General features: G+C 40.4%; 129 protein-coding genes, 2 pseudogenes and 1 other annotated feature (1 of these 132 only partly in view). Of the genes and pseudogenes, 64 read left to right on the forward strand and 67 right to left on the reverse strand.

Annotated features, from left to right (window positions below; translation table 11 throughout):
- The 4 genes from cdd to metG all read right to left on the reverse strand — a co-directional run.
- Positions 1-390, reverse strand: the start of a protein-coding gene (cdd, locus tag MNY66_RS04230) for a cytidine deaminase (protein WP_047256821.1). The gene continues 498 nt to the left of window position 1, outside the view; the window shows 390 of its 888 coding nt (coding positions 1-390); the start codon lies at positions 388-390; the stop codon falls past the left edge of the window.
- Between the two features lie 209 nt (positions 391-599).
- Positions 600-1295 carry a CidB/LrgB family autolysis modulator gene (locus MNY66_RS04235; protein WP_241501483.1) on the reverse strand — a complete coding sequence of 232 codons (696 nt, stop codon included), beginning with the start codon at positions 1293-1295 and terminating at the stop codon, positions 600-602.
- On the reverse strand, positions 1289-1789 hold the full coding sequence (locus tag MNY66_RS04240; protein WP_241501484.1) for a CidA/LrgA family protein: 501 nt from the start codon (positions 1787-1789) through the stop codon (positions 1289-1291). The genes MNY66_RS04235 and MNY66_RS04240 overlap by 7 nt, the downstream gene beginning before the upstream one ends.
- Positions 1790-2011: 222 nt before the next feature.
- A complete protein-coding gene (metG, locus tag MNY66_RS04245) occupies positions 2012-4039 on the reverse strand; it encodes a methionine--tRNA ligase (RefSeq protein ID WP_047256824.1) in 2028 nt (675 codons plus the stop codon).
- Between the two features lie 222 nt (positions 4040-4261).
- Here metG and apbC point away from each other — a divergent pair, with 222 nt between their 5' ends.
- The 6 genes from apbC to asmA all read left to right on the forward strand — a co-directional run bounded on the left by apbC (position 4262) and on the right by asmA (position 11126).
- Positions 4262-5374 carry an iron-sulfur cluster carrier protein ApbC gene (gene apbC / locus MNY66_RS04250; RefSeq protein WP_241501485.1) on the forward strand — a complete coding sequence of 371 codons (1113 nt, stop codon included), beginning with the start codon at positions 4262-4264 and terminating at the stop codon, positions 5372-5374.
- 289 nt (positions 5375-5663) lie between these two features.
- On the forward strand, positions 5664-6227 hold the full coding sequence (locus MNY66_RS04255) for a LemA family protein (protein ID WP_047256826.1): 564 nt from the start codon (positions 5664-5666) through the stop codon (positions 6225-6227).
- A 25-nt stretch (positions 6228-6252) separates the two neighbouring features.
- Complete coding sequence (htpX, locus tag MNY66_RS04260; protein WP_047256827.1) at positions 6253-7209, forward strand: zinc metalloprotease HtpX; 957 nt, start codon at positions 6253-6255, stop codon at positions 7207-7209.
- A 262-nt stretch (positions 7210-7471) separates the two neighbouring features.
- On the forward strand, positions 7472-8113 hold the full coding sequence (udk, locus tag MNY66_RS04265; RefSeq protein WP_047256828.1) for a uridine kinase: 642 nt from the start codon (positions 7472-7474) through the stop codon (positions 8111-8113).
- A 47-nt stretch (positions 8114-8160) separates the two neighbouring features.
- Positions 8161-8742, forward strand: a complete 582-nt coding sequence (dcd, locus tag MNY66_RS04270; RefSeq protein ID WP_047256829.1) for a dCTP deaminase — start codon at positions 8161-8163, stop codon at positions 8740-8742.
- A 494-nt stretch (positions 8743-9236) separates the two neighbouring features.
- Positions 9237-11126: an outer membrane assembly protein AsmA gene (gene asmA, locus MNY66_RS04275; protein ID WP_241501486.1), complete on the forward strand. Its 1890-nt coding sequence runs from the start codon at positions 9237-9239 to the stop codon at positions 11124-11126.
- A 228-nt stretch (positions 11127-11354) separates the two neighbouring features.
- On the opposite strand, the gene MNY66_RS04280 is transcribed toward asmA, so the two are convergent.
- Positions 11355-12932, reverse strand: a complete 1578-nt coding sequence (locus MNY66_RS04280) for a TerC family protein (RefSeq protein ID WP_241501487.1) — start codon at positions 12930-12932, stop codon at positions 11355-11357.
- A gap of 240 nt (positions 12933-13172) precedes the next feature.
- On the opposite strand from MNY66_RS04280, the gene gndA reads away from it, so the two are divergent.
- Positions 13173-14579 carry an NADP-dependent phosphogluconate dehydrogenase gene (gndA, locus tag MNY66_RS04285; RefSeq protein WP_047256832.1) on the forward strand — a complete coding sequence of 469 codons (1407 nt, stop codon included), beginning with the start codon at positions 13173-13175 and terminating at the stop codon, positions 14577-14579.
- A 230-nt stretch (positions 14580-14809) separates the two neighbouring features.
- Here the strand turns inward: gndA and MNY66_RS04290 are convergent, their stop codons facing one another.
- The 10 genes from MNY66_RS04290 to hisG all read right to left on the reverse strand — a co-directional run bounded on the left by MNY66_RS04290 (position 14810) and on the right by hisG (position 23007).
- On the reverse strand, positions 14810-15052 hold the full coding sequence (locus MNY66_RS04290) for an ElaB/YgaM/YqjD family protein (RefSeq protein WP_047256833.1): 243 nt from the start codon (positions 15050-15052) through the stop codon (positions 14810-14812).
- 202 nt (positions 15053-15254) lie between these two features.
- Entirely contained in the window at positions 15255-15752 is a 498-nt protein-coding gene (locus MNY66_RS04295; protein ID WP_241501488.1) for a YbaK/prolyl-tRNA synthetase associated domain-containing protein, read from the reverse strand.
- A 161-nt stretch (positions 15753-15913) separates the two neighbouring features.
- A complete protein-coding gene (gene hisIE, locus MNY66_RS04300) occupies positions 15914-16522 on the reverse strand; it encodes a bifunctional phosphoribosyl-AMP cyclohydrolase/phosphoribosyl-ATP diphosphatase HisIE (RefSeq protein ID WP_047256835.1) in 609 nt (202 codons plus the stop codon).
- Entirely contained in the window at positions 16516-17292 is a 777-nt protein-coding gene (gene hisF, locus MNY66_RS04305; RefSeq protein WP_241501489.1) for an imidazole glycerol phosphate synthase subunit HisF, read from the reverse strand. Before hisF ends, hisIE begins: the two co-directional genes overlap by 7 nt.
- The gene (hisA, locus tag MNY66_RS04310; RefSeq protein ID WP_241501490.1) at positions 17274-18011 is read right to left on the reverse strand and encodes a 1-(5-phosphoribosyl)-5-[(5-phosphoribosylamino)methylideneamino]imidazole-4-carboxamide isomerase; all 738 of its coding nucleotides are present in this window, start codon (positions 18009-18011) and stop codon (positions 17274-17276) included. Before hisA ends, hisF begins: the two co-directional genes overlap by 19 nt.
- Positions 18012-18016: 5 nt before the next feature.
- On the reverse strand, positions 18017-18625 hold the full coding sequence (gene hisH, locus MNY66_RS04315) for an imidazole glycerol phosphate synthase subunit HisH (protein ID WP_053908974.1): 609 nt from the start codon (positions 18623-18625) through the stop codon (positions 18017-18019).
- Complete coding sequence (gene hisB, locus MNY66_RS04320; protein ID WP_241501491.1) at positions 18625-19692, reverse strand: bifunctional histidinol-phosphatase/imidazoleglycerol-phosphate dehydratase HisB; 1068 nt, start codon at positions 19690-19692, stop codon at positions 18625-18627. The genes hisH and hisB overlap by 1 nt, the downstream gene beginning before the upstream one ends.
- Positions 19689-20786 (reverse strand): histidinol-phosphate transaminase, encoded by a 1098-nt coding sequence (gene hisC / locus MNY66_RS04325; protein WP_241501492.1) that lies wholly within the window; start codon positions 20784-20786, stop codon positions 19689-19691. Before hisC ends, hisB begins: the two co-directional genes overlap by 4 nt.
- A 3-nt stretch (positions 20787-20789) precedes the next feature.
- Positions 20790-22103 carry a histidinol dehydrogenase gene (gene hisD / locus MNY66_RS04330; protein WP_053908971.1) on the reverse strand — a complete coding sequence of 438 codons (1314 nt, stop codon included), beginning with the start codon at positions 22101-22103 and terminating at the stop codon, positions 20790-20792.
- Between the two features lie 4 nt (positions 22104-22107).
- Positions 22108-23007 carry an ATP phosphoribosyltransferase gene (gene hisG / locus MNY66_RS04335; RefSeq protein ID WP_047256842.1) on the reverse strand — a complete coding sequence of 300 codons (900 nt, stop codon included), beginning with the start codon at positions 23005-23007 and terminating at the stop codon, positions 22108-22110.
- Positions 23008-23047: 40 nt separating this feature from the next.
- Positions 23048-23171, reverse strand: a sequence feature (His leader region).
- Between the two features lie 304 nt (positions 23172-23475).
- Between hisG and MNY66_RS04340 the strand changes: the two genes are divergently transcribed.
- Positions 23476-24300 (forward strand): SDR family oxidoreductase, encoded by an 825-nt coding sequence (locus MNY66_RS04340; RefSeq protein WP_047256843.1) that lies wholly within the window; start codon positions 23476-23478, stop codon positions 24298-24300.
- Between the two features lies 1 nt (position 24301).
- On the opposite strand, the gene MNY66_RS04345 is transcribed toward MNY66_RS04340, so the two are convergent.
- Positions 24302-24925, reverse strand: a complete 624-nt coding sequence (locus tag MNY66_RS04345) for a glutathione S-transferase family protein (protein WP_047256844.1) — start codon at positions 24923-24925, stop codon at positions 24302-24304.
- Between the two features lie 300 nt (positions 24926-25225).
- Between MNY66_RS04345 and MNY66_RS04350 the strand changes: the two genes are divergently transcribed.
- Both MNY66_RS04350 and MNY66_RS04355 read left to right on the forward strand, forming a co-directional pair.
- Entirely contained in the window at positions 25226-26431 is a 1206-nt protein-coding gene (locus MNY66_RS04350) for a serine hydrolase (protein ID WP_047256845.1), read from the forward strand.
- Between the two features lie 305 nt (positions 26432-26736).
- Positions 26737-28320 (forward strand): hypothetical protein, encoded by a 1584-nt coding sequence (locus MNY66_RS04355; RefSeq protein WP_241501493.1) that lies wholly within the window; start codon positions 26737-26739, stop codon positions 28318-28320.
- Between the two features lie 95 nt (positions 28321-28415).
- On the opposite strand, the gene MNY66_RS04360 is transcribed toward MNY66_RS04355, so the two are convergent.
- From MNY66_RS04360 to ybjG, 3 genes are all read right to left on the reverse strand, one after another.
- Positions 28416-29783 (reverse strand): L-serine ammonia-lyase, encoded by a 1368-nt coding sequence (locus MNY66_RS04360; protein WP_047256848.1) that lies wholly within the window; start codon positions 29781-29783, stop codon positions 28416-28418.
- A gap of 293 nt (positions 29784-30076) precedes the next feature.
- Entirely contained in the window at positions 30077-31378 is a 1302-nt protein-coding gene (locus tag MNY66_RS04365; protein WP_047256849.1) for an HAAAP family serine/threonine permease, read from the reverse strand.
- Positions 31379-32271: 893 nt separating this feature from the next.
- The gene (ybjG, locus tag MNY66_RS04370) at positions 32272-32880 is read right to left on the reverse strand and encodes an undecaprenyl-diphosphate phosphatase (protein ID WP_047256677.1); all 609 of its coding nucleotides are present in this window, start codon (positions 32878-32880) and stop codon (positions 32272-32274) included.
- Between the two features lie 198 nt (positions 32881-33078).
- On the opposite strand from ybjG, the gene MNY66_RS04375 reads away from it, so the two are divergent.
- Positions 33079-33498: a secondary thiamine-phosphate synthase enzyme YjbQ gene (locus MNY66_RS04375; protein ID WP_047256786.1), complete on the forward strand. Its 420-nt coding sequence runs from the start codon at positions 33079-33081 to the stop codon at positions 33496-33498.
- Positions 33499-33923: 425 nt separating this feature from the next.
- Here the strand turns inward: MNY66_RS04375 and MNY66_RS04380 are convergent, their stop codons facing one another.
- Positions 33924-34187, reverse strand: coding sequence for a GrxA family glutaredoxin (locus MNY66_RS04380; protein ID WP_047256678.1), 264 nt, complete (start codon positions 34185-34187; stop codon positions 33924-33926).
- A 337-nt stretch (positions 34188-34524) separates the two neighbouring features.
- Here MNY66_RS04380 and MNY66_RS04385 point away from each other — a divergent pair, with 337 nt between their 5' ends.
- Positions 34525-34830 carry a YbjC family protein gene (locus tag MNY66_RS04385; RefSeq protein WP_047256679.1) on the forward strand — a complete coding sequence of 102 codons (306 nt, stop codon included), beginning with the start codon at positions 34525-34527 and terminating at the stop codon, positions 34828-34830.
- A gap of 140 nt (positions 34831-34970) precedes the next feature.
- Positions 34971-35474, forward strand: coding sequence for a YbjN domain-containing protein (locus tag MNY66_RS04390; protein WP_047256680.1), 504 nt, complete (start codon positions 34971-34973; stop codon positions 35472-35474).
- 1045 nt (positions 35475-36519) lie between these two features.
- Here the strand turns inward: MNY66_RS04390 and artM are convergent.
- The 6 genes from artM to MNY66_RS04420 form a co-directional block, all read right to left on the reverse strand.
- The gene (gene artM / locus MNY66_RS04395) at positions 36520-37188 is read right to left on the reverse strand and encodes an arginine ABC transporter permease ArtM (protein WP_053908961.1); all 669 of its coding nucleotides are present in this window, start codon (positions 37186-37188) and stop codon (positions 36520-36522) included.
- Positions 37185-37925, reverse strand: a complete 741-nt coding sequence (artQ, locus tag MNY66_RS04400) for an arginine ABC transporter permease ArtQ (RefSeq protein WP_047256682.1) — start codon at positions 37923-37925, stop codon at positions 37185-37187. Before artQ ends, artM begins: the two co-directional genes overlap by 4 nt.
- 15 nt (positions 37926-37940) lie before the next feature.
- On the reverse strand, positions 37941-38681 hold the full coding sequence (gene artJ, locus MNY66_RS04405; protein WP_047256683.1) for an arginine ABC transporter substrate-binding protein: 741 nt from the start codon (positions 38679-38681) through the stop codon (positions 37941-37943).
- Positions 38682-38699: 18 nt separating this feature from the next.
- Entirely contained in the window at positions 38700-39428 is a 729-nt protein-coding gene (artP, locus tag MNY66_RS04410) for an arginine ABC transporter ATP-binding protein ArtP (RefSeq protein ID WP_047256684.1), read from the reverse strand.
- Between the two features lie 98 nt (positions 39429-39526).
- Positions 39527-41005: a DUF2867 domain-containing protein gene (locus MNY66_RS04415; protein ID WP_241501494.1), complete on the reverse strand. Its 1479-nt coding sequence runs from the start codon at positions 41003-41005 to the stop codon at positions 39527-39529.
- A 60-nt stretch (positions 41006-41065) separates the two neighbouring features.
- A complete protein-coding gene (locus MNY66_RS04420) occupies positions 41066-41965 on the reverse strand; it encodes a LysO family transporter (protein ID WP_241501495.1) in 900 nt (299 codons plus the stop codon).
- A 453-nt stretch (positions 41966-42418) separates the two neighbouring features.
- On the opposite strand from MNY66_RS04420, the gene MNY66_RS04425 reads away from it, so the two are divergent.
- The 3 genes from MNY66_RS04425 to macB all read left to right on the forward strand — a co-directional run bounded on the left by MNY66_RS04425 (position 42419) and on the right by macB (position 47245).
- Complete coding sequence (locus MNY66_RS04425; RefSeq protein WP_241501496.1) at positions 42419-44083, forward strand: ATP-dependent nuclease; 1665 nt, start codon at positions 42419-42421, stop codon at positions 44081-44083.
- Positions 44084-44195: 112 nt separating this feature from the next.
- Complete coding sequence (gene macA / locus MNY66_RS04430; protein ID WP_241501497.1) at positions 44196-45299, forward strand: macrolide transporter subunit MacA; 1104 nt, start codon at positions 44196-44198, stop codon at positions 45297-45299.
- Between the two features lie 2 nt (positions 45300-45301).
- On the forward strand, positions 45302-47245 hold the full coding sequence (macB, locus tag MNY66_RS04435; RefSeq protein ID WP_241501498.1) for a macrolide ABC transporter ATP-binding protein/permease MacB: 1944 nt from the start codon (positions 45302-45304) through the stop codon (positions 47243-47245).
- A gap of 294 nt (positions 47246-47539) precedes the next feature.
- Here the strand turns inward: macB and cspD are convergent, their stop codons facing one another.
- Entirely contained in the window at positions 47540-47785 is a 246-nt protein-coding gene (gene cspD, locus MNY66_RS04440) for a cold shock-like protein CspD (protein WP_047256690.1), read from the reverse strand.
- A 383-nt stretch (positions 47786-48168) separates the two neighbouring features.
- Here cspD and clpS point away from each other — a divergent pair, with 383 nt between their 5' ends.
- On the forward strand, positions 48169-48489 hold the full coding sequence (clpS, locus tag MNY66_RS04445; protein ID WP_047256691.1) for an ATP-dependent Clp protease adapter ClpS: 321 nt from the start codon (positions 48169-48171) through the stop codon (positions 48487-48489).
- Between the two features lie 29 nt (positions 48490-48518).
- Positions 48519-50804 (forward strand): ATP-dependent Clp protease ATP-binding subunit ClpA, encoded by a 2286-nt coding sequence (clpA, locus tag MNY66_RS04450; RefSeq protein ID WP_047256692.1) that lies wholly within the window; start codon positions 48519-48521, stop codon positions 50802-50804.
- 115 nt (positions 50805-50919) lie between these two features.
- Here the strand turns inward: clpA and infA are convergent, their stop codons facing one another.
- The 5 genes from infA to trxB form a co-directional block, all read right to left on the reverse strand.
- Entirely contained in the window at positions 50920-51138 is a 219-nt protein-coding gene (gene infA / locus MNY66_RS04455; protein ID WP_006813614.1) for a translation initiation factor IF-1, read from the reverse strand.
- A 154-nt stretch (positions 51139-51292) separates the two neighbouring features.
- Positions 51293-51979 (reverse strand): leucyl/phenylalanyl-tRNA--protein transferase, encoded by a 687-nt coding sequence (gene aat / locus MNY66_RS04460; RefSeq protein WP_047256693.1) that lies wholly within the window; start codon positions 51977-51979, stop codon positions 51293-51295.
- Between the two features lie 14 nt (positions 51980-51993).
- A complete protein-coding gene (cydC, locus tag MNY66_RS04465) occupies positions 51994-53730 on the reverse strand; it encodes a heme ABC transporter ATP-binding protein/permease CydC (RefSeq protein ID WP_241501499.1) in 1737 nt (578 codons plus the stop codon).
- Between the two features lie 2 nt (positions 53731-53732).
- Positions 53733-55520 carry a heme ABC transporter permease/ATP-binding protein CydD gene (gene cydD / locus MNY66_RS04470; protein WP_047256695.1) on the reverse strand — a complete coding sequence of 596 codons (1788 nt, stop codon included), beginning with the start codon at positions 55518-55520 and terminating at the stop codon, positions 53733-53735.
- Positions 55521-55935: 415 nt separating this feature from the next.
- Positions 55936-56895: a thioredoxin-disulfide reductase gene (trxB, locus tag MNY66_RS04475; protein WP_047256696.1), complete on the reverse strand. Its 960-nt coding sequence runs from the start codon at positions 56893-56895 to the stop codon at positions 55936-55938.
- A gap of 733 nt (positions 56896-57628) precedes the next feature.
- Here trxB and lrp point away from each other — a divergent pair.
- The 5 genes from lrp to serS all read left to right on the forward strand — a co-directional run bounded on the left by lrp (position 57629) and on the right by serS (position 67030).
- Positions 57629-58123: a leucine-responsive transcriptional regulator Lrp gene (lrp, locus tag MNY66_RS04480; RefSeq protein WP_004918089.1), complete on the forward strand. Its 495-nt coding sequence runs from the start codon at positions 57629-57631 to the stop codon at positions 58121-58123.
- A gap of 926 nt (positions 58124-59049) precedes the next feature.
- Positions 59050-63171: a DNA translocase FtsK 4TM domain-containing protein gene (locus tag MNY66_RS04485; RefSeq protein ID WP_241501500.1), complete on the forward strand. Its 4122-nt coding sequence runs from the start codon at positions 59050-59052 to the stop codon at positions 63169-63171.
- 149 nt (positions 63172-63320) lie between these two features.
- Positions 63321-63941 (forward strand): outer membrane lipoprotein periplasmic chaperone LolA, encoded by a 621-nt coding sequence (lolA, locus tag MNY66_RS04490; RefSeq protein ID WP_047256698.1) that lies wholly within the window; start codon positions 63321-63323, stop codon positions 63939-63941.
- Positions 63942-63954: 13 nt separating this feature from the next.
- Positions 63955-65298, forward strand: coding sequence for a replication-associated recombination protein A (locus MNY66_RS04495; RefSeq protein WP_241501501.1), 1344 nt, complete (start codon positions 63955-63957; stop codon positions 65296-65298).
- A 442-nt stretch (positions 65299-65740) separates the two neighbouring features.
- The gene (serS, locus tag MNY66_RS04500) at positions 65741-67030 is read left to right on the forward strand and encodes a serine--tRNA ligase (RefSeq protein WP_047256700.1); all 1290 of its coding nucleotides are present in this window, start codon (positions 65741-65743) and stop codon (positions 67028-67030) included.
- A gap of 306 nt (positions 67031-67336) precedes the next feature.
- Here serS and pflA read toward each other — a convergent pair whose 3' ends face one another.
- The 28 genes and pseudogenes from pflA to MNY66_RS17930 form a co-directional block, all read right to left on the reverse strand.
- On the reverse strand, positions 67337-68077 hold the full coding sequence (pflA, locus tag MNY66_RS04505) for a pyruvate formate lyase 1-activating protein (protein WP_047256701.1): 741 nt from the start codon (positions 68075-68077) through the stop codon (positions 67337-67339).
- Between the two features lie 209 nt (positions 68078-68286).
- Positions 68287-70569: a formate C-acetyltransferase gene (gene pflB / locus MNY66_RS04510; RefSeq protein ID WP_047256702.1), complete on the reverse strand. Its 2283-nt coding sequence runs from the start codon at positions 70567-70569 to the stop codon at positions 68287-68289.
- Between the two features lie 71 nt (positions 70570-70640).
- Positions 70641-71498: a formate transporter FocA gene (focA, locus tag MNY66_RS04515; protein ID WP_047256703.1), complete on the reverse strand. Its 858-nt coding sequence runs from the start codon at positions 71496-71498 to the stop codon at positions 70641-70643.
- Between the two features lie 327 nt (positions 71499-71825).
- Entirely contained in the window at positions 71826-73583 is a 1758-nt protein-coding gene (ycaO, locus tag MNY66_RS04520) for a 30S ribosomal protein S12 methylthiotransferase accessory factor YcaO (RefSeq protein ID WP_241501502.1), read from the reverse strand.
- Between the two features lie 207 nt (positions 73584-73790).
- The gene (locus MNY66_RS04525) at positions 73791-75212 is read right to left on the reverse strand and encodes an MFS transporter (protein WP_241501503.1); all 1422 of its coding nucleotides are present in this window, start codon (positions 75210-75212) and stop codon (positions 73791-73793) included.
- A gap of 498 nt (positions 75213-75710) precedes the next feature.
- A complete protein-coding gene (gene fur / locus MNY66_RS04530; RefSeq protein WP_047256706.1) occupies positions 75711-76163 on the reverse strand; it encodes a ferric iron uptake transcriptional regulator in 453 nt (150 codons plus the stop codon).
- 415 nt (positions 76164-76578) lie between these two features.
- On the reverse strand, positions 76579-77106 hold the full coding sequence (gene fldA, locus MNY66_RS04535; protein ID WP_047256707.1) for a flavodoxin FldA: 528 nt from the start codon (positions 77104-77106) through the stop codon (positions 76579-76581).
- Positions 77107-77272: 166 nt separating this feature from the next.
- A complete protein-coding gene (ybfE, locus tag MNY66_RS04540; protein WP_047256708.1) occupies positions 77273-77566 on the reverse strand; it encodes a LexA regulated protein in 294 nt (97 codons plus the stop codon).
- Positions 77567-77745: 179 nt separating this feature from the next.
- Positions 77746-77988: pseudogene (locus MNY66_RS04545) on the reverse strand (type I secretion system permease/ATPase); the annotation flags it as partial.
- 21 nt (positions 77989-78009) lie between these two features.
- Positions 78010-79056, reverse strand: a complete 1047-nt coding sequence (locus tag MNY66_RS04550; protein ID WP_241501504.1) for a tyrosine-type recombinase/integrase — start codon at positions 79054-79056, stop codon at positions 78010-78012.
- 201 nt (positions 79057-79257) lie between these two features.
- Complete coding sequence (locus MNY66_RS04555) at positions 79258-79503, reverse strand: hypothetical protein (RefSeq protein WP_047256711.1); 246 nt, start codon at positions 79501-79503, stop codon at positions 79258-79260.
- Entirely contained in the window at positions 79475-79669 is a 195-nt protein-coding gene (locus tag MNY66_RS04560; protein ID WP_047256712.1) for a hypothetical protein, read from the reverse strand. The genes MNY66_RS04555 and MNY66_RS04560 overlap by 29 nt, the downstream gene beginning before the upstream one ends.
- Positions 79670-79676: 7 nt before the next feature.
- Positions 79677-80222 carry a phage N-6-adenine-methyltransferase gene (locus tag MNY66_RS04565; RefSeq protein ID WP_241501505.1) on the reverse strand — a complete coding sequence of 182 codons (546 nt, stop codon included), beginning with the start codon at positions 80220-80222 and terminating at the stop codon, positions 79677-79679.
- Positions 80212-80412 carry a hypothetical protein gene (locus MNY66_RS04570; RefSeq protein ID WP_241501506.1) on the reverse strand — a complete coding sequence of 67 codons (201 nt, stop codon included), beginning with the start codon at positions 80410-80412 and terminating at the stop codon, positions 80212-80214. The genes MNY66_RS04565 and MNY66_RS04570 overlap by 11 nt, the downstream gene beginning before the upstream one ends.
- On the reverse strand, positions 80390-80983 hold the full coding sequence (locus tag MNY66_RS04575) for a hypothetical protein (RefSeq protein ID WP_241501507.1): 594 nt from the start codon (positions 80981-80983) through the stop codon (positions 80390-80392). Before MNY66_RS04575 ends, MNY66_RS04570 begins: the two co-directional genes overlap by 23 nt.
- A 202-nt stretch (positions 80984-81185) precedes the next feature.
- Positions 81186-81749: a hypothetical protein gene (locus MNY66_RS04580; protein ID WP_241501508.1), complete on the reverse strand. Its 564-nt coding sequence runs from the start codon at positions 81747-81749 to the stop codon at positions 81186-81188.
- 69 nt (positions 81750-81818) lie between these two features.
- On the reverse strand, positions 81819-81992 hold the full coding sequence (locus MNY66_RS04585; protein ID WP_241501509.1) for a DUF7167 family protein: 174 nt from the start codon (positions 81990-81992) through the stop codon (positions 81819-81821).
- A gap of 35 nt (positions 81993-82027) precedes the next feature.
- Entirely contained in the window at positions 82028-82225 is a 198-nt protein-coding gene (locus MNY66_RS04590; RefSeq protein ID WP_241501510.1) for a hypothetical protein, read from the reverse strand.
- 40 nt (positions 82226-82265) lie between these two features.
- On the reverse strand, positions 82266-82505 hold the full coding sequence (locus MNY66_RS04595; RefSeq protein ID WP_241501511.1) for a hypothetical protein: 240 nt from the start codon (positions 82503-82505) through the stop codon (positions 82266-82268).
- A 15-nt stretch (positions 82506-82520) separates the two neighbouring features.
- Entirely contained in the window at positions 82521-83021 is a 501-nt protein-coding gene (ssb, locus tag MNY66_RS04600) for a single-stranded DNA-binding protein (RefSeq protein WP_241501512.1), read from the reverse strand.
- Entirely contained in the window at positions 83015-83710 is a 696-nt protein-coding gene (locus tag MNY66_RS04605; RefSeq protein WP_420915505.1) for a lambda exonuclease family protein, read from the reverse strand. The genes ssb and MNY66_RS04605 overlap by 7 nt, the downstream gene beginning before the upstream one ends.
- Positions 83707-84633 (reverse strand): recombinase RecT, encoded by a 927-nt coding sequence (locus MNY66_RS04610; RefSeq protein WP_241501513.1) that lies wholly within the window; start codon positions 84631-84633, stop codon positions 83707-83709. Before MNY66_RS04610 ends, MNY66_RS04605 begins: the two co-directional genes overlap by 4 nt.
- Complete coding sequence (locus tag MNY66_RS04615) at positions 84630-84836, reverse strand: hypothetical protein (protein WP_241501514.1); 207 nt, start codon at positions 84834-84836, stop codon at positions 84630-84632. The genes MNY66_RS04610 and MNY66_RS04615 overlap by 4 nt, the downstream gene beginning before the upstream one ends.
- Complete coding sequence (locus MNY66_RS04620; protein WP_241501515.1) at positions 84833-85057, reverse strand: hypothetical protein; 225 nt, start codon at positions 85055-85057, stop codon at positions 84833-84835. Before MNY66_RS04620 ends, MNY66_RS04615 begins: the two co-directional genes overlap by 4 nt.
- A 261-nt stretch (positions 85058-85318) precedes the next feature.
- The gene (locus MNY66_RS04625) at positions 85319-85579 is read right to left on the reverse strand and encodes a hypothetical protein (protein WP_241501516.1); all 261 of its coding nucleotides are present in this window, start codon (positions 85577-85579) and stop codon (positions 85319-85321) included.
- 62 nt (positions 85580-85641) lie between these two features.
- On the reverse strand, positions 85642-85926 hold the full coding sequence (locus MNY66_RS04630) for a hypothetical protein (RefSeq protein ID WP_241501517.1): 285 nt from the start codon (positions 85924-85926) through the stop codon (positions 85642-85644).
- Between the two features lie 8 nt (positions 85927-85934).
- Positions 85935-86168 carry a hypothetical protein gene (locus MNY66_RS04635; RefSeq protein ID WP_117162717.1) on the reverse strand — a complete coding sequence of 78 codons (234 nt, stop codon included), beginning with the start codon at positions 86166-86168 and terminating at the stop codon, positions 85935-85937.
- Positions 86169-86190: 22 nt separating this feature from the next.
- Entirely contained in the window at positions 86191-86325 is a 135-nt protein-coding gene (locus MNY66_RS17930) for a hypothetical protein (RefSeq protein ID WP_277627819.1), read from the reverse strand.
- A gap of 167 nt (positions 86326-86492) precedes the next feature.
- Between MNY66_RS17930 and MNY66_RS04640 the strand changes: the two genes are divergently transcribed.
- Positions 86493-87002 carry a hypothetical protein gene (locus MNY66_RS04640; protein ID WP_241501518.1) on the forward strand — a complete coding sequence of 170 codons (510 nt, stop codon included), beginning with the start codon at positions 86493-86495 and terminating at the stop codon, positions 87000-87002.
- A gap of 26 nt (positions 87003-87028) precedes the next feature.
- Here MNY66_RS04640 and MNY66_RS04645 read toward each other — a convergent pair whose 3' ends face one another.
- The 6 genes from MNY66_RS04645 to MNY66_RS04670 all read right to left on the reverse strand — a co-directional run bounded on the left by MNY66_RS04645 (position 87029) and on the right by MNY66_RS04670 (position 90132).
- Positions 87029-87190, reverse strand: a complete 162-nt coding sequence (locus tag MNY66_RS04645; protein ID WP_156171050.1) for a hypothetical protein — start codon at positions 87188-87190, stop codon at positions 87029-87031.
- Between the two features lie 206 nt (positions 87191-87396).
- The gene (locus tag MNY66_RS04650) at positions 87397-87711 is read right to left on the reverse strand and encodes a transcriptional antitermination N peptide (RefSeq protein ID WP_241501519.1); all 315 of its coding nucleotides are present in this window, start codon (positions 87709-87711) and stop codon (positions 87397-87399) included.
- A gap of 359 nt (positions 87712-88070) precedes the next feature.
- Positions 88071-88466 carry a hypothetical protein gene (locus MNY66_RS04655; protein ID WP_241501520.1) on the reverse strand — a complete coding sequence of 132 codons (396 nt, stop codon included), beginning with the start codon at positions 88464-88466 and terminating at the stop codon, positions 88071-88073.
- 14 nt (positions 88467-88480) lie between these two features.
- Entirely contained in the window at positions 88481-89014 is a 534-nt protein-coding gene (locus MNY66_RS04660) for a type II toxin-antitoxin system MqsA family antitoxin (protein WP_241501521.1), read from the reverse strand.
- Positions 89015-89027: 13 nt separating this feature from the next.
- Complete coding sequence (locus MNY66_RS04665; RefSeq protein ID WP_241501522.1) at positions 89028-89429, reverse strand: hypothetical protein; 402 nt, start codon at positions 89427-89429, stop codon at positions 89028-89030.
- 58 nt (positions 89430-89487) lie between these two features.
- Complete coding sequence (locus MNY66_RS04670; RefSeq protein WP_006657611.1) at positions 89488-90132, reverse strand: LexA family protein; 645 nt, start codon at positions 90130-90132, stop codon at positions 89488-89490.
- A gap of 107 nt (positions 90133-90239) precedes the next feature.
- Here MNY66_RS04670 and MNY66_RS04675 point away from each other — a divergent pair, with 107 nt between their 5' ends.
- From MNY66_RS04675 to MNY66_RS04845, 37 genes are all read left to right on the forward strand, one after another.
- Positions 90240-90449 carry a helix-turn-helix transcriptional regulator gene (locus MNY66_RS04675; protein WP_006657610.1) on the forward strand — a complete coding sequence of 70 codons (210 nt, stop codon included), beginning with the start codon at positions 90240-90242 and terminating at the stop codon, positions 90447-90449.
- 107 nt (positions 90450-90556) lie between these two features.
- Positions 90557-90874: a CII family transcriptional regulator gene (locus MNY66_RS04680; RefSeq protein ID WP_241501523.1), complete on the forward strand. Its 318-nt coding sequence runs from the start codon at positions 90557-90559 to the stop codon at positions 90872-90874.
- A gap of 25 nt (positions 90875-90899) precedes the next feature.
- Positions 90900-91067 (forward strand): hypothetical protein, encoded by a 168-nt coding sequence (locus tag MNY66_RS04685; RefSeq protein WP_241501524.1) that lies wholly within the window; start codon positions 90900-90902, stop codon positions 91065-91067.
- The gene (locus MNY66_RS04690) at positions 91060-91893 is read left to right on the forward strand and encodes a replication protein (protein ID WP_047256741.1); all 834 of its coding nucleotides are present in this window, start codon (positions 91060-91062) and stop codon (positions 91891-91893) included. Before MNY66_RS04685 ends, MNY66_RS04690 begins: the two co-directional genes overlap by 8 nt.
- Positions 91893-93263 (forward strand): replicative DNA helicase, encoded by a 1371-nt coding sequence (locus tag MNY66_RS04695; RefSeq protein WP_047256742.1) that lies wholly within the window; start codon positions 91893-91895, stop codon positions 93261-93263. The genes MNY66_RS04690 and MNY66_RS04695 overlap by 1 nt, the downstream gene beginning before the upstream one ends.
- A 25-nt stretch (positions 93264-93288) precedes the next feature.
- Positions 93289-93423, forward strand: coding sequence for a hypothetical protein (locus MNY66_RS17935; RefSeq protein ID WP_277629374.1), 135 nt, complete (start codon positions 93289-93291; stop codon positions 93421-93423).
- Between the two features lie 260 nt (positions 93424-93683).
- On the forward strand, positions 93684-93899 hold the full coding sequence (locus tag MNY66_RS04700) for a hypothetical protein (protein WP_241501525.1): 216 nt from the start codon (positions 93684-93686) through the stop codon (positions 93897-93899).
- Positions 93900-94122: 223 nt separating this feature from the next.
- Positions 94123-94350, forward strand: a complete 228-nt coding sequence (locus tag MNY66_RS04705) for a hypothetical protein (protein WP_241501526.1) — start codon at positions 94123-94125, stop codon at positions 94348-94350.
- 9 nt (positions 94351-94359) lie between these two features.
- On the forward strand, positions 94360-94803 hold the full coding sequence (locus MNY66_RS04710; RefSeq protein ID WP_241501527.1) for a YbcN family protein: 444 nt from the start codon (positions 94360-94362) through the stop codon (positions 94801-94803).
- 215 nt (positions 94804-95018) lie between these two features.
- Positions 95019-95213, forward strand: coding sequence for a hypothetical protein (locus MNY66_RS04715; RefSeq protein ID WP_241501528.1), 195 nt, complete (start codon positions 95019-95021; stop codon positions 95211-95213).
- Positions 95210-95872, forward strand: coding sequence for a metallophosphoesterase (locus MNY66_RS04720; RefSeq protein WP_241501529.1), 663 nt, complete (start codon positions 95210-95212; stop codon positions 95870-95872). The genes MNY66_RS04715 and MNY66_RS04720 overlap by 4 nt, the downstream gene beginning before the upstream one ends.
- A gap of 60 nt (positions 95873-95932) precedes the next feature.
- Complete coding sequence (locus tag MNY66_RS04725) at positions 95933-96223, forward strand: DUF1364 domain-containing protein (protein WP_241501530.1); 291 nt, start codon at positions 95933-95935, stop codon at positions 96221-96223.
- Positions 96220-96588 carry a RusA family crossover junction endodeoxyribonuclease gene (locus MNY66_RS04730; RefSeq protein WP_241501531.1) on the forward strand — a complete coding sequence of 123 codons (369 nt, stop codon included), beginning with the start codon at positions 96220-96222 and terminating at the stop codon, positions 96586-96588. The genes MNY66_RS04725 and MNY66_RS04730 overlap by 4 nt, the downstream gene beginning before the upstream one ends.
- Positions 96589-96771: 183 nt before the next feature.
- Positions 96772-97533, forward strand: a complete 762-nt coding sequence (locus MNY66_RS04735) for an antitermination protein Q (protein ID WP_241501532.1) — start codon at positions 96772-96774, stop codon at positions 97531-97533.
- Between the two features lie 418 nt (positions 97534-97951).
- On the forward strand, positions 97952-98275 hold the full coding sequence (locus MNY66_RS04740) for a GrlR family regulatory protein (RefSeq protein ID WP_117162741.1): 324 nt from the start codon (positions 97952-97954) through the stop codon (positions 98273-98275).
- 352 nt (positions 98276-98627) lie between these two features.
- Positions 98628-98936: a phage holin family protein gene (locus MNY66_RS04745; RefSeq protein WP_047256750.1), complete on the forward strand. Its 309-nt coding sequence runs from the start codon at positions 98628-98630 to the stop codon at positions 98934-98936.
- On the forward strand, positions 98933-99265 hold the full coding sequence (locus tag MNY66_RS04750) for a M15 family metallopeptidase (RefSeq protein WP_117162742.1): 333 nt from the start codon (positions 98933-98935) through the stop codon (positions 99263-99265). Before MNY66_RS04745 ends, MNY66_RS04750 begins: the two co-directional genes overlap by 4 nt.
- Before the next feature lies 1 nt (position 99266).
- Complete coding sequence (locus MNY66_RS04755; RefSeq protein WP_241501533.1) at positions 99267-99644, forward strand: hypothetical protein; 378 nt, start codon at positions 99267-99269, stop codon at positions 99642-99644.
- Positions 99562-99786 (forward strand): Rz1-like lysis system protein LysC, encoded by a 225-nt coding sequence (lysC, locus tag MNY66_RS18020; protein WP_420915521.1) that lies wholly within the window; start codon positions 99562-99564, stop codon positions 99784-99786. The genes MNY66_RS04755 and lysC overlap by 83 nt, the downstream gene beginning before the upstream one ends.
- A gap of 486 nt (positions 99787-100272) precedes the next feature.
- A complete protein-coding gene (locus MNY66_RS04760; protein WP_241501534.1) occupies positions 100273-100785 on the forward strand; it encodes a KilA-N domain-containing protein in 513 nt (170 codons plus the stop codon).
- A 74-nt stretch (positions 100786-100859) separates the two neighbouring features.
- Positions 100860-101048: a hypothetical protein gene (locus MNY66_RS04765; protein ID WP_241501535.1), complete on the forward strand. Its 189-nt coding sequence runs from the start codon at positions 100860-100862 to the stop codon at positions 101046-101048.
- 135 nt (positions 101049-101183) lie between these two features.
- Positions 101184-101774, forward strand: a complete 591-nt coding sequence (locus tag MNY66_RS04770) for a terminase small subunit (RefSeq protein ID WP_241501536.1) — start codon at positions 101184-101186, stop codon at positions 101772-101774.
- A 1-nt stretch (position 101775) separates the two neighbouring features.
- Entirely contained in the window at positions 101776-103284 is a 1509-nt protein-coding gene (locus MNY66_RS04775) for a terminase large subunit (RefSeq protein ID WP_241501537.1), read from the forward strand.
- A gap of 8 nt (positions 103285-103292) precedes the next feature.
- Positions 103293-104660: a DUF4055 domain-containing protein gene (locus MNY66_RS04780; protein ID WP_241501538.1), complete on the forward strand. Its 1368-nt coding sequence runs from the start codon at positions 103293-103295 to the stop codon at positions 104658-104660.
- Positions 104641-105750, forward strand: a complete 1110-nt coding sequence (locus tag MNY66_RS04785) for a minor capsid protein (protein ID WP_241501539.1) — start codon at positions 104641-104643, stop codon at positions 105748-105750. Before MNY66_RS04780 ends, MNY66_RS04785 begins: the two co-directional genes overlap by 20 nt.
- Positions 105751-105858: 108 nt before the next feature.
- Positions 105859-106668 (forward strand): hypothetical protein, encoded by an 810-nt coding sequence (locus MNY66_RS04790; protein ID WP_241501540.1) that lies wholly within the window; start codon positions 105859-105861, stop codon positions 106666-106668.
- 10 nt (positions 106669-106678) lie between these two features.
- Complete coding sequence (locus MNY66_RS04795; RefSeq protein WP_241501541.1) at positions 106679-107629, forward strand: major capsid protein; 951 nt, start codon at positions 106679-106681, stop codon at positions 107627-107629.
- 41 nt (positions 107630-107670) lie between these two features.
- The gene (locus MNY66_RS04800) at positions 107671-107877 is read left to right on the forward strand and encodes a HeH/LEM domain-containing protein (RefSeq protein ID WP_241501542.1); all 207 of its coding nucleotides are present in this window, start codon (positions 107671-107673) and stop codon (positions 107875-107877) included.
- Positions 107878-107882: 5 nt separating this feature from the next.
- On the forward strand, positions 107883-108266 hold the full coding sequence (locus tag MNY66_RS04805; protein ID WP_241501543.1) for a hypothetical protein: 384 nt from the start codon (positions 107883-107885) through the stop codon (positions 108264-108266).
- A gap of 1 nt (position 108267) precedes the next feature.
- Entirely contained in the window at positions 108268-108630 is a 363-nt protein-coding gene (locus MNY66_RS04810) for a glutamate 5-kinase (RefSeq protein ID WP_241501544.1), read from the forward strand.
- The gene (locus MNY66_RS04815) at positions 108630-109019 is read left to right on the forward strand and encodes a hypothetical protein (protein ID WP_241501545.1); all 390 of its coding nucleotides are present in this window, start codon (positions 108630-108632) and stop codon (positions 109017-109019) included. The genes MNY66_RS04810 and MNY66_RS04815 overlap by 1 nt, the downstream gene beginning before the upstream one ends.
- Positions 109016-109408: a phage tail terminator-like protein gene (locus MNY66_RS04820; RefSeq protein ID WP_241501546.1), complete on the forward strand. Its 393-nt coding sequence runs from the start codon at positions 109016-109018 to the stop codon at positions 109406-109408. Before MNY66_RS04815 ends, MNY66_RS04820 begins: the two co-directional genes overlap by 4 nt.
- A gap of 10 nt (positions 109409-109418) precedes the next feature.
- Positions 109419-110348: a phage tail tube protein gene (locus MNY66_RS04825; RefSeq protein ID WP_241501547.1), complete on the forward strand. Its 930-nt coding sequence runs from the start codon at positions 109419-109421 to the stop codon at positions 110346-110348.
- A gap of 50 nt (positions 110349-110398) precedes the next feature.
- Positions 110399-110833, forward strand: coding sequence for a hypothetical protein (locus MNY66_RS04830; protein WP_241501548.1), 435 nt, complete (start codon positions 110399-110401; stop codon positions 110831-110833).
- 125 nt (positions 110834-110958) lie between these two features.
- The gene (locus MNY66_RS04835) at positions 110959-111165 is read left to right on the forward strand and encodes a hypothetical protein (protein ID WP_241501549.1); all 207 of its coding nucleotides are present in this window, start codon (positions 110959-110961) and stop codon (positions 111163-111165) included.
- 185 nt (positions 111166-111350) lie between these two features.
- Positions 111351-112373 (forward strand): hypothetical protein, encoded by a 1023-nt coding sequence (locus MNY66_RS04840; protein ID WP_241501550.1) that lies wholly within the window; start codon positions 111351-111353, stop codon positions 112371-112373.
- Between the two features lie 197 nt (positions 112374-112570).
- A complete protein-coding gene (locus MNY66_RS04845; RefSeq protein ID WP_241501551.1) occupies positions 112571-113098 on the forward strand; it encodes a hypothetical protein in 528 nt (175 codons plus the stop codon).
- A gap of 61 nt (positions 113099-113159) precedes the next feature.
- Here the strand turns inward: MNY66_RS04845 and MNY66_RS04850 are convergent, their stop codons facing one another.
- The gene (locus MNY66_RS04850) at positions 113160-114017 is read right to left on the reverse strand and encodes a S24 family peptidase (protein WP_241501552.1); all 858 of its coding nucleotides are present in this window, start codon (positions 114015-114017) and stop codon (positions 113160-113162) included.
- A 100-nt stretch (positions 114018-114117) separates the two neighbouring features.
- Between MNY66_RS04850 and MNY66_RS04855 the strand changes: the two genes are divergently transcribed.
- The 3 genes and pseudogenes from MNY66_RS04855 to MNY66_RS18025 all read left to right on the forward strand — a co-directional run.
- On the forward strand, positions 114118-114291 hold the full coding sequence (locus MNY66_RS04855) for a hypothetical protein (RefSeq protein ID WP_206226884.1): 174 nt from the start codon (positions 114118-114120) through the stop codon (positions 114289-114291).
- A 39-nt stretch (positions 114292-114330) separates the two neighbouring features.
- On the forward strand, positions 114331-114789 hold the full coding sequence (locus tag MNY66_RS04860; protein ID WP_241501553.1) for a GIY-YIG nuclease family protein: 459 nt from the start codon (positions 114331-114333) through the stop codon (positions 114787-114789).
- Positions 114790-114844: 55 nt separating this feature from the next.
- A pseudogene (locus MNY66_RS18025) lies at positions 114845-115210 on the forward strand (ORF6N domain-containing protein); the annotation flags it as partial.
- Positions 115211-115343: the final 133 nt, after the last annotated feature.

Raw genomic sequence — 115343 nt, forward strand, 5'->3', positions numbered from 1 at the left:
GCCGCAAGGAGTATAGTTGACAGTCATGGCGACTATTTGCTTTTCGCCTCGTAGCCACGCATGAGTAATTGCACTTTGTTCAGCATGAACTGATTGCTGTAATGCACAGTGGCTAAATTCCATGTTGGCGCCAAAATAGAGATTACCGCTAACACCGCGAGATATCGCACCGACATTAAAATGAGAAATAGGAGTTACTGCACAAGCAGCGGCTAGAGGTAATAAAGCAAAGGCTAATTCGTCATCATGATACTGGCATGCAGATTTGATCTGTAGAACTTGCTCAGCTGTCAGCATGGCAGAAAAATCAGGATCATCGATAATAGGTTTTAGAGCTGATTGTAATTTCTCTGGTAATTGTGGCCAGACTGACTGAAAACGTGCGTGCATAATATTCCCTCCCAAAAAAGTTGCAACCATTCTAGGCAATATTACATATAAACAAATGTGATCTACTTCACTTTTATTATGAAATTAGATTTTGTTGTTTCATAATTGAGAGATGTATCTCAAATTTATAGCTGTTATAGGTAGATTTAGCATTAAAATTAATATCCAGAAGCCGAGATCCCTTGATAAGTATCTTGGATTAAATGCGATTAACTAAATAAATGTAAAATCACCGGGAAAATGAACGGGGCTAATAATGAAGTAATTATCCCGCAGGTCATTAATGCCAGTGAGCTATACGCACCTTCAACATAGTCTACTTCAGCGCAGCGGGCAGTCCCTAAGGCATGGGAGGCCGTTCCCATTGCTAATCCTCGCGATGCATGCGTTTTAATACGTAAAGTATCAAATAATGAATGGCCAAACATTGCACCTAAAATACCGACAAAAATAACACAAGCTGCACTGACTGCAGGGATCCCCCCAATCGAATCTGCTACTGCCATCGCTATCGGGGTAGTAACTGATTTAGGTAAAATTGAGGCGGCGATATCTGGTGTTGCTCCCAGCCATAAAGCAATAGAGGTCCCGGTAAACATAGCTATAATGCTACCGGCAAAGCAGATACTGAATAATGATTTCCACTGCGCGCGAATTTGGTGCAGCTGTTCATATAATGGAAATGCGAGTGCGACGACTGCGGGCTGCAGTAGGTCATTAAGAATTTTACTTCCGGCAAAATAGTGCTCATAAGGAGTATTGGTTAGTATGAGGACCGGAATAATGACCGCGATCGCAATTAATAGCGGATTTAAAACGGGTAATTTAACTTTTATTGCCAATGCTCTCGCGAGATAAAACACAATAATTGTGAGTGGTAGTGACCACCAGATATGACTTAACATTTTTTGTTCTCTTGTGGATTTTTGCTGTCAGTCAACAGGCTTTCAGTAATTTCATTAAGGTCAGGAGTTTCAGGAGTTTCAGGAGGTAATGGAACTTCATCAGGTTTAGCTCCGGTGATTGGCCGCTCACGATGAATATAATGTGAGCTGTATGCAACGACCACCATAACGACAAAAGTACTTATAAAACAAGCAACTAAAATAGGAACAATTTGTTGGCTCACTTGGCCATAATAATTCATGATGCCGACGCCAATAGGGACAAACAATAACGTCATATTTTTTAATAGCAGAGTGCATCCCGGTTGTACCCAATGGGAGGGGACAAGCTGGAGTGCTAATAATGCGAATAAAATCAGCATACCAACAATGCTGCCAGGTATCGCAAACGGGAGCAATGTGGAGATCATATTTCCGATAATGAGGCAAAGATAAAGTAGTGCAAATGCCCGCAAATATTGCCAGCCGATTATCAGCACTTGTTTGAGTGACATAATGGTGGTCCTGTTATCTTAGATGCATTTATCATACAATTAACTTTGCAAATGCGCTATAGATCACATAAAAAAGCCCATAAAAAAAGCGGAGAATTAAAATTAACTCCGCTTTAATTTAATTTTTAACTTATTTCTTTCAGAAATTTAGTATTTTATACCTTAATTTATTCGGCGGTTGGTGGCTGATAATAAATACACCCGCCGCTTCAAATCATAGGTTTATTTAACTTGCATTCCTGGTTGAGCACCGCTGTCTGGGCTTAATAAGAAGATATCTTTATCGCCAGGGCCCGCGGCCATCACCATACCTTCAGACATACCAAAGCGCATTTTTCGTGGTGCTAAGTTGGCTACCATGACAGTCAAACGGCCTTCTAATGCTTTAGGATCTGGATAAGCTGAGCGGATCCCTGAGAATACTTGACGAGTTTCCCCACCAATATCTAGTTGTAATTTAAGCAATTTATCTGAGCCTTCAACTAAATCAGCCTGTTTGATAAGCGCTATGCGTAAGTCAATTTTGGCGAAATCATCAAATTTTATGGTTTCTTGAATCGGGTCATCCGCTAATGGACCGGTTAGGGTGCTAATGGGTTTAATACTCTCTTTTGAGGCTTGAACCATAGCTTCCACTTTGGACATTTCAATACGATTAAATAACGCTTTGAAGGGAGCAACTTGATGACCGAGTAAGGGTTTATCAATGCTATCCCACGTTAATTCGATATTTAAGAAAGCTTCAGTACGGTTCGCAAGCCCCGGTAAAACAGGTTTCAAGTAAGTCATTAATACACGGAACATATTAATACCCATCGAACAAATATCTTGTAGATCTTGATCGCGACCTTCTTGTTTTGCTACCACCCAGGGTGCTTGTTCGTCAACATAGCGGTTGGCTATATCGGCTAACGCCATGATTTCACGGATAGCTTTACCGTATTCACGTTTATTAAATTCTTCGCCAATAGTCTCAGCTGCTGCAACAAATTGTTGATATAGTGCAGGGTCAGCTAATTTATCCGACAATTTATTATCAAAGCGTTTGCTAATAAAGCCGGCATTACGTGAGGCTAAATTAACCACTTTATTAACAATGTCGCTATTAACACGCTGAACAAAATCTTCTAAATTTAAGTCGATATCGTCGATTCTGGATGACAGTTTAGCAGCGTAGTAATAACGCAAATTATCAGCATCTAATTGATCTAAATAAGAACGAGCAGTAATAAATGTCCCGCGGGATTTAGACATTTTTGCGCCATTGACGGTCACGTAACCGTGCACGAATAAATTCGTAGGTTTACGGTAGCCGCTGCCTTCTAGCATAGCTGGCCAGAATAAACTGTGGAAATAGACGATATCTTTGCCGATAAAATGGTACAGATCGGTTTTAGATTCTTTATTCCAGAATTCATCAAAATCTAATCCTGGGCGTTTTTCGCACAGATTTTTAAATGAACTCATATAACCAATAGGGGCATCAAGCCAAACGTAGAAATACTTGCCTGGTGCATCAGGAATTTCAAACCCGAAATATGGGGCATCGCGGGTGATATCCCATTGTTGCAAGCCGGAATCAAACCATTCTTGCATTTTATTGGCGACTTGTTCTTGCAATGCGCCTGAACGTGTCCACGCTTGTAGCATTTCGCTAAATGCAGGTAAATCAAAGAAGAAATGTTCAGTACTGCGCATTTCAGGCGTCGCCCCAGAAACCACAGAACGTGGATTAATCAGTTCTGTCGGGCTATAAGTGGCGCCACAGACTTCACAGTTATCACCGTATTGATCTTCAGCTTTACATTTTGGGCAGGTACCTTTAACAAAACGATCGGGTAAGAACATGCCTTTTTCTGGATCGTATAGCTGTGAAATTGTGCGGTCTTTAATATAGTCGTTTTTCTTTAATAGACCATAAATGTGCTCTGATAATTGTTTACTTTCAACACTATGAGTTGAATGGTAATTATCATAACTGATGGCAAAACCTGCAAAATCCTGCTGATGTTCTTGGTTCATTGCTGCAATCATGTCTTCAGGAGCAATGCCTAATTGCTGAGCTTTCAGCATGATAGGGGTGCCGTGAGCATCATCTGCGCAGATAAAGTGAACCTCTTTGCCGCGCATTCGGTGATAACGGACCCAGATATCAGCCTGAATGTGTTCCAGAATGTGACCGAGGTGGATTGAACCGTTAGCATATGGTAACGCACAGGTTACCAGTAATTTATTCGCGACTTGAGACATAGTAAGGATCTTACTTCCATTAGTTAAAAAGGGTCTTTGATGTTAACCTAACAAATCAATTGCTGCTAGGGCTGAGAAACATTAATCGGCATTTATTCTGAAAAATCTATTTTTGCCGTTCGTGGCTTTTGCTGCATCCGTTTATCTCTATTTTTATTGTTCTCTGCTATGATATGCAAATGTCTAATCGTTGGTTAATAAAGAAAAAATAAAGGAGCCGGGATGAGCGATAAATCCCCCGAGCAGACCAATCCAGAACTGCTAACCGAACAGGTTTCCAGTGTTTTGGCCTCATTTACACACCCCACACTGAAACGCAATCTGATTTCCATCAAAGCTTTACATCATTGTGCCATGCTTAATAATGTACTGCATGTTGAATTGGTGATGCCATTTGTTTGGCGTGGTCCGTTACAAGCACTCATTGAAGCTAAAACAGCAGAGTTACGTAAAATCACCGGTGCTGAAGCGGTTGAGTGGAAACTTCGTCACGAAATAACGACGCTAAAACGTGCGAATGATTTACCGGGAATTAATGGCGTACGTAATATTTTAGCCGTCAGTTCGGGTAAAGGTGGCGTTGGTAAATCAAGTACTGCGGTAAACCTTGCTTTAGCGTTAGCACAAGAAGGCGCGAAAGTCGGTATTCTTGATGCAGATATTTATGGTCCATCAATTCCCAATATGTTGGGGACGACGCTAGAACGTCCAACATCGCCAGATGGTCAGCATATGGCTCCTATTATGGCTTATGGAATTGCAACTAATTCAATCGGTTATTTAGTAACTGATGATAATGCGATGGTTTGGCGTGGTCCTATGGCCAGCAAAGCATTAATGCAAATGCTGCAAGATACATTATGGCCAGATTTAGATTATTTAGTTATCGATATGCCACCAGGCACCGGTGATATTCAATTAACGCTATCACAAAATATTCCTGTTACAGGGGCGCTGGTGGTGACAACTCCACAAGATATTGCCTTAGTCGATGCGATGAAAGGTATTGTGATGTTCAAAAAAGTCAATGTGCCTGTTCTGGGGATCGTTGAAAATATGAGCGCGCATATTTGTGGTAATTGCGGTCATGTCGAACCTATTTTCGGTACTGGCGGTGCGGAAAAGCTGGCAGAGAAATACCATACTCGTTTGCTAGGTCAAATTCCTTTGCATATCTCATTACGTGAAGATTTAGACCGTGGTCAACCAACGGTAATGCGTGACCCAGAAGGTGAATTTGCTGATATTTATCGCGAAATTGCTTCTAACATCTCTGCTGAGATGTTCTGGGAAGGGGATAAAATTCCAACGGAAATTTCCTTCCGCGCAGTATAAATTGTTTTTTCTTGATAAAACAATAAGATAGTTTTTTACTTATTTATTGTTCATTATACGGCTAAACTTTAATGGCTTACTTATTATAGTAAGCCATTTTTTTAGGCTGATATTTTAATAAGTTACCTAGCTTTTATCTTAACGCGTATTTTAACCAGCTTTTAACCTATATCTTAAGTTAAATTCCTATATCTTCATTGTAGATATACAGTAGAATGGTACTAAATAGTCTGGTACTGAAATAATCTGCTTATTTCATTTTCTGAGTTAAGAGTCATTAAGGATAATTATGAAGTTTTTGATTTTAATCATCGTGATAGCGATTGCAGTTTTCTATTTTTATAACCGCATTGTGGCTATGCGCGAAGCCGTAATCTCCAGTGAAACAGAAATTTCAGTACAATTAGATCGCCGGGGTAAGGTCTTCGATAGTTTATTAGCGACCGTTAAAAAATACCTGAGCCATGAATCCGAAGTATTTACTAAAATTACTGAATTACGGACTCAAGCTAAGAGTGCAGTAGCACCATCAGAGGCTAAAGCTGCAGAAGATGAATTGTCTAAAATGGTATCAAGCGGTGCCATTAATGTTGCAGTTGAGGCTTATCCAGAGCTGAAGTCTGATGCTATTATGGCCAATTTACAGGAAGAAATTGTATCAACAGAGAATAAATTATCCTTTGCTAAACGCGGCTATAACAGCTCATTAGAAAAATATCGCGCCTATATTGCTTCAATGCCGGCATTATTTATCGTTAAAATGTTCCCAGCATTAAAGATTGATAAAGATTATTGGCGTTTAGACGAATCGACGATTAAAGCTGAAGAATCTCGTCGCATTAATTTCGATTAATTAAAAGTAAGCAACAGGTAGAAAAATGGATTTCAGAGAAGTTATTCGGAAAAATAATTTTCGTACTAAGCTGGTTATCATAAGCTATATCGTCATCATGTTATTGGTGGGATTATTGGCAGATACCGCAACCCACCCTGATCCCTATTTAGACTTTGCAATGAATATGTGGGCATTTGTTACGTTGGCACAAACACCTGTTGCGACTTTTATTATTTTGGGATTAACGCTTATAGGATTGATTTATATTCATTATCGGGGACATAAGCTGATGTTGGCAGGCATGAATGCTAAACAGTTATCCCCTGACGGTGAATTAAATCCTCAGGAACGCCAACTGTGTAATATTATCGAAGAGCTGAGTTTAAGTGCATCATTAGGCTATATTCCGCGTCTTTATATTTTGGATACTGATGAACCCAATGCATTTGCAGCCGGTTGGTCCGCACAGAATGCGTTAGTTGGTGTAACGCGAGGATTACTGGAAAACCTAAATAGACAAGAGGTGCAAGCAGTATTAGCCCATGAAGTTGGACATATTATTCACGGCGATTCCAAATTAACGCTATATGTTGGAATATTAGCCAATGTTATTTTGACGGTAACCAATATATTCAGTCAGTTATTTATTGGCTTTTCTGGGCGAGGGCGCAATGATGCCGCGAATAAAGCACGTGCTTTATTAATGCTCTTAAACTTCCTGTTACCTTGGATAACTCAAATACTTTATTTTTATCTCTCACGAACCCGTGAATATATGGCAGATGCCGCTGCGGTTGAATTAACGCAGGATAATCAGGCAATGATTAGTGCATTACGTAAAATTTCGGGACAGCATGAAACAAACCAGTATGAACATCAAAGTACTGGGCAAGCTTACCGTAAAGCGGCCTATATTTTTAATAAAGGGGATTCAGTGTTTTCTACACACCCTAGTATAGAAAATCGGATTGCAGCATTAGAAGGGCGCAAAACATTATAATCAAAATATGATCTTTCGTCCGTGTAATCTCGCAAGGTCATTCTTTTCGGTTTTAATACAGCGCTAGTATTTCTAGGACTATGACCAGCGTGTATTTTATTGTTTATCTGATGCTCTTTGATAGAGTTAATTACATTTTTTATAAGACAATTCCTGATGGTGCTGGAATAGCGCGCCAGAACCTCCTATAATTCCGCCAATTATAACATTTTTTATGTTATGCATTTCTTTGTCATTATATTAAACCAGGTTACCAATTATCATGACTGACACAGCACATCACTGTACCATTGTAGGTATATCGGGCGCTTCTGCATCGGGCAAAAGCCTTATCTCGAATACCTTATATAGAGAATTAAGAGAAAAGGTCGGTGATCATAATATCGGCGTGATTGCAGAAGATTGCTATTATAAAGATCAATCCGATGTGTCGATGGAAGAACGTTTAAAAGTAAATTATGATCATCCTAATTCAATGGATCATAGTTTGCTCTATCAGCATATTAAAACGCTCAAGTCTGGGCAACCCATTGAACTCCCTCAATATGATTATGTCGAACACACCCGCAAACCTCAAACTATAAATTTCAGACCAAAAAAAGTTATTATTATTGAAGGTATTCTGTTATTAACAGATAAGCGTTTACGAGAAGAATTAGATTTTTCCATTTTTGTCGATACGCCGTTAGATATCTGTTTAATGCGTCGAATTAAGCGCGATGTTAATGAGCGTGGTCGGACACTGAATTCTGTTATTGAGCAATATAATAAAACGGTCCGTCCAATGTTCTTGCAATTTATTGAGCCATCGAAGCAATATGCCGATATTATTGTGCCTCGCGGAGGGAAAAACCGTGTGGCTATTGATATTTTGAAAGCGAAAATTGGCGAATTTTGTCAGTAGTTATACCAGATTAGTGGTATTTCTTATCCACGTAAGGGAGAAAAATTATGCGTCTTTGTGACCGAGACATTATACAGTGGCTTGATGATGGAAAATTAGTCATTGACCCAAGACCGCCTATCGAACGGATAAGCGGAGCAACGGCAGATGTTCGTTTGGGCAATCAGTTTCGTGTTTTCCGTGGCCATACAGCCGCATTTATTGACCTTAGTGGACCTAAAGATCAAGTGAATTCAGCGCTTGATCGGGTAATGAGTGATGAGATTGTATTACCTGACGGTGAGGCATTTTTCTTACACCCGGGTGAGTTAGCTTTGGCGGTTACATTAGAATCAGTCACTTTACCGGATAATCTAGTGGGCTGGCTTGATGGTCGTTCATCATTAGCCCGCTTAGGTTTGATGGTACATGTTACCGCACACCGTATCGATCCCGGCTGGTGCGGGCAAATTGTATTAGAGTTTTATAACTCGGGTAAATTGCCGTTGGCCTTAAGACCAGGTATGGTGATTGGGGCGTTAAGTTTTGAGCCGCTCTCAGGATCGGCAGATCGCCCTTATAATAGTCGTCAAGATGCCAAATATAAAAATCAGCAAGGCGCAGTAGGCAGTCGGATTAGCCAAGACTAAACGCATAATAATATGATCGGCATTTTGCCGATTATCATCGATATTGATGATTAATCGTTTAGTCGAACGCTTATGATAATCCATCAAGTTTTCAGGGATATGGGCAGCATCGCGCGATTTATTTGATTGTAAGTCACGTCGCTATACAACAGGCTTTAGTTTATCCGTAATCGATATTTATCTATTATCAATTAAAGGGATTAAATTAAGCAGCATGACTCGCTAGATTTAAAGGTATTTATAACTATAATTTACCGTAGGTCGTTATAGACGCTATAAATATGATGCTATAAATATAGTAATAAGTCGCTACAATGATAAATTGCTATAAATATAGTCAATTATAATCGATGATTTTCCGCGCGCGGTTAATCGCTTGTAATTTGAATAGTCGATTAAAATAGTTGAGGGTGGCTGTTTTGTCTTAACTTTACTGAATGCTGTTCAGTAAAGTTAAAAAGTATGGCGTGAATACTGTAAAAGAGAGGGAATTGATGAAACGGTTATTAACGACACTGGTTATTTTATTGGTGGTGATTGTTGTCGGTTTAACTGCATTAGTGATGTTAGTTAATCCGAATGATTTTCGCCATTATTTAGTTGAAAAAGTAGCTCAAAAAAGTGGTTATCAATTGGCTTTTCAAGGAGATATGCGTTGGCATGTCTGGCCAACTTTGAGCATTATTACTGGTCCGGTTTCATTAACTGCCGAAGGTGCAACCCAACCTGCGATTAGTGCTGAAAATATGCGCTTGGATGTCGAGTTATGGCCATTGATTTCACACCACTTAGCGGTTGAGCAGATCGTTCTTGATGGTGCTGTTGTTCGTCATACACCAGAAAGCCAACCCCATAATATCGTCAGTAAAGAGCCTATTGCTCCCAGTGGAATAAAAACTACACCTAATCAAGCATCGTCAAATCAGTGGTTATTAGATATTGAAAAAGTTGAGATATCTAACAGCTTGATTATATGGCAGACAGAAAAAGACGAATTTAATCTACGCAATATCAATCTATTATTGAAGAAAAGTGCCAATAAACAATTGAGCATTGCTTTCAGTGGTAATTTGAATAAAAACCAGCAAGAACTTAGCTTTGATGCTAAAGCTGGAATCGATTTATCACAATTATCACAGCAGATTACTGGGCAAATTTCACAGATTGATTATCAACTTACTGGCGTTGATTTACCTGAAGCAGGAATTAGCGGGAAAATCAGTGCTAACGTTGAATATTTGAATACTTCGCCAGCCAGATTAAATTTAGATACGCTGATGATAACCGCCAATGACAGTGATCTTAATGGACACTTGGCTGCAACCTTGGACGATATCCCAGATTTTAAACTGAAATTATCCTCATCTACACTCAATTTAGATTCACTATTTGGTACAGGGATTGCCATGAATAATGATGGCGCTCAAACGACTAAAAAAAATGAAGCGAGTGTATCGGAAAACTCATTAAATAGTAGCAGTGCTACTCGCGTCGGAGTAAAACCGGTTATTTCAGGTACCCGGAAAGAAAAATATAATTTATCTGCTTTAGCCAACTTTACTGCGCAGACACACGCGACTATCAAAACGCTGACCTATCGCGGGATGGTGGTTAATAACGTTATATTTAACGCGGTTAATCAGGCGCCAACGTTAACAGTATCACAATTGAGTGGTGAAGCATTTGGTGGAACCTTTATGCTACCGGTTGAATTAAATTATGCCCAAACTCCTGCCATAGTTAAGGCGCAGCCGGATTTTGAGAATGTAAATTTAACTCCACTGTTGGCGGCGTTTGAGTTACCAAAAAAATTAAGCGGTGTTTTAACCGTTAAAGGTGATTTCTCGGGACCAGGTTATGATGCTAACGCGATAAAAAACCTCTGGCAGGGTAATGCAGCTCTGTTGCTACGTAATGCCCAGTTGAGTGGCTTGAATATTCCTGTGTTGATCCAGCAGTCATTATCTCGCGTCACTAATAAGATTAATGCACCGGCAGATAGTGGCAATGTGACTCAAGTTCAGCAATTAACGGCGAATGGACAATTAAATAAAGGTCGTTTTAATCTTTCGGCACTGAAGGCAACTTCTGAATTAGTGGTCATTACCGGTAATGGTTGGTTGAATCTTCCGTCTGAAACGCTGGATGTTAACCTTGGTGTACAGATTACGAAAGGCTGGGGAGGCGATTTACGTTTTATTCAACAATTACAATCAATCAGTATCCCGCTGCGAATTTATGGCTCATGGGTTAATTTGCAGTATCAATTGAATGTAGAAAGATTAGTACGTGATGAGTTGAAAATACAAGCTAAACAAGCTATTGGTAACTGGTTGAAGAAAGAAGAACAACAGCAATTGAATAATTTATTAAATGCGTTTTAAATTAGCCGATATCACTTTAGATATCAGCTATAGCTAAACCAAGCAAAAACCAGGCTTTATAGCCATAGCGCAGTGAACTAAAGACTCAGGTAAATTATTTATTGCTGTACAGAGATAAAAAATAGCCGCTTGATTTTAAGCGGCTATTTTTGTTGAGGAACGAACAGACTAATTAACTTTTGAGGTGGCCGATATTATCTATCGTACAGGCCTAATTTAGTCGTTTAATTATTCATACTCTTCTTCATCATCAGAGGTATTTTGCGGTGTGATCAGCACTTTATTAATTCGGTGATTAATAACTTCTAAAGGTTCAAATAGGCAGTTATTAATCATGATCTGTTCACCAACTTGTGGAACGCGTTGTAAATGTTCCATTAATAAACCGGCAATAGTTTCATATTCCCGTTTATCATCCAGCGTCATTGGAATATAAGCAATTAAGTCTTCAAGTGGCATAAAACCATTGGCAACCCAACGACCATGTTCTAACTGTTGAATATCATGGCGAGAATCATTTTCTTCCATGCCTACCGGCAAATTGCCCGCGATAGTTTCCATTACGTCGGTCAGTGTGACCACCCCTTCAACAGAGCCAAATTCATCAACTACAAAAGCAAAATGAGTATGAGCTTTGCGGAACTGTTCTAAGGCTTTCAATAAGGATAAACCTTCGGGGAAGATTAATGGTTGTGAAATCAAAGCCTTCAGATTTAGTTGCTCACCATTCAGTTGTTGTTTCACCAAATCAATAACTTGAATTACCCCCACTGGTTCATCACTTACCTCTCCATCAATAACAACTAGACGAGAATGTGAGTTTTTTTCTAACAGTAAAAGTAATTCACTTGATGGTTTGTTTATGTCAACATAATCAACATCATGGCGAGAAGTCATGATACTTTCAACGTTACGTTGCGCCATACCAAGCACTCGAGCAATCATCTGACGTTCCTGCGGATCGAAGACATCGGTATTGTCTGCGATAAGGTCAGAGGTGCGAGGGTCTAGTTCTGCCGATTCGTGTTTCCCACTTAAAATACGTAAAACAGCTTCAGCGGTACGTTCACGCAATGGGCGTGCACCGACCAAAAATTTACGGCGGTTAAATTGTGCGAGCTGATTTAATATTTCGATTAAGATAGAGAAACCAATCGCGGCATACAGATAGCCTTTAGGTATTCCGTAGCCAAAACCTTCTGCAACTAAGCTGAAACCTATCATTAATAGGAAGCTTAAGCACAGAATAACAATCGTCGGGTGAGCATTAACAAATGCGGTTAATGGCTTGCTAGCGAGGATCATCAATGCCATTGCAATAATGACCGCCGCTACCATAACCCCGACATGGTCAACCATCCCAACGGCCGTAATTACAGAGTCGAGAGAAAATACCGCATCGAGGACTACAATCTGCGCGACTACCGCCCAAAAATTAGAGGTTTTCCGTTGCCCATTACCATGTTCATCAGCCCCTTCCAGCCGTTCATTTAGCTCCATTGTGGCTTTAAACAGTAAAAATAAACCACCGATAAGCATGATGAGGTCACGGGCACTGAAAGGATGCTCAAATAAGATAATGAGCGGTTGGGTCAGTGTAATGAGCCAAGATAAGCTAAACAGCAATATCACTCGCATGACTAGCGCGCACAGCAGGCCAGTAATACGTGCTCTATCGCGCATTTTTTGCGGAAGTTTATCGGCCAGAATGGCAATAAAAACGAGGTTATCGATCCCTAGAACGATTTCTAGAACGATAAGGGTTGCCAGTCCAGCCCAAATCGTCGGATCAGCGATCCATTCCATACAGTTTATTTTACCTTTAGATATAACGGCATATGCCGCCAGAGGAATAATGAGGATTGTTGATTAAAATTTCAATAGAAAATTACCCATTCAGCCTATTTATAATAAAAAATGTTATGTTTAGGATAACGATTGCATCAATAACTACCACCGAGCGGAAGACTGAGTTAACATGTGATCATGTTAACAGAATGCCAGCTTTTCTAGCTGGATTGATTAGAATCAGACAGGAGTTTTTTCATGTCAAAGCAACAGATTGGCGTTGTCGGTATGGCAGTAATGGGGCGCAACCTTGCCTTAAATATTGAAAGCCGTGGCTATTCCGTCTCTATTTTCAACCGTTCCAAAGAAAAAACAGATGAAGTTATTGCGGAAAATCCAGGTAAAAAGCTGGTTCCTAATTATACCATTGAAGAATTTGTTGATTCGCTGGAAAAACCGCGCCGTATTCTGTTGATGGTAAAAGCGGGTGAAGCTACCGATAAAACAATTGCCTCTCTGACACCTCATTTAGATAAAGGCGATATTCTTATCGATGGTGGTAATACTTTCTTTAAAGATACCATCCGTCGTAACCGAGAATTGTCAGCACAAGGTTTTAACTTTATTGGTACGGGTGTTTCTGGCGGTGAAGAAGGGGCATTAAAAGGCCCTTCAATTATGCCGGGCGGACAAAAAGAGGCATATGAGTTAGTTGCTCCAATTCTAAAAGAAATTGCAGCTAAAGCAGATGGTGAACCTTGTGTCGCTTACATTGGTGCTGATGGTGCGGGCCATTATGTTAAAATGGTGCATAACGGAATTGAATACGGTGATATGCAACTTATCGCTGAAGCCTATTCATTGCTGAAAAACTCATTAAACCTGACTAATGAACAATTGGCAGATACCTTTACAGAGTGGAATAAAGGCGAACTGAGCAGCTACCTCATCGAAATCACTGCGGATATCTTCCGTAAAAAAGATCCAGAAGGTAACTATTTAGTTGATGTAATTCTTGATGAAGCTGCCAACAAAGGCACCGGCAAATGGACCAGCCAAAGTGCGCTTGATTTAGGCATTCCACTGACACTGATTACTGAATCTGTTTTTGCTCGTTATTTGTCTTTCTTAAAAGATCAGCGTGTAGCGGCATCTAAAGTATTGACTGGCCCAGAAGTAACAACGATTTCTGCTAATCAGCAAGAATTTATCGAAAAAATTCGTCGTGCACTGTATTTAGGCAAAATCGTTTCTTATGCTCAGGGCTTCCAGCAATTAAAAGCGGCTTCAGATGAGTATAACTGGACATTAAATTACGGTGAAATTGCGAAAATTTTCCGTGCAGGTTGTATTATTCGCGCTCAGTTCCTGCAAAAAATCACTGACGCTTATGATGATAACGCGGCTTTAGCTAACTTAATGTTAGCGCCATACTTTAAGCAAATTGCTGATGAATATCAGCAGGCACTGCGTGATGTGGTTTGTTACGGTATCCAAAATGGTATTCCTACGCCAACATTCTCTGCAGCTATTTCTTATTATGATAGCTATCGCGCTGCGGTATTGCCGGCGAACCTTATCCAGGCTCAGCGTGACTATTTTGGTGCACACACTTATAAACGTACTGATAAAGACGGCGTATTCCACACTGAGTGGATGGAGTGATTTGCGTTATCATTAATTGTGTAATTTAGATTGATTAACTCGAGTTTTTATCCTTTGAATTGGTAATAATGACAGTTAATAGAAAAAGGGGGCTGATTTTTTCAGCTCCCTTTTTGATATCTATCAGGCTCATAATCTTTAGTCTAGAAATAATAGCCTATTAATTAACAATCTTGCTGCTATAAATGATTTTACCGCAAGACTCAATCAATCGACTCAAGCGAATACGGTTATTTTTTGCCTAACAGATAACCAAACACAAACCCGATGCCCGCAGCAACAGCCACAGTGGCAACTGGATTAGCTTTTATTGTATCCACGCTATCGTGCAAAATATCACAACCTTGTGCGGTATATTTTTTAACTGCACCTTTGGCTTCATGTTCTGGCGAATCAACAGCTTGACCAAATTTTTGTTGCGAAGTACCTACGGCTTCTTTTGATTTATCTTCTGCTTTCTCAAATAATCCCATTTTCTTTCCTTAGTTATTAATTAATAAAATATTAAGCAATAAACCTTTTTTCAATAGATTAATGGTGTTTAAACTATTACATGAATCAATACTGACATCGGTAACCCTAAAAACAGCAATAGGGTATATTAAGCTTAGCACAAGATTATTTAATTGCTGAGATAAGGTGATATTTAATTATTCACTTTGGTATTGTTTTTATTTATTCAGATTCTGTTCGAATGAAATTAACCATACGCGGATTAGCAACTCGTTGATAATCCATAGTATTAAGAATAATTGAGCGCTCTAAACTGGCGGCATTGAAGGCTAATTCATCAAAGCGTTCAAATAATAAAGGATCGGCAATGAGCATCAAATCAGAGTGAAAACTGAAGGGAGGAATAGCACCAAAAACACAGTGTGTCAGTTCTGACACTTCTTTGGGGCTGGCCAGTGAGGCGCGAGTCCCCCCGATAGCGGCGGCTATTCTCTGTAAGTCGGCTTGTTTATCGGCGGGTAATACCGCCAAGACATGCTGGCGTACGCCATTGCCTTTAACATGACAGACCAATCCTTTCGCCCCTTGTCCCAGCTGAGTGCCTCTGATTTTCGCTACATCGACAGATTTGCCGGCGGAGGGATGCTCGACAACTCGGAATTTGGCCTGATGCTGGGTTAATAGTTCAGTTAATTGGATAAAAATATCGGTTTCTAACAAAATAAATTCCTTCTGGCTGATTAATCATCAATCGCATGATGGTACCAAGTTTACTCTATTTAATACAATAAATGAGCAAAATCAGCCACAAGGAAGAGACTACATTAACCTGAGCAGCCTATTCAACGATGATGAATAAGCCGCATTAGAGCTCAGAGTAATTAATGGCGTTGTTTCAAACAGTTGATAACTGCGGATAGGTCTAAGTCTTGATCTTGCAGTAAAACTAGCAAGTGATAGATTAAATCGGCAGCTTCATTAGTCAGTTCCTCTCGGTCATTAACCGTCGCGGCCAATGCGGTTTCTACGCCTTCTTCTCCGACTTTTTGCGCAATACGCTTAGTACCACTGGCATATAATTGGGCTGTATATGAGCTTTCAGGGGACGCCGTTTTACGTGATTTCAACAGGTTTTCTAATTCATACAGGAAACCCCATTGGCTTTGAGCTGGATTAAAACAGCTTTCAGTCCCATTATGACAGGTTGGTCCGATAGGCTGCGCTAAAACTAATAAACTGTCGTTATCGCAATCAGTAAATATATCCACTAGATTGAGGAAATTTCCCGAAGTTTCGCCTTTAGTCCATAAACGCTGTTTAGTCCGAGAATAAAAAGTGACTTTTTGGCTTTCTAGAGTGGTTTTTAGCGCGTCATTATTCATATAGCCGAGCATTAAAACATCACCAGAGATAGCGTGCTGCACTATTACGGGCATCAGATTGTCTACTTTTTCCCAGTCTAGTTGGTCAATTTGTTGATTTGTTAACATAATCTGATTTCCACTCCTTGATCAGCAAGATATCTTTTGAGCTCGCCAATATTAATAATCTGTTTATGAAATACTGAAGCCGCTAATGCGCCATCAACGCCAGCGATAGTGAAGGCGTCTAAAAAGTGCGACATTTCACCGGCACCGCCGGAAGCAATCAGTGGCACTTTACATACGGCTCGAACTTTTTTGAGCTGAGCTAAATCGTATCCTTGGCGTACTCCATCTTGATTCATCATATTTAATACGATTTCGCCTGCGCCGCGTTGTTGGACTTCTTTGACCCAATCAATCGTTTTCCATTGGGTTTGTTGGGTGCGTTTTTCATCGCCGGTAAATTGATAAACTTGATAGTTAGCGGTTGATTCATCGAACCAAGTATCAACACCGACCACAATGCATTGAACACCATAGCGATCGGCTAAGCGGCTGATTAGTGACGGGGCGCTCAGTGCTGGCGAGTTAATCGATATTTTATCAGCGCCAAATGAAAGGATCTGCCCGGCTTCCTCGACGGTTTTAATTCCTCCCGCGACACAGAACGGAATATCGATGACTTCGGCGACTTTAGCGACCCAACTTTTATCGACCACTCTGCCATCGGATGAGGCGGTAATATCATAAAAAACCAGTTCATCGGCGCCTTCTTGGGCATAGCGTTGTGCTAATGGCACGATATCGCCAATAATTTCGTGATTCCGAAATTGTACTCCTTTGACCACTTGGCCGTCACGGACATCTAAACAAGGAATTATGCGTTTTGCCAACATGCGATAGCCTCCGAAACGGTGAATTTACCTTCTAATAATGCGCGTCCAACAATGACACCCGCAGCACCCGAAGCCGGGAGTTGCGCGATATCATTTAAATCGCCGATACCGCCCGATGCCTGAAAGGTGATATCCGGGTATTTTTGACTAATTTCACGATATAACTCGACGTTAGAACCGCTTAATGTGCCATCTTTTGAGATATCGGTACACAGAACATGACGCAAGCCCGCCGGGCGAAAAATATCGATAATTTGCTCTAATGTTGCATTAGAGTTTTCTTGCCAGCCGCTGATAGCTACTTGTTTAACCCCTTGTGGATTAATTCGTACATCAAGAGCTAAAACAATCGCATTTCCGCCGTAACGTTGTAGCCATGATTTGACCATTTCAGGCTCTTTCACTGCGGTAGAGCCGATAACTACGCGGCTAGCTCCGGCATCAAGTAAGGCTTTTACATCGTCTTCAGTACGGATACCACCACCGATTTGTACCGGAACGGAGACGCCCGCTAACAGTGTTTTTAACAAGCTTATTTGTCGTTTTTGTGGATCTTTAGCGCCGGTTAAATCGACTAAATGCAATAATTTAGCCCCTTGCTTTTCATAATCTTGTAGGCGTGTGAGTGGCTCATTACCGTAGTCACGCTGCTGTTGATAGTCACCTTGATGTAGCCTAACGACGTTACCGTCGATTAAATCGAGTGCAGGAATAATCATGGCAATTACATCTCCAGAAAGTTTTTAATCAAGCGAGCTCCGGCAGCGCCTGAACGCTCAGGGTGAAATTGGACGCCAAAAAAGTTGTCCATACCAATTGCACTGCTGAAGCGGTGGCCATATTCAGTTTCTGCCAGCGTATATTTTGAAATTGGCATGGCGTAGCTGTGGACAAAATAGAAATAAGCATCGTCATCAATACCTTTGAACAGTGACTGGCCTGCTAAAGGTTTGACTTGATCCCATCCTGAATGCGGAACGGGTAAGCCATGAGTTTCAAGCTTAGAAACTTTGCTATCGATTAACCCGAGCAAGGGGATTTCGCTGATATCTTGGGCATTATTGCCTTCTTCGCTGAGCATGCCTAATAATTGCATACCGAGGCAGATCCCCAGCACCGGCTGCGTTAAGCTTTTGATCAGCGGGATCAAATTACGCTGTTGCAGATTTTGCATCGCTGCACTTGCTGTTCCCACACCGGGAAGAAAGATTTTATCCGCGGTTAGAATGGTATTGGTATCGCGGCTGACTTCTGCTTGATAGCCTAATCGTTTCACCGCATAATTTACCGAGGCCAAATTAGCGCAGCCTGTATCTAAGATGACTACTTTCATCATAGGACTCCTTTAGAGCTAGGGAGCGTATCGCCTTCTACGCGGATAGCTTGGCGCAATGTTCGACCAAAAACTTTGAACAAACTTTCTGCTTTATGGTGATCATTTTTGCCTTTAGTTTTGAGATGTAAAGTACATCCCATCGCATAAGAGAGTGAGCTAAAAAAGTGCTCGATCATTTCGGTACTAAGATCGCCAACACGCTGATATTTAAATTCTGCTTTATATTCAAGGTGAGGACGGCCAGAAATATCTAATGCGCAGCGTGCTAAACATTCATCCATCGGCAGCATAAAGCCAAAGCGGGCAATGCCTCGTTTATCGCCTAATGCTACACGTAGCGCTTCACCTAATGCCAGCCCCGTATCCTCGACCGAATGGTGATCATCAATAATTAAGTCACCTTGCACATCGATATCCAACCGGAAGCCACCATGAGTAGCGATTTGGTCGAGCATATGGTCAAAGAAGCCAATCCCAGTATTAATGGTGCTCCCACCTTCTCGATCTAGCCAAACATTGACACGGATAGCGGTTTCTTTAGTGACGCGCTTGACGCTGGCATAACGGTCGCGTTTGGTTAGCATCTCGGTAATTGTGGCCCAATCCATTGATTCAGCTGAATATAAAATACCATCGATACCCATATTTTCCGCTAATTGAATATCAGTTTTTCTATCCCCGATAACATAGCTGTTGGCTGTATCTAGCTTGCCTTGCTCCAGATAACCGTTGACCATGGCTAATTTAGGCTTGCGGCAGGGGCAATTATCCTCGGGCTTGTGTGGACAAATGAGTACATCGTCAAAGATTATTCCTTGCGAATTAAACACCTGCATCATGAGATTATGGGGTGGTTCAAAATCTTGCAGCGGAAAGCTCTCTGTGCCTAAACCATCTTGATTGGTGACCATGACCAGCTGATAACCGGCTTTTTGTAACGCCAGTAATGCTGGAATAACGCCAGTTTCAAAAGCGAGTTTATCGAGTCTATCGACTTGAAAATCAACCGGTGGTTCACTAATTAAAGTACCATCGCGATCAATAAAAAGGATTTTCTGGCTCATGGTGTCTCCATAATCTGGCAATTTTCAGCAAAGGCCGAGATAGCTTCGATAACGCGTAAATTTTCAGTTTGACTGCCGATAGTGATGCGTAGACAACCGGCCAATCCTGCTTGACTGCTTTGGTCTCTTAAAATAATCCCTTGTTCCCACAAGTTACGAAATACACTTTTACTATCAGTAAAACGCACCAAAATATAATTGGTTTCGCTGGGATAAACTTCCTCGACTACGCTTAATTGGCGTAAAGCCTCGGATAATCCTTCACGGCTGGCTCGAATTTCTGCAACTCGGCGTTGCATTAATGCGATACCTTCGGCGCTTAATGCTTGGGCAGCAATGTCAGCAACTGGTGTGGATAATGGATAGGGCGCAATTACTTTTAATAGAATTTCAATGATTTCGGGGGCGGCTAAGGTAAATCCACAGCGTAATCCAGCAAGGGCAAAGGCTTTTGATAAAGTACGTAAAATAACTAGATGCGGATATTGATCCATCCATTGGCTGACACTGTAGTCAGGGCAAAACTCAATATAGGCTTCATCAACCACCACTAACGCCCGTCCTGCTGCCAGCTCTAAAACCTGCTTTAATGCGGCATTATCAATAATATTGCCAGTAGGATTATTGGGGCTACACACATAAATTAGTTTTACATCGGCTAAATTAGCACGGATAGATTCGAGGTCTAGCTGCCAATTGGACAAGCTGGGGATTTTTTTTTGTGCCACACCATAGGTTTCGGCGCTGACGCTATACATTCCATAAGTAGGTGGGCAAAACATTACCGCATCTTTTCCTGGTTCACAAAAAGCGCGGATTAATAATTCAATTGATTCATCAGCACCGCGACAGACCAGTATCTGTTCTGGTGCAAGCCGGCTGTATTTTGCATAATTTTCGATAACTTCGGCTGGCTGGCATTCAGGATAGCGATTGAGGACTTTTTTATTAAATGAAAAATCAGGGGCTAGCGGATATTCATTAGCGTTCAGCCAAACGTCGCCTTTACCGCCCAAACGCCGAGCAGATTGGTATGGAGTCATTTGTTTGACATTATTGCGGGCCAGTTGGGCGGCATTAAATTTCTGACTCATGGCTTATTCCTCGCTATCATTAAGTACGGCGACACGTAAAGAAACCGCATTTTTGTGAGCGGTCAATTGCTCCGCTTGTGCCAGTATCTCAATGGTGCCTGCTAATCCTAATAACCCTTGTGGGGTTAGCTTTTGTACCGTCATGCGCTTCATGAAATCAGCTAAACCTAAACTTGAATAAGTCGAGGTATAGCCATAAGTCGGTAGCACATGGTTGGTGCCAGAGGCATAATCACCGGCAGATTCAGGTGACCAATCTCCGAGAAAAATCGACCCAGCGCTAGTAATAGCAGGTACAAGTTCATCAGGATCGCGAGTTTGGATAATCAAGTGCTCTGGACCATAGCGATTACTGATTTCAACACATTGAGCTAAGGAATCAGCAATAATTACTCGGCTCGAATCTAACGCTTGTCTGGCGATATCAGCACGAGAAAGCTGAGCCAGCTGTTGTTCAGTCTGAGCAATAACTTGTCGCGCCATTTGTTCATCGGTGGTCAATAGTATTACTTGTGAATCCGGCCCATGTTCCGCTTGAGATAGTAAATCAGCAGCAGTAAAGGCTGGATTTGCCCGTTCATCGGCAATAATTAATACTTCTGATGGCCCTGCCGGCATATCTATCGCGGCACCGTCAATTGTTTGGCTGACTTGACGCTTGGCTTCGGTAACATAAGCATTACCTGGTCCAAAGATTTTATCGACAGATGGAACGGATTGAGTTCCAAAAGCCATTGCTGCTATAGCTTGTGCGCCACCAATTTGAAAAATATCACGAATACCACATTGCGAGGCTGCATACAAAATTTCGTCTGCGATTGGGGGAGGAGAGCAGAGTACAATCTTACGACAGCCGGCAATATTTGCAGGGATCCCCAGCATCATCACCGTTGATAATAATGGTGCTGAGCCGCCCGGAATATATAAACCTACAGAATCAATTGGGCGAGTAATTTGTTGGCAAACTACACCTGGCTGAGTTTCTACGGTGATCACCGAAGGTTGCTGAGCTAAATGGAATTGGCGAATATTATCGGTCGCTTGGGTGATAGCATTTTTAATTTTATCCCCTAAACGGTTCGCTGCTTGCTTGATACTATCTTCGCTCACTTTGATATTGTTAATTGTTGTTTTATCAAAGCGTTGACTAAACTCATACAGAGCATCATCACCGCGAGATTTTACTGACTCTAAAATTTGAGTTACCGCGGTAGCAATGGTTTCTGACGCAGCCATTGCGGGGCGCGTTAATAGGTCGCGCTGTTCTTGGGGGCTGCATTCAGCCCAGCGAATCAATTGATTAAAACCCTTTTGCATGCCATTACTCCATCATTTTCTCAATCGGTAACACCAGAATAGAGCTTGCTCCTAGAGACTTAAGTTTCTCCATAGTTTCCCAGAACAGAGTTTCACTACTGACCATGTGCATCGCTACCCGATTTCTGTCACCGGCTAATGGCAAAATAGTCGGACGTTCGGCACCTGGTAATAGTGCAATGATTTCTTCGAGGCATTCGCTCGGTGCGTGCAGCATAATATATTTTGATTCTCGCGCCTGAATAACTCCTTGAATACGGGTCATTAAACGGTCAATAAGTTGTTGTTTTTCGGCTGGCATTTCACCATCACGCTGGATCAAGCAGGCTTTAGAACGATAAATGACTTCGACTTCTTTTAAGCCATTGGCTTCTAATGTTGCGCCAGTTGAGACTAAATCACAGATAGCATCGGCTAAGCCGGCACGTGGCGCGACCTCGACGGAACCATTAAGCAAGCACGATTTAACACTTAGACCTTGTTGATCAAAATAACGTTTTAATAAGTGAGGGTAAGAGGTCGCGATACGTGCCCCGTTAAAACATTCAGGACCACTATAAGTAAAATCTAAAGGTGCAGCCAAAGATAAACGACAAGCGCCAAAATCTAAGCGACGTAAAGTAGAGTAACGAGGGTTTTCACCCTGCGAGCGGCGATTAAGTAGTTCTTCTTCCAGTACATTTTCACCAATAATACCGAGGTCAACTACGCCATCCATCACTAGACCCGGAATATCATCATCACGTACACGCAGTAAATCAATCGGCATATTTTCTGCGTAGGCAATTAGGCGTTGTTGCTGCAAATTAATTTTGATCCCACAACGTGATAATAATTCTCGTGATTCATCACTTAAACGGCCTGATTTTTGAATTGCAATTCTTAAACGTGATTTATCTAACATAATATTTACCCTGCCTGTCTGTATTTAATTTGTTGGTATAATAAAAAAACCCTCGGAAGATAATCTTCCGAGGGTTTTCTTTGCACTCAATCCACCGGAAGGCCGTTAAACCGTCTTCCAGCACTCATCGCCTGAAAGACTAGTCAGGGTGATGGTGATGATGGTTGATTTGAATGCAGTTCATAATATTCTCTTTAATTTTCTAGCGATTAAGATCGCATTAAATATATTTTGATTAAATAATGCCGTTGCATTAAAGCTAGCCGATTTAACGACTAGAAAGCAACTCCTTTTTTTCAAAATAACCAATAATATTTTTATTCTATTGTTTTATAGGGAATTATAATTTCTTTTACTTAATGAAAGTTTAAAATGGTGCAAAGTATAAAAATTTGCGATAGTCATGTAGCTCATAAAAAGCCATGCGGTTCATAATATGCGGTTCATAAATAGTAGGGGGAGGATAAGATGAAAAAAATTTCAATTATCGGTTTAGGTTGGTTAGGACTTCCTTTAGCCAATGCGCTGGTCAGCGATGGCTTGCAAGTGGTTGGTAGTAAGGTCACACCAGACGGTATCGACGCGGCTAGAAATAGCGGAATTGAGTGTTATTATCTTAATTTAACACCGGCAGTCGAGTGCGCGTCAGATGATTTAGCACAGTTAATGCAAGATACCGATATTTTATTAATCATGTTGCCCCCCTCTAAAATAGGTGCGTCTAATTATATTGAAGCAATTCAGCAATTGGTAGATAGTGCGCTTTCTTATCATGTACCTAGAATCATGTTTATTAGCTCCACCTCGGTTTATGGCAGCATTAACGGGCTAATTAACGAGGATGCACCATTGTCGCCAGAGACGGAATCTGCCCGTGCATTAGTTGAGGTTGAACGTTGGTTACATCAGTTACCTAATGTATCGATTGATATTCTACGTTTAGCTGGATTGGTCGGCAATAAACGCCATGCAGGACGTTTTTTAGCCGGAAAAAAAGCGCTCACTGGAGGGGCTCAACCGATTAATTTAGTTCATCAGGATGATGTTATTGATGCAATTCGATTATTAATTAAACGACCTAATGGTGGGCATATTTATAATTTGTGTGCGCCAGAGCATCCGGATAAAGCGACATTTTATCAGCAAGCAGCCCGTAATTTACAGTTAGTACCTCCAGAATTTATAGCTACGGATAATTCTCACGGAAAAGTGATTGATGGCAGCCGGATCTGTAAACAATTGGGATTTGAATATCAATACCCAGACCCGGCTAAAATGCCTATGTCGATTTAAATCAATTAATTGGCAACATGACTATTTTTTGGAATGCTGGTCGAGCTTGTAACTGCTGATACCAGCGTTCCAGATGTGGGAATTCAGGCCTGTCAGTCGCAAGTTCTCGCCAAGGATAAAATAGCGGAGCAATTGCGATATCGGCTATACCGAATTTATGGCCAGAGAAGTATTCTTGTTGGGCTAAGGCTTCATCGGCTATTTGCAATAGTTGTTCAATATTTTGATAAATTTTAATGACTTGCGTGGGGTCTCGTTGTTCGACAGGGACACGAACAATTTTATTCATCATCTCTTTAATTACTGCAAATAAATTGGCGCCAGACCAATCCATCCACTTATCTGCAGCTGCCATATCTTGCGCATCGTTGAAGATTAATAAGTGAGATTGGTCATATTTTGCAGTAAGGTAACGTAAAATTGAGTTTGATTCCCACAAGGTAAAACGCTCATCTTGTAACGTTGGAATGGTCGCATTAGGGTTCATTTTACGGTATTCGGGTGTATCTAGGCCACCAAAAGGACCACCCACATCTTTTCTCTCATAACTAAGATTTAGCTCTTCTAGACACCAGAGCACTTTTTTGACATTTGATGAATTTTTACGGCCCCAGACAATCAGCATTTTTGCCTCCCGTTAAGAAATAATAAACAATCAATTGCAGTAATTAATTGTTGCAGAAAAGTGTTAAATAAATCGTGTTCACACGGTTTAGATATCAGAGATGGTAATTAACGCTCTTTGGGCTAACTGAGTCTCTTTTACTTAACTGTAACTCACTGTATTTGTGATAAACACTCTCTTAAGATAGTGTAAACCTATAATAGGAACAATCTTTATTCATTCTTGATGGTGTCTACGGAAAAAAAGTCCTATATTAATAAGGAATTAAACTAAATTTAGTATTTTGTTAAGGAGTAACTGATGTTCAAAACAACACTGTCGATGAAAGTCCGATGTTTGACTACAGGGATGAGTCTCTTTTTTGCTGCCAATATTTGTGTTTATGCTGCAGAGGTTCCTGTTGCACCGCAAATTGATGCTAAAGCATATGTATTGATGGATTATGACAGTGGTAAAATTTTAGCGGCTAGTCATCAAGATGAGCGACTTGATCCAGCTAGTTTAACCAAAATTATGACTAGCTATGTGATTGGTCAGGCGATAAAAGCGGGGAAAATCACACCTGAGGATATGGTAACAGTTGGAGAAGATGCATGGGCAACAGGAAATCCAGTACTGAAAGGCTCATCATTAATGTTTTTAAAACCTAAAGATCGGGTTTCAGTGTTAGATCTTAATCGAGGAATTGTTATTCAGTCGGGCAATGATGCCAGTATTGCTTTAGCGGATTATGTGGCTGGTAGCCAAGATTCATTTGTTGGATTGATGAATAATTATGTTAAAACATTAGGCTTAAAAAATACCCATTTTAAAACAGTGCATGGGCTAGATGCCGATGGACAATACAGTACTGCGCACGATATGGCGATATTAACCCAAGCGATGATCCGTGATGTACCTGACGAATATGCCTTACACAAAGAGAAAGAATTTACCTTTAATAAAATCCGTCAGCATAATCGTAATCGTTTATTGTGGTCGCAAAATTTAAATGTTGATGGGGTGAAAACTGGCCATACGAGTGGCGCGGGGCATAATCTTGTCGCATCGGCGACAGAAGGTCCGATGCGTCTTATTTCGGTGGTATTAGGTGCTCCTAGTGATAAAGTCCGTTTTTCTGAAAGTGAAAAATTACTGACGTGGGGTTTTCGTTTTTTTGAAACAGTCACCCCAATTAAAGCAAATGATACGTTAGTGACAGAAAAAGTTTGGTTTGGTGATCAATCTACGGTGCCATTGGGCGTCGAAAAGGATGCGGCAGTAACGATACCTAAAGGCCAATTAAATAATTTAAAAGCCAGTTTTGAATTGACAGATCCTGTACTCGAAGCCCCATTAACTAAAAATCAAGTGGTGGGAACGGTCAATTTTATGTTGAATGATCAAATCGTTGAACAAAGACCATTAGTGGTTAAAGAAGCTGTCGAAGAAGGTGGTTTCTTGAGTAAAATTTGGGATTATGTAGTTAAGACCGTGAGTGGCTGGTGGAACTCTATCTTTAGTTAATGAATAGTTATTAATTTATTTCAGTATTATTTATATTAAAGTCCTTTATATCAATATCTAATATAAAGGGCTTTTTTATTTGTATATAATAATAATTAGCGAGCTATTTATTATTTTTAGCTGTTGATGTTGTTAATCAAATAATTGCAGACAAACTTCAATTGTATTATTTGCTAATTGATATAATATCATTTCCTAATCGTTAATTTGGAATAAATATTTCATGTAATAATTAAATATGTTATATAAATTAACGTTTATTAAACCATAAAACCTCTTAAAAAAAACAATACAAGGATTGTATTATGTCAGTGAACAGTAAATTACAAGACAGAATTAATGAATTAAAAAAAAGACAACCACAGGATACTATTGGCGGTAATAAAGTCCAAGGCGGTTCTGTAACGAATTCTGGCAGTAATACTGGCGTTATGTCTGGTGGTGATGCTACTGATGTTGGGAGTGGAGCTGGTGAAATTAAAGGAGGAAACTCAGTCAATGAAAATGTGAATAAATCAATTATGCTTGGTGGAAATGTTCATAATCTTGGAGTAAACCAAGGAGATGTAGAAGGTGGTTTAAGTCGTAATCGCGGTCTCAATAATGAAATTTTAGAAGCTGGTTCGGCAATTAATGAAAAAGATGCAGTCAATGATAAAGACTCTTTTTTACAAGGTGGTATGGCTTACAGAGACTTACAAACGGGCATGAAAGAGTATAAAGAAATTCAGTTGATCCTCGATGCTGAACTGACAGAAATAGAAAATAAAAACAAACAAATCAAAAAGTTGGAAAGTATTATTCAAGAAAAAGAGCATCAATTTTCACTGCAAAAAGAAGATTCAGCCTCGACTCAATCTAAATTAGATTTTATTACTAAAGATTTAGATAAAACCAGAAAACAATTAAGCCAAGTTAAATTAGAATGTAGGAATAAAGAAATAGAATTAATTGCATTAAAAAAAGAATTGGAAAACAAAGCTGGTGATATTTTAAAATTAGAAACCGGTCTGCAAATCAAAGGTAATGAAATTGATCTTATTAATAAAAAATTTTTAAGTGAACGAAATGAAGCTAAGAAATTAAGAGAAGAATTAAGTGATAAAAAAAATGAAATTAAGAAATTAAAAGATGAGTTAGAAAACATTAGCTTTAAATTAGATACTAATGAGCAACAAATTGATCAAGATAATAAGTTAGTTAATGATAAATTAACTAAAAAAGTAGAACTTTTAAAAAATGAATTATGTTATAAATCTGAAGAGTTGAAAGAAAAAGAAAAGCAAGCTGCCGAGATTAAAAACGAATTACAAGATATAAGAAATAAGCGTAATGACCTTAAAGCATCTTTGGAAAAAGAAAAATTAGAGCATGGAAAGACCACGCTTGAGCTACAATCGATTAAGACTTCTAATGCGCATTATATTGAGAAATTAGGTCAATTAGAAAAAAATCTTAAAGTAATTAAAGATCAGTCTGAGAATGGACAAACGACAGTCACCGAGTTAAAAGATCTTAAACCTCAGCAACTTATTGAATCGAGCCTAAAAACTGAAACCATGAGCCGTGAAGAATCAGCGAGCACGATAACAGCAGGTGGAGCAAGAAATATAGGGATTAACACCGGATCTATTCAAGGTGGAAATAGCTATAGTGTGACAAACCAACAAATCGATATTTCAAGCGCAGAGATAAACGTTGATGTGGATGGAAAAGCGATAGAGGGACTGGCGAATGATGTCGCTGGCGGATTAATTAGTAGCATTAGTTGCTTCAAAGAAGAGTCTCAATCGGCTGTAGCCCAGTTACATGCAGGTGTTCAAGATATTAAAACTGAAGCAGTATCAATTATTACGGACATCCAATCATCATTTAGCCGTATTTTTTAAGCCTTAATCAGTTCTCGGTAGATTAAAATCACCGCTAAAAATAACCAGCCGATCGTTCTCAAAGAGATAGGATCGGCTGATTTTAGGTCAATTAATTAATCACAGCTGACAATTTTAATGGCTAATCCACCTTGAGAAGTTTCACGATATTTTGAGTTCATATCTTTACCTGTCTCATACATGGTTTCTATAACTTTATCTAAGCAGACTCGGGGATCGCTTACTCGGCGTAGAGCCATGCGTGCTGAGTTGACCGCTTGAACTGCAGCAATGGCGTTACGCTCAATACATGGTACTTGGACTTGTCCGCCGACTGGGTCACAGGTTAAGCCTAAGTTATGTTCCATTGCGATTTCTGCGGCGACACATACTTGTGCCGGGCTACCGCCCATTAATTCGGTTAATCCTGCCGCCGCCATTGAACAGGCGACACCAACTTCGCCTTGGCAGCCAACTTCTGCGCCGGAAATAGAGGCATTCATAATATAAAGAGAGCCAATAGCTCCAGCAACCATTAGAAAACGGGTATAAGAGTTTTCATTAATAGGGCGAATAAATTTATCATAATAAGATAATACGGCTGGAATTATGCCACATGCGCCATTAGTTGGTGCGGTAACGACACGGCCACCGGCTGCATTTTCTTCATTAACTGCGAGTGCAAACATATTGATCCAATCGACAACAGCCATAGGATCGGTATTGGTACTATCGCTGGTGACTAACATTCTACGCAGTGCAGAGGCACGACGAGGTACACGTAATGGACCTGGCAAATGACCTTCGGTATTGACACCACGTTCCACTCCGCTTTTCATCACATCCCAAACAGCGGCTAAATGCGCTTGGATTTCTTCTCTGCTATGCAGCGCTAATTCGTTTTTCATCATTAACGCAGACAGTGAAAGTCCAGTTTCGCGGCATTGGCGTTGAAGATCAGCGGCTGAAGAATAAGGATAGGGGATTTGAACCGCTTGGGCTTCTTTTTGGCCAAAATGTGCTTCATCAACAATAAAGCCACCGCCAATGGAATAATATGTTTTTTTATAGACACAATTATCAGCCTGAAATGCACTGATAGTCATACCATTTTCGTGCAATGGTAAATTAGTAAAATGGAAGTTCATCCCGCCATTACGAGGGAAATCAACTTGGTGTTTGATAGCACCTAAGGGTAATTTTTCAGTTTGTTCGACATTTAAAATAAACTGAGGGATCGCATCAATATCTACAGTATCAGGTAAATTGCCAGCTAATCCCATAATAATTGCTGTATCTGTGGCATGGCCTTTACCGGTTAATGAAAGTGAGCCATAAACATCGACGGCAATTCGGTCAATTGAAGTTAATAAGTTTTCGTTTATTAAATCATCAATAAATTGCTTACCTGCTTTCATTGGACCAACAGTATGTGAGCTAGATGGACCAATACCAATTTTGAAAATATCGAATACACTAACCATATTTATCGCTTCCTATCTAAAGGCGTCAATGTTTCTATGTTGAAAGAACTTGAAATTACAGATAGGGGATAAATGACGGGCTCAAGGTGAGGATGAAAAATAGCAACCCTGAGAGTAGACCTATCTATCTTCAAGTTATAGAGACTGCGGCTATTTAATTATTTTATTTTTAATTACTGGCACCTAACTTACTTTTTTACTAGTTCGCAGATTGAAAGTTTATCAGGTGCCATGGTGTATTACTTTGCTACGGGATAGATATTTATCATCGTAAGATTAAAAATTGACAGAAATTACATAAATAATTTATAAATGGCGGCTGAAATAGCAACTAGCCCCATAATAGCAATAAAGATATTACTTAATTTTCCCGAATATTTTTTCATGGCTGGGACTTTGCTAATAGCATACATCGGCATCAGGAACAGTAAGATAGCGATAATTGGGCCACCGAGACTTTCGATAATATCCAGTACACTTGGGTTTAATGTTGCAACAATCCAAGTGGTTATTAGCATGAAAATAGCTGTTCCGCGGTTTAGTTTGCTGACATTAACCGTTTTACCTTTTGCTCGGTATGCGCGTTCAACTAACCCATTAAAACCTTCACGTGCGCCTAAATAGTGACCAAGGAATGATTTGATTATAGCAACGAAAGCGATAATTGAAGCGGCAAATTTAATAAATGGTTTATCAAAATAACCAGATAAATAATCGAGAATACTAATATTTTGCGCTTTAGCTAATCTCAGGTCATCAGGTGATAGTGTAAATACACAGCTGAAGACGAAAAACATCACAGTGAAGACCATCAGAATATGTGCAGAAGCCAAAATACGTGAACATTTTTGCTCTGCTTCATCACCATATTCTTCACGTTTGGCGACGGCAAAAGCGGAAATAATTGGCGAGTGGTTAAAAGCGAAAACCATTACTGGAATAGTTAGCCAAATAGTGACTAGCATGCTTTGACTATTTACAGCATCACTTACGCCAGAGAACGATAAGGTATCCAGTACTGCGCCATTCCAATGTGGGATCATATACAGTGAAAATATAAGCAGTACAGCAATAAAAGGAAACACCAGCATACTCATGGTTTTTACAATATATTTTTCGCCAAGAGAGACGATAGCCATAATGCTGCCAACCAGAATTAATGCTAATAGCCAGCGTGGCGGTGCATTGAATCCGAGAAGTTCTGTAATGAATTTTTCTACGTTATTGGTGATAGAAACACCATACACTAATAAAATAGGATAAATTGCAAAGAAATAGAGCAGAGTAATCCAGTTTCCCGCAGTACGACCAAAATGTTCTTCAACAACTTCTGTAATATCGCCATCTGGTTTTGAACCGGATAAAACAAAACGGCACATACCACGATGGGCAAAGAAAGTCATAGGAAAAGCTAAAACAGCCATTAATAAGACTGGAATTAATCCACTCATCCCCGCATTAATAGGTAAAAATAATACACCCGCGCCAATAGCTGTACCATACAGACCTAACATCCAAACGGTATCTGTTTTACGCCAAGCTTTACTGTTGTCAGCGACTGGGCTGCTGATGGAACCAACTTGAGTTGTATCCATAATGTTCTCCGAAATTAAAGCCAAAAAATAAAATAAAATAAAAAATAAAACGATCTGGTGTAGCGTTCAATTTTCACATAACACAGATTAATATTTGTGTTTGAGCATTAAATAACCAAGTGGTTAAAGTGTCAGTTATTAACCTCATTTAACAATCTGATTGAAAATAATTAAAATATTGATTCATTTTCAATCAGTTTTGTTATTTTTGTACATTAATTTGAATAATGGATTTTGAAGTCGATAATCTATAGTTTTTCAGAATAAAATGCCGTGATCTTGCTCTCAAAAGCCGAATGTAACCATATAAGTCCTGAGAAAGCAATATTTTATGAAAATGTTAATAAAAATGAAGTGAAAATATAAATTTAATATTTTAATTCGTTATAAAGAATAATAAATTTATCATTTATAGATGGTGTGTTTTTAACAATGAAAGTAAATGTTATTATATTAATAAAATTTCCAATTAAGTTTGACTTATACTTTAGTTAATTTTGATTAAAATCAAAAAATGAAATTTCTGCATAATATTTAATCCAATCAATGCTGTTAACTATATGATTATGAAGTGTTTTATAATCTACAATTATTGTTTTATCTTTAAGGTAAATGAGTTTTTTTATTCATTCAATAATTATATTGTATTAATAATAACCGGCTGGTTAGTAAATTTAGGATAATAATTTATTGAGATTAAAAATTGTAAGAAAATATAATATTCATTTTTGTTGTTTTTATGTTATGACTTTTTGAAAAGTAAAATTTATCTATTTTAGATAAAGGTCATTATAGTGATATAAATTAGCCGGATTACTTTTTCGTTATATTAAAAATTAAATACGGATAATTAATTATCCGTATTTAATTGAGGAACAATTATTGTATAAGATTTATTCTTGAACCCATCCTTTTCGGATGAGCGGAGCGAAAATCAGACGATAAATTTTGATTAACTTAGGCAATACACACGTACCGATAAACATCCATAGAATTTGGGCGATGCCACAAGCAATAATGGCCAAAATAAAGCCACCTACCATATCTAGAGGCCAGTGAACTCCTAAGAAAATACGAGACCAAGCTATAGTGATGGCAGGAATAAATAAAATTAAGCCAAACCACTTTCTAAGCCAAAATAATGCGGCAAAAGCAAAAGTAAAGACCAAGGTACCGTGATTACTAGGAAATGAAGGTGTTGGTGAATGATCTAGAAAATTAGAGCCAATCCCCATCATAAAAGGACGGTCATGTGGAGCGATAGCACCAATTAAACCCGAGATGATTAAACCTATAATCAAGGCAATGGCAGTTTTACACACATAAGTGCGTTGTTGCAGCATATTGTTGGTTGAGCCCCATAGCCAGCAAGCCGCCACAATTATTGGAAAAATTAAAATTAGACGTTTAGCAATAAAAATTGCCAGTGCTAATGTTCCCTCCGCAGTATCGGGGGTTGCATTAATCATATGGAATAAATTCAGGTTGAATTCTTCTAACACGGTATGAGCCTCACAGAAAAACACCAGTTTGTTTCACAAACGCAGAGGCCAGAGAGTAATAGCTCTTTTGGTATAGGTAAAGTCTCTTTATCTAATAATTGTGTTATAAAATAAGCTGACTTTTTAATTTGTATGAAAATGATACAATAATTATTGATTAATAACCAAATTGTTGGTGAATATGATGGGGAAATTATTATGTGGATACAAAGAGAATTACAATTAAAGCCTCGGTCTCGTGGCGCACATTTGATCACTGAGGCTATTATTTGCCAACTTCCCGAATTAGCTAATATTAATATCGGAATGATGAATATTTTTATCCAGCATACTTCTGCATCATTAACCATTAATGAAAATGCAGACCCAACAGTAAGACAAGATTTTGAAAGTTACTTCAATCGAGCAGTTCCTGAAGATCAAGCGTATTATTGTCATAATTATGAGGGCAGTGATGATATGCCGGCTCATCTTAAAACCAGCATTTTAGGTTGTAGTCTTAATATTCCAATTAGTCGAGGGCAACTTAATCTGGGGATTTGGCAGGGAATATATTTATGTGAACACCGAGATAATGGTGGTGCTCGGAAAATTGTAGTTACGTTACATGGCGAGTAATGAGGATTAGATACCTTAATTGGTTGAGGTGATTGAGATTAGCTATGTAGTCAAGAATGATATTGCGAGTGTATTTTGAGCAAATAAAAACCCGATAGTGTGAAAACCATGAGGGTAAACTATCGGGTTCGTCAATATTCGGACATTAAAGAAAAGCAGTGGCACTTATTCAGACTGCAACTTTTTAAGAAAGTTCATTCAATAAGCTAAATTTTATGTATTACATATTATATAACCAAAAAGAGTATTATCTTTTACAGATTGATATCTGTGTTAGTGCGGGAATAAAGCCAATAATTTAATGGACCAACTAACAGAAGATGGGTATAACGCGGCTAGATAGTGGGATTTACGGTAAAAATAAAGGAAATTATTAGGTTGCAGTCAAAATTATACCGCAACCTGAATGACATATTAATCAGTTATTAATTGAACAGGTTTAAGTGTTCTTTAGCATAGGCTTCGAAATCAGTACAACCGCCAATGTGTTTTTCATCAATAAAAATCTGAGGAACAGTTTCTACTGGTTTACCAACGGTTTTTGATAAATCAGCTTTAGAAATACCTTCAGCTTGAATATCAACATAACGAAAATCAAAATCGTCACGATCATTTTTCAGTTTTTCAGCTAATTCTTTTGCGCGGACACAATATGGGCAACCAGGACGACCAAAAATTACTGTAAACATAGCTTCTCCTAAATGAAATTCTAATAATCTTGCGATTAAGGTACTTGGTACTATTTTATGCGATAGCAAATTTTATGCTATCGCTATTTTAAACTGAACTATAGTTGCGATCTATTTATCTACTATGCCTGTGAATGCATGGAAAAAAAAGCAGGTTTTACCTTTTACTCTTATTGTTTAAAATTATAGCTAAATTAAACGGCATCTATTGGTACAATATTTTTTGAGAGTTTTATTAATAAGATGCTTATATTGTTTGCAATGCTTGGTCGAAATCGTAGGCAACAGTGATTTTTGGGTTAATTTTAAGGTATAGTGTGCAAAATATGAGGATGATATGAATAAAAAACAGCCACAAATGATGCGTTCGCTTTCTGATATGCCTAAAATAGTACTTATATTAGAGGCTATTGGGATGCTGATTTTAATTTTAGTTTTTCTTGCGATGAATGATTACGTTAGTTTACCCGCATTTTTAATGTCACAAAGTGCGTTTGTTTCGCTAGTTATGGTAGGGGTTGGTTGTTTAATGCCGGCTGCTGTGAATATTGTTTGGCGAGCTATTCATAGTTTAAGTTTTATTGGGATTGATAATAAAAAATCGACAGAAGAAAGAAATAAAAGTCCTAAAAAACGGCCATAGTAATAATTTAAATAAGATTGAGTAGATAAGCTAACATATCTAGCGATTTTTTGTGTTTTTTGCGCTTTTAGCATAGCGAATTAGTCCAGAATTCCGTAAGCTATGCACTGGCTATTTTGAGTTGAATAAGGTTAATTTTCATGGAATCTATTTGTTACCCGGACATCCCCAAGCTACGTGAATGGCTAGACCAACTCAAAACTTCTTATTTTGAATGTGATGCTTGCTCTGCGCTTCATTTACCGCATATGCAAAATATTGATGGTATCTTTGATGCTAAATTAGATATCTTGAATAATGTTTTAGTGTTATCAGCGTTAGCCGAAGTAAAACCAACCGCTATTATTACGTTATTAGCTAATATTAGTCAGATCAATGCGAGTTCTTTAACCGCAAAAGTTTTTCTTGAAATTAATGATGAAAATTTGCCTAAGCTAGTGGTTAGTCAATCTTTTTCTTTAGATGCGGGGATGACTTACAATCAGTTCAATCATTTTGTTCAACAAGCAGAAGATCAGATTTCATCAATTATTTTTGAAATCCATAGTAATAATTTACTTTATTCTAATCGTGAAGATATGGAAGAAGAGATTGATGAAGAAGAACCGGATAATTCAGATAATCAGCCAGTTATTATTCATTAATTAATCGTTTAATTTTCTTATTTTGTATTCTACGCTGTAATCAATATGTATTGTGAAAAATATATAGCGGGTATATGTCATTTTTATCTCCGGTTACCGGCCCTGAGTAGGCTTTTCGCAATAAAGCCAAATGGTGATTTCTGGCAGTGTTGAAAAACCAGTATTCGGCATTATTCAGCGTGATGGGTAGGTGATTGTCTATTATATTCTTCTTCTTTTGTGCCGATATTCGCAGCATTAAAAGCTTTTATCGCTCATGCAGGACTAACGCCATATAATATTAAGCGTAGAAAGAGCGAGTTTAAAATAATTATAGTCACTGAAAGCCGAATCGATGGCAGGATCATGCTACGCTTTGTTTTTGGTTCAGAGAAAAAAATTAGGTTCGTTTTATCTTGGTGACAGTAACAATTACCATAATTAGCGATTATTTCTGCCAATATTCAACCTGTACATATGGTTATTATGGAAGGTGAGCAATAAAGACTACTAACTGAGCTGCAGAATAATAAACCAAGCGCTAAATATTACCGAAATGCGAGATCTTTTTTGTGGTACTGCTCGATGCTATCTGCATGGCGAACAACCTAAAATGAGTTTAACCGGGATTGAAATTAATCGACCCGTGATTAAAGATACATGTTAATCTGCGACATAAATCGGTTTACAGGATGTTGATTTTTAAGGTTTTGATTCAATCAGATTCGCTACTGTAAAACATAAAGTATCTGAATTAATATTGATGAATCTGCCGCGCCGAGATGTTGGACAAATGTTATGCAATTATCTGGATACTTTGTGTCCTGCTTATCTTTTAGATCCCAGTTATAATGCACAAATAATAGCCTGCGATATTAATCGGCTATATAGCTATTAGATCAAGCAAGGGCCATTATTTAATATGATATATAGCGCTATGAGTTGTTAAAAAGTATTAAGTTATATTTGGCGACACTTTCGGCAATAAAAAAGATGCATTTACGCATCTTTTTTATTGCCGGGAAAACAAGATATTTAATCCGCGATATTACTTGCTGTATACACATTAATCTCGGTATTCAAATGCCAGTGCTCGGCGTTCAATTATCCGCATAATTAAGGTCAGTAATGCGTTGACACATAAATAAATAATCCCTGCTGCCACAAATACCATCACATCATAGGTCTGCCCAAAGACTAGGCGGCTATAGCCCATAACATCTAACAAAGTAATTGTACTGGCGAGCGAGGTACTTTTAAATATCAGTACCACTTCGTTAGAATAGGACGATAGAGCACGTTTAAAAGCATAAGGTAAGATGATCCGCATGGTTTGTAATTTAGACATTCCCAGAGCCTGACAGGATTGCCATTGACCGGCTGGAATCGCTTTTACTGCCCCATGAAACAGCAGTGTGGAATAAGCGGCACTATTTAGCGCTAATGCGACCATCGCACAGATCCAAGGAGTTGAAATTATTTCCCATAATTGGGGATAATTTTTTAGTGATTCAAATTGGCCTGGTCCGTTATAGATTAGGAAAAACTGCACTAATAAAGGAGTACCGGTAAACAGCGTGATATAAACCCGAACAATGTGTGAAATTACCGGTGTTTTTAATGAAAGTACCAGCGTAAATACGATAGCTAATATAAAGGCAACAAACAGTGCACTGAAGGTTAACGACAGACTGGTCGGTAAGCCCGGTAACAGAGAGATAATTAAATCAATCATTTAGCGCTCTCCCGCTCAAAACGTGTGGTATGTAACTCAATACGTTTAAGAATGAATTGACTGAAAAGCGTGATGGCTAAATAAATTAGTGCCACGATTGAATACCAAGTAAAAGGCTCGTGTGTCCGATTCACTATACTGGTAGTTTGTAGCATGAGGTCATTAACGCTGATTAATGAAACTAATGCGGTATCTTTTAATAATACCAACCATTGATTACCTAACCCCGGTAAAGCATGCCGCCACATTTGCGGCATAATATAACGAAAGAAAATCGTTCTTTTATCTAACCCAAGAGCAAAACCGGCTTCCCATTGACCATAAGGAACTGATTTTAAAGCACCGCGTAAGGTTTGAGAGGCGTAAGCTGCATATAATAAAGATAAGGCAATCACCCCGCATACAAATGGAGTAACATCAAACTCGCCACTTTCTGCGAAAAATAGGCTAGGATCGATTTGCAGCGTTGTCTGCCAGAAGCCGAGATTTAACTCAATACCGTCACCCAACAGCATTACCATTTGTAATGTGCCGTAGTAAACGAACAGCACCACCAATAGCTCCGGCAAACCACGGATCAGGGTGACCCAGCAAGTGCCTAAAAATGCAATTGATTTAAACCTAACCGATTCCCATGCCATAAAGAGCATGGCAAGGATCAGACCAAGTATCAGTGCAGAAACAGCAAGGCCGACGGTTAAACCGGCGGCGCTGATTAAAAATAGAAAATTACTCATTAAACTCGTCGACTATTATTCAAACCATTTTTTATAGATGACGTCATAGGTACCGTCCGCTTTGACTTCTGACATTGCTTTATTCAGCTTGTCTTGCAAGTCTTTGTTGCCTTTACGTACCGCAATACCGAGACCGATACCGAAGTATTCAGGATCCGTGACTTTATCACCCACCACGGCGAGATTTTCATTACCTTTTGCTTTTAACCATTCATCAGCCACGGCTGTATCACCGAAAACTGCGTCAATACGTCCACTTTGCAGGTCTAAAATAGCTGATTGATAGTTATCATAAGGCACGGTGCTCATGTCTTTTAGCTGCTCCATGATATATTTTTGGTGCGTTGTACCGTTTTGAACCCCAATTTTTTTGCCTTTTAACTGAGCTGGTGACGTTATTTTATCTTTAACCGCGATGAACTCAGCGGAGTTTGCATAATAAGTGTCGGTAAAATCGACTTGTTTTTGACGATCTGGCGTAATATCAATACCGGCCATTAATGCGTCAAAGCGACGGAATTTTAAGCTAGGAATTAGGCTGTCAAAGGATTGATGAGTAAAGGTGCAAGTGGCATTAATTTTGTCACACATTGCATTAGCTAAATCAACATCAAAGCCGACGATTTGATTGTTGGCATCAAACATTTCAAACGGCGCATACGTCGCCTCTGTTGCAAAGCGGATAGTTTCTTTTTCTGCCGCAGTTGCAGATAATGTCATGGCGCCCAGTAGCGCTGCTAATAATATTTTTTTCATCGCTAATTCCTATATCGATTAATGTGATAAATAGTTTGCAAACGCTTCAGTATGAGGTGCTGTGAAGTGGCTAGCATCTCCTTGCTCTATAATGTGACCATTTTCCATATAAACCACTTTACTGGCGGCTTTACGGGCAATTTCCACTTCATGAGTGACGATCACTTGTGTAATGCCTGTCTCTGATAATTCTCTTATTATATCAACAACTTGAGCTGTGATTTCTGGATCTAGTGCCGCCGTGGGTTCATCAAATAACAGGACTTTAGGCTCCATCATTAACGCTCGAGCAATTGCGACTCGTTGTTGTTGTCCACCGGAGAGATGCAGTGGGAAACGTTCAGAAAACGGTGATAAACGTAAGCGGCTGAGCAATTTTTCTGCTTTGGCCCGGGCTTCCTGGCGAGATATTTTTAATACTCTGCAAGGTGCTTCAATTAAATTATCCATTACCGTCAAATGCGGCCACAAATTATATTGCTGAAAAACCATGCCGACATTTTGACGTAACATGCGAATAGCTTTGGCATCAGGTTTAGCTGTAAAATCAAAATGTTGATCCGCAATATTAAGCTCACCGGAGCGGGGCATTTCAAGTAAATTGAGGACCCGTAGCAAAGAACTTTTTCCTGCGCCACTAGGACCGAGTAAAATCATGGTCTCACCTGCGGCACATTCTAGGTTGATATCAAACAGTGCCTGATGAGCACCATAGAAACAGTTTATGTTTTTTAATTGAATACTCATGCTAATATTCTGAATGGCTATAATCTAGTAGAGATAGTAATCTCATGGGAATAATTATGCAATGTTTCATGCATAAAAAGTTAATTATTCTGCTCAAATTAAGCATTATCAACATGTTCAGTTGATAAACTATTCTGTTTTTTCTGCTTGTCACGGGCAAAAGCGAGTTCACTGATACGCTTTGCCATGCCTTTAAATATGAATAGATGGGCAGGCATCATCGCAAACCAATAAAGTAATCCACAAAAACCAGCAGGATGCCACCATGCACGCACATCAAGAGAGCGACGTTCACCGCTATCATGGATAGTAAAAGTGAGCCTACCAAGCCCCGGTGCTTTCATACCAAAAAGTAAGGTTAACTGTTTTTCTGGGTCGATATTAATAACTCGCCAGCCGTCAATCATATCGCCAACTTGTAATTCTGGGCGATCAGGGCGGCCATATTTTACTTTATTTAGCATCATATCATCCATAACCGCACGAATTTTCCATAATGAATTAGCGTAAAAATAACCTTCTTTTCCACCGATTTGCTGGATAACCTCCCACAAGGATTGGCTTGTAGCTATCGTGCCTATGGTAAATCCTGCTTGCTTGGGATAAAAACCATAACCCGGACGCCAGCGTTTTTTAACTTCAGGATGGTATCCCCAATCTGCGGTATCAATCGCTTCAGCTTCTATCGCCAAGGTCATCCGCGTTGCTTCATCAAAAGAGAGGAGTTGTTGCGGGATCAATTTTCTTAATTCAGCATCGTTGGCAGGCAAATCATGCTGTAGTCCTTGAATCAACTCTTTAGCTATCGATGGAGGAACAGAGGTGACCAGACTTATAAAATGAGTTGAAATCATACTCACCGGAATTGGGATTGGGATCAGTAGACGACGCTTACCACTAATTTTGATAAAGCGTTTAAATAATTCTTGATAACTGAGATATTCTGGGCCACCAGCATCAAAAATACGGTCTTCTGCTGTAGGGTGAGAAATCAGTTCGGTAAGATAATAAAGGATATTTTGCAATGCTATAGGCGCTGATTTAGAGCGAACCCAGCGTGGTGGCGTAAGTATGGCTAAGTTATAAACCATATCACGCATAATTTCGAAAGCCGCAGAGCCGGAGCCGACAATAATTGCAGCGCGAACTTCAGTTACTGGGACATTGCTTTCGCGCAATATTTCGCCTGTCAGGCGTCGAGCGACTAAATGTGGAGAATAAGCATGCCCATGTTGCAAGGCACTTAAATAGATAACTTGTTTTACATTGGAATTATTCAGTGCCTGTTGCACATTTAATGCTGCGGCACGTTCGTGCTCAATTAGATTGACCTGATCTGCCATGCTGTGCACCAGAAAATAGACAATATCAATCTCTTTCATGATGTCGATAAGGGTCTCTGGCGCATGGAGGTCGACATACAGGCAACGAGTGTCAGTCCATCCTTGAGACAGCATCCAGTCGACTCGTCGCGCACCAGCTGTTACTTGGTGGCCTTGCTTAATCAGCTCAGGGACTAGATTTTGTCCAATATAGCCACTGGCGCCCAAGACTAAAATACGTTGTCTGTTATCCATCAATCCTCACTATTTATTAAGACTAAACCCGCAGGATGAGCATTGTGACCGAAATTTTGGTTATGTAAAGAATGCCATTAGAATGGGAGTCACTAAACTGAGCACAAAGCCGTGTACAATAGCGGCTGGAACAATAGCGACACCGCCACTGCGTTGTAATACGGGTAAGGTGAAATCCATCGATGTTGAGCCACAAATACCTAATGCGGTTGAACGGAAGCGATTGACCATAATTGGGATCAACATAATGGCCGCTAGTTCACGGAATAAGTCATTGAAAAATGCAGCACTGCCAATGACAGGGCCATAAGCATCAGTCATCACAATTCCGGTTAATGAATACCAACCGAATCCTGATGCCATAGCTAAGCCCAATTTGGTGGGTAAATCGAGTAACCATGCGGCAATAATCCCGCCAGCGAGTGCGCTTATGGCCATTATCAAAGCAATAATGGTACCGCGCCGATTAATTAAAATTTGGCGAATACTCATGCCGCTATTACGCAGTTGAACTCCGACCAAAAATAACAATAGCATCAGCGCAACTTGGCTGCCTTTATCGGCGTAAGATAAAAATTCCCAGCCACTTAGCCCGAGTAAAAAGCCCAGCAGTAATACGCCACATAATTGCAATGATTCAAAAATCATTTTAATTCTAGAAGGTGGTTTAGCCTGTTTATGCTGAGGTACTTTCCAAGGATCAATTTTATCAAGCAATAATAATGCGGCGAGATTAAGAGTAAAAATACAGATAAAAAAGGTAACGGCATAAATTAAAATAGAAACTAAATGCTCACTTAAATTTTCTAATAGGGAAAGCGTGATCCCCATTAAAAATAAAATAACATAAACCATCGAATTAAGAAGTCGATGAATAAACTCAAGCCGTTTTTGATTTTTAATTGATAAACAATAGCCTACCGTCAACGGTAATAGAATGATGAGTAATCCTGAGTACATGGTGCATCCTTATTAGCCGTTATATTTCACGTTGTTTGGGTGTCATTTACGACAGCCGAACGATAATGTTCAATTGTTGGGTGGTTGATTTAATTATTAGGCACTGATGATTAAAAATAGCTCAAATAACTAAAAAAAACAGATTAACTATTTTATAACACTCTCTCACGATGCTCAACCTAGCTATCTCTGCTTCTGATTAAATCGATTTATTTATTCTGCAACAAGTAAATTGTTCGACAAGTAACGTTTTAATATATTTTGGATAGGTTAAGAGACAAATATTATGGTATTACTGGAGTAATATATTGATTTAATTTACGGAATGTCACTTTGCGCCGACTTCGCTAAGTACCGATGAATTACCAAGTCTAGGTTTGACGTCTTTTTAGTATTGTGATCATGTAGGCCAGATAGACGCCAATTCTAAACAAAAATAAGAAGAGGGAATATATGTATCTGGAACGAGTGGAAATCTATGGTTTTCGAGGAATTAACCGGCTCTCCTTGTCGTTAAATAATAATACCGTGCTGATTGGTGAAAATGCGTGGGGTAAATCGAGTTTATTGGATGCATTAACTATTTTATTGTCACCAGAAAAACAATCGTATCAATTTAGTCTCTCAGATTTTCATCATCCTGCGGGAGATGATGCTTCTCGTTTTCGTAATTTACACATTATTCTTAAATTCTGCGAAACTCGCCCTGGTCGCCATCAATCATACCGTTTTCATAATCTAGCTTCAGTTTGGGTCGATAATGGCGATAATTTAAAACATATTTTTTATCAGGTAAATGCAGAGTTAGATGATAATGACAATATTCGTGTTACACGTAATTTTTTAAATGGTGGCGGTAATAAATTATCTCTCGATAATCCTAATAAATATATTAATGAAATTATTCGACTTTATCCGGTCTTGCGTTTACGAGATGCGCGTTTTTTACCAGATTTAAAATCCGAAGTCATTACTAAAGGCTCAGCAGTACGCCGAGAAAATTATAATGACAAAATTCAGCAATTGACCCAAGAGTTGATTAATAACCCCCAAAATTTATCTGATGACGAGCTTAATGAGGGGATAGATGCCATGCAGCAGTTATTGGGCCATTATTTTGCAGAGCAGGGCAGCTATATTTTTAATCGGGAATTGCATCAAGTTGAACATATTGAACCTAAGCGTCGAGGCTGGAATGCACTGAGCAGCATTAATCGGATTATTGCTAAACCGAATCAACGTAATATTCGGCTGATCATCTTAGGGATGTTCTCTTCTATGTTGCAGTCTAAAGGCAATATAACGTTAGATAAACATGCGCGACCACTAATTATTGTTGAAGATCCTGAAACTCGCTTACATCCTATTATGCTGTCGATAGCTTGGGGATTGCTGAATTTATTCTCATTACAACGGATAACTACAACCAATTCTGGAGAGTTATTATCGCAAGTACCGATTGAAAACTTGTGCCGATTAGTGAGAGATTCAAATAAAGTTTCGGCCTATCGTTTGCGTGACAATGAGTTTACGGCGACTGAATCAAGGCGCATCTCATTTCATATTCGCTTTAATCGTCCTTCAGCATTGTTTGCTCGGACATGGTTATTAGTTGAAGGTGAAACCGAAATTTGGTTAATGAATGAATTGGCTAAACAGTGTAATTATTATTTTGATACAGAAGGTATCAAAGTTATTGAATTTGCTCAAAGTGGTTTGAATCCATTACTAAAATTTGCGACTAAAATGGGGATCGAATGGCATACGCTAGTCGACGGTGATGAGGCGGGTAAAAAATATGCTGCTACAGTGAAAAGTTTTGCTGAAAAAATGGGTGACCAAGAACGGGATAGGCTAACTAAATTATCGGCGCCAGATATGGAGCATTTTTTATATCGAGAAGGTTTCAGCCAAGTTTATCACGATGTTGCTGGTATTCCGGATAATGCCAAATTATCTACTCGTCGGGTAATTAGTAAAGCTATCCAGCGGGCGTCAAAACCTGATCTAGCGATTGCAGTGGCTAATCGAGCCGCTGAAAAAGGCCCAGATTCAATTCCTGTTGTATTAAAAAATATGTTTTCTCGTGTAGCATGGTTGGCTCGAGGGAAAGCATAGGGATTATTTCCTACTTCAATAGGTTATATCTATTATCCTCGCCCGTTAAAATATCTAAAGGGTCACCTCATCGTGGGTGATCCTATTTTTCCCATTAATGGAATGAGTATTAATGAAAATCTTTTACTATAAAAAAACAATAATTGTTTTAATTGTTTTGGTATTAGCCATTACTGGCCATTATTTTTGGTCAAAAACATCAGCGGATATCCATTATCAGACGGTAGAAGTAACGCGAGGTTCTCTTGATAAACAAGTGATGGCGACTGGAAAGTTAGATGCCGTTAGTAAAGTGGATGTCGGTGCTCAGGTTAGTGGGCAATTGCAAAAGTTGTATGTTAAAGAAGGTGATAAAGTTAAACAAGGGCAATTGCTTGCGGTTATTGACCCACAAAAAGCTAAAAATGATGTGACGGAAGCGCAAGAAAATATTCATGAATTAGAAGCAAATTTGGCATTAGCTAAAGCTGAACTCAAATTGGCGAAAACCACTTATCAGCGCCGACTTAATTTAGCACAAGCACAGGCTGTCTCTCGCCAAGAACTTGATGAAGCTCAAACCGACGTTGAGGTTAAAAAGGCGCGAGTTGATACTTATTTAGCCCAAATTAAACGCTACCAAGCGACATTAAATACCGCTAAAACTAATCTGGAATATACCAATATCACTGCACCAATCGAAGGTATTGTTACGCATATCAAAACATTACAAGGGCAAACGGTAATTGCGGCTCAAGAAGCACCAACGATTTTAACCTTAGCCGATTTAAATACCATGCTGGTCAAAGCCGAAGTTTCTGAAGCTGATGTAATTTATTTGCAACCGGGCCAAAAGGTGTCATTTACTGTTCTCGGTGCGCCAGAAAAAATATTTACTGGCCAATTAAAAGATATTTTGCCAACTCCCGAAAAAATTAATGATGCTATTTTTTACTATGCTCAGTTTGAAGTTCCCAATCCCCAACAATTATTAAAATTACAAATGACAGCGCAAGTAAAAATAGCCTTAGACAGCCGTGATAATGTGTTGTTATTGCCATTATCTGCCTTAGGTGAACAAATTGATGGGCAGACTTTTAAGGTAAATATTCTTAAAGAAGGGCACGCGGTTGAGCAACAAGTTACTGTCGGTGCGCGTAATGATGTAGTGATTGAAATTACCTCTGGCTTAAATGAAGGGGATAACGTTATTACTAGCAGTGGCGTAGAGGAATAATTATGGCTGGGTTATTAGAGCTAAAAGGCATAACCCGTTGTTATCCTGCGGGTGACTCAACGATTACGGTGCTGAAAGATATTTCATTGAGTATTAATGCCGGAGAAATGATTGCAATCATTGGTCAATCAGGCTCGGGTAAATCAACATTAATGAATATTCTTGGTTGTCTCGATAAGCCAACGACGGGGGAGTATTGGGTTAATGGGCAGAATACCGCGGCATTAGATAGTGATCAATTAGCGGCATTACGGCGTGAACACTTTGGCTTTATTTTTCAGCGTTATCATTTGCTCAGTCATTTATCGGCTGAGCAGAATGTTGAGATCCCCGCGATTTATGCCGGTACAGCCAAAGAACAACGTCGCCAGAGAGCGATTAGCCTGCTTAATAAATTAGGTTTAGAAAGCCGAATTGCGTATCGGCCGGGGCAATTATCCGGCGGACAGCAGCAGCGTGTGAGTATTGCTAGAGCGCTAATGAACGGTGGACAAGTTATTTTAGCAGATGAACCGACAGGGGCATTGGATAGCCAGTCGGGTGAAGAAGTAATGAAAATACTGAAAGATCTTTGCACGCAGGGATATACGGTGATTATTGTAACCCATGATCCTAAAATCGCAGCGCAGACTCAGCGGATTATTGAAATCAAAGACGGTGAAATCATTAATGATCCCGGACGTGCACCAATAGATCATCATGTTATTTTGCCTACCCCGATTCAAAATAAAACAACCATAAGCCAAATATTCGGCCGGTTTAATGAAGCGCTATTGATGGCTTGGCGTGCCATGGTGGTTAATAAAATGCGTTCCTTATTGACCATGCTAGGAATTATTATTGGTATCGCCTCCGTGGTTTCGATTATGGTGATTGGCGATGCGGCCAAGGGAATGGTTCTGAACGATATAAAAGCCATAGGAACTAACACTATTTCTGTCTTCCCCGGCGAAGATTTTGGCAGTGATGATCCTGAAAATATACAGGCGCTAAAGCCTGCAGATGTACTAGCTTTGGAACAACAGCCTTATGTACAAGCGGTCTCTGGTGTTACTGAGGGGGCAGCGAGATTACGCCACGGTAATTTAGATGCGTCTGGGCGAATTCAAGGTATTAGCCGTAATTTCTTTGCGGTATACGCAGAAAAGTTTTCTGAAGGAATGAATTTTACACCAGATATGATGGAGAGGCAGGCACAGGTAGTTATTATTGATGCTAATGTTAAGCGCCGATTTTTTGCACATCAAAAGAATGTGGTGGGTGAAACCTTATTAATTGGCAATATGCCGGCGACAATAATTGGCGTATTGGCAGAAAAGAAAAGCATGTTTGGGCCTACTAATTCATTAGAAGTTTGGCTGCCGGACACTACATTCAGAAGCCGAATTACTAATCGCCCTTATATCGATAATATCGTGGTCAGAGTAAAAGATGGTTATGATGTTAAAAGTGCTGAGCAACAATTGATACGCATATTAACCTTACGTCACGGTAAAAAAGATATTTTCACTTATAACATCGATACCTTTATTAAGACCGCAGAAAAAACCACTCGTACGATGCAATTATTTTTAACGCTGGTGGCGGTTATTTCATTAGTGGTTGGTGGTATTGGTGTTATGAATATTATGCTGGTGTCAGTTACTGAACGTACGCGTGAAATTGGTATTAGAATGGCGGTCGGTGCACGGGCCAGTGATGTTATGCAGCAATTCTTAATTGAAGCGGTATTAGTTTGCTTAATTGGCGGAGTATTGGGTATTGGGCTCTCTTATGGCATTGCATTATTAGCGCAATTAGCATTACCAAGCTGGCAATTAACATTTGATCCTATGGCGTTGATTACTGCTTTTATTTGCTCTACGGCAATTGGGATTATTTTTGGTTTTCTGCCCGCACGTAATGCGGCGAAACTTAACCCTATTGATGCGCTGGCGCGGGAATAAGTTGAGGTATCTGCATGTTGTGAATTGCACTATTAAGCCGCACTATTAAGCCGCGCTATTTAAGTTAAGCTGCTGTAATCTCATAAGCTGTAATCTCAGCGTAGACTATGTACAGCAATGCATAAATAGTAAAGTACGGTGATATACAGCACATACGCAGGAATATTTTAAAACTTAGCAAAGGTTATAGATTAATCTTTTTTATACCCAAAACTAAAATTCCTAAAGCTAAAAATACCCCAGATAGCTTTTTCTGGGGTATTAATTTAAGTTTTATACTATCACTGAACCGAGCTATTTCTGGTTATTATCCATTTTAGTCTTTAATGGCTCATTATCGAGTGGAATAATAAGGCTGGCATGATTGCCTTTAGGTCCTTGGTTTACGCTGAAGTTAACTTGCTGACCTGCTTTCAGGGTACGATAGCCATCCATTTGAATACTGGAATAGTGAGCAAAAATATCATCGCCGCCGTCCGTTGGGCAGATAAAACCAAAACCTTTTGCGTTATTAAACCACTTTACTGTACCTGTCTCCATACATCGTCCTTCGTCATCAGATTTGTTGATTAACGTTTAGCGTAAACATCATATAAAGAATAAGTGAAACCACCTACATTTCTGTTCACAAAATATACTGTAGAGCAATTGACGCTGACGTCAAGTGATGAAATAACGCTTTTATCTTTTAATGACTGAATTTTGATATAGCTAACGATATTCAGCATTTTATGAGTTAAATGCATATGGTAACTAATTGATTTAAATAAAATTAAATACTAAATAATATGGTGTGGTTATAGCTGAAGGCTAAATAACCATGATATACAGTTATGTTGGCCGTTATGATTGTCTTTTGATAGGAATCATCAACAAGAAAGGCTATGCTTAAGCAGATAAACTGAATACTGAGCAAGATAGCAATGAATGATTTTTTGAATTCGTTTAAAACGGATATTACTTATAAAGATGAGACTGAACAGGTTTTACAACCACCTTCAATGTATAAAGTTATCTTGAATAATGATGACTATACACCGATGGATTTTGTGGTTGAGGTATTACAAAAATACTTCTCTTTTGATGAAGAACACGCTACACAGATAATGTTAGATATTCATTTTAAGGGAAAAGGCATTTGCGGGATTTTTACTGCTGAAGTTGCAGAAACCAAAGTAGCACAAGTCAATACCTATGCCCGTGAACACGAGTATCCGCTGCTTTGCACAATAGAGAAGGTCTAATCTGAATACTACTACCTTTGGAGGTGCTTATGCTCAATCAAGAATTAGAGCTTAGTCTTAACGTCGCTTTTGCTAAAGCAAGAGATAACAGACATGAATTTATGACTGTGGAGCACCTTTTGCTGGCGTTACTGAGCAATACATCTGCGCGTGAAGCGCTAGAGGCGTGTAAGATTGATTTATCCGTGCTCCGCCAAGAGCTGGAACATTTTATTTCACAAACAACGCCTTTATTGCCTGAAAATGATAACCGTGAAATTCAGCCAACACTCAGTTTTCAACGCGTACTTCAGCGGGCTGTGTTTCATGTTCAATCTTCTGGTAAAGAGGAAGTTACAGGGGCGAATGTCTTAGTCGCTATTTTTAGCGAACAGGAATCGCAGGCAGCTTATTTATTACGTAAATATGATGTGAGCCGTTTAGATATTGTTAATTTCATTTCTCACGGCACGGTGAAAGATGAAGAAGATGGTTCTGATGAGATGGGTATCTTTGGAGCTCCCGCACCTAACGAAGAGCAAACTAGTGCCGATGATCGGATGGAGAATTTTACTACCAATCTAAATCAGTTGGCGCAAGAAGGGAAGATAGACCCTTTAATTGGTCGTCAAGCTGAGTTAGAAAGAACGATTCAAGTATTGTGCCGGCGGCGTAAAAATAATCCGTTATTAGTCGGCGAGTCTGGCGTGGGTAAAACAGCGATTGCTGAAGGACTGGCTTGGCGTATTGAACAAGATGATGTTCCTGAGGTTATGAAAGGCTGTACGATTTATTCGCTAGATATCGGTTCACTATTGGCCGGAACTAAATATCGTGGTGATTTTGAAAAGCGCTTTAAAGCATTATTAAAAATGCTAGAGAAAGACAGCAAAAGTGTGCTATTTATCGATGAAATTCACACGATTATTGGTGCCGGTGCAGCATCAGGTGGGCAAGTTGATGCGGCAAATCTGATTAAGCCGTTGTTATCTAGTGGGCGTATTCGAGTGATTGGTTCTACAACTTATCAGGAATTTAGTAGTATTTTTGAGAAAGATAGAGCACTTGCACGTCGTTTTCAGAAGATTGATGTTGTCGAGCCAACGGTAGCAGAAACCGTACAGATTATTAATGGATTACGGACTAAGTACGAACAGCATCATGATGTACGTTATACCGCTAAAGCGATTAAAGCTGCGGTTGATTTATCAGTTAAATATCTCACTGATCGTCATTTACCTGATAAAGCCATTGATGTGATTGATGAAGCGGGAGCGCGTACTCGTTTAATTCCAGTAAGTCGGCGTAAAAAAACTATTGGCGTACCTGAAATTGAATCTGTGGTGGCTCGTATTGCTCGTATTCCAGAGAAAACAGTTTCTTCGAGCGATAAAGACCGATTAAAAACACTGGATGCTCGTTTGAAAATGCTAGTTTTTGGTCAAGATGAAGCGATTAACGCATTGACTGAAGCGATAAAAATGAGTCGTGCTGGGCTAGGGCAAGAAAATAAACCAGTGGGATCATTCTTGTTTGCAGGTCCTACAGGGGTCGGTAAAACAGAAGTAACACTTCAGCTAGCTAAAGCCTTGGATATTAAGCTATTGCGCTTTGATATGTCTGAATATATGGAAAGACATACGGTAAGCCGCTTAATTGGGGCACCACCAGGCTATGTAGGCTACGATCAAGGCGGATTATTGACCGATGCCGTAATCAAGCATCCGCATTCGGTAGTCTTGCTGGACGAGATTGAAAAAGCTCATCCCGATGTTTTTAATATCTTGTTGCAAGTGATGGATCATGGGACATTAACCGATAATAACGGGCGTAAAGCAGATTTTCGTAATGTAATTATCGCTATGACCACTAATGCAGGGGTGCAAGAAACCCATCGCCGTGCTATTGGTTTTGCCGATCAAGATAATTCTACCGATGCGATGGCTGAAATTAAACGTACGTTCACGCCAGAATTCCGTAACCGCCTGGATGGCATTATTTGGTTTAATTCATTATCTACGGAAATTATTTCTCAGGTCGTGGATAAGTTTATTGTCGAGTTGCAAGCGCAGCTGGATGATAAAGGCGTTTCTCTGGAAGTCAGTCAAGCAGCTAAGCGCTGGTTATGCGCTAAGGGCTATGACAAAGCAATGGGAGCACGCCCGATGGCGCGAGTTATTCAAGATAGCCTGAAAAAACCACTAGCAAATGAGCTACTGTTTGGCTCATTGGTTAATGGCGGATCGGTCAGTATTGATTTGGACGAAGATACCAACAAACTGACTTACCATTTCAGTAGTGTATATAAATCGGATCCGGAAGGCGCTGTTTTCTAGTCGAAAGCTTGCGCTGTTAATCGACTGTTTTAGGCAACAATTCTAGGCAACACCACAGGTGAATAGCAGATGCCTCACCTGTGGTGATCATTAGGCATTGCCTAAAAGGAGAAAATCAGCGGCTACGGAAGATGATACGGCCTTTAGTCAGGTCATATGGGGTTAATTCTACGGTAACCTTGTCACCTGTCAGGATGCGAATGTAGTTTTTACGCATTTTACCAGAAATGTGGGCAGTAACAACGTGACCATTTTCCAGTTCAACACGGAACATTGTATTTGGCAGTGTATCTAAAACAGTGCCTTGCATTTCAATATTGTCTTCTTTGGCCATCTAATCCTCTAAGTGTATAACCATGATTTTCAACGGGCAAGATAATGCCCAAAAACCCTCAATATGTAAAGGAATGTCGCATTTTAAAGCGATTTTTATTCCGCTGAAATGGCAACATTCTACCTTAGTCAATATCCTTAATTATAAATATTGACTATAAATCAATTAATTGTGGAGACCAACAGGCGCTATTTATTTGTTTGTCACGCCAATGGTAAAGCATCTGAGAGAAATTCTTTCGTGAAATTTCTTTTGCGCCCAGAGACGCCGTGTGGTGATTTAGCACCTGACAATCAAACAGCTGTCCATTATAGCCTAAAAAATGAAAATAGAATGAGATAAATGCATACTTAGATGCATTACTCGTACGGCTAAACATAGATTCGCCGCAGAATATGCTACCAACGTTGACCCCATACAGCCCGCCAACCAATTTATCCTGTTGCCAAACTTCGACAGAATGTGCAATTCCTTGCCGGTGGAGGGCTTTATATCCTGCACGAACCTCAGGAACAATCCACGTACCCTCTGTACGTATTGCACAGGCATCTATCACTTCATCGAACGCTTTATTTAGGCTGATAGTAAACGGTCGTTGTTTAATTAATTTTTTCATCGAACGGCTGATATGCAGCTCATTCGGCAATAATACAGCTCGGGGGTCTGGTGACCACCATAACGGCAGTTCATTAGGGCTGAACCACGGAAATATTCCTTGATAATAGCTGGCTTTTAGCCGCTCGGGTGATAAATTTCCGCCCATAGCTAATAAGCCATTAGGCTCACGCATCGCGAGCTCAATGGGAGGAAATTGCACGTTATCATCATCGAGCTTGAACATGGCTTACCTTAAACTCACGAGTGTTGAGCATAACGCTGGTGGAATTCAAAATAGCGTCCTTGTTGGCTCAGCAATTGTTGATGCGAACCTCGTTCAATTATTTCGCCATCATCCATGACACAAATACAGTCCATATGCTCTAATCCATGCAGTCGGTGAGTAATAATAATCAAACTCTTATCGGCACAAACTTGCTTGAGTAGCTGTAATATTTGCTGTTCTGTTCCTGCGTCTAGGCCTTCGGTAGGCTCATCGAGTAGAAATAGTGGTGCGTTATGCAGTAACGCGCGTGCTATGCCTAAACGACGTTGCTCCCCACCGGATAATTGGCGGCCACCTTCGCCCATCCAAGCATTTAACCCTTGTTTATTATCGAGTAAATTTCCCAGCCCTGTTTTTTGTAACACTTCTTTTAGCTGTTCATCAGTGGCATTTTGTTGGGCGATTAATAAATTTTTACGCAGTGTATCACTAAACACATGCACACGTTGTGGAACAATTGACATCATTGCACGCAGTGTTTGTTCATCATAATCACTGATGGCATGATTATTTAGTGAAATAGTACCACTATCGACATCCCATGCTCGGGTCATTAATTGTAATAAGGTAGATTTCCCGCAGCCTGTTTTACCTAATAGGGCAACATGCTCACCGGGTTGTAAAGATAACGAAACACCTTTTATTACCGGTAACGGCTGTTCGGGATAGGTAAAGTTGATATTGTCGATATTGATACTTATTGATACCTCTGAAGCGGGGCCTGTAGTGGCAAATGTGACTTCAGGCTTAGCATCGATCAATTGTGAAACCCGTGTTGCCGAAGCAATTACTTGTCCCATATGCTGGAAGGCAACTGCAACAGGACCTAATGCTTCAAAGGCAGCAAGTGAGCAGAACACAAATAGTGCAATTAAGGCGCCTGGCTGATGATCACCGCCGATATTATCTGCTGCCAGCCATAAAAGTAGCGTTGCGGTTACGCCGGAAAAAAACAAGATTAAGGCCTGTGATACGCCCGTTAAATTAGCTTGCTGCTGTTGACGTTGCTGCCAATCGGTTTCTATTGTTGCTAGATTTTGGCGAAAGCGTTCCGATGCACCAAAGACAGTTAATTCAGCTTGACCTTGCAATGCGCGAGTGAGCTGCGAGCGATACTGCCCCCGTAACTGGGTTAAATCTTGACCAATGTTTTTGCCTGCTCGATAAAAAATAAAGGGCAGGGCAAACAGTAGCCCCATCATGATACCGCCGAGAGTCCACGCGAGTCGTAAATCAATAAAACTTAGGCCGACAGTGAGGACGATAATCACTACAAAAGCAGAGAACAGCGGTGATAATACGCGTAAATACAGATGATCTAAGGTTTCAATATCGGCGACTAATCGATTTAATAGCTCACCTTGGCGGAAGCGCGCGATGCCGCCCGGAGATAAAGGTAAGACTTTACTAAATGCGAAGACACGCAGATGAGAAAGAACTTTAAAGGTTGCGTCATGACTGACAAGACGTTCAGCATAACGTCCAGCGGTGCGGAAAATTGCGGTGCCACGTACACCTGCCGCCGGTAACATATAGTTAAAAAAGTAAATTCCGGGAAAACCAGCGATCGCTGTGCCCGCCAAAAACCAGCCAGAAAGTGATAATAAACCAATACTTGCTAATAAGGTAATGATGGCTAAGACCATACCTAAACTTATTAAAAACCAGTGGCGGCGATATAATGCCAAAAACGGTAATAATACACGCATCACTAAAGCTCCTCACTGCGGTGTGCCAATAAACGGGCAAATGGCCCCGCGGATTGACTGAGTTCAGAATAATTTCCTTGCTGAATGATTTTTCCCTGCGACATGACCCAAATCTGATCATAATTGAGAGTCTCTTCGAGCAAATGAGTGACCATCAAGGTAGTTTGGCGCTCAGCTGCGCGATTGAGCGCTTGCATTACGCGTTGTTCACTATGAGCATCTAAACTGGCCGCAGGTTCATCCAGCAATAATAATTTTGAGGGTGAGAGCAGGGCGCGAGCAACCGCGATTCGCTGTGCTTGACCGACCGAAAGTCGAGCTGCGTAGTCACCAATCTGGGTATGAATTCCATCGGGAAGTAAGTTAATAAACTCTGAAACATAAGCTAAATCTATCGCTGTTTGAACCTCATCTTCACTGGCATCAGGTTTACCAAGAAGGATATTTTCGAGAATAGTGTGTTCAGGTAGATGCGGGTTTTGCCCGACCCAACAGATGAGTTTACGCCATTCACTCGGGTCCAGCGCACTCAGTTCAGTTCCTTGTGGATGACTAGTACTGCGTAGCGTTACTGAGCCACGGTAGGGTAAGAATCCCAGTAATAGATTGAGCAGAGAGCTTTTACCTGCGCCACTTTGGCCGACTAAGGCAATACGTTGACCCGCATTAAGTTCAAAATCGAGAGGGCCAGCTAATACTTGCCCATCGTGAGAGAGTATTTCGAGGTTTTTAGCTCGAATCGACAGCGAATCTCCGGTACCGAGCGTTTTATCACCGCCTGCGGGTGCTTGTTCACCTTCGCTAGTGAGCAAAGTTACAAGAGATTCTGCCGCACCGACAGCTTGGGCTTTAGCATGATAAAATGTGCCTAAATCACGCAGAGGTTGGAAGAACTCTGGCGATAAAATTAGCGCTAAGAAACCAGCAAATAGAGTGACGGGCAAACCATAACTACCAAAGTTTAATTCGCCTAAATAGGAGAAACCAAAGTATACCGCGACTACAGCAATTGAAATAGAAGCAAAAAATTCTAGTACGCCGGAAGATAAAAAGGCCATACGCAGGACTTCCATGGTGCGAGCCCGGAAATCTTCTGTTGAATCTTGAATTTGTTTTATTTCAGCCTGACCACGGAAAAACAGTCGCAGAGTATCTAATCCGCGTAAGCTGTCTAAAAAGCTGCCACTTAAACGGCTTAAAGCAACAAAGTTACGTCGGTTAGCATCTGCAGCGCCGAGCCCAACTAATGCCATAAAAATAGGGATTAATGGTGCTGTCGCAAATAAAATTAATGCGGCGGCCCAGTTAAACGGAAAAATAGCGATGAGGATCATAATAGGGATAATGCCGGCTAAATACATTTGCGGTAAATAACGCGAATAATAGTCCTGCATATCTTCTATTTGTTCGAGAATAATAGTTGCCCAACTGCCTGCTGGTTTCCCTTTAACCCAAACCGGACCAAGAACCTCAAGTTTATCAAGCACCATTTTACGAACTTGTTGGCGTACAACTTGACCACAACGAAAGCCGACACGTTCACGGATAACCGTGACGATAGCCCGTAGGCCGAACACAATAAGAAGCCAGACGAAGGGTAGAATTAACTGCTCTCGCGGGATACCGTCCATAATCAGCGCTTGTAAGATTACGGCTAAAAACCAGGCTTGGGCGATGATTAAAAATCCACTGACTATGCCTAACATCATTGATAAGCGTAGCCAACGCTTCGCAGGGGCACTGTGCTGTTTTAGCCAGCGAACCAGTTCATTTTGTCTTGTTTTATCCATAATGATTCAGTGTACAGGCATGAGTCCTTAGTTGGTGGATACGGCGTTCGTTAACCTCATAGAAACATCAGTTGTGGCAATAATTATCGATAGAACTATATAAAGCCAGCTGAGCGGAGAGGTTAAATAAACAGAATAGGCGTCTAAAACCGAGTGCGCTTATCTAAAACGATACTGCTATAGAATGACCATTAATCAAGATATCCCGCTAGCTTAGTGTGAAATAAGTGATTTGGATAGTCTGTATTAGCATCACCGCATAGCCAATCATCTATAGCTGAATATTAGCTGTAACGGAATATAGTGCAGTAGAGAATGATAATCGTTTTCTATTATACCTAGTTATAGACAATATGTTACCGACAAAAAGGCACTATCGAAATAGTGCCTAGAAAAATTTAATGTTCTTTAATTATTATTTATCGCTTAAAGAATCCAGATAGCGCTCTGCATCGAGGGCAGCCATGCATCCGGTACCCGCAGAGGTAATTGCTTGACGATAAATATGATCCATTACATCGCCGGCTGCAAATACCCCCGGAATACTGGTTTGAGTTGCATTACCTTGGGTGCCTGATTGCACTTTAATGTAACCGTTATTCAGTTCTAATTGCTCGGCAAAAATGGCTGTATTTGGGCTGTGACCAATTGCGATGAATACGCCCATAACGGCGAGTTCTTCAGTGGTATTTGTTTTTGTATCACGCAGACGAACACCGGTTACCCCCATCTCATCACCGAGTACTTCATCCAAAGTTTTATCGGTATGTAGGATAATATTGCCATTTTCGGCTTTATCCATTAGACGATTGATCAGGATTTTTTCAGCACGGAAGCTATCGCGACGATGAACTAAATGTACTTCAGCAGCGATATTTGATAAATACAGCGCTTCTTCCACCGCGGTATTTCCACCACCAACGACAACAACTTTTTGATTACGATAGAAAAATCCGTCACAGGTCGCACAGGCGGAGACGCCACGACCTTTAAATGCTTCTTCTGAAGGTAAGCCGATATAGCGTGCTGAAGCACCAGTGGCGATAATCAATGCATCACAGGTATATTGATCCTCGTCACCGAATAGGCGGAAAGGACGCTGGCTTAAATCAACTTTTTGAATCTGGTCAGCAAAAAACTCAGTATTAAATTTAGCCGCATGCTCATACATCCGATCCATCAATCCAGGCCCTGTTAAACCTTCTGGATCACCAGGCCAGTTCTCAACTTCAGTCGTAGTGGTTAACTGGCCACCTTTCTCAACACCGGTAATCAGGGCTGGGTGCAAATTGGCGCGAGCTGCATAAACTGCAGCAGTATAGCCTGCTGGCCCCGAACCAAGAATAATCAACTGGCGATGTTTGGCTGTGCTCATGGATACCTCATTTTATTAGAATTAAATAACTCTTTTGTGGTTAGAGTTGCAAATTGATGGCCTGCTATAGATTGTTTTCACTAGGTACTTCAACTAATTTATCAGTAAGTAACGTCGATTAATGGCTAAAGTAATTAGTAATAATTAATATACCGGATAATTAGGCCACCTTTTTATACAATAGATTTTGCAACTCAATCTATTTCTCGGATAACTATTCAGCGATTGTAGGAGAATTAGTGGGGTAAAAAAAGCATTTTGCATGGAAATCTGCTGAGATTATGGTTATTTTAATCATCGAGCAAAGCTATCAAAAAATAAAATTGATTAAAAACTACTGGTTAAATAGGGTTCATCTTTTTAAGAATTTTCTTGATTCTATGTCATCGAAACGTTTAACTAGGGAAAACCACCAAATGTTGTTCTGATTTTTACTCATTTACTTTGACAATCGGCTGTGCATTTGCGAAAACATCTATGTAAGAGTTAATCATCTATCCGGTCAATACAATTGAGTTAAAATTGAACAGAAAAGATAGCGATAACGCTTACACTACAAATATTAATAAAAATGGATACTCCATTGTGATTTATTTTTTGTAAATCACGCAGATTTTTAATAAATACAGAGATAAATCTGGCCTAAGACATTTCTGCCGCTCCAAAGTGATTGAGGATGGGTAAAGGTGTAAGTCGGTGTGGAAAATACAATTAGAGAAAGAGAGATAAAGAGATGATCGATAATAAAAAGCGTCCAGGAAAAGATCTTGATCGTATTGACAGGAACATTTTGAATGAGCTACAGAAAGATGGTCGTATTTCTAACGTAGAGCTGTCTAAACGTGTCGGATTGTCACCTACTCCTTGCCTTGAGCGCGTTCGTCGCCTTGAGCGTCAAGGGTTTATTTCAGGGTATACCGCATTATTAAACCCACATTATCTAGATGCATCATTATTAGTTTTTGTGGAAATTACGCTAAACCGTGGTGCGCCAGATGTATTTGAACAATTTAATACAGCGGTTCAAAAGCTTGAGGAAATTCAGGAATGTCATTTAGTTTCTGGTGATTTCGACTATTTGTTGAAAACGCGTGTGCCTGATATGTCAGCTTATCGTAAACTTCTGGGTGAAACGCTTTTGCGTCTGCCTGGCGTTAACGATACCCGTACTTATGTGGTGATGGAAGAAGTTAAACAAAGTAACCGTTTAGTCATTAAAACGCGTTAATACGTTTCTTATTATCTCATAAGTGCCATGCAGGTTTTTCCTGTGTAATGCACTGCAGTTTCAACGCTGGTTATGCCAGCGTTGTTCCGTTTTGGTGGGTAACTTGATAAACCTACTGAATTATAGTTTTTTTCTGCGATGGGTGATTTTCCGTATTATTTTCCAGCACAATTTCACTCATAACTTCATTGGAACTATATTACCCCGTATATTACATTGATAATTTCTGGCAATTTATCCTATATTTCCTTTCTCAAAAATTAAGAGTTTTGTCCATAAATACAAATTGAATCAAAGTAGTTAAGATGAAATACTGAGTGTGGTTAAAATGAAAATGTGGGTTAAATATGGTTGCTATACTGCTAAAGTATCTTGGATAACTTAAATCATCTTGTGGAATGCTAAAAATGAATAAAATCCACTAACTCAGATAAGCAATAACAGATAAAAAATGGTAGAATTCTGGCATGAGCATTATTATGTACTAGCAAGCTCAATCCTTTCAGAACAGGAAGATAGCGATAATATTTGCGCAAAAAAGTATAAATGATAGTGTTGATTAAAGATATTATTTAACCATTAACTACTGTGTTTTTAAACATATGTATTGTGCTGTGATATTTTAGATGGTATGTATAGACCAAATAGCACCAAAAAATGAAAGTACAAATAATACAGATAGAAATACCCGAGTAGGGGAGACGTTTAACAACGCTTATCGTATTAAGCAAGAATAATTATACAGAGTTGAGTTTAAAGTAGAAAGTTTGTATTAAAGCTTATAAAATCAATCAACTATATTAAATCAGCGCGATTAAATAAACGCTATCAAATGAACGATATCATAAGCTATCGAACTAATTACTGTTAATCTTCATCTTACCGTTTAGTCATGAAATATTAGGTAAATCAACAAAGTAATTATAATGAGCCAGGAATACACAGAAGATAAGCATATAAGATTTAAGAAGCTAAGCACTGGTCGGCGCTTGCTCGAAGCCATTTTACTTGCCATTGTGCTCGGCGCGATTTTTTTGATAGTCGCACTGGTAAGTTTTAATCCTTCAGATCCAAGCTGGTCACAAACTACATGGAATGAGCCAGTTAAGAATTTAGCGGGTAGTATCGGTTCATGGAGCGCTGATATTCTATTTTCGGCGTTTGGCATGTTGGCTTTTGCTATTCCGCCACTGCTTATTCTCGGATGCTGGGGGATCTATCATTCCCAAAGCCAACAGCGTTATGTCGATTTTTTCTCACTTTCCTTGCGTGTTATTGGGGCATTAACCCTGATACTCAGTTCTTGTGGTCTTGCTGCGCTTAATTTTGATGATTTACCTAACTTTTCATCTGGTGGGGTAATAGGCAGCGTGTTTAGTAATGCCATCATGCCGTGGTTTAATTCGCTTGGCGCGACTTTGGCATTGATTTTTCTCTGGGCGATTGGTTTTACGTTGTTTACTGGGTGGTCGTGGTTAACGATAGCCGAAAAAATTGGTGCTGGAATATTGATTCCACTAACGTTAATCACTAATCGAGCGCGCGGTGATGAATATGATTATTACGACGATGAACAAGATGAAGACTATGAACTTGATAAAACAGCATTAACTAGTGATTATAGTGCTGAACCAGTATTTGCTGAACCAGTATTTGATAGTCAGGTTGAATCTACCTCGTCTGATGTTATTGATGCATCTGCATCTGCTTCGGCATTAGCCAGCCATATTGAAGCGTCTGATATTCAGGCGAATAAAAATGAACTAGATATTGATGATGTCCTTTTTTCATCTCCTTCAATTATTGAATTAGCCAGTACCGAGTTATCGTCAATGACGGTAACTCCTTCCGGGGTTACTAATACTGCGCCAGCGGCTGAAAATCCTGCTATTTCAACAGATACGTCAAGAGCACCACTGGCAGCTAATCATCGTGACGCTGCGCAACAGCTAGAATCTCAAAAATTAGAACCTCAAATTTCTGAGCAAGAAGAGCATCTACCTAGTTTCTCGGCGACATCAGAGGCACCAGAACCGCATCCTGAACATTATCGCTTTGATGTACCGAAAGAATATGCTGATTACAATCTACAAATGCCTGAATCAGAGATAAATCAAGAACCGGTGCTTGGTGATTTTGCTCAGTCGATAATTGAACCAGTATTTTCTTCTGAGTCGCAGCAAACAACACAGTATCCAACAGATAACGCTCACGATGATATGCAAACGCCAATACCGACAGCGATAACATCGAGCAGTGCATTTATCCATCAAGAAACAATGCAACCGGCAGCAGATACACACACACCTGTTGACACAGTATCAGATGCATTTACAGGTATTACCTCGGCAAGCAACCACTTAGACCAGACCAATGTCGCTTCTCCTGAGTCTGCATATTCAACAGCGAGCTCATCAACGTCATCGATAAATAAAGCCGCGTCAATCAAAGATAATGCTGCTTTAATGGCCGCGGGAATTTCTGCGGCAGCGATTGAGCGTCATGCTCAAGTAAAACAAGGTATTGGCCCCGAATTACCTCGCCCAAATCCAGTCAGATTACCGACACGTAGAGAGCTATATGGTGTTCGTATTCCTTCACAGCGTGCGGCAGAAATTCAGCGCCGTAAAGAGGAAGAAAAACAGCGTCAACAGGCTATGGGGCAGTGGAATGATGCTGACGATAGCCAAACTGCGGAAGATTTAGAGCAAGATGAATTATTACGCCAGCAGTTCTTACAGCAACAACGCGAGCGCTATGGTGAATCAACCGCAGAGGATCCTACTGAAAATCGTCATTCTGCTGAAGAAACTGAAGCTGAAATAACAGTTACGTCTGCATCAAACGAACAAGGTATGATGCAGAACAACAGTATGATGCAGAATAACAGTGAGATTACGCGTGAGGAAGGATCTGCGGTAACTAACTCATTTATTGACTTATCTCAGCAACAACAGCCTGTATACACTCAGCCTGAGAATATTCATCGCTGGCCATCTGCTTCACCGGCCACAAAAGATTATGGTTCTTCTTTCTCTGCGACTGATTCTGAGACGACAGTTGCGGAAGATTTATCGCAAAATATGAGTCCGCAATCATCTGACTATCAATCGCGGCATCCTCAGCAGGACAGTCATTCGCAGCATCGACATCAGCTGTACGATGATGATGGTGGTCATCACCCAGAACATGATTTGCGGGCAGGTGACGCTAGCGAGAGTAAAGCTACCGATATTGAGGATCCTTTTGCCGGTTTATCCGCATTAGACTCAATCTCATCGGCGGAAGAATTGCTTAATGATCAACCGGCTGAACCGGTGTTCATGCCGTCGTTTAATTCGCGAGTAGAGGAACAACCAAGGGAAAATAATCCTGCGGCAACGCTAGACAATACTACTCCTACAACACATACTTTTGTGCAGCAACCGCAGCAACCGCAGCAACCGCAGCAACCGCAGCAACCGCAGCAACCGCAGCAACCGCAGCAACCGCAGCAACCGCAGCAAGATAGTTTATTCCATCCATTTTTGGTGCGTAACGATCAGCCGTTGCCGAAACCGACAACGCCAATGCCATCGCTAGATTTATTGAGCAGCCCTCCGGCACAAGAAGAACCGGTGGATATGTTTGCTCTTGAGCAGACATCTCGACTAATTGAAGCTCGACTGAATGATTATCGTGTTAAAGCCGATGTCGTCGGTTTTTCTCCAGGACCGGTGATCACGCGTTTTGAACTAGATTTAGCACCGGGAGTTAAAGCTGCGCGAATTTCCAATTTATCCCGTGATTTAGCTCGTTCTTTGTCGACAACTGCGGTAAGGATTGTTGAGGTCATACCGGGTAAACCTTATGTCGGATTAGAATTACCGAATAAAAAACGTCAAACGGTTTATCTCAGAGAAGTCCTGGATTGCGATAAATTCCGTAATGATCCGTCTCCATTAACTATCGTATTAGGCAAAGATATTGAAGGCGAACCGGTGGTGGCTGATTTAGGAAAAATGCCTCATTTACTCGTTGCGGGGACAACTGGATCGGGTAAATCTGTTGGGGTCAATGCAATGATCCTCAGTATTTTATATAAATCGAAACCCGAAGATGTTCGCTTTATTATGATTGACCCTAAAATGCTTGAACTTTCTATTTATGAAGGTATCCCGCATTTATTAACTGAAGTAGTTACCGATATGAAAGACGCAGCCAATGCTTTACGTTGGTGCGTTAATGAAATGGAACGTCGATATAAATTAATGTCAGCTTTAGGGGTACGTAACCTCGCGGGCTATAATGAAAAAATTAAAGCAGCGGCAGAAATGAACCGGCCTATTCCTCATCCATTCTGGAAGCCGGGTGATAGCATGGAAACCGAACATCCGGTCTTAAAGAAAGAGCCTTATATTGTTGTCATGGTCGATGAGTTTGCTGATTTAATGATGACAGCGGGTAAAAAAGTTGAAGAGTTAATTGCTCGTTTGGCACAAAAAGCTCGTGCAGCAGGTATTCACTTAGTGTTGGCCACACAGCGACCTTCTGTGGATATTATTACCGGATTGATTAAAGCTAATATTCCAACCCGTATTGCCTTTACGGTATCGAGTAAAATAGATTCTCGAACTATTCTCGACCAAAGTGGCGCAGAATCATTATTGGGAATGGGGGATATGCTCTACCTGCCACCAAACTCATCTATTCCAATGCGTGTTCATGGCGCCTTTGTACGGGACCAAGAAGTTCATGCAGTGGTTAATGATTGGAAAGCACGAGGTCGCCCTGAATATATTGAAAGTATTACTAAATGCAGTGATGAATCTGATGGTGCAGGTGGTTTTGATGGTGCAGCTGAAGAATTAGACCCGTTATTTGATCAGGCGGTGGCATTTGTGGTTGAAAAACAACGAGTGTCTATTTCTGGTGTGCAACGTCAATTCCGTATAGGTTATAACCGTGCCGCACGAATTGTTGAGCAAATGGAAGCCCAACAAATTGTCAGTGAGCCGGGACATAATGGTAATCGTGAAGTATTAGCCCCACCGTCTATGGATCACTAATATTATTGATGGATTATTGTTAATCTGTCTGAATATTCAGTTAGTTATGGGGCTAGATAGTGTAGATAATTTACGATCTATATTTTTTGAACATATAGGTTATCGATTTAAAAGCATTCACTTGGGTGTATTTAAAAGGTCATTGAATAATGAAAAAAATGATATTGTTAGGCGCGGCTTTAGTGGTGAGCTTGTATTCAGCGATGACTTTGGCAGATGCTAGTCAAGACCTGCAAACCCGTCTAAATAAAGTGAATAGCTTCCATGCTAATTTTAGTCAAAAAGTCACCAGCGCCGAAGGTGATTTAATTCAAGAAGGTCGTGGCGAATTATGGATACAAAGACCAAATTTGTTCAACTGGAATATGACGTCGCCTGATGAAAGTGTTTTGATTTCAGATGGTAAAGATTTATGGTTTTATAATCCTTTCGTTGAACAGGTAACGGTAACGTCACTGAACGATGCGACTAATGATACCCCGTTTATGTTGATTACGCGTAATAATCCTCAGGATTGGAAGCAATATTCTATTATTCAACAAGGTAATAGCTTTGATCTGAAACCTAAGCAGCTTAACGGTACACTTAAAGGCTTTTCAATCACAGTTTCCCCTGATGGCACAATAGAGAAATTTTCAGCCATAGAACAAGATGGTCAAGTAAGTGCTTATCAGTTGAATGCACAGAAAAATGGTCCGGTGGATAAAAGTAAATTTAGTTTAAAAATTCCGCAGGGTGTGGCTTTGGATGATCAACGCTCAGCCAAATAAATAAGAGGGCGTAGTGAGTAATCTGTCTCTCGATTTTTCGCAAAATGAATTTCAGCCTTTAGCTGCACGCATGCGTCCAGTTGATCTCGAACATTATATTGGTCAAAAGCATCTTTTGGCTGAAGGAAAGCCTTTGCCTCGAGCTATCAAGGCAGGGCATCTGCATTCGATGATTTTATGGGGACCACCAGGTACCGGTAAAACGACATTAGCTGAGATTATTGGTCATTATGCCCAGGCGGATATTGAGCGGTTATCTGCGGTGACCTCAGGAATTAAAGAAATTCGTGAATCGATAGAGAAAGCGCGTCAAAATCGTAATGCAGGTAGACGGACGATTTTATTTGTTGATGAAGTCCATCGCTTTAATAAAAGCCAACAAGATGCATTTTTGCCACACATAGAAGACGGCACTATCACCTTTATCGGTGCTACGACCGAAAACCCATCTTTTGAGTTGAATTCAGCCTTATTGTCACGAGCCCGAGTGTACTTACTGAAATCATTGGATGAAAATGATATCGAAGAAGTCTTATTACAGGCAATGACTGATTCTATCAATGGGTTAGGCGGTAAAAATATTATTTTGCCAGATTCAACACGTACGTTGATTGCTAAATTAGTTAATGGCGATGCCCGACGATCGCTCAACTTATTAGATATGATGGCTGATATGGCTAATGCTGATGAGCAAGGGCAACGTGTTTTAACGCCTGAATTATTGAAAGAAGTTAGCGGAGAGCGCAGTGCACGCTTTGATAATAAAGGCGATCGTTATTATGATCTAATCTCGGCGTTGCATAAGTCAGTGCGTGGTTCAGCGCCCGACGCAGCCTTATATTGGTATGCTCGAATAATAACTGCCGGTGGCGACCCGTTATATGTGGCTCGTCGCTTATTGGCTATCGCTTCTGAAGATGTGGGCAACGCTGATCCCCGTGCGATGCAAGTGGCTATTTCGGCATGGGATTGTTTTACCCGCGTCGGGCCGGCAGAAGGTGAAAGAGCAATTGCTCAAGCGATTGTTTATTTAGCTTGCGCGCCCAAAAGTAATGCGGTTTATACTGCGTTTAAAGCTGCTTTGGCTGATGCCAGAGAACAGCCGGATTATGATGTTCCTGATCATCTACGCAATGCGCCGACTAAATTAATGAAGCAGTTAGGGGCTGGGCAAGAATACCGTTATGCGCATAATGAACCTAACGCCTATGCTGCGGGCGAAAATTATTTTCCGCCAGATATGAAAGAGACCCATTATTATTTTCCGACTAACCGCGGATTAGAAAGTAAAATTAGTGATAAATTAGCATGGTTAACTGAACAGGATCAAAATAGCTCAATAAAACGCTATCGTTAATTATAGCTATACGGTAAGGTTATAAGTTAGTATCGCTTAGATAGTTTAAGTTGTTGGTTTATTTGTTATCGTGGTTTTATCATAATCGTTTGGTATACAGTTGGAATATTTTGTATACAAATGGTGCATTATTTTTATTGTCTATTATGTAGGCCTAAAATATAGACCAAAAACACAAGCTAGCTATTTATCGCAACTAAACTGTTTAGAAAAAATAATATTGTAAATCCTGTATGTTTTTTATTTTTTACTCGGCTTAAAGGCAGAGTTAAATAATTTTACGATAGACTCATTGAAACATGTTTAACTGCATTATCTATTTTTATGATGTAGCAAAATTATGCTTCAGTAGATACTTCAGTAATAAACAGGAGTAACTACTTGATCTATCAAATACAGGGCTCTATCTCATCACTTAAACAACAAGAATCACAGGATAAGCATGCTCGATCCCAATTTACTGCGTACAGAGCTAGACGCGGTTGCTGAAAAACTGGCTCGCAGGGGTTTTACCCTTGATGTGGAAAAGCTGCGTGAATTAGAAGAACGCCGCAAAGTTTTACAAGTTGAAACTGAAACCCTGCAAGCAGAACGCAATTCCCGATCGAAATCTATCGGCGCGGCTAAAGCACGCGGTGAAGATATTGATGCGCTGCGTCAGGAAGTAAACCAATTAGGTGAGAAATTGGATTCAGCGAAATCGGAATTAGATAAGCTGCAAGACCAAATCCGTGATATTGCATTGAGCATACCTAATATTCCTGATGATTGTGTCCCTAATGGTAAAGATGATACTGAAAATCTTGAAGTTAGCCGTTGGGGTGAGCCAGCCCACTATGATTTTGAAGTGAAAGATCATGTGAGCTTAGGTGAATTATCAGGGGGATTAGATTTTGCCTCAGCCGTTAAGCTGACAGGTTCACGCTTTGTCGTGATGAAAGGTCAGATCGCGCGTTTACACCGTGCTTTGACTCAGTTTATGCTCGATTTACATACTGAACAGCATGGCTACCAAGAGCTGTATGTCCCTTATTTGGTAAACCGCGAAACCTTATACGGTACCGGACAATTACCTAAATTTGGCGAAGATTTATTTCATACCAAGCCATTAGAAGAAGAAAGTGAAAGTAACTATGCGTTGATCCCAACCGCAGAAGTACCGGTAACCAATCTAGTGCGTGGTGAAATCTTAGATGAAGCGTCATTGCCATTACGTATGACAGCGCATACCCCGTGTTTCCGCTCTGAGGCGGGCTCATATGGTCGTGATACGCGTGGTCTGATCCGTATGCACCAGTTTGATAAAGTTGAGTTGGTACAGATTGTTCATCCTGAAAAATCGATGGAAGCGCTTGAAGAACTAACTGGCCATGCAGAGAAAGTTCTACAATTATTAAACTTACCTTATCGTAAAGTGTTGTTATGTACCGGTGATATTGGCTTCGGTTCATGCAAAACCTACGATTTAGAAGTATGGTTGCCAGCGCAAAATACTTACCGTGAAATCTCCTCTTGCTCAAATATGAAGGATTTCCAAGCGCGTCGTATGCAAGCTCGCTTCCGTGGTAAAAATGATAAGAAACCACAATTGGTTCATACACTAAATGGTTCTGGCTTAGCTGTCGGACGTACTTTAGTGGCAATTATGGAAAACTATCAACAAGCAGATGGCCGTATTGAGATCCCAGAAGTTCTACGTCCTTATATGAAAGGTTTAGAATATATTGGTTAATCTTGACTGATAGCTTGAGTTAGAAAATGATAAACCGCTGGTTAAAAACCGGCGGTTTTTTTATACCATGATTTGTATGATTTGTATGATTTGTATGATTTGTATGATTTGATACGGTAGGATTAAAAAGAATATGATAGAAATATTTATCACTATAAAGAGTATAGTCAAAGTATAGTAAAGAAAGAAACTGATAAATATTATGCTACTTGAGAATAAACAGGCAGAGTGGTGATATTTGTACCGGCTCTGCCTATTATTAATCAGATTTAGATGAGATGGTTAATCGATGGGGACGCTGAAGGCTTAATACATTACTTTGAGGCCATAGCCTTCGAGAATGGATTTAACACGCTCCATAATTTCTTTAGACGGAGGCTTAACCCCATTCAATTTGTATTCTTCACCCATGGTTTCCCATTTATGTTTACCCAGCTCATGATAAGGAAGCAGTTCAACTTTTTCGATATTTTTCATATCTTGCATGAACTCACCTAATAAATGTACCGAGTGATCATCATCACTCCAGCCGGGAACGACCACATAACGTATCCATGTTTTTTGATTACGTTTCGCCAAATAGCGAGCAAATTCTAAGGTTCGATGATTGGATACGCCAACCAGTTTTTGATGGATTTCATCATCCAGCTGTTTGAGATCTAACATCACCAGGTCAGTAGCATCCAGTAATTCATCAATCACTGGATCATAACGGCGAACAAAACCGTTAGTATCTAAGCAAGTATGAATATTCTCTTTTTGACAAGCACGGAACCAGTCACGTACAAATTCAGCTTGCAAAATAGCTTCGCCACCTGAGGCAGTAACGCCTCCACCAGTAGCATTCATAAAGTGACGATAAGTCACCGCTTCTTTCATTAATTCTTCAACGGTAACTTGAGTACCTGTATGGGTATCCCAGGTATCACGGTTATGACAGTATAGGCAGCGCATTAGGCAGCCTTGAAAGAATACGATAAAGCGTATACCGGGGCCATCAACAGTACCGCAGGATTCAAAAGAGTGGATACGACCAAGTACGGACATGACAGAAGACTCCCAAAACTGACGAGATAAAAAGGCCCCAAATGCGGGGCCTTTAATTTATTCTATTGTAACACCAATAGGGGTTCAAGTTGTACATTGACTGGCTACATTCTTTTTTATGCCTGAACTGTCGCGTTAATTACGTTATCCAGTTCAGGTTATTATAGATTGTGACCCTTGAATCTTTTGGGTGTTGCGTTAGCAAGTCATTACATTGATGCAGTAAATGTACGAGTAATAACGTCTTTTTGTTGCTCTTTAGTCAGTGAGTTGAAACGCACGGCATAACCAGAAACACGGATGGTTAACTGTGGATATTTTTCTGGATTTTCCATAGCATCTAGCAGCATTTCACGGTTCATAACGTTGACGTTTAAGTGTTGACCGCCTTCGATAGAAGCTTCGTGATGGAAATAACCGTCCATCAGACCTGCAAGGTTAGCTTTACGAACATCATCATCTTTACCTAACGCATTAGGAACGATAGAGAAGGTATAAGAAATACCATCTTTCGCATAAGCAAACGGCAGTTTTGCAACAGAAGTCAGTGATGCAACCGCACCTTTCTGATCACGTCCGTGCATTGGGTTAGCACCTGGTCCGAATGGTGCGCCAGCACGACGTCCATCTGGAGTGTTACCTGTTTTCTTACCGTATACAACGTTAGAAGTAATAGTCAGAATTGACTGAGTTGGTACCGCATTACGGTAAGTACGCAGTTTCTGAATTTTCTTCATGAAACGTTCAACTAAGTCACAAGCGATATCATCGACGCGTGAATCGTTATTACCGAATTGTGGATATTCACCTTCGATTTCGAAGTCAACAGCAATGCCATCTTCGTCACGGATAGGTTTAACTTTAGCGTATTTGATAGCAGACAGTGAGTCAGCAGCAACTGACAGACCAGCGATACCACACGCCATAGTACGATAAACATCACGGTCATGCAGTGCCATCAATGCAGCTTCATAGCTGTATTTGTCATGCATGTAGTGAATGATGTTCAGTGCAGTGACATACTGAGTTGCCAACCAATCCATGAAGTGATCCATACGATCCATCACTACATCGAAGTCAAGAACTTCGTCGAGGATTGGTTCGTGTTTTGGACCCACTTGCATTTTCAATTTTTCATCAATACCGCCGTTGATGGTATACAGCATGGTTTTCGCTAAGTTAGCGCGAGCACCGAAGAACTGCATTTGTTTACCAACAATCATTGGGCTGACGCAGCAAGCGATAGCATAGTCATCGCTGTTGAAGTCAGGACGCATTAAGTCATCGTTTTCATACTGGATAGATGATGTATCGATAGAAACTTTAGCGGCATATTTTTTGAAGTTCAGAGGCAGTTTTTCTGACCACAGGATAGTCATGTTAGGCTCAGGAGATGGGCCCATGGTATACAGTGTGTTCAAGAAACGGAAAGTGGTTTTAGTCACTAGAGTACGGCCATCAAGACCCATACCAGCTAGTGATTCCGTTGCCCAAATTGGGTCACCAGAGAACAGTTCATCATATTCTGGTGTACGTAGGAAACGAACCATACGCAGTTTCATGACCAAGTGGTCAATCAGTTCTTGAGCTTCTTGTTCAGTCAGTTTACCTGCATCCATATCACGTTGGATGTAGATATCTAAGAAAGTCGATACACGACCAAATGACATTGCCGCGCCATTTTGAGATTTAACAGCGGCTAAATAACCGAAGTAAGTCCATTGAACAGCTTCTTGAGCATTTTTAGCAGGGCCTGAGATATCGCAACCATATTTAGCAGCCATTTCTTTCATTTGGCCTAGTGCGCGATGTTGCTCAGAGATTTCTTCACGCAGCTGAATGGTCATTTCCAGATCTTCACCGGATTCCATTTTTGCTTGCAAAGAATTAAATTGTTTAACTTTATCTTTCATCAGGTAGTCGATACCGTATACCGCGATACGACGGTAGTCACCGATGATACGGCCACGGCCATACGCATCTGGCAGACCTGTCAGGATACCTGATTTACGACATTTGATGATGTCTGGTGTATAAACATCGAATACACCCTGGTTATGGGTTTTACGATATTCAGAGAAAATTTTATTAACCATCGGGTCAAGTTCGCGATTGTAAGCTTTGCATGAGCTTTCAATCATACGAATACCACCGTATGGGATCAGAGCACGTTTCAGTGGCGCATCAGTTTGCAAGCCAACAACACGTTCTAAATCTTTCTCGATGTAACCCGCATCGTGAGAGGTAATAGTCGAAGCAATGTCAGTATCAAAATCGACCGGCGCATGTGTACGGTTTTCAATTTTGATGCCATCCATAACTTTGTCCCACAAAGCATCAGTGGCTTTGGTAGAACCGGTCAGGAAGGATTCATCGCCTTCATAGGGGGTGTAGTTTTTCTGGATGAAATCACGCAGATTAACTTCGTTCTGCCATTCACCTTGTGTAAAACCTTGCCATGCTGAAGCGAATTTTTCATTTAATTCGGTCATGATACTTTTACCTTTTAACAATGGATCTTTTAAGGATCTTAATAAACTTTTCAACTACATGATGAAGAGTCTTATTGATGACTATCATCACGTAAGTGCATAAACCAGTAAATCAAACCGACTAACAACGTACCACCTATGATATTACCAATAGTGACCGGAATTAGGTTGTCAGAGATAAAATGTCCGATAGTCAAATGAGAAAATTGCTCTGGCGCTGAACCAATCTGAGCCCAAAACTCAGCAGGAGCAAATTCTTTTATGACAATTCCTAAAGGGATCATAAACATATTAGCAATACTATGCTCGAAGCCGCTAGCGACAAACATCGCGATAGGTAAAATAAGCACTAATAATTTGTCAGTAAGACTGCGGCCTGAATAGCTCATCCAGACAGCCAAGCAAACCATCATATTGGCTAGAATACCTAAGCAAACGGCTTCAATGAAGGTATGGTGTAATTTATGATCAGCGGTCTGTAATACATTTAATCCCCACTGACCGTTTGCTGCCGTATATTGGCCCGCGAACCAAATAAGTGCAACAAAGAATAATGCGCCAATCAAATTACCAATATAGACATTAAACCAATTGAGGAACATTTGTCCCCAAGTAATTCGACCGGTGGCTTTAGATACAATGGTTAATACTGTTGACGTAAATAAATCAGCGCCACAAATAACCACCAATATTAAACCGAGAGAGAAACAGATACCGCCAATTAATTTAGTAAATCCGAAAGGAGCGGTAGAGGCACCTGTAGTTGCTGTAATATAGAAAACGAAAGCAATAGAAATAAAAATCCCGGCGGTGAAGGCTGACAAATAAGTAATTGCCGGATGTTTGTTAGCTTTATACACACAAGCATCGTCAGCAACTTTTGCCATGATAGCCGGAGGTAAAAGATTAAAAGGGTTGTCAGCTTTCATACTAACACTCTCTTATAAAGTTAATTAATTATTGTACGCAATTATAGTAGCAAAGGGGGGGAAATAGATTTTTGATGTGGATCATAAACTCAGCGTAGATTTAAGCTTTTTATGTTTAATTTATGTTAAATTAAGCTGTAATTTAATGAAAATAAAAGAAAAAATAAATTTTAATATTTGTATGATTTTTTTAAAATACCCTCTAGTAACATCTTAAAAGTAAAAAATCAGGCTAAAATGTCAGTTTAATGTTATTGATGATTGACTTATTAACCTGATTTTTACTTTATAACAGCTATTTGTTCTTAAACCATTGTATTAATATGGTTATTTCGCAGCGGTTATTTTTGCTTTTTGTAATTTTTCATAGGCTGCTAATAATGCCTGATGTGCGGGAAGCGAGGATAATTGTTCGTCGATAGCCCATAAGCCATAAAAACAATTCTCACCAGCGATGGCAGATGATGCTGCATCTACGGTATCTGCGCCATACATATGCACAAATGCATCATAATATTGAGCAGGATCTCTTTCATCTTCTTGATTAAGCAGCAATAAAGTATGTAGACAACGGTAATAATTGGCACGTTCAGGGGTAAAGACGGAACTATTAAAATCTTGCGTCCATTCAACCCAAATAAGCGCTTGCTCTAAATCGCCACCTGCTAATGCTAGCATGGATTTTAATTCTCCGATGCGCAAATTACTCCAGCCATTATCTTTGCCTACTGCCAGACCTAATAATTCACGTACGCGGGTAAAATCATCTAAGCCTTCGTCATCTAGTTGCTCAATAAATGATAAATATTCTTCAGCTGACCATTGGCTCTCTGGCAGACTAATAATCACCTCGCGCAGATGTGCCCCCATGGTATTATTCGCAATATGCAGATCTTCCACAGGATAAATATCGGACATACCAGGCACTAAAATACGGCATGCGTAGACGCCTAAATGAGAGTAATCAGCGATATACACTTCTGCATCTAACTGATTATAAATAGCCATGAGGGTAGAGAATTCTTCTTGAGTTGTCCCTTTAAATGACCACTCGACAAATGGATAATCAGCCTCTTTTTTAAATAAGTCCCAACTAATTAAACCACTTGAATCAATAAAGTGAGTTTCGAGATTAGTATTATCCGCCACTTCTTCATCGTCAAACGTCGGTGCATTAAACACATCGAGATCTTTTAAACCACGACCCTGTAATAATTCTGTCACTGTACGCTCTAGGGCGACACCAAAATCGGGGTGTGCACCAAACGAAGCGAAACATGTACCATTGGCTGGATTGAATAAAATCACACAAATAACTGGATATTCGCCCCCTAATGATGCGTCATAGCAGAAAATTGGAAAGCCTTCTTGTTCTAAGGTATTTACTGCTTCTACCACGCTTGGGTATTTATTCATTACTTCAGCAGGGATCAGCGGAAGGCTGATACATTCAGAGATAATACGATTTTTAACATAGCGCTCGAAAATTTCAGATAATCCCTGAACTCGTGCTTCGTTAGCGGTATTTCCCGCTGACATGCCGTTTGAAACATATAGATTACCAATGATGTTCATTGGAATATATACCGTTTGATTGTCTGATTGACGCGTGAATGGTAGCGCGCAGATCCCACGTTCGGTATTGCCGGATTGAAAATCAATCAATTGGCTGCCACCTAGGGCATTATCAGGATCGTAAAATTTTAATAAACCTGCGTCTAAAATTCCGTCGGGTAAGCTGTCATCTTCGGTTAAAGGAAACCACTTTTCATTAGGATAATGAACAAATTCACCGTCCGCGATGTTTTTACCTAAATAGAAATCAGCAAAAAAATAATTGGTTGAGAGACGCTCAAAATATTCACCCAAAGCAGAGGCTAATGCGGCTTTTTTAGTGCTGCCTTTACCGTTGGTAAAGCACAGCGAACAGTCACGATCACGAATATGTACTGACCAGACGTTAGGTACAGGATTCAGCCAGGAGGCTTCTTCGATATTAAATCCTAGAGAGTGTAATTTATCTTGAAACGAGGCTATCGAATCTTCGAGGGCGGCATCTTTGCCAGGGATAAATGTTTGAGTCATGTCAGTCACTTGATAATGATGTTTTTAGAAAACCTATGATACGGACTTTTTGTTATTCTCTCTATGCTTTTTACTGTTTAGCCAACAACGCGCTCGATAGCTGTACATGGTTTTAAATATCGCTTTGAATATAATGTGGAATATAGTTTTATTATTTTTTGTACATAATTAATAATCAACTGAATTAAAAGAGAATTTTGCGATTGACTAGTGCTTATTCGCTTGTTTAACCACAATATTAGCGCTAATTAATGCGAATAGAGGGACTGCTGCAAATAATATAAATAGCCAAGCGGCGGCTGATTTAGCGCCATCTATTCCTCCGGGGAGCGAAAGCCCTGCTGAATTAGCGATTAAGCCAGCCATGGATGCGCCAAAGGCGGTTGAAAATAGTTGTAGCGTAGTTATCGCCGCAGAGGCTTTATCCGCATCTTGTTGACGTGAAACGGTTAATATCCGCGTCAGTAAATGGGGCCATGCCATTCCTATTCCGCTGCCAGCAAAAAATAATGCGAGGCAAATTATTATTAATTGATAATTTTCTAGCTCAATAATATTCGTGATAAACAGCGCGAGAATAACTAAGGCAAATAGTGTGAGTGTAGGGCCACGGCAGATTAATTTGCGGGCGATTACTGGCGTTACTCCGGAGGCTAAAATTGCGCTAGAAGACCAACCGGCTCCGACTAATGCCGCGAGATATCCCGAGGCTAAGGGAGGAACATCATGCAGAACTTGTAAAAAATAAGGAACAAAAACTTCTGTTTGTACGCTAAAACCTAATAACGCCATGGTCAAATAAATTGGCGCTAAAGGAGCGGATAGCCGAAAAGTATCTTGTGGAAATAAGCAGTTTACTCCTCTTTTTTCAAGATTGACTAGGGCATAACATAATGTACAAGCGGCCATAAGTCCTAAAATGGGCACCCATATTTTTTGGCTGAGACTGCCGAGAGAAATAGCCAAAACCGCCATCGAAAGCAGCAATAATTGGCGATAGGGAATTTTTTCTTGCACGGTGCTGCGATGATTTTGATTAGGCAATACACGCCATGTAAGATACATATAGGGCAGCCCAACGATAGCTAGACACCAAAATGCCCCGCGCCAAAGAGTATATTCTGCAAAAAAACCACCTAATGCTGGCCCCAAAAGTGTTGCCATCCCCCACATACTCGACATCATTGCCAGTACCCTTGACCAGAGATATTGTGGGAAAACAAGATGAACCATGGAATAAGATAAGGTGAGTAAAATTCCTCCGCCAGCGCCTTGAATTATACGTCCTAGTAACATGAGTAGCATCGAGGGGGTGAGGGCACAAACAATCGTGCCGATAATAAAAATCAGTGTTGCGATAAGATAACTTTTTCTCGGACCGAGGCGGGATAAAATACGAGAAGTCAGAGCCGAGAGAATAATGGATGACAGAATAAACAGCGTGGTGTTCCAAGCATAAAAATCTAGACCGCCAATATCACGTACTACGGAAGGTAAGGTCGTAATAGTGATGTAGACATTGACCGCATGCAGAACGATCCCTCCGGTTAGCGCCAAGGTGAACCAAAGATATTGACCTGTAAGTAATGTGCTCCAACCGCCACGATTGGGTTGTTCCGTTTGACTCATTCATTCATCCTTCAACAATCAATTAGCGCGATATTTATGATGAGAAATCAATGAGTCGCTATTGATATCATTGTATTCTCATTTCGCTTACTTTGTTCTGTTTGTTGTTTCTGCGTTTAGTCTTTGGGGGATCGTTCTTAGATACGGGTTCTTTTGAACGTTAATTTTTGATAGTTAGTCTTTGAAAACTGATTGTTTAAGCGGTCTTTTAATGTGATTTTTGATACTAGAGATTAGTGTAATATTACGTCGAGTGATTATCAAATTTATTGGTTAGAGAACGCAAATGAGAGGCAAAATAAAATCCGCATGTGGTTTGCACATACGGATTTCAGAGGAAATTGACTAGATTAATTGCTCCGTAGCGTTTTGGTTACTTACTGGACATTAAAAGTAATGCATATGACTAAAACAGATCATAACCAGAGCACAAAACACCGATATAGCCAAGTTGTGCGGCAAGCTATAGGATGCAGTTACAGAGCCAATAAAAAGGTACTATTCACCTTTCGCTTCATGAGCATCACCGTTATCACGGCAATCACCATCAGCACAATGACCATACAGGTACAGGCTGTGGTTTGATAATTTAATTCCGTGGCGCGCCGCGATATTTTTCTGACGAGTCTCAATTGATTCATCAGTAAATTCAATAACTTTGCCACAATCAAGACAGATAAGGTGGTCATGATGATGCTGCTGTGTTAGTTCGAAGACAGATTTACCACCTTCAAAATTATGGCGAGTCACAATTCCAGCATCGTCAAATTGGTTTAATACACGGTACACTGTTGCGAGGCCAATCTCTTCGCCTAAATCAATCAGCTTTTTGTAGAGATCTTCCGCACTGACATGATGGCACTCAGGATCTTGAAGCACTTCCAGTATCTTCAAGCGTGGAAGTGTAACTTTCAGCCCAGCATTCTTTAATGCTTTATTGTTGTCGGTCATGCGGATTTATCCTGTAACTTAATTCATGAATTTAATAATAACTAAACATAATTAACAGAAAAAAGAGATTTCTATTAAACGATTTCACAATTATAGGCTTAGTGAGAGTAAATAGAAACCAATCATGTCTCATTATTACCATATACCCAACATCATATAAATTGCAGTCGCCGTGTTTATTGAATCAATTTTTAGGTTATATTTTCGCGTTCTATCTATGTTTACGATGCTATTTATTGGTCGTTGGTTACATTATTTGCTGTATATCGCATTTGCTGTATATCGCGCCAAAATAAACATTAAATAGTCGAAAAAATAGCCAACTGCGACTCGTGTTTACTGTAGTTCATCTACAGTTAAAATTATGTTGAGTAACTTTCTGCTCAGCCACATGTGTGTTTAGCCACATGTGATATTAACCAATAATTTCAGAGAGAGACATCTCGTCAGAAATTTGTTTAACCCATGCATCCACTCGCTCTTCAGTGAGTTCAGGTTGCCGGTCTTCATCAATGGCTAAACCGATAAAATGACTATCATCCGCCAGTCCTTTAGAGGCTTCGAAGTGATAGCCTTCAGTTGGCCAATGACCAACAATAACAGCGCCTCTTGGCTCAATAATGTCACGAATAGTGCCCATTGCATCGCAGAAATATTCTGCATAATCTTCTTGGTCACCACAACCGAAAAGAGCGACTAATTTACCCTCGAAATCAATTTCTTCGAGCGTAGGGAAAAAGTCATCCCAATCGCACTGAGCTTCACCATAATACCAGGTTGGAATACCCAGTAGCAGGATATCAAATTCAGCGATATCTTCTTTGCTGCTTTTTGCGATATCGTGAACTTCTGCCACATCTTTACCCAGTTTTTGCTGGATCATTTTGGCAATATTTTCTGTATTACCTGTGTCACTACCGAAGAAAATACCTACGATTGCCATAAAGTGAGTCAACCTCTTCTGTTTCTGTCAGGGCTGTCAGTCAGTTTCTGACGCCAAATTTGTGCTGAATGATTACCATTAATGATAGCATTGTGCTTTCTATTTTGGCCAAACTATCAGGATAAATCTGTCAAATTTGTGTGGTTAGCATTGTGGATGATGACGTTTAATCTTTCGCCGGCAGAAGTGACTGCTCAAGCTGAGCCATCAATATCTGTTCGATAAGTTCACTGCGACTGATGTTCTGTTGCTCTGCCAATTGGTTCAGTATTGCAACGGCGTCTTCATTTAATTTTAGTTCAACCCGACGTAATCCTTTGACTTTATCTCGTCTTAATTGATTGCGTTTGTTGATTTTTAATTGTTCATCCCGTGATAACGGGCTTGTCTTCGGTCGCCCAGGCCTACGTTCGTTCGCGAACAAATCAAGAGTGGTGCGATCAGTTTGTTCTTTTGCCATATCTAGTAAGTGTTAAAGGGCGAGTACCAAGGATCCAGCGCGCAATCATACCTTAGCTGCCTGCATATCGCTACTATTGCGGAGCGATGAAGCGCTGTTATCGATTAAAATATCAGCGCTTATTTAAAAAAATATCCCGAGCGAATAAAAAAACAGCAACTTCTAACTACTGATACTAATTAACGGGTTTGCTGTTGCCATAATTGCGCATATAAGCCTTGTTGTTGTAGCAAATTATGATGATTATCAAACTCGACAATCTCGCCATTATGGATAACGCAAATTCTGTCGGTATACCGTAGAGTATTTAGCCGATGTGCGATACTAATTACGGTTCTACCGGCGGTGATTTCTGCCATATTAGTCATAATTGCAGCTTCAGATTCATAATCTAAAGTCGATGTGATTTTTATTGTTGGATGTGTAAATTTAACCTTTACATATCAGCCAGTTAAAAGAGTTAGATGTGGCTTTTGACTGGCTTTATTATTCGACTGTGTCGAAATTGTGACGTGCTCACTATATTTGGTTAAATGTTGACCGCTGAAATGAGCGTATTTCTGAACCATTTCTAACGTCTCCCATCCTCCCATTTCTTTCAACACCATGAGCGGCGTTCCACTTTGTGCATGCCAACTTGCCCATGTGTGCCTTAGATCATGAAAAGTGAAATCTGTTATGCCTGAGTCAGCTAATGCCTTGTCATAACATTCCCGATAATACCCAGCTCTTTTCATTCCGTTATTGGAGAAAACATAGTCGCCTTCCTTTTCAATGCTATTGAGTATTTCAATGGCAACATCATTTAGAGGAACTGGTCTAGCTTTTCCTGATTTGGCATTATCAGCAGTAACATGGGCCACCCGTCTAGCCACATCAACACTTTTCCATTTCAGAGAAATGATCTCACTTTTCCTCATCCCTGTTAGGAGTGCTATTGATACAAGATCTCTCATCCACTTAATTTTAATATTAGAGAGGAGTAGCTCAGCTTCCCACTTTTCTAGCCACCTAACCCTTACAGTCGGCTCTTTCATTCTGGGTATATAGGATGATTTAAGCAACCATCCCATCTTGTGAGCCAACGAAAAACCACGCATAATAAATGAGCGGTATCTATTTTGCGTAGCGTTGGATAGCTTTCTCTTTGTTTGAGGGCTGTACAGTGGCAAAGAGTGAGCTATCTCATCGCTGGTTATGGTGGATATTTTTCTCCCCCTAAAGATCTGCAGAAAGTAGTCTGCATAAGCAAGTTTTACTTGGTATGAGGCTTGGCCTTCTGCGTCCTTTAAGGTGAGTAATATCATTTCTTCAAATGACCTATCAGGCAGTTTGTCTAACTTCTCCATCTGCCATAGTTCATGTTTTAACTTGTCATGATATTCCTGAGCTTTGACTTTATCCTCCGTGCAAGCAGATTTTCTAATTCTCTCTCCGCTTGGTGTTGCGACGTCAACCCAGTATTTTTTACCTCTTTTGTAGATCGGCATGCTTTTCTCCCACTACCGACTACAGCCAGCCGATAGACATTATTGTCGTTAAACTGCGCCTGTTCAAACTTTTTCAGGCTTTCCTTGTTTGCACGCCAAGATCCACCGACCTTAAACATGTAGTATTTTGATGGCTTTCTATATATGGTGCCTTTTGATAGATTTAATAGCTTTGAGTATTCTTCTACCGTGTAATACGAGTCATTCACCATTAATCTCCTTATCGATATTATTCACATACCAAATAAGCCAAAGTTTAGGCGTGAAATTTTTATGTTTATCTGTGAGTGTTAATTTAAATTTAGGCAGGTATTGATTAAGAATTAAAGTGCTTTGTTTATCGCTGAGTTTCTTGAGTTGTTTTAATTTATTGCGGCATTCACGGGCTATCTTCCTACGCCCATTTTCTAGTATTACATCATCCATTTTTTCGTTTATATTGCTCATGATCATCTCCACAATCTTTGCTGCAATATGCGCTATTAGTTGCTGCTGGTAATTCTTCGCACCAGACGCACATTCCATTTATCGATTTAATTATTGGAGGTCGATTTAACATTGCATTTTTTATATTTAATTCATTAAGTTCATTTGCTGAGTCGATAATATCCATAATTCACCTATGCTATTTTCCATTCATTTAATATTTGATTGCCGATATTTATTAATTCATCTCTATCAACAGTGTTAATTATCTTTCTAGAGTTAATATACGGTCGCCATATTAAAAGCATCGATCCTTTATTGTTCCCACTAACTGGCTTATTTGTTCCTGCGTTAATAAATGAAATTCTTCCTCCTGTAATTAATCTCACTTCATCAACAGTTTCTAATGCAGAATTAAACCAACCTACGGATGTATCATTAGGAATTAACATAACTACAGGCTGCAATTGCTTTTTGCATTGTTCAGCGGCTTTATTAATCCAAGGCTGAATTTCGCTGTACGGGGGATTCACCCAAATAGCGCCATAACTTTCCCAATCACAATTTAGCGAGTCGTCTTTTTCGGTGAGGTAATGAGTGCAAAGATGGTTATTTTTATCGGCGGCGGCATCTAAATAGAAACCGAATTCAGCGTCCAATGCTGTAAATAAAGGTAGGGGAGTCTGCCATCTATCACGCAATTCCTTTGGTGTGCGGCTACCTCCGTAGTCAGTCTTCATCCTTGCTATCACTTATATTAAATGGCAATCCGTCGGCTTCCATTGGTTTTATACTAGTAAATTCACATGGAAGAACTAAGCCACCGAACTCTTGAGCAAACATCAATGCTTGCTTTGCTTGCAGTAAAACATATTGTTTTGGTAATGCTATTTGATACGTAACGCCATCAATTAATACCAGCGTCGTCATTGCTTGAACTTGTTTCATTGTTATCACCAACGTATTTAATTTTACCATTCATCATTGCGTCAATTATTGTTCGCAATTCCCAACACCAATAAGCAGACTCGACATATATTGATAATTTGCCGTAGTCGTGTTGCTTACGCTTAATAAATCGTTCTGCGGCTTCTTTGGTTAGATGCGAGTTTACTGCCCTGCAATCCCATTTCCAGTAGTAAATATGTGAGTCGTCAACAACATCAATGATTGCATCCGCTTTACTGTAGTCGCTTAAATCGCTCCATTCACACTTAGCATCTTCTTTCGCTTGCGCTTTCAGTGTGTTTTTGGTCTCTTCGTCTAGCCAGTCGAACGCATCATTAACATCATCGAAGTATTCACCTTCACAACAAATACCCACGTTATTGTCTTCGCTGCCAGTGACGGTTACTTTCTCTCTTACAGTGAATATAGGGTAAGCAGTTGCATGATAATTAACACCTTCGCCTTGATTGTGATATTTAAGCCGCTCAATAAAGTCATTCCATGTTTCGTTATTTAAATTATCGCCGTCCGCTAGTGATTTAATTTCGCTCATCTGAATATTTCTCCGCACTTAATTTCAACATCCCGCACCTGCATTATCTGCCACGCACGGCTCTCGCATTCTTGTTGTGTGTATATTTGATCAGACACAGGCACAGCAGAACCCTGTATTAGCATGAGTAATACATATCCGATTATTTGCATGAATTGTTACTCTGAATTTTAGGTATAAAAAACCCTGCACTAGCAGGGAGTTAATAGCTCGAACTATTTAAATATTCTTTTATTTTATCTTTGGTGTTATGTAAGAAATTAATTAATTCATTTTTATCTGTACAGTGATAAAACTCATCAGGAACATCGGGACCATACATATATGCATATATAATATAGTGTGAAGTTTTATTAAAAAACTCTTCATTTAACGAATCAACCTCTAGGATGAACTTAAATAAATCCAAACTCGCATGTATATTATTTCTATCTAAGAATTCATTACTATTTAATCTAAGGTTTATTTTATAAAATAAAGGGTTATCACACTCTAAGACCTCAATATAGCACAAGTCGTTTTTCTGCATTTCTATTTGCTGGTATTTTTTCTCATTATCAATGAGGTGTAAAACATTATTAATTTTTTCTAGGAAGTCGTTAGCCTTTATATTAACAAAATAAAGTAACTTTCTATCTATCTCTCTTTGTTTACTTTTATTATCTTTTTTTTGCCAAAAATAAACAGCAATAGTGGCCAAAATACCGAAGGAGGATAATACACTTGCTCCAATAACGATCCAATCAACCCAATCTCTTTCGTTCATAACCCCTCCTTATTTAAAGCAGGAATCATACTCACATCCATGTGACTAATCCACTGTCAAAATCTCTCCTTACTCTTCTGGTTTCACCCACCATTCACAGACATTACCCATGAACTCACCGATAAGCTGATTTTGCTGTTCAAGTGATAATTTATTCCATTCATCCTCTGTTATATCTAGCTCAGTTGAGCATTCAGATCCGACAGCATTAGTGGCTGCATGCAAATACATCTGCTTATCCATATTCATTCCTCTTCATTGCATCCCTGCGAGTTGATTTATTCCTTATCCCAATCTGGATATAGCTTTACCAGTTCACGAATTAATGGTCTGGCATATTGGTTTGGGATGTTTATATAATCAAAGTTGGGGTTTCCTGTGTTTTCTCCTATTTCTAGAACGTCACTAAATCTTCCTATTCTTATTTCTTTTGCTTCGCCTTCAAATTCGATATCAATATAGCTATTTAATTTCATATCTATCTCCTGTTTGCATCCTTGCAAATATATCCTTTGGTTATTTGATATTTTTCTTAATTAGGTAAGAAAGAAAACGTAATGCTCGCTGATAGAATTCAGGTCTATCATCCCAAATATTGTAGCCAGCATATCCAGTGTCGGATTCATACGGCTCAGACGGATACTTCTTGAATATTCTCGCTTTGGCTTCAGCTTTAATTGCTGCTTCCTTGCTGAAATATCGCCTATTCCTAGTTGACGAGTAATAGACTTTTGCCACCTCAGTAGTTACAGGCATGGTTATATCCTTTGGTTAAATCACATAAATAGCGTGGCGCGGGTAGGGGAGTCCGATAGGCGCGAATGGGATGTCATCTGAGAAGTCCATCGGTGGTTCGTTGTGCTGAGCTGGTTGCCTTTGCTGTGACTGTTGAGGTTGCCCCCATCCACCTTGTTGCTGTGTTGATTGTGACTGTGGTTTCTTGTCTAGAAACTTCACGATGCCGTCCATGCCCACAGTGACCTCAGTCGAATATTTATCTTGGCCTGATTGGTCTTGCCATTTTCTAGTCCTGAATTTTCCCTTTACAAAAACTAGTGAACCTTTTTTAAGATACTCACCAACGTTCTCGGCTAGTTTTCCGAACACAACAACACGTATCCATTCAGTTTTTTCTTTTTGCTCACCAGACTTTTTATCTCTCCATCGTTCAGAGCATCCGATAGACATAGTTGCGATAGCGTCACCGCTAGGTTGGTATCGAATTTCAGGGTCATTACCAAGATGACCAATAATATTTACTTCGTTTAGCACGGCTTACTCCACTGATTGCCAAATTGAACACCTAATTTATTTAAACCCTGATCCATTACTTCAATGAACTCGGGTACGAATTCGTCGAATTCTTTCATCATTTTTTCGTCACGAACGACAGGGAAATATGCGATTTCTTTCCCTGCTGGCATCCGAGGGTCATAGTTTGCAAAGTGCCAGATATCCTTACCTGTAACCCACATGGAATATTGAACTTGAGCCACATATTCCCTTTTCATTGCATCGATTCCATTCAATGCTAAGTCTATAAATACGTCCGTGTTATTTGGGCATTTAAGCTCTAATCCTGAGCCATCACTACAAATTCCGTCCGGTGAGCAAGCTATCCGTAGTTGCTCATCTTTGAATATTATTGGCACTTCCTTTGCCGTTAACCCGGTGTAAAACTCGAATGTCATCCTTGCTTCTAATTCGTAGTTTTTACCCCATTCCAGCGTCCTCGCTGATACTTCCTTGTAAACTCCCGTGCAGACTTCACCAATAAGGGTGTTTAAATATGTTTTCTTTGTGTCTGGCCATTTATTGCCGGACCTTGGTTTAGAGATAACTTTCCATGCCTCTGAGGCGGTTACAACTCCTAACCTGATTGACAACCACTCTTCGCTTCCTTGCTCTACTTTGGTTAAATCGATACCTGTTTTGCTTAGAATGATGTCATTGCTAATCATTTTCCTGTTGCCTTTTTCCTTAGCATGTCAATGATCACATTTGCCTCAAATGCGGTTATCTCAGTAGGGTGTAATATTGTGCGCTTGAATTTTTTGCTAATGAATTCCATAAATGCATCACTCCATTCGCCATCTACCTTGATCATGAGCGCTGTGATTTCATTCATTTGCTGTTCACTAGCGGGAGTAACATCACGAGGCTGTGACTGTTCATTTTTAAAGTCGATGCCTTCACCAGCTTCGGTGTTAACGTAGTCAATGGCTTGGTCTAGTCGTTCTCTGCGAGGCCAGTATTTAGCAGCTTGCTTAACAACAGTTTTCAGTATCATTTGCTCTTCATCTGTAACCCAAGGGCATTTTGCCTTTTTGGATATCCAAGCTTTCCAAGCTGATGACCTATCACGGATTGCATAGATATCTGCAATAGCCATTGTGTGAGTTAAGTAGTCGCCATCTTCTGTTTTGACTACCGTGTAAGCGCCGACTATTTCGCCTCTTTGCTCTTGTGTGGCAAAGGCGTTGTATTCATGGCGAGGTGCGGTATCTATTGAGGTGAGCTGAAAGTTATCATTCTGGCGTACAATACTTGATTGGCACCACTTGATAGCGCCTGACTGCTGGGCTATATGCATTAATCCCATGTAGCTAATATCTAGGCATACTTTCTTATCACGAGGAACTAAGTAAGCTAGTTTTTGCGCTGGGTTTAAGCTAATGCCAATTGCCGCAATATTCATTACAGCACTTCGAACTGAAACAACGTTATTCACCGCGACATTTGCCAGAAAGTCATTATTAGCAAATATCTGCATAGCAAATTCAGACTCCCTTTTAAATGCTATGCTTGGCTCGCTGCATACCTGCTCAAACTCCGTTTTAAGCGGGTTAATAATTTCATATACCTTTTGAACTGCTGTGCTCACAATAGCCTCCTTTCGCTTTTTGCAGCCTCAAAAAAAGCGTTCCATGCTTCATCTGATTCTTGAGTGGTCATTTTCCTTATGACCGATGAGGGAAGGGCATCATAAAACCGCTGAGCCATTTCATTAGTTAGCTCATCATCCTGATTTGCTAGGTGCTCATGGTCTGGAATATTGACGAAATTTTCATACTCTGAAATTCTCATGCTGCCTCCTTGGCCATCTTCGCAATTTCCGTTTGCACCATATCCAATAACTCAGCTAGCGATCCATGCTTGGCTGCATGACTAATTGCTCCTTCAAATGGGCTTTCCATAGCCAAAAATAGCGCGTCCGTGTCGCCGGTTACTGCTATTACATCGCGTGATTCGATGATTATTTCACCGTCCTTGGTGTAGGCTCCTCCATGTTTAATTGTTACGGCCATAAATGGCTCCTAGTTCAAAAAAGACGGGAGTAAGATAAAAGTCATAACCACTATCGTTGCAAAGTAGAGCTTCCAACTTGGCTCATCTTTTTTTGTTTGACGCTTGCTTGCTATAGGGGCTCGAGTGGCTTGCGGTTTGCTTGGCTTAACCATGAATCCATCTCGCATTGCACGGTTATATTTCTGATTTGTATGCATGATTAATCCTCACGTATCTTTCGATAGCGATAGTTATTTGGGGTCTGGTGTTGGTGCGGTGGGTTAGATTCCGAGGCTTTTGGCTAATTCAACAGCTTTATTTAATCCGCCTCGTTTGACGCTTCGCTTGTGCTGATATTTGTTTGTTGTCGGATAAAATAGAACCTTTCCTTTCTTTGTTTGAAAGTGAATAGTTCCACTTGAATCTCTCGTGTACGGAATATCTATATCCTTTAGTTGCTCCGTATTATTTTTTAGTCGTGCTGCTTTTCGCTCTTTTACCATTTCCTTGTATGCGCGAAAATCATCTCCTACATCACCCATAATTAATTCCTTATGTGCGTATTCCTCACTATTAATAGCGATATGAATGATTAAGTGGTGGGTTACTGCTGACCGGGGGCTCTTGCGAACTTGATTATTGCTTTGACTCTTTTATCAAAATAGCTATATTCCTGCATTTCACGCAATCTAGAGCCGTCACCTAGAAAGTGATATCCATATAAATATCGAGCCTCAGAAAGCGACTCAGCCATCACCTCATGAAGGTGACCTCTTATAATTAATGATTCACATCCACATCTAGCGCCGTTAGCGAGCATTTTAGCTCCTTCCTTCGTGTGAAAATCAATTGCCTTTGTGATTGTCTCTATTGCCTTGCTATTGTCCATATCACCCCCTAAAGTTTAGCGACAACTTCGTCATAATTAACTTCAAAGTCTTTGCAGGTTTCTTTCAAATCGTTAAAGTTAATTGCGTGATTTAAGGCGCTAACTTCATCCTGAGTTAACTGCCCGTCATGGCAATCACCAAATCCAACCGATAACAATTTACCGCCTAGTATCTCCGTGCCAGCATTTACAGACGGCTCCTTGCCATCTTCATACTCAACTACGAATGTCATCTTTCCCATGTCATACTCCATCCGTTATTAACTAAACACGCCTTGCTGCTTGTCTAGCAAATTTCTTTGTATGCCCAAGAGCCATTAAGCGTTTTACTTCAACATCTCGCATGTGTTTTTTCTCAGCTTTACTATTGAATGAATGGCTAATGCCAAAGCTTCCCATCTCTATCTCCTATCTATTAATCAACTCACCACAGCCCACCTTGATGGGCTGTAATTAGTTAACTGTGCCCGTTTATTTATCCACTTAGGGCGTCAGTGGTTTCTTTAGTCCCCACCAAAGAAATCGGTTACAATGTATTCACCCCACCAAAAGAAAAGGAAAACTAAATGCGAGTGCTTTCTGAGAGGCAGGATATGATTATCAATACAATTAATAATCGAGACTTTTTAATGAGTCCGATGAGTAAAGAAAAATATAATGAATTAATCGAGCAAATTGGTGAGGACGCTCTAACTAATGAAATATACTATTTAGTTCAAGCTGGGCTCGTTGATAGAAAAGCTATAATTCATAGTAAGACAAGTGGCTTTTTCTTAGATGAAGAAAACATTTCATTAACAGCAGCTGGCGTTGATTACGCTAATGCTGACGCTATCGGTAATAAGCTTAATGTTGTTAACATTCAAATACATCAAAACACACTTGATAAATTAGAATCAATGATTAAGGCTTCTGATATCTCTGATGCAGAGAAAAAATCATTACTTCAATTAATCAAAGAGAAAGGTTCTGATGCTGTTATTGGTCGCATGGTTGATTACGCATTCGCTAATGTAGGCATTGCTACGAAACTATTTGTAGAGGCAGCAAAAGATAAACTTGGCTTCCATGATTAACTAGCCCATCCGTGGGCTTTAAACTTTTAGTTTATCGCCGCCCATTCTCTAGAATATCTGCGATTAAGCAGCGCCATATCTACTGCCATTTTTCGAGTTACATCGCAACGACGGTTAACTTTTGCCATCGCCATATATTTACGCTGCGTTTCTTTATACTCTTGTGCGTGTAATTGAGCTGTTGTCATATCTATCCCCTCGCTGTGATGCTTCCATCACTCATAATCGGCTTGCGTAGCCGTGGTTGCTTGCGTGTGTCGCATTCCTGCGAGCGTTTCTAATCTTCACCAGTTCATGGTCAGTAGCGTCTTTATGATGCTGCCTTATATGCATAGCTGGCGTTCTGGTGTCGAAATCTTTATGACATACCGGACAGTTGATGATGAATTTCACGTTATGCCCTCGCTGTGACTTCTCCAGACTCTAATAATGTTCCTGACTTACGATATTTAGCTGAGTAAATACTAGAATTTGGCAAGCAGGTATTATCTGCTGTGTCATAAACTTTAGTGCTGCGAACTGAAATTGCTTTTTCAACTCGGCTAATTGGTTTGCGTGTTAGTGATAAGGCAGGGCGTTTTATTTCTTCTACTGATTCGCCATGTATTGCAGTTTTTAATCTTTCAGTTAATCCGTGCGCTTCCTGCAATGCTTTTCTGCGTTCCATTCTGCGTGATCTGGCGTTGTTATAGCCGTGAAAGTTACACATGATTTTCTCCTTACAGTTTGCTTTGGTGATTGGTGGTAGCGCACTCATCTACCATTCACGCTTAGCGGAGCGATGACCAATCCCAAAACATACTGTCTTTGGTTTGCGCTTTTACAGCGCTATCTGCTTAAAGAGCTAACATCCTGTTTATCTATGGCTCCTTGCCTTCGATGAGTAGTATATTCACAAATTGTGATTTTAATGTCAACCACAAAATGTGTTTATTTGATTGTTATTGAATTAACGTGATGATTTGAAATGGAAAATATTTTATTTATAGACACGGTTTGTGTCAGAGATCACACTGGCGGGGAATTGCGGGCACAAAAAAGCCCTCGCGGGGAGGGCTGGGGGTATGGTTATTCAAAAAAATCAAATGGGTCTTTATTGAAGTCCAAAAATGGGATGCTGAAATCTCTATATCCAGATAGAAGCAAAACGCTCTCTATATATGATTTTATGTATGGATAGGCTAGTGCTGGCGCTGTTTTACGTGCAACTTCTGATTTGTGGAAATCATCAGCAACACTTTCGCTTAGCTTAAAATAAAAATTGTAGCCTATTGAAATGGTGACATTATCTTTTACTGTAACTATCACAGGATAATTAATTCTGACCATTTTTTTATCTTGATCATGAGCGTAAACCGTTGAGCCTATATTAACAGTAATTGGTTGCTCCTGTTCAATCTGCCCCTTTGTAAGGGACTCCATTGTCAGCTGATCAACTCGTTTGTGCGTTAGTTCAATATCCATTGGTAATCTCTATTTTAGCAAACTAATTGTTTTGCAGACTTGCCATGCGAGTAATGAGAGAATTCTATATATTGGCTCGGAACTTCTTTTTGTATAGAGGCTTTTATTATTTTATTTAAGTGCATTTTACTAGTCGATATTCCTGCCTGTTCACACAGGTCTAAGAAAACAACCTCATGTTTGTAAGCGGTACGGATGAATTTGTCCATAGCGACTGACTGAATAACATCGTCATGCTCATATTTAGTGAATGAGTTAGGCCCGCCACCAAATATTGCGGATGCTTGTTGTTGAGTTATTCCTAATTCTTTGCGAATTTCTTTTAATTCCTTACCAGTTAATAAGCCATCAACCTGCTTATGGAAAGCAGTAACAGACCTTTTATTAAACTTAGCATCGTCAGCAGTTGCTATTTCAGAACCACATTCATCACAGATAGAATATTTAGTATTTAAAGCTTTCTTTATGGTTTTGTATTCAAATTCAACAGATTCCACTGTCGAACTAAGGTGGCCCAATCCGCACACAGGGCATATTTCTTTTTTCATATTCACCTCAATGCTATAGATGGCAAGATACAGCAAGCAACAACACACCGTTTTGACCAACGCAAAACTTAACAAAATACTCATCTATAACTTCTTTAGATTGGCTATCTGACCAGACTCTTTTTTTATAAACATATGAATCGCATGCTACAAAATTTCCGTCAGGTCTATCAGTACACCACTCTGAATCTTTATACCTACCAAGAGTAACCGCATCCTTAATTAGACTAAGTAACTCATCATTATCTAAACGAAGATTTGCAGTATCATTTTTACATTTCCTTGTCCAAGGAATGGCTTGAACCGCTGAAATGACTTGATCCTCAGTGTATAGTGGGCCGCCTAATATCTTCCTAGCATCACCGTCCGCAGGTGGCGAGTTTTTATACTGACTTAAAATCTTTCGATTTACCATTATGGTAACTTCCCTATCTTTCTGTCAATAAAAATCCAACTTATTTATTCCCCACACCCTAAAACGTGTCGTCAGGCCACTGAGACTTAACCACTTTGCCTATAATCTGGCAGTTGCCATTAATCGGTATCATTTCGAACCGTGGGTTTAATGGCTCAAGGTATTCTGTTTCACCTTCTCGAATTAGACGCTTAAATGTGAACTCATCGTTCATCAGGCGAGCTATACAGAAGTCACCAAAGCTAACCTCTTGCTCAGGGTCAACAAGTATCAGCATCCCTTCAGGGAAGCTAGGACGCCCACCTTGTGGGGCTGTCATCGAGTGACCTTCAACTTCTAACCAGAATGCACTATCGCTTGCCTTCTTGGCTGTTGGTATCCATGCGATGGCATCGCTTCTAGTGTATGCGTTGCTATTTTCAGTAAAAGCCCCTGCTTGCACCTTGGAAAATAGAGGGTACTCATAGTTGCTAACAACCTGATCACTTCTATCACCAAACATCAATTCCGCAGGTGAAACACCTAAAGCTTCGCTGATAACTAAAGCATCATCAGCACTTATCTTTCTTTCCCCAAGTTCATAATTTCCAATTCTAGAGGCTGCGGAATATCCGCACAGCTTTGCAAGTTGCGCTTGACTTAACCCTCTAGATTCACGAATAGACTTCAGTCTCTCGCCAATTATTTCATTTATTTTTTTCATGGTTATCTTTTAACACAAAACGTGATGTAAGTATTTAAACGATTCGTGATTGACAGTTAATCACATATTGTGTGTAATAGGGGTTGTAGACATGGAGGATACACACAATGAATAACATCGCAGAACAGCGAAAAAAATTAGGAATTTCTCAGGCTGTTTTGGCTTCATCAATCGGATGGGGTCAATCTCGTATTGCAAACTACGAGCTAAGTATTAGAACGCCTAGCCTTAATGATTGTCGAGTAATCGTTGAGGCATTACAGAAACTTGGTGCGAAATGCTCATTAGATGACGTTTTCCCACCTCAAGCTGCATAACTTTACCGCTCTTTAACACCTCTGCGCTGAAAAACGCGCACTTCAAAACTCAACTCACAGGATCGTGAGCAACGGAATAACTGTTTTTCTATGAAGGAATATAAACAATGGACTACGCAACTACACGCAATGTACGGGCAATTGAGGCTCGTATTCGTAAAGGAATCATCTTAACCACCCCTAAGCAAGTAGCTAAGGCTGTTGGAGTACACGAATCTCAAATCACTAGATGGCAAGCTGAGAACGGCTTTGTTGAGAAGGCGGCAAGACTGTTGGACGCAATAGGGTTCGATGCACCAATTCAAGATGTGATTATTCAGGGTGATGAGGCTAGGGCATTAATTCAGATGCTAGAGCATATCAGATACCCAAAAAGAAAAACCTCAAAGGCGGCAACCGATGAGGCTCAGATGGAACTTATTTAACTTTAGTAAGCAGGAGTAATTATACATGAGAAATAAATTTAATTACAGCGCTGCGCATAAAAACGTCATGCGTGATCGGGCTAATCGCTCGGTCACTGAGCAGGGAGCTAAGGCACTCAGGTCAGCATTGGAAGATGCAAAATTACGGCTTGAGCATCGTCAGGAAGTCACAGGAGGGAAACAGCATGGGTAACGTTGCATACGCTGATTTTGGCAACCAACGACAGCAAGAGAGGCCGAAAGTGGCAAACCTTGAAGATGGCTATACCAGAATTGCTAATGACCTTCTTGAGGCTGCTATGTCGTCTGATTTGACGGCTAGGCAACTAAAAGTATTTCTGGCAATAGTTAGAAAAACATATGGGTTTAGTAAAAAACTGGACCGAATCACAAATACTCAAATAGCTTCAATGACAGGCATTCATCACACTCATGTATGCAAGGCCAAAAATGAAATGATAGCTATGAATATTGTTATTTCATCAGGTAATCAAATAGGAATTAACAAGGCATTCAATGAGTGGAAATTTGACATTAGCCAATCTAGCGAAACATTAGCCAAGTCAGCTAATGAAAGATTAGCTAAAGTAGCTAACAAGGATAAGCCAAGTCAGCTAAACACAAAAGAAACTCTTTCAAAAGAAAAGAAAGAAAGTAATACACCCCTTACCCCTCAAGAGGTGAAAGGGGGAGAATTGACTAAACCTTCTAAGCGAAAATCTCAACCAGTTAACTACGACGAATATCTCAATGCCTACAACGAGGAAGTTGGAGATAGATTACCTCACGCTGTTGAAGCCAATGAGAAACGTAAAACTCGGATCAGGAAAATAATCAAAAACCTCGCAACGCAAAATGTTGATGGGTGGCGGGCCTATGTTCGAGCCTTTGTGAGAATGGCTAAGCCATTTTATTTTGGTGAAAATAATACAGGCTGGACCGCAGATATTGATTATTTACTGAGAGACACAACTCTGACAGGGGTTCGTGAAGGGAAATTTGCTGACAGGGGATTCTAATGGTCAACAACCAAATCGAAGCTAGCGTGATCGGCGGCTTGCTACTCGAAGGATTAACACTCAACGCATCAGATGTGCTAGCCACCTTGAAACCTGAAGCATTCGGATCTCATTTCTACCGTGAAGCCTACAAAGTTATCCAGAAGCAAGCCAAGACTCGCGGCATGATTGATTTAATGATGGTTGCCGAGGCTATGGGCGATAAACATTTCGCCGATATCATGCAAGCTGCTAAAGACTGCCCAAGCGCAGCAAACTTGAAAGGCTATGCTTCGATGGTAGCCGATAATCACAACCGGCGTGAAATGATTAGTTTGATGGATCAGCATCGCCACGTTATCGAATCGGGAACAATTGACGCAGCAGCCGAAGCAATGGACCAACTCATCAAAAAGGCCAATGAGCTACGGGCCGCTAACGATGAGATTAAACCTGTTCACACCAAGGACCTGATAGCTGATTTTACAGAGGTACTGGAGCAACGCCTAACCAATGGCGATGAATCCGACACGCTAAAAACAGGTATTCATGAGCTTGATGAAATTACAGGCGGCATTAACCCTGTTGACCTAGTGATTATCGCTGCACGTCCTGCAATGGGAAAAACAGAAATGGCTCTGCGGATCACCGAAGGAGTAGCCTCACAGGTTGATAAACAAACGGGCCGAAAAAAAGGCGTTTTAATTTTCTCAATGGAAATGAGTTCTCGCCAAATTATTGAGCGCCAAATTGCTGGAGCGTCTGGCCTGTCAGTTTCATCACTGAGAAACCCTGCAAAAATGGACGATGAAGGATGGGCTAGAGTTTCAAGTGGAATTGGGCAAGTTCAAGATTTAGATGTTTGGGTTGTTGATGCTAGTAAGTTAGATGTGGACCAAATAAGAGCCATAGCAAAACGCCATAAGCAGCAATACCCAGCACTAGCACTAATCCTTGTCGATTACTTGGGTCTGATAGAAAAACCGAAAGCAGAGCGTAATGATTTGGCGATCGGTTATATATCTTCAAACCTAAAAGGCATGGCTAAAGAGCTGCTAACCCCAGTTATCTCACTGAGCCAGTTATCTCGTGAAGTTGAGAAGCGCCCTAACAAACGGCCTACCAACGGTGACCTACGGGATTCAGGCAGTATTGAGCAAGATGCGGACCTGATCGTCATGCTTTATCGTGACGCGGTTTACAATGAGAACTCATCAGCGGCCCCATATGCTGAAGTGATCGTAACTAAAAACCGCTTTGGGAAAACGGGGACCGTGTACCAGCGATTTAAAAATGGCCACTTTATGGATGTGGACCAGATGGAAGCCGCTAATGCTTGTCTGCAAAGCAGTAAACCCCAGCAACGCCGATTCCAAGGCGCAGACGTGTAACACACCAAATCATAAGGACTTCTAGATGTCAGATTGGTTATTTCTAATCGCCGTCACTTACATTTTGATTATGACGGCATCAAGTGAATATGGCGCATGGTGGTCTAACTTTTTACTATCAATTGTCGCTATGTCAATAATTTACAGCCACAAAGGGTAGAGGTGTTGAGTGATGAAATGGCATCAGAAGGCACTCGTCAGGATATTTAGTAGCAACACGCTGGCATTTCTATTTCAACTTATCGCTTGGGGCTTAGTATCACTCCTAATAGCGATAGATAAGTTAGGCGAGTTTAATCTTCATGTTTATCTAGGGGCATTGCCAATAGTGATTATTCAGGCGTTAGTGATGACATGCCTAATAAGGTGGATGTTTAAGTTTTGCACTAAGAATATCAATATTAATTAGAGGTGTGAGTGATGAAAGGAACAACGTTAACAGAGCTGAATGATGCATACGAAAATCAAGCGATGACATTAACTCAGAGAAAATACAGTGCTGCCTCTTTGGCAGGCACTTCCGGGTACGACATATTTTTTCGTGAGACAGTAATTAACTATAAGAAGTTAATCCCACGCGGAAAGGCGTTCATTCGGTTATTAACTTTATGTCAGCAGGATTATTTTTATGACTAGGGCGGTATCTAATGCAGGGAACTAATTGGGTTAAGGTGAGTGAGAAATTGCCTAACGATTACGCAGTAGTTTTGACTAAAAACAATGGTGCAAATACTAGAGCTATATTTATCTACGATGAGCAGAAAAAGCCAGTTTTTATTCACTTTAGTAGAAACGGGAAAAGCAGAATATTGGGCAATGTAACTGAGTGGTACTCACCACCAATGCCAGAGGGTGAGTGATGGAATCACCACTTGCACGAATGATTAAGCAACAGGTATTTGACGCCAACGTTGACAGGCTTGTGGCACTCAACGATGAGCAATGGGATTTCATACTGAATGACCAAGATAATGATGGAGCTTGGGCTGGAGGTCATTTTTTTGGTCACGATTATGACGAGTGGGAGATTTTAGTTGCCCACAATATCAAATATGTGAAAACAGGATTACGGGAGCCGTTGTTATAGGAGACTAACTTGGAAGCAGATTTCCTCTTCCACGAATCAACCAAAACCACAGCATGGCAACACCTCAAAGAAGCTCTAGCAACAAACCAACCACACCGAATCATCATCAAGCCTTGGAAGTCTACGCGATCACTATCTCAGAATGCCGCTTTCCATATGTGGTGCGGAGAGATAAGTAAATATCTGTGTAAGAAAAAGTCTAATTTCACGCCTGAGACCGTCAAGGAGATGTTAAAGCATACATTCCTAGGCTATGAGGTCGCTGAAATGATAGACGCCACCACGCAAGATATAGAGCGCGTCAGGACGCTACGAAAAACATCAAAGTTAGATACAGGTGAAATGTTCCACTTCATGGAGCAGGTTGAATGCTGGGCGGCCGGTATAGGTTGTCTCGTGACAATCCCAAGCAATTCGGAATACATGAAACTCAAGGAGCAGCAAGAGCGATGAATACGTTTGAATACTTACATTTGGTTCTCGTTCCAGTAGCTAAAAGATTCAAAGCAGATAGACCAATGAACGATGGTCTTTACGTGACAATCCATCACGCAAAGTCTTGCAGAGTTAAATTTATGAGCAAGCGCATTGAAAGGAATTGGCAGAAATTTTGCGCAGAACATGAGCTAAAAAATGATAGTTCACTGGAATATTGATAGGGAGATTAAATGAACAGATTACAAATAGCGATAGCAGGGATAGGCGCTAAGTTAGGGTTATCGTTAGTCTCAAATCCCGAGCCATTTATCCCGTGGGTTATGGAGAATGAACGCCAAGTTTACAGCTACCCCACATCAACTAATCGTATCACAGGTCACGCAAAGATAAACCGAGCAGCCAAGAAGCGGAGGGCGAGAAAGTGAGCGAAGAACGCAACGGAATTTATCTCAGAATCGATGGTGATCAATATCGGCATATTTGGGCGGTTGGCGACATTCACGGATGTTTCAATCTATTAAAAAGAAACATGCATCGAGTTGATTTTGATAAAGAAAAAGATTTATTAATTTCAGTGGGCGACTTAATAGATAGGGGTGATCAAAACGTCGAATGCCTAGACTTGATTAATGAAAAATGGTTCAGGGCTGTGCGTGGCAATCATGAGCAAATGGCTATTGATGCTTTGTTTAATGGAGCGCCTTCCCATAACTGGCTCTATAACGGCGGCGATTGGTTTTTCATGCAGGACTACGATAACGAAGTTTTATCCCGATCCTGCCTAGCTAAAGCGAAGCAACTACCACTAATTATCGAGGTCAATGTGAACGATAAAAAGACGGTCATTGCACATGCTGATTATCCATCCGATGAATACGCGTTCGGCAAACCAGTAGATGAACAGTATGTAATTTGGAGCCGTGAGCGTATTGGTGACGAGAATGTGCGTGAAATTAAAGGCGCTGATCTGTTTCTATTTGGGCACACACCAATGATTAAAGGCACAGTTAAGCGAGCCAATCAAGAGTATATCGACACTGGTGCGGTGTTTGGCTATGGGCTGACTATGAGGCAGATAAAATGATTAGAACCCGACATGTGATTATACTCTTTTCGATTGTCACTTTAGCGATGGGGGTTATGTATGGCTAACTTACGTAAAGAGGCAAAAGGTCGAGAGTGCCAAGTAAGGATCCCTTCGGTATGTAATGGCAATTCTGAAACTGTAGTGGGTGCTCATTATCGAATGGCAGGATTATGCGGCACGGGGTGTAAGCCTAGCGATTTGTTTATAGCTTGGGCGTGTAGTGCTTGCCATGACGAAACTGACCGCAGAACTCATTATGTTGACTCTGGCTACGCAAGGCAATGTCACCTAGAGGGCGTAATGCGAACACAGGATGTATTGCTAAGGGAGGGAAAGATTAAGGCATGAATGAATATCACCTTAAACTACCGTGGCCACCGAGCAATAACACGTATTGGCGACATTGTAGAGGCAGGCACTACATATCACCCAAAGGCACAAACTACCGAAAGAAAATAACCGATTATATAGAGCAGCAAAACCTAGATATCAAAACCACTTCCCGCATCAAAATAGTCATCACTGCAAACCCACCTGATAAACGTAAAAGAGACCTCGATAACCTGCCTAAAGCTGTTTTCGATTCCCTTACTCATGCCAATTTTTGGGATGACGACGAGCAGATAGATGATTTCCGCATAAGGCGTGGCGAGAAAGTTAATGGTGGATCCTTGGATATCACGATATGGGAGATAGAAGATGCTAGCGCTTAACCTATGTGACGCAATACAAAAAGCTAGAGGTTGCCATTTAGATCACGGCTTTCATTATGCCGTTATCCAGAGGAAAGGGAACATATTAAAAGTCGTAGCGCATAGCAGAGCAACCAAAGGTCGGCAGCACGTAGCTTACACTACTCACTCGGATAGATATCACACTGTATTGCCGGAGGTAAGATGAACCTAGAAAGCACAGTAAAATATCATTTTGCCAAGTCTACCTCGATATCTGATTCACCCAGAGCTACATCACCAGATTCGCTAACAGGAACTGATGTGATGGGGGCTATCGGCTATTGCCAAAGTAAGGAGTCATTCGGCTTTTCTGCGTTCTCTGGAAAGATGGAGATTAGCCAGAATGACAAGGTGAGAGCGGTACAGTTATTAACTCAATATGCTTTGAAACATTGCGATAAGGTTGCAGCCTTACGCAAACTAGATGGAAAGGTTAAAGCAAAGGCGATGCAAATTCTCGCAAAATTCGCATATGAGGATTATTGCAGGTCTGCCGCAAGCGTTACCGAATGTAAATGCTGTCGAGGAAAGGGGTTCAAAACCAAGGCCATCAAAGTAAGAAAGGTAGTTGAGGGATCCATCAGGTTAGTTGACGATGCTGAGCAGGTCATGTGTGATAAATGCAATGGGAAGGGGGTTATTTCTTGTGCGTGCAATGACTGCAAAGGCCGTGGAGAATCCATTGATTTAGTAAAAATGAAAGAGACTGGCGAAGTAGTCAAAAAAACCTGCAAACGTTGCTGTGGGCGTGGTTATGAGCGAGTTCCTGCAAGTAAGGCGTTTGCTGTTGTAGCTAGATACACACCGGACATTAGCATTGCTACGTGGAAAAAAAACATTAAACCTTTTTATGATTTATTAATTAACGAGTGCGAAAAAGCGGAAAATAACGCTGATTGCATACTAAAAAAGGTAACTAATTAATATCTAATATTCCTAATGACTAATTGCAAAAATCTCTTTTCTGTGGTAACTTGACTCTAATAGTGGGAGTTTTGCAATTTATTCTCTCGGAAAGAAAAATAGAGCCTCTACTCCGGTAGGGGCTTTTTGCATTTAGAGGTTTATATGCTTGGTGAATTCGAAGGATTTTAATTCCCCCGAATTCGAGGGTTTTGGTTCCCTCATCAATGAGGGTAGCATAATCTAACGTATTGATATTATTCCGTTATGGGAATCCCCATATCGCTAATTCAACTCTCCGGAATTTCCGGATAGTTCACATTCAAGAGGTCGGCTAGTGCGGCCTTTTTTCGTATACGCCATTCATTAGATATATTTACTAGATTGCGGTAAAGTCACTTTGCTGATTTTCAGCTAAAAATTACTGCATGAGGTATTTATGAAAGATGGTATTTACTTTGTAAGATTCAGAAGTAACTCTCAATATTTTGGAAATGGCACAGTAGTAGTTAAAGGTAACGTTATTAATGGCGGTGACTTTGCTTACCTGTACAGAGGTAAAGCGAATAACACTCAAGTCACGTTAACAATAGAAAGACATGATAAGTCTGCTACTTCAGTGTTTGGTGATATAGATAAATTCAATTTAATTTTAAACATCGCTGATTCCGGAAGGGATTATGTTTTAGCAGGCCATATAGAAGGCATGCAACAAATGAATATTTCAATTAATGCTAAGTTCATCGGGGAAGTAATCAATTAACTCTCCGATATCAATCAAGGTCGCTGAAGCGGCCTTTTTTATTGGAGAAAATATGAAGAACCTAATGATTAAATTATGTATGAAGCTTTCAGGAAAAACAAAAGAGCAACTGAAATTAGATTGGTCATTCCATTACTTTGTTACCCGCTCCAAATCTAAGGCCTACTGGCGAGCTGTTTTTCAATAATTTATCGAAAACCTCATGCAGAGAAATCGATGAACGCGCACTAGACGGAGTTGCGCCCGTCACTAATTCAAATACGCCGCCACAGAATTCTAATCACACACTTAATTGACGCATAGAGATTGTGCGCGGCATTTCATTAACTAAATTCCTCCAACAGGAGGCGGTATGGCACAAATGGAAGACGAAAAAATTAAAGTCACCGCCACGGCGTGGGGTGTCATATTCGCCATCTCGCTGTATGGGGGCTTGGCCAGATATATCATCGAGAACAAACGCAATGGTTATCGCTGGAGCTGGCTCGGCGCAGTAATGCAAATGATGGTATCTGGGTTCTCTGGAATTATGGGAGGGGTGTTGTCTGTCGAGTTAAACGCATCCTTCTATTACACGGTATTTGCAGCAGGAATGTGCGGCGCGATGGGATCGCTAGCGCTGGATTTCTTTTGGGCTAAATATTCAGGAGGTAGAAAGTGACATTAGGTGAAAAGCAACGCAAGTTTACTCGAATGATTGCAGATTTAATTATCTTCGCATATGACAACGGCTATGAGCTTACATTCTCAGAAGCGTATCGAACACCAGAACAAGCGGCATTAAATGCTAAATCTGGCGCCGGCATTAAAAATAGCCTGCATACTCAACGTCTAGCGGTTGATTTCAATCTATTTAAAGATGGCAAGTACTTAACAGCATCAAGTGATCATAAGTTACTAGGTGAGTATTGGGAATCCATCGGTGGTACGTGGGGCGGTCGATTCAATGATGGCAATCACTATTCGTTAGAGCATAACGGCGTGAAGTGATATGAAATGGATAACTAGTCCAATCACTGGTTGGCTTGCTGCGTTTCTATTTTTCTCCCTCTGGATTCTATCTGCATTAGCTCACGAGAAAGAACTAAGCAACCAGAAAGACCAAAAGATTATAGAGAGTAACCGCGTTGTTTTTAATGTGTATCGGACGCTCTCTATATTTGACCGCATATCTCAAGCCAACATCAAAGCAGAGCAATTAGAGGACTCAGAACATGTCAAAGTTAAAACTGTTATCAAAACAGTACTCAAAGACAATGAGTGCGCTAATGCTGCTGTGCCCGATGATGTTATTAGTGAGCTGCGGAAATACAAAAGAGGTATTGATTCCCGTTCAGTCGCCACCGATACCAGCGCAATTAACCGCTGATTGTCCTCAGCCCGACATTCCAGAAAAAGTAGATTGGGGAGACTTCCCTCAACTACTGGCTGATGCGATGAACTCAATAGCAAAGTGCAACTTAGATAAAAAAGCCATTCGAGAGATTGAGGCGGCTAGGCATAGTAAATAACAAGGTGGTAATTATGTTTAATAACCTACCCGGATCGGGAGCGTTCCTCTTCCTTGGGTTTGTGTGTGCGGTGCTCGGATGGGGAGTAATTGAAGGTTTGATTTATCTCTGCAAGTGGATATTTTAGATAAGAAAGCAATACGGGAAATTGAGGCGCACAAAAATAAAATAGCCCCAGCTATCGGGGCAAGGCGAGAAAATAAATTGAATACGCGCTAAGCATATAGACTTATTTTTTAATATTTGAGTTTAATTGTAAGCAAATACGGAATAGAGCATACAAAAATGAGCCCCTGAGAAATCAGGGGCTTTTTAATACCTACAAAAATCGCATTTCACCCTGTGCACCACATGCACACACACATCTAAAAACATCGAGCCAATATTTAGGTAATGAGTCTTTGAGGTGATCAGTTATAGCTGGTGCGCTTCGATGGGCTGATTTTCCTATGTGGCAAAGGCTCATTACTAAGTAAGGTAAGCACTATGAGTTATCCAAGAGTAAGCATTGATAGCGTATCAGTTCGCGTTGATAGTCATGGGCGATACAATTTAAATGATTTGCATGCAGCCGCCGTTTTAGACGGAAAGGCAACTGAGTCACAGAGACCCGGTGAATTTCTAAAAACAAAGCAGGTTAGGCGATTTATCAAAGCATTGAGTGATGCGAAAAAAATCGCATCAGTTGAAACTGTTAGGACGGGGGTCAATAAAGGGTCGTGGGGACTGGAGTTGATTGCTATTAGATATGCAGCTTGGCTAAATCCGGCGTTTGAAATTAGAGTGTATGAAATCTTTCAGTCGGTAGTAAGAAAAGGCCTTGATGTAATGACTAGACTGAATAAATTGGATTACGTTATTAATGCTGAAACTAAAAACGTAAGTAGCCGCGCAAGGACAATGGCTAACTGGGGAGTTGGTGGCAGGAAGCAATTACTACTAACCGCAAGAGAGCGAGTTGTGAAAGAAGCTCAGATGTACTTACCAAATATTGAATAGGTCGCTCAGCGGCCTTTTTTATTGCAAGTCACAAAGCCGGTTCGAGTGAGCCGGCTATTTAATGGAGAAATACCATGTTTAAACATGAATTAGGTCAAGCAGTACAAGTAACTATCAGTGGTGAGGAAGGTAATGTTAAAGCTCGCGCTGAATATCAAGATGGTCCAAATCAATATTACATCCATTATTTATCTGCTGATGGCCGCGCTCAGGATGCATGGTTTGAAGAGGGGGAGTTATCCCCTGCCGAGATGAAAGCTTAGTTTTATAAAATTCTACAAACGTCATTCATTGAGTGGCGTTAATAGAGATTTATATAAGTTTATATCGTCAAAGGTATCACTGATTACCGAGCATATATAAACATAACCAGTTAAATGTTCTGATTGAGGTAAAAAATGGCTCAGAAAAAACCAACGCTCACAGATGAGCAGAAAGTTCTTTTTGATGCCCTGACGAAACAGCAACAGCAATTCGCGTTAGGCATCTTGAAAGGATTAAATCAAACAGATGCCTACAAACAGGCTGGATACAAGGCTAAGAGTGAAAAAGCGGCTGGCGTTTCGGCAAGTCAAATCTTTGGAAATCTTAGGGTAAAAGCATTCCTAGATTCAATGAACGAGGCCGCCATTTCTAGCGCAATTATGACGCGTGAGGAAGCACTAGAGCGGCTATCTTCAATTGGACGTAGCTCAGTATCAGAAATGGTAGAGTTCAGTGAGCATAAGATGGGCGTTGATGATGACGGCAACCCTGTTATTCAAGCAGTGTGGAAATTTAAAGACTCCGCATTACAAGACTCGAAAGCACTAGCGGCAATATCTGAACTCACCGCAGGTAAAGACGGTATCAAGTTAAAGCTTCATGACCCGAAAGCGGCCATTAAGCAATTAGCTGATATGCAGGGCTGGGAGCCACCGAAGAAAATCGAACATTCAATGGATGAGCAAATGTCAGAACTGCTGAAAGAGATATCATCGGAGTCATAATATGGCTGCAAAAAATCAGCAATTTGAAGAGCTAAAAAAGAACCTCAAAGATAGGTTCTGGCGTCTAAATAATCTTTATTTCATTACTGATAAAAAAGGTAAAAAAGTAAAGTTTAGAATGACACCTGAGCAGTATGAATACTTTAGCGGCATGCATACACGCAATATCATTCTAAAGGCTCGTCAGCTTGGCTTCACGACACTTGTTTGCATTGTTCAGTTGGATGCCGCTTTATTTGAGTCAGCTAAGTGTGCATTGATAGCCCATACCTTAAATGATGCTAAGCGATTATTTAGGGAAAAGGTTAAATACGCATACGACAACCTGCCGATAATGATTCGCCGAGCAAATCCAGCCAAGAATGATTCAGTTGGTGAATTAGTTTTTAGCAATGGCGGCTCGCTTTATGTAAGCACCTCGTTTCGTGGCGGCACACTTCGTTACCTGCATATATCTGAGTTCGGCAAGATATGCGCTAAGTATCCTGATAAAGCCCGCGAGATTGTCACTGGTGCGTTTGAGGCAGTATCAAGCGATTGTTTCACGACGATTGAAAGTACAGCGGAAGGCCGAGCAGGTTATTTCTATGATTACTGCCAGTCGGCTGAAAAATCACAACTCCAGGATAAGCGATTATCTAACCTAGACTGGAAATTCTTTTTCTTCTCGTGGTGGAAGAATCCCGAATATGCAATCGACCCTGTTGAGCAATTACCACAGCGATTAGTTGATTACTTTGATGAAATATCCAGTAAGCATGGTGTTCAATTAAACGAGCGTCAGAAAGCTTGGTATTACGCTAAAGAGAAAACACTTGGCGATGACATGAAGCGTGAATACCCGTCAATACCATCTGAGGCATTTCAGCAATCTGTTGAAGGCGCTTACTACGCTAAACAATTTCGCTTCCTGTACGAAAATAAACGCATTGGCACACTTCCTGATAATTCACACTTACCAGTACATACCTATTGGGATATCGGTGTGGGTGACTCCACGGCTATTTGGTTTATTCGTGAGGTCGGTGAAGAGTTCCACGTTATCGATCACTACTCAAACAGCGGTGAAGGTCTGCGGCACTATATGAAAGTGCTGAAAGATAGAGGTTACACCTACGCTAGTCACAATGGCCCACATGATATTGATAACCGAGAGTTTGGCTCTGATGCTAAATCACGCAGAGAGCTAGCTCGAGAGGGTTATGAGATTGACGGTGAAAATTACTCAATGCGATTCGAAGTGGTGCCGAAATTATCTATCGATGAAGGTATAGAGGCGGTGCGTGAAATCCTTCCGCTTTGTGCTTTCGATGAGCATAAATGTAGTGAAGGCATCGCACACCTTGAAGGTTACCGCAAAGAATGGAATGACAAACTTGGATGCTGGAAAGATAAACCGCTGCACGACTTCACATCACATGATGCTGACGGGTTTAGATATTTTGCAGTAAGTAGGCGAAATAAAAAATCAAGAGTATTTAAACGCAAACGCATTGCAGGCATGGCATAAGGTGAAATATGGCAGTTACAGACAAACATCCGCAATATATCGCGGCTAAAAATAGCTGGCAAATTATGCAAGATGCTATAGCCGGCGAAGAAAAGATAAAGCAATCAGGTGAAGCCTACCTACCCAAATCAGCCGGAATGGTTGAAGCGGAAAAGCTGGGTGATAGCGCAAAGAAAATCTACGAAGGCTACATTAACCGCGCACAGTATCCTTTGTGGGTGCAGGATTCGCTCCGAACAATGATCGGCTTAGTCTCAAAGCTCGCGCCAGAAATTAGCATTCCAAATAAGCAGTTACAAGGATTAGAAGAAAACGCGACTAGTGACGGATTTGGTTTAAAGCAATTATTCATTCGTGTAGTGCTTAATTTGCTGGAATATGGTCGCTGTGGATTACTTATTGATGTTGATCAGAAGGGCATTCCCTATTTTGCACTGTATGACGCACTTTCAATTATTAACTGGAAAGAAAATAGCGTCGGTGGTCGCAAAGATTTAAATCTCGTTGTGCTAGAAGAGCAATTCAGCAATAGCGAAGATAAGTTCGGGCATGACACTAAGACAGTTCACCGTGTGCTTGAGCTGGTTGACGGCAAGTTAGTTGTTAGTCTTTATGATGGGGGCTCCATTGAAGATCGAACACCAAGCTTAGGTAGTGACTTATTAACCTTCACGCCATTTATTTTCTGCGGCACGACAGATAACGCCTCTGATGTTGGCACCGTCCCATTGCTAACAATGGCTAAAGCTGCTCTTAAGTCATATCAATTAAGTGCTGATTATTATCAATCTTTGCATCACACAGCTCATCCTCAGCCGTGGGTATCTAATTTGAGTGATGGTGACGATATAACAGTAACGGGCGTTATGGCTGCATGGTTACTACCTAAAGACTCAGAGTGTGGCTACTTAGAAATCACGGGCACTGGCATTGATAAAACAAAGGTTGAGATGGACGCGCAAAAGAACGCAGCGCTAGAGGCAGGCGCTAAGGTTATCGATACGAGAGCGCAAGAGTCTGGTGAGGCTAGGCGTGCAAGGCAAGATGATCAGCATGCAAGTTTACACAGTATTGTCACTTGTGCAGCAGAGGCTATTGAGCAAGGTATCAAATACATGGCTCAGTGGTTGAAGCTTCCATTTGATGATTACGTATTTACCGTGAAGCCTGATTTTAATAATTCGACGTATGATATCGAGTTGGCCAAGCAACTTTATGAGGGCGCACTTGCTGGGAAAAACTCATTCCAAACTTACTGGGAATATATTGGCACTGGGAAATTGCCAGATATTGACTATAAAGAGGAATTACTGCGAGTTGAAGCGGAGAATGATGGCACTGTAACCGAGGTTATCTATGAGCGAGAAGAAACTTAACTTAGCTTTCCTAGACGCAATTACTCGGCATCAAGCTTATTTGTACCGCGCATCATCACAAAATATTAATGAAATTCTTCGTGAGTTTAATATCGTGTCGGGCGACATGCTTAACCAGCTGCGTGATTATCTTGATAATTTGAGTCATTCGGAACTCATCGCGCTAAGCGGTGGGAAATATACCACACCTGAATTGAGGCGTGTCCGTGAGTTAATTAATGGCTGGCGTGATTCTATGAGAGATGAGGCTCAGCAAGGCGTTTCAACTAGTGCCGCAACATTATCCGCATATGAAACAGGCTATACCGCAGCGTTGGCAGGCGAAAAGTTGGCAAAAGTCATAACGGGCGAAAGGCTTTATTCTAAAGCTAAAAATATTCCCATGTCTGGTGGCGCTTTAGTTGATGAGTTGTTTTCAAAGATAGCTGATGACGCAAAGCAACGCGTTGAATATGCAATACGCAGTGGAATAACTAACGGCGATACAACTCAGCAGATAGTACAACGCATTAAAGGCACTAAGCGGCTCAACTATCAAGATGGAATATTGAACTCGACACGAAGCGCTATAGAGCGTGATGTGAGAACGATACGAAGTCACGTAAGCAATCAAGTCGTTGAAGATACTTTTGTTCAACTCGGGTATGACTACTTGAAAGTAGTTGCAACATTAGACGGCAGAACAAGTAAGGTGTGCGCTTCGAAAGATGGTGAAGTCTATCATCACAGTGATTCATTCTCTCGCCCACCATATCACCCCAACTGCCGCACTATTTTAGTAGGCTGCGATAAAGACGGTAATTTAATCGGCAGACGCCCATTTGTCGCCGATACAAGGCCAGTGAGCAAAATACCTAAAGATGATCGCGATGGTGTAATCGGGCAAGTTAATTCGAATACAGATTACTCATCATGGTTTGGTAATCAATCTACTAGCTTTCAAAAAGAATGGCTGGGTAAAAATCGTTATGAGCTATACAAAAACGGCAATTATGACATTGATAGGTTCGTAGACCCACAAGGCAAGATGTACACACTCAATCAATTAAAACTATTGGATAAGCAGACGTTCGAGGAACTTGGCTTATAGCAATATTTAATCAACAAGGTCACTTCGGTGGCCTTTTTTATTACTAAATTCGGCTTAGGGCTGAGTTAATTCAACGCGCTAGGCGCATCAAATCCCAAGGGGAACTACATGTTATTTATGAATATTGGTCGAAAATATTACTCACAGATTGACGATGGGTCACAAGGAGGAGGCGGTGGTGGTACAACCATCACACCTGAAATGCAAGTCATCATTGATAAAGCAGTGAGCGATCAGGTTGCTGGCTTAAAGTCTAAGCGTGATGAATTGCTTGGCACAAACAAAGGGTTGAAAGATGAACTAGATTCGCTGAAAACCCAGCTTGGCGGCATCGATCTAACGGCAGTGAAAGATTTGTTATCAAAAGCAAATATGGATGAAGAATCTAAATTAATTGCCGAGGGCAAATTAGATGAAGTCATTCAAAAGCGCACTGAGCGTTTACGTGATGACTATGAAAGTAAACTCACTGCTGAAAAAAAACGAGCTGACAAGGCTGAAAACTACGCTAACAAATTTCGTCAGTCCGTAGTCAAAGGCCAGATTGTTCAGGCGGCTATTGAGAATGGCGTATTGAAAGAGGCTACAGGTGACATTGCTTTCTTGGCTCAGTCTCAATTTTCTCTAGATGACAATGGCAACGCTGTTGCGCTTGATGAAAATGGCGAAGTCATTATCGGTAAAGACGGGAAAACTCCACTTACTCCTAAGGAGTGGGTTGAAACTATCCGTGAAAGCAAACCGTACTTCTGGCCTGTAGCTCAGGGAACTGGTGCTCATGGCAGTGAGAAAGGCAAAGGGGCTACTGATGTCACTAACCCTGATGGCTCAATTAATTTGACCAAGCTTGGTGCGCTAAAAGTAACCAATCCACAGCAATACAACGAACTTGCTGTAAAACATAATTTGAAAAAATAAGGGCTATTAGATGGCTGATACTAAAATTTCCGACGTAATCGTACCTGAGTTATTTACTCAGTACGTGATTAATAAAACTGCTGAGAAATCGGCATTATGGGGCTCCGGCGTGGTTGGTGAGTTGGATGTTGATATTGCATTCGGCTCTAAAGGTGGTACGACTGCGAACCTACCTTTCTGGAATGACTTAAGCGGCGATTCAGAGGTGCTTTCTGACTCTGGCGCGTTAACTGTCAATGCTATCACCGCAGCACAAGACTTAGCTATTCTGCATGCTCGCGGCAAGGCTTGGGGGGTAAATGATTTAGCTAAAGCACTTTCTGGTGATGATCCTATGGGGGCGATTGCAGATTTAGCGGCTGATTACTGGGCGCGAGAAATGCAAAAAATGACACTAGGAACACTAAAAGGTGTATTTGGTGCAACCTCAATGACGGGAAACATGCTTGATATTTCAACTGAGGCTGACGCCGCAGCGGTTATTAGTGGATCATCTTTCGTTGATGCGGCTTATAAGCTCGGCGACTCAGTTGATAAGTTAACCGCAGTTGCTATGCACTCGGCAACAATGGCCAAGCTAGCTAAAGATGGCCTAATCGAAACCATCCGTGATGCTGACGGTGTGATTATGTATCGCACATTCATGGATAAACGCGTCATTGTTGATGATGGAATGCCGCATGCAGCAGGTGTTTATACAACCTACTTATTTGGTGCGGGCGCAATTGGTTTCCAAGATGTTGGTGCACCGGTTGGCGTTGAAACAGACCGTGACTCATTAGCCGGCACGGACATCTTAATTAACCGCCGTCATTTTGTTCTACATCCTCGCGGTGTGAAATGGGCTGGTGCGGCAGGTATCGCGCCTGCTAATGCTGGGCTTGCTGTCGGTACAAACTGGGAGCGCGTGTACGAGCCAAAACAAATTCGCTTGGTAGCTTTTAATCACAAGTTGGCGTAATTAAGGGCGGGGCTTCGGCTCTGCTATTTTTTGAGGTAATTATGGGATTAGCATCATTCAACCGAATGCGAAGAGAGGCGACTGCAAAGCTTGCTCAATCTGAAAACAATAAGGCAGATGAGAAGCAAGAAGGTCAAGACTATAGTCAGCTTAAAACTGATGAGCTCAAAGCTATTCTTGCTGAAAAAGGTATTGAGTTCGACGCGAAGGCGAAAAAAGCTGACTTGTTGGCTCTTCTTCAGGAGTAGTAATTATGGCCTTTATCACTGAACAAGAAGCAGAACAGGCAATAGGTGAGACTTGGACTAGCCAAACGGAAAGTGATAAGGCTCGGCTATTGGCTCAAAGTGAAGCGTATTTAATTGCAAGAAACGTTAAGCCGTATAATGACACAGATGATGTGCCAGTGGTATTAAAACTGGCTTCATACGAGATTATCAAAGGGATCATCAATAAGCAGTTGTATCAAGGTCAATCTCAGGAGTTAAAGGCTAAAACGGTCAAGGGTGGCTCTGTCGAGGTAAGTAAAACATTCCAAGATGGAAGCTATGAATTGAATGCGGCAGAGCAATACATCCAAGACCTAATAAAACCGTATTCAAAGCGCCCTAGCGTTGTTTTTTTGAAGAAGGTGTAATATGAGGTCAGAAATACAGAAAGAGCTAGCAGAGGCATTTGATAGCGATTTAGCTGATGCGGTAAAAGCGTTTACTGGCTCGTATGTTATCGAGGGTGATGATTGGGATCCGGTTACAGAAACGGGGAATGATATTACTGTCGAATATACAGGCCGTGGCATTTTAGATAACTATAACCTGAATCGTATTGATGGGATTAATATCTTAAGTAATGACACGCTGCTAATTGCTTTAGCGAATGAAGTCACGGAAAAACCTGCTGTTGACCACGAAATCACGATAGATAATGTGAGTTACAAGGTCATCTCTGTTCAAATAGACCCAGTTGGTGCTCATTACGACATTCAGTTAAGGGGAGGTTAATGGCAAAAGGATGGAGTACCCCACCCAGTAATTTTGCTCATATCGTTTCTGATGATGTCGGTACTGAGATGAAGCGAACGGCAGGGGCAATGTTTCAAGCGGTTATCCTTAAATCGCCTGTTGACCAAGGTACATTTCGAGGCAATCACCGAGTTAGTGAGGGCTCGCCTGATAATCAATATGATGAAAGTATCAGAGAAAAATCAGGTAATGAAACGTTACGAATAGGCGTAGCAGCAATCGCTAAATCAAAGCCATTCACTATTCTCTATATTCAAAATAACCTGCCATATGCAATCAAGCTTGAAAATGGCGCTTCAAAACAACCGCAGGCAGAAGATGGAATTTACGCACCATCATTTCATGAGGTGATTCAAAGTAGACGATGACACTAACGGAAATTAGAAACGCCGTCATCACCCGAGTAACCACGCAAACCGCCATTCCTAAATCTGATATTCGTTATCCAAACGATAAAACGTTTGACACCAAAAACAAAAGTATCTGGGCTGAATTAACGGCAACTTCCAGCATGGGCGGGGCTGTAGAAATTGGCAATGGGGCTGTTGTTCAGCGTGGGGGGCTTGTTGTCATTCGACTGTATTCAGCGTTAGGTAAAGGCACGAGATTACTCTATGAAACAGCAGATAAACTGCGTGAGCTTTTTGAGTTTAAAACTGATGGATCACTGGATTATTTCGCAGTTGACTTGGTTGAGGGTGGTGAGGTTAACGGTTTTTATCAAATGAATTTACATATCCCATATCGCGCATTGTAGGAGGGCTTAAATGTCATCAGGCGCTAAAATTATTACGGCCTTTATTCGAGAGGCTACAGCAGGAGTAACTCCGCCGTCAGGAAAGTGGAGCTTATTAACGCGCACTAGTTATGGTGTTAAGCCCACACAAAATACATCAGATAATGATGAAATCGGTGGCTCTAGAATGGCGCAGGGTAAATCGCTAACTACCGTTGACGTTGGCGGTGATGTCGGCGCTAAGTTTCGCTATGCTCAGCATGATGATTTTCTTGCATCGTGCTTCGGTGCTGAGTGGGCTGGCAATCTATTAACAATGGGCAATGAGCGAATTACATTCTCACTGGCGACTTTTGCTTCTGATATCGGTGTGTCATCTATTGCTCGCGGCTGTCAGGTAGGCGCAATGCAAATTGAGACACCGGCTGACGGTGACGTTACTGTCACTGTTACATTTGCTGGATTGGATTTTGAATCTAAAGGCGACGGCACTAAATATCACACTGAACCAGTAGATAATGCAGGAAAGCTAAGATATAGCTTCAAGGAAGTTACCAATCTTAAGCTTAACAGCATTCAGGGCGGTAGCGGGTTTTGTGTGGACTCATTTAGCTTGAGCTTTGATAACAACATGCAAACTCAGCGTTGTATTGGGACGGGTTCGCCGTTTGCCGGCGCAAATATTCCAACAACCTTTACGCCTTCAGGAAGCATTACGCTCTCATGGTCTAAAGCGGCGTGGGAAATTTGGAAGAAAACACTAACGGGTGAAACTATTCCATTTGAGTTCACGCTTCAAAATGCTGAAGGTGGCTATACGTTTTTATTCCCAGCAGTGCAGATCGATGGTGATTGGCCGGATGGTGGTAACACTGACATCATCCAAGTGCAGCTCAACATTACTGCAGCCGACAAGCCACCGACAATTACCCGCATTCCGCCAGTTGGTGATGAAGAGTAGGTTTATCTCTGCCCGATAATTCGGGCTTTTTTATAGCTTAAGGAAAGTACATGTTAATTATTAATAAAGATGCAAAATTAGAAATGACAAAATGGATTGAGCCACAAGAAGGCGTGAAATTACTGATAGGCTCTATTGGTGATGAGCGTTATCAGACAACAAGTGCAACAATCTATCGCCACATTGACCGACTTGATAACAAAATGAATGTAGGGTCGCCGGAGTTTGATATCACTAAGGTCGATATTACTCAAACACCAGATGATTTGCTTATGGCAACGACAGCGCGTTACTTACTGAAAGATTGGCAAGGTGTTGGTGAGCGAAACGAAAAAGGTGAGCAAATCGCAATTGAATACACCCCAGAGCGTGGTGCTACTTTACTAAAACAACACCCTGAGTTCTATTGGAAGATCTTGAATGCCGCTATTGAGTTGAGTAAAGAAGAGTCTGAACAAATAGCGGACACTGTAAAAAAGCACTAGACGCTCAGAGGTGGCTTTCTGAGTTCGGTGGTCAACAGGGAGAAAAAGCCGAGTGGAAACGAAAGCAATTAGGACTTCCCGATATTCCTGCGCCTAAATTTGATGGTGTTATAAACCAGCTTTTAATGGCTTACAGTATTATCGGGCGTAATCGTCGGTATGCTGGAATGACCGCTTGCCCGTTGCCATTATCTCTATGCGACATCGACCAGTATATTACATCAAAACCTACAGCAATAAGCCGCAAAGAGTTTGATGCGGTTATTTTTGCGCTTGATGATCTATTCCGTGAAGAATGGATGAAAGAGCAGGAAAGGAAGGATAAAAAATAGGGCAGCAATGCCCTAGTACCAATGCGCACCAAGTAGGCATCATTGTATATGTATACAGTGGTTTGATGAATATAAATAAAAGTTAAGCGCAAGTTATAATCTGGCGCATGTGATTAATTGAGTTTAAATTATTTTTGTAATGAATTAACATCCATAAATACAATATCGTTAATCAAAAACTTACTATGAATAATAATGCAAAAAAATTTTCCTTATCTAGGTTGTTTGAGTTGTGGGATTTACATGCGGTAGCTATCCTTCCTTTATCTGGTATATTTTTCTTGTTTTTAGGTCAGGTGATGATTGCTTATGATGTGTGGGTTAAATTCTTTACCATGGTCTCAAGTCTTGGAATGGCGTTGCTTGGTGGTTCATTATTCCTTGCTATAACCAAGACGTCACAATACACAAAATTTTTCCAAGACCGTATTTACGATGTTTTTTATTCCCCGCAAAAAAGCGTCCCGAAAGATTTGCTAGTTAGTAAATGGAAGACACTAACGCACTTTTTACTACAAAGAACAGCTGGTGATCTTCATAAAGATGTGGCCAATGAAATACTTAAAAGATATTTTAACGACGACATTCATTATTATTTTCAAGAAACAACTGAAATATATGACATAACACTAGAAAGCGATCTAAGGACAGCGAGAATTAAAAAAAGGGTTATCCATAGGGTTGTAATCAACAACAATAGAGAAGACGCTAATATAATCCATAAAATTGTTTATAGAACACAGTCTGATTTAAAGGCAATTTATGTGGACAATGAAATTGTAGATATAAGCAACTGCGTTGAAAGGGAAAACATAAAGATTAACGGAGAAGACTTTATCTTCGCTACTGTCACAATCAATCTAAAAAATGATCGGAAATCCAAAATACTGGAAAGGTATTACGAAAAAACGCAAGATATCATTAACGACCCGCTTACTATTGTAAATAATAGTAAATTCATACAGCATTTAACGGTAAGACACAAATCCACTAATTGTGACGTAAAGATAGTTCCAACGGGTTCAGTAGGGAGTCCCAAGTCACGTCCAGATAAATACGTTGATGCAGATGGGTATACGAGAGTGATAATTTCTCCAATTGAAGGTTTGACCCTTCCCGGAGAAGGTTATATATTATTTATAGCTCCACAAAAAGAGCCTGAACTTAATCTCATACATGAAGATAGTGATGAAACTAGCACAACATAAGGATGACATGATGAAATTGAATAATTTACTGTGTGATTCTACTGAAATCATCTAGTTCTATCTTGGATACTGTCAAGCGGCTGCGGTAAACACCCAGGATACTAATGGTATCAACTAACCCACTCCGGTGGGTTTTTTATTGCCTGAAATCTGCATCTATCCTAATATTTACGTACTTAACTAAAATATGGTGATGTATGAAAAAGGGAATTATTGCGGGTTTATTAACACTTGCTTGTTTTAATGGGTATGCAATAGAGGCAAGTACTGAGGCCAAAGCCCCGTTTGGCTTGGAATGGGGACAAAGTTTTGAAGACGTTGAGAAAGTTGAAGATATTGATTTAAGTAATTGCAAAAGCATGCGTGGGTATAAAGCGTGTGAGATAGATTTCTTCCTGGAGGGCCAAGAACCTTTCATGCCATGGACTAGTAATGCCATGCTGACGTTTAAAAATAACAAGCTAATATCAGTTGTGAACTCATATCCTGTGAGTGAGTTTAAAAAGAGTGATTGTGGCAACATACCTAAAGAGATTAACTATTTATCAAGTCTAGGTATCGATACGACGCAATTAACAGAGTATAAAAAATCCTGTCGTGATTTTGAAAATAAAAGCATGAAGAAAATTATAAAGACAAATTATGGCTCTGTTGAATTTGCAGTAATGAAGGTCCCCTTTGGTGGTGTTATTGGTGTCACTAATTATAAATCAGATAATAAATAGAATTTGCACTCTCGCTGAGATAACACTTGGTGAGATATGAGCCCGTCCTTGGGCTGGGTGGTTATTTCTTACTGAGTAGCTGTTCTAGCATGGATTCTATCTTATTTAAGCGTTGGGCAATTTTTTTGTTTGTTATTGGCTTTTCTTTTTTTTGCTCATCGATTAGCTTGTCTGGGCTATCAAAGAGAGAAGGCTGTTCATCTAAATAATCTGGTAATCTTTCACTTATCGTGCTCATCCAGTCTGGCGTGGTGCCCATTCTAGCGTTCTCATGAACATATTTGGTTAGGTCATATATTGATTGGATTGCAACTCCAATAATAGTGCAATTGTTACCAATAGGTATTATTTGGTATCTTTCATTTAAAGGAGCTAGATATAGCTCACCCTGATCCTTTATTAGCCGTTTAAATGTTATCTCACTATAGGTATCTAGTTTGCATAGGACAAAATCATTATGGTGAGCCTCTAGGCTAGGGTCAAAAATAACAATACTTCCCTCTGGAAAACTAATCCCTCTATCTGATTGCATAGAATGACCTTCTATTTTTAATGCAAAAGCAGAATCTGATGCAATCATTGGGGCAGGAATATAATCATACCCCATAATATCGTAATCACTTGTAAGATTAGCGGCTTGAGCGAAAGTGATAACAGGAATTAATGGTAGGGTTATAGTTGATCTAACCTTCGCTATATCAGGAGCCTCTCCAACACCAGAGGCTAGCCATTCAGGAGTGGTTCCAAGGGCGGCAGCTAAATTATTCAATGCATTAATGCGTGGGCGAGCCTCACCGCCTTCGTAAGCTGCAATTTGTCTTGTTACAACTCCTACCTTTTTTGCTAATTCAGATTGAGTTAGGCCTAGTGAGTTTCTTGCTGCGGCAACTCTTCTAGGAAAACTGTCGTTAAAATTCATGGATGCACACCTAAAAATCATTGACTCATTTTGAATTTTGAGTATGATGATAATTCATCAATGAGTATATTAAATTCAAAAACACATAATGGAGTGAATAATGAAGCAAAATACAGTTAAGAGCAAGCAGATTAGTTACCGCCTACGCCCTGAGGTCGAAGAGTTCTTATCTAACCATGCGAAAAATACGCATAGATCAATTCAGGGTGTACTGGACACTATCATGGATAAAGTGATGGATTTTGAAAGTAAGGGTGAAGAGTTTATACGTTAGTAATCTTGCCGATAAACATAGAAAAAAAGAGAGGTAGAAATGGTTAAGGTAATGAGTTCAGTATTTGATGGAGAATCAGTAATTTTTTCTAGTAAACATGCACCAAAGGTAGATAAGTTCAAGCGTGGATATATCTACATCCTACAACTTTCAAATGGATTTACTAAAATTGGATGCACCGCTGATCCTTATATAAGAATGAGTGGCTTAAAAAGAGGATTAAGAAGTACCGATGTAGAATTAGGTCGGTTATGGGTGAGTTGCTCGCATATTAATTATAAGGACAATGAAAAGCTTATTTTATCAGAGTTGAGTAAGCACGAAAAAGATGGTGAGTTTTTCAAAGTTCCATTTAACGATGCGCTTTTATTTGTATTAACTCTCTCAGTTAAAACAGAATTCACAACTCAAGAAATAGCTACAGAAGAAAAAAGAACAGAAAGTGTTATGTCTGCTTGGAATGCGGTGCATGAACTAGCAAAAAAAGTAAAGCCTTAGTTGCACGAACAACCAAGGCCTTGTTGTCAAACAATCCCGCGAAGGAGCATAAGACATGAATAATGTAGCAAAAATATGTGATATAGGCAATTCAGTGCAAGCATTACAAGAAATCATACATGATGGTGTTCTTGTGGTAACAAGCGAAACATTAGCTCAATTATATGGGACGCAGGTGAATAATATAAAAGTTAATTATTCACGCAATGCTAATCGTTTTATAGAAGGGAAACATTATTTTAAGGTTGTTGGCAATGCCCTAAAAAATTTGCGAGGTACTTTAAGTAACCTACAAATTTCACCAATGACAAGGAGCCTTATTTTGTGGACTGAAAGAGGTGCGGCTAGGCACGCTAAGATGATTGAAACAGACAAAGCATGGGACGTTTTTGAGGTGATGGAGGATTATTATTTTAATAGGGTAACAACCTCCAATTATCACTACCCAATTGAATCTGCTGATGTTCATAACCGTAAGTTTGAGAATGCATGGCTAACACCTAGCAGTCTGATTGACAACAAAAATCCTGCGCCAGAGCTTGATCTGATTGAGC

This window comes from Moellerella wisconsensis (assembly GCF_022592395.1).
GTDB lineage: Bacteria > Pseudomonadota > Gammaproteobacteria > Enterobacterales > Enterobacteriaceae > Moellerella > Moellerella wisconsensis.

What these genes read in the sequence shown, in the direction of transcription:
- MNY66_RS04235 (WP_241501483.1), bottom strand. Translation starts at nt 1,295, where the DNA reads ATGTTAAGTCATATCTGGTGGTCACTACCACTCACAATTATTGTGTTT.
- MNY66_RS04240 (WP_241501484.1), bottom strand. Translation starts at nt 1,789, where the DNA reads ATGTCACTCAAACAAGTGCTGATAATCGGCTGGCAATATTTGCGGGCA.
- metG (WP_047256824.1), bottom strand. Translation starts at nt 4,039, where the DNA reads ATGTCTCAAGTCGCGAATAAATTACTGGTAACCTGTGCGTTACCATAT.
- apbC (WP_241501485.1), top strand. Translation starts at nt 4,262, where the DNA reads ATGAGCGATAAATCCCCCGAGCAGACCAATCCAGAACTGCTAACCGAA.
- MNY66_RS04255 (WP_047256826.1), top strand. Translation starts at nt 5,664, where the DNA reads ATGAAGTTTTTGATTTTAATCATCGTGATAGCGATTGCAGTTTTCTAT.
- htpX (WP_047256827.1), top strand. Translation starts at nt 6,253, where the DNA reads ATGGATTTCAGAGAAGTTATTCGGAAAAATAATTTTCGTACTAAGCTG.
- udk (WP_047256828.1), top strand. Translation starts at nt 7,472, where the DNA reads ATGACTGACACAGCACATCACTGTACCATTGTAGGTATATCGGGCGCT.
- dcd (WP_047256829.1), top strand. Translation starts at nt 8,161, where the DNA reads ATGCGTCTTTGTGACCGAGACATTATACAGTGGCTTGATGATGGAAAA.
- asmA (WP_241501486.1), top strand. Translation starts at nt 9,237, where the DNA reads ATGAAACGGTTATTAACGACACTGGTTATTTTATTGGTGGTGATTGTT.
- MNY66_RS04280 (WP_241501487.1), bottom strand. Translation starts at nt 12,932, where the DNA reads ATGGAATGGATCGCTGATCCGACGATTTGGGCTGGACTGGCAACCCTT.
- gndA (WP_047256832.1), top strand. Translation starts at nt 13,173, where the DNA reads ATGTCAAAGCAACAGATTGGCGTTGTCGGTATGGCAGTAATGGGGCGC.
- MNY66_RS04290 (WP_047256833.1), bottom strand. Translation starts at nt 15,052, where the DNA reads ATGGGATTATTTGAGAAAGCAGAAGATAAATCAAAAGAAGCCGTAGGT.
- hisIE (WP_047256835.1), bottom strand. Translation starts at nt 16,522, where the DNA reads ATGTTAACAAATCAACAAATTGACCAACTAGACTGGGAAAAAGTAGAC.
- hisF (WP_241501489.1), bottom strand. Translation starts at nt 17,292, where the DNA reads ATGTTGGCAAAACGCATAATTCCTTGTTTAGATGTCCGTGACGGCCAA.
- hisA (WP_241501490.1), bottom strand. Translation starts at nt 18,011, where the DNA reads ATGATTATTCCTGCACTCGATTTAATCGACGGTAACGTCGTTAGGCTA.
- hisH (WP_053908974.1), bottom strand. Translation starts at nt 18,625, where the DNA reads ATGAAAGTAGTCATCTTAGATACAGGCTGCGCTAATTTGGCCTCGGTA.
- hisB (WP_241501491.1), bottom strand. Translation starts at nt 19,692, where the DNA reads ATGAGCCAGAAAATCCTTTTTATTGATCGCGATGGTACTTTAATTAGT.
- hisC (WP_241501492.1), bottom strand. Translation starts at nt 20,786, where the DNA reads ATGAGTCAGAAATTTAATGCCGCCCAACTGGCCCGCAATAATGTCAAA.
- hisD (WP_053908971.1), bottom strand. Translation starts at nt 22,103, where the DNA reads ATGCAAAAGGGTTTTAATCAATTGATTCGCTGGGCTGAATGCAGCCCC.
- hisG (WP_047256842.1), bottom strand. Translation starts at nt 23,007, where the DNA reads ATGTTAGATAAATCACGTTTAAGAATTGCAATTCAAAAATCAGGCCGT.
- MNY66_RS04340 (WP_047256843.1), top strand. Translation starts at nt 23,476, where the DNA reads ATGAAAAAAATTTCAATTATCGGTTTAGGTTGGTTAGGACTTCCTTTA.
- MNY66_RS04345 (WP_047256844.1), bottom strand. Translation starts at nt 24,925, where the DNA reads ATGCTGATTGTCTGGGGCCGTAAAAATTCATCAAATGTCAAAAAAGTG.
- MNY66_RS04350 (WP_047256845.1), top strand. Translation starts at nt 25,226, where the DNA reads ATGTTCAAAACAACACTGTCGATGAAAGTCCGATGTTTGACTACAGGG.
- MNY66_RS04355 (WP_241501493.1), top strand. Translation starts at nt 26,737, where the DNA reads ATGTCAGTGAACAGTAAATTACAAGACAGAATTAATGAATTAAAAAAA.
- MNY66_RS04360 (WP_047256848.1), bottom strand. Translation starts at nt 29,783, where the DNA reads ATGGTTAGTGTATTCGATATTTTCAAAATTGGTATTGGTCCATCTAGC.
- MNY66_RS04365 (WP_047256849.1), bottom strand. Translation starts at nt 31,378, where the DNA reads ATGGATACAACTCAAGTTGGTTCCATCAGCAGCCCAGTCGCTGACAAC.
- MNY66_RS04375 (WP_047256786.1), top strand. Translation starts at nt 33,079, where the DNA reads ATGTGGATACAAAGAGAATTACAATTAAAGCCTCGGTCTCGTGGCGCA.
- MNY66_RS04380 (WP_047256678.1), bottom strand. Translation starts at nt 34,187, where the DNA reads ATGTTTACAGTAATTTTTGGTCGTCCTGGTTGCCCATATTGTGTCCGC.
- MNY66_RS04385 (WP_047256679.1), top strand. Translation starts at nt 34,525, where the DNA reads ATGAATAAAAAACAGCCACAAATGATGCGTTCGCTTTCTGATATGCCT.
- MNY66_RS04390 (WP_047256680.1), top strand. Translation starts at nt 34,971, where the DNA reads ATGGAATCTATTTGTTACCCGGACATCCCCAAGCTACGTGAATGGCTA.
- artM (WP_053908961.1), bottom strand. Translation starts at nt 37,188, where the DNA reads ATGATTGATTTAATTATCTCTCTGTTACCGGGCTTACCGACCAGTCTG.
- artQ (WP_047256682.1), bottom strand. Translation starts at nt 37,925, where the DNA reads ATGAGTAATTTTCTATTTTTAATCAGCGCCGCCGGTTTAACCGTCGGC.
- artJ (WP_047256683.1), bottom strand. Translation starts at nt 38,681, where the DNA reads ATGAAAAAAATATTATTAGCAGCGCTACTGGGCGCCATGACATTATCT.
- artP (WP_047256684.1), bottom strand. Translation starts at nt 39,428, where the DNA reads ATGAGTATTCAATTAAAAAACATAAACTGTTTCTATGGTGCTCATCAG.
- MNY66_RS04415 (WP_241501494.1), bottom strand. Translation starts at nt 41,005, where the DNA reads ATGGATAACAGACAACGTATTTTAGTCTTGGGCGCCAGTGGCTATATT.
- MNY66_RS04420 (WP_241501495.1), bottom strand. Translation starts at nt 41,965, where the DNA reads ATGTACTCAGGATTACTCATCATTCTATTACCGTTGACGGTAGGCTAT.
- MNY66_RS04425 (WP_241501496.1), top strand. Translation starts at nt 42,419, where the DNA reads ATGTATCTGGAACGAGTGGAAATCTATGGTTTTCGAGGAATTAACCGG.
- macA (WP_241501497.1), top strand. Translation starts at nt 44,196, where the DNA reads ATGAAAATCTTTTACTATAAAAAAACAATAATTGTTTTAATTGTTTTG.
- macB (WP_241501498.1), top strand. Translation starts at nt 45,302, where the DNA reads ATGGCTGGGTTATTAGAGCTAAAAGGCATAACCCGTTGTTATCCTGCG.
- cspD (WP_047256690.1), bottom strand. Translation starts at nt 47,785, where the DNA reads ATGGAGACAGGTACAGTAAAGTGGTTTAATAACGCAAAAGGTTTTGGT.
- clpS (WP_047256691.1), top strand. Translation starts at nt 48,169, where the DNA reads ATGAATGATTTTTTGAATTCGTTTAAAACGGATATTACTTATAAAGAT.
- clpA (WP_047256692.1), top strand. Translation starts at nt 48,519, where the DNA reads ATGCTCAATCAAGAATTAGAGCTTAGTCTTAACGTCGCTTTTGCTAAA.
- infA (WP_006813614.1), bottom strand. Translation starts at nt 51,138, where the DNA reads ATGGCCAAAGAAGACAATATTGAAATGCAAGGCACTGTTTTAGATACA.
- aat (WP_047256693.1), bottom strand. Translation starts at nt 51,979, where the DNA reads ATGTTCAAGCTCGATGATGATAACGTGCAATTTCCTCCCATTGAGCTC.
- cydC (WP_241501499.1), bottom strand. Translation starts at nt 53,730, where the DNA reads ATGCGTGTATTATTACCGTTTTTGGCATTATATCGCCGCCACTGGTTT.
- cydD (WP_047256695.1), bottom strand. Translation starts at nt 55,520, where the DNA reads ATGGATAAAACAAGACAAAATGAACTGGTTCGCTGGCTAAAACAGCAC.
- trxB (WP_047256696.1), bottom strand. Translation starts at nt 56,895, where the DNA reads ATGAGCACAGCCAAACATCGCCAGTTGATTATTCTTGGTTCGGGGCCA.
- lrp (WP_004918089.1), top strand. Translation starts at nt 57,629, where the DNA reads ATGATCGATAATAAAAAGCGTCCAGGAAAAGATCTTGATCGTATTGAC.
- MNY66_RS04485 (WP_241501500.1), top strand. Translation starts at nt 59,050, where the DNA reads ATGAGCCAGGAATACACAGAAGATAAGCATATAAGATTTAAGAAGCTA.
- lolA (WP_047256698.1), top strand. Translation starts at nt 63,321, where the DNA reads ATGAAAAAAATGATATTGTTAGGCGCGGCTTTAGTGGTGAGCTTGTAT.
- serS (WP_047256700.1), top strand. Translation starts at nt 65,741, where the DNA reads ATGCTCGATCCCAATTTACTGCGTACAGAGCTAGACGCGGTTGCTGAA.
- pflA (WP_047256701.1), bottom strand. Translation starts at nt 68,077, where the DNA reads ATGTCCGTACTTGGTCGTATCCACTCTTTTGAATCCTGCGGTACTGTT.
- pflB (WP_047256702.1), bottom strand. Translation starts at nt 70,569, where the DNA reads ATGACCGAATTAAATGAAAAATTCGCTTCAGCATGGCAAGGTTTTACA.
- focA (WP_047256703.1), bottom strand. Translation starts at nt 71,498, where the DNA reads ATGAAAGCTGACAACCCTTTTAATCTTTTACCTCCGGCTATCATGGCA.
- ycaO (WP_241501502.1), bottom strand. Translation starts at nt 73,583, where the DNA reads ATGACTCAAACATTTATCCCTGGCAAAGATGCCGCCCTCGAAGATTCG.
- MNY66_RS04525 (WP_241501503.1), bottom strand. Translation starts at nt 75,212, where the DNA reads ATGAGTCAAACGGAACAACCCAATCGTGGCGGTTGGAGCACATTACTT.
- fur (WP_047256706.1), bottom strand. Translation starts at nt 76,163, where the DNA reads ATGACCGACAACAATAAAGCATTAAAGAATGCTGGGCTGAAAGTTACA.
- fldA (WP_047256707.1), bottom strand. Translation starts at nt 77,106, where the DNA reads ATGGCAATCGTAGGTATTTTCTTCGGTAGTGACACAGGTAATACAGAA.
- ybfE (WP_047256708.1), bottom strand. Translation starts at nt 77,566, where the DNA reads ATGGCAAAAGAACAAACTGATCGCACCACTCTTGATTTGTTCGCGAAC.
- MNY66_RS04550 (WP_241501504.1), bottom strand. Translation starts at nt 79,056, where the DNA reads ATGCCGATCTACAAAAGAGGTAAAAAATACTGGGTTGACGTCGCAACA.
- MNY66_RS04555 (WP_047256711.1), bottom strand. Translation starts at nt 79,503, where the DNA reads ATGAGCAATATAAACGAAAAAATGGATGATGTAATACTAGAAAATGGG.
- MNY66_RS04560 (WP_047256712.1), bottom strand. Translation starts at nt 79,669, where the DNA reads ATGGATATTATCGACTCAGCAAATGAACTTAATGAATTAAATATAAAA.
- MNY66_RS04565 (WP_241501505.1), bottom strand. Translation starts at nt 80,222, where the DNA reads ATGAAGACTGACTACGGAGGTAGCCGCACACCAAAGGAATTGCGTGAT.
- MNY66_RS04570 (WP_241501506.1), bottom strand. Translation starts at nt 80,412, where the DNA reads ATGACGACGCTGGTATTAATTGATGGCGTTACGTATCAAATAGCATTA.
- MNY66_RS04575 (WP_241501507.1), bottom strand. Translation starts at nt 80,983, where the DNA reads ATGAGCGAAATTAAATCACTAGCGGACGGCGATAATTTAAATAACGAA.
- MNY66_RS04580 (WP_241501508.1), bottom strand. Translation starts at nt 81,749, where the DNA reads ATGAACGAAAGAGATTGGGTTGATTGGATCGTTATTGGAGCAAGTGTA.
- MNY66_RS04585 (WP_241501509.1), bottom strand. Translation starts at nt 81,992, where the DNA reads ATGGATAAGCAGATGTATTTGCATGCAGCCACTAATGCTGTCGGATCT.
- MNY66_RS04590 (WP_241501510.1), bottom strand. Translation starts at nt 82,225, where the DNA reads ATGAAATTAAATAGCTATATTGATATCGAATTTGAAGGCGAAGCAAAA.
- MNY66_RS04595 (WP_241501511.1), bottom strand. Translation starts at nt 82,505, where the DNA reads ATGCCTGTAACTACTGAGGTGGCAAAAGTCTATTACTCGTCAACTAGG.
- MNY66_RS04605 (WP_420915505.1), bottom strand. Translation starts at nt 83,710, where the DNA reads ATGATTAGCAATGACATCATTCTAAGCAAAACAGGTATCGATTTAACC.
- MNY66_RS04615 (WP_241501514.1), bottom strand. Translation starts at nt 84,836, where the DNA reads ATGAGAATTTCAGAGTATGAAAATTTCGTCAATATTCCAGACCATGAG.
- MNY66_RS04620 (WP_241501515.1), bottom strand. Translation starts at nt 85,057, where the DNA reads ATGGCCGTAACAATTAAACATGGAGGAGCCTACACCAAGGACGGTGAA.
- MNY66_RS04625 (WP_241501516.1), bottom strand. Translation starts at nt 85,579, where the DNA reads ATGGGTGATGTAGGAGATGATTTTCGCGCATACAAGGAAATGGTAAAA.
- MNY66_RS04630 (WP_241501517.1), bottom strand. Translation starts at nt 85,926, where the DNA reads ATGGACAATAGCAAGGCAATAGAGACAATCACAAAGGCAATTGATTTT.
- MNY66_RS04635 (WP_117162717.1), bottom strand. Translation starts at nt 86,168, where the DNA reads ATGGGAAAGATGACATTCGTAGTTGAGTATGAAGATGGCAAGGAGCCG.
- MNY66_RS17930 (WP_277627819.1), bottom strand. Translation starts at nt 86,325, where the DNA reads ATGGGAAGCTTTGGCATTAGCCATTCATTCAATAGTAAAGCTGAGAAA.
- MNY66_RS04640 (WP_241501518.1), top strand. Translation starts at nt 86,493, where the DNA reads ATGCGAGTGCTTTCTGAGAGGCAGGATATGATTATCAATACAATTAAT.
- MNY66_RS04645 (WP_156171050.1), bottom strand. Translation starts at nt 87,190, where the DNA reads ATGACAACAGCTCAATTACACGCACAAGAGTATAAAGAAACGCAGCGT.
- MNY66_RS04650 (WP_241501519.1), bottom strand. Translation starts at nt 87,711, where the DNA reads ATGTGTAACTTTCACGGCTATAACAACGCCAGATCACGCAGAATGGAA.
- MNY66_RS04655 (WP_241501520.1), bottom strand. Translation starts at nt 88,466, where the DNA reads ATGGATATTGAACTAACGCACAAACGAGTTGATCAGCTGACAATGGAG.
- MNY66_RS04660 (WP_241501521.1), bottom strand. Translation starts at nt 89,014, where the DNA reads ATGAAAAAAGAAATATGCCCTGTGTGCGGATTGGGCCACCTTAGTTCG.
- MNY66_RS04665 (WP_241501522.1), bottom strand. Translation starts at nt 89,429, where the DNA reads ATGGTAAATCGAAAGATTTTAAGTCAGTATAAAAACTCGCCACCTGCG.
- MNY66_RS04670 (WP_006657611.1), bottom strand. Translation starts at nt 90,132, where the DNA reads ATGAAAAAAATAAATGAAATAATTGGCGAGAGACTGAAGTCTATTCGT.
- MNY66_RS04675 (WP_006657610.1), top strand. Translation starts at nt 90,240, where the DNA reads ATGAATAACATCGCAGAACAGCGAAAAAAATTAGGAATTTCTCAGGCT.
- MNY66_RS04680 (WP_241501523.1), top strand. Translation starts at nt 90,557, where the DNA reads ATGGACTACGCAACTACACGCAATGTACGGGCAATTGAGGCTCGTATT.
- MNY66_RS04685 (WP_241501524.1), top strand. Translation starts at nt 90,900, where the DNA reads ATGAGAAATAAATTTAATTACAGCGCTGCGCATAAAAACGTCATGCGT.
- MNY66_RS04690 (WP_047256741.1), top strand. Translation starts at nt 91,060, where the DNA reads ATGGGTAACGTTGCATACGCTGATTTTGGCAACCAACGACAGCAAGAG.
- MNY66_RS04695 (WP_047256742.1), top strand. Translation starts at nt 91,893, where the DNA reads ATGGTCAACAACCAAATCGAAGCTAGCGTGATCGGCGGCTTGCTACTC.
- MNY66_RS17935 (WP_277629374.1), top strand. Translation starts at nt 93,289, where the DNA reads ATGTCAGATTGGTTATTTCTAATCGCCGTCACTTACATTTTGATTATG.
- MNY66_RS04700 (WP_241501525.1), top strand. Translation starts at nt 93,684, where the DNA reads ATGAAAGGAACAACGTTAACAGAGCTGAATGATGCATACGAAAATCAA.
- MNY66_RS04705 (WP_241501526.1), top strand. Translation starts at nt 94,123, where the DNA reads ATGGAATCACCACTTGCACGAATGATTAAGCAACAGGTATTTGACGCC.
- MNY66_RS04715 (WP_241501528.1), top strand. Translation starts at nt 95,019, where the DNA reads ATGAACAGATTACAAATAGCGATAGCAGGGATAGGCGCTAAGTTAGGG.
- MNY66_RS04725 (WP_241501530.1), top strand. Translation starts at nt 95,933, where the DNA reads ATGGCTAACTTACGTAAAGAGGCAAAAGGTCGAGAGTGCCAAGTAAGG.
- MNY66_RS04730 (WP_241501531.1), top strand. Translation starts at nt 96,220, where the DNA reads ATGAATGAATATCACCTTAAACTACCGTGGCCACCGAGCAATAACACG.
- MNY66_RS04735 (WP_241501532.1), top strand. Translation starts at nt 96,772, where the DNA reads ATGAACCTAGAAAGCACAGTAAAATATCATTTTGCCAAGTCTACCTCG.
- MNY66_RS04740 (WP_117162741.1), top strand. Translation starts at nt 97,952, where the DNA reads ATGAAAGATGGTATTTACTTTGTAAGATTCAGAAGTAACTCTCAATAT.
- MNY66_RS04745 (WP_047256750.1), top strand. Translation starts at nt 98,628, where the DNA reads ATGGCACAAATGGAAGACGAAAAAATTAAAGTCACCGCCACGGCGTGG.
- MNY66_RS04755 (WP_241501533.1), top strand. Translation starts at nt 99,267, where the DNA reads ATGAAATGGATAACTAGTCCAATCACTGGTTGGCTTGCTGCGTTTCTA.
- lysC (WP_420915521.1), top strand. Translation starts at nt 99,562, where the DNA reads ATGTTATTAGTGAGCTGCGGAAATACAAAAGAGGTATTGATTCCCGTT.
- MNY66_RS04760 (WP_241501534.1), top strand. Translation starts at nt 100,273, where the DNA reads ATGAGTTATCCAAGAGTAAGCATTGATAGCGTATCAGTTCGCGTTGAT.
- MNY66_RS04765 (WP_241501535.1), top strand. Translation starts at nt 100,860, where the DNA reads ATGTTTAAACATGAATTAGGTCAAGCAGTACAAGTAACTATCAGTGGT.
- MNY66_RS04770 (WP_241501536.1), top strand. Translation starts at nt 101,184, where the DNA reads ATGGCTCAGAAAAAACCAACGCTCACAGATGAGCAGAAAGTTCTTTTT.
- MNY66_RS04775 (WP_241501537.1), top strand. Translation starts at nt 101,776, where the DNA reads ATGGCTGCAAAAAATCAGCAATTTGAAGAGCTAAAAAAGAACCTCAAA.
- MNY66_RS04780 (WP_241501538.1), top strand. Translation starts at nt 103,293, where the DNA reads ATGGCAGTTACAGACAAACATCCGCAATATATCGCGGCTAAAAATAGC.
- MNY66_RS04785 (WP_241501539.1), top strand. Translation starts at nt 104,641, where the DNA reads ATGAGCGAGAAGAAACTTAACTTAGCTTTCCTAGACGCAATTACTCGG.
- MNY66_RS04790 (WP_241501540.1), top strand. Translation starts at nt 105,859, where the DNA reads ATGTTATTTATGAATATTGGTCGAAAATATTACTCACAGATTGACGAT.
- MNY66_RS04795 (WP_241501541.1), top strand. Translation starts at nt 106,679, where the DNA reads ATGGCTGATACTAAAATTTCCGACGTAATCGTACCTGAGTTATTTACT.
- MNY66_RS04800 (WP_241501542.1), top strand. Translation starts at nt 107,671, where the DNA reads ATGGGATTAGCATCATTCAACCGAATGCGAAGAGAGGCGACTGCAAAG.
- MNY66_RS04805 (WP_241501543.1), top strand. Translation starts at nt 107,883, where the DNA reads ATGGCCTTTATCACTGAACAAGAAGCAGAACAGGCAATAGGTGAGACT.
- MNY66_RS04810 (WP_241501544.1), top strand. Translation starts at nt 108,268, where the DNA reads ATGAGGTCAGAAATACAGAAAGAGCTAGCAGAGGCATTTGATAGCGAT.
- MNY66_RS04815 (WP_241501545.1), top strand. Translation starts at nt 108,630, where the DNA reads ATGGCAAAAGGATGGAGTACCCCACCCAGTAATTTTGCTCATATCGTT.
- MNY66_RS04820 (WP_241501546.1), top strand. Translation starts at nt 109,016, where the DNA reads ATGACACTAACGGAAATTAGAAACGCCGTCATCACCCGAGTAACCACG.
- MNY66_RS04825 (WP_241501547.1), top strand. Translation starts at nt 109,419, where the DNA reads ATGTCATCAGGCGCTAAAATTATTACGGCCTTTATTCGAGAGGCTACA.
- MNY66_RS04830 (WP_241501548.1), top strand. Translation starts at nt 110,399, where the DNA reads ATGTTAATTATTAATAAAGATGCAAAATTAGAAATGACAAAATGGATT.
- MNY66_RS04835 (WP_241501549.1), top strand. Translation starts at nt 110,959, where the DNA reads ATGGCTTACAGTATTATCGGGCGTAATCGTCGGTATGCTGGAATGACC.
- MNY66_RS04840 (WP_241501550.1), top strand. Translation starts at nt 111,351, where the DNA reads ATGAATAATAATGCAAAAAAATTTTCCTTATCTAGGTTGTTTGAGTTG.
- MNY66_RS04845 (WP_241501551.1), top strand. Translation starts at nt 112,571, where the DNA reads ATGAAAAAGGGAATTATTGCGGGTTTATTAACACTTGCTTGTTTTAAT.
- MNY66_RS04850 (WP_241501552.1), bottom strand. Translation starts at nt 114,017, where the DNA reads ATGAATTTTAACGACAGTTTTCCTAGAAGAGTTGCCGCAGCAAGAAAC.
- MNY66_RS04855 (WP_206226884.1), top strand. Translation starts at nt 114,118, where the DNA reads ATGAAGCAAAATACAGTTAAGAGCAAGCAGATTAGTTACCGCCTACGC.
- MNY66_RS04860 (WP_241501553.1), top strand. Translation starts at nt 114,331, where the DNA reads ATGGTTAAGGTAATGAGTTCAGTATTTGATGGAGAATCAGTAATTTTT.